The sequence below is a fragment of the Epilithonimonas sp. genome (assembly GCF_036780765.1).
GTDB lineage: Bacteria > Bacteroidota > Bacteroidia > Flavobacteriales > Weeksellaceae > Epilithonimonas.
The window spans coordinates 21690-129049 of record NZ_DAIQCG010000007.1 but is presented as its reverse complement, the minus strand read 5'-3'; the positions used below and the strand labels follow the sequence as shown (position 1 = coordinate 129049).

The following is a 107360-nucleotide window of genomic DNA, read 5'->3' as shown; positions in this document are numbered from 1 at the left end:
ATTTTGATTGTTATAGAAGTCAAAGTTCCGTTTTTGTCTTTTTAATTTTAAAAGAATGATTGTGATTTTCCGTTATTTTCCTCTTTTTTCTATTCTTATGAATGAAGAAATGTATTGAAATGACTGATAGAAAAGGTATTATGGGAAGTATGTTTTTTTTTGGGCAATATATTTGGAGGTATCTTGGCGGTACTTTGTTGGTATGTTGGAGGTATTTTGGAGGTGGCTTGTAGGAAGCTAATAGGTTGCCAGTTATAGAATTTGATAGCTAAACGATTAAAAAAAACAATTGAAGACTAGAGGGATGATTAGAAAATGTTTTTTTTAGCATAGGGCACTGTGGGGGTTGCAAAGGTTTGTGGTTATCAAACCATTGCGATCTAAAATGGAAGGGAGCGGAAAAAAGTTGGTAGGGGCTACTCTTTGTCGTAGTTTTCTATAATATTGAAAAATAGGATACTGCGGATGTATATACATTGTCCACGGAATTTGGCGCAATGGATTATGCCGTCTTTTCTGAGATTGAGCAGCGTGCGGGGTGTGATGCGCAACATATCACAAACGTCATTCTCAAACATAATGTCTTCTTTTTGGAAGCGGATGATGCCTTGCTGTTTTAGATATTGTCTAATTTCACGTAAAAGTTCTGCCCATTGTGCATTGGTTAATTGATTGTTTTTCATGGTATTTGTTTTTTGATGATTCCAATATTTCTAGAGATTTTTAAATTAATGAATTTTGAAGGGAGGTAAAGTTAATAAAAAAATACCGTGAGTGATATAACTGATGAATAATTAATACCGAAATGGTATTTGTGTTAATGATTTGTTTGAAATAGTGCAGGTAATTTATTGATTATTGAATTTTATAATTTAAATAAAGTAAGCGAAATAAGAGCTTGAAAAGTGGGAAATTTGGTTTATTTTAGCTTTTTGATTTATATAAAAACTATTAACAGCAGTGTAGAAAATGAATAATAGAGAAGAGTTTAAAAATTGGGTTAAAAATAATTTGAAAGATAAATCTGGTGCAGGTCCTGCATACATGTCTTCTTTGGATTGGTTATCTAATAGATTTTATGAAAATAAAAGGATTGATTATAAGTCAATCTATCAAATCAATGATGTAAAATTAATTGATGATTTACATACTGAAGTCAAAAAGCTACAAAAGGATAAGACTTCTTTTATTTATAATCACGATGCTCCCTCTTATGGTGAAAGATATTTCTATTCCGCGAGTTTAAATAAATATAAAGAATTTTTAATTAGTAAAGGTATAGATAAACCAAATATAGAAAAGAATAATAAATCAATTACCCCATTCAACTTCCAATCTTATTATAAATCCTTAACAGAATCTCATCTTCGGTTTGATGAGACTTTGGTTAAACGTTTTGTGGCATCATTGGTCACTAAGCCATTTGTGATACTAACAGGACTGGCAGGCTCTGGCAAGACTAAGATTGCACAATCTTTTATGCAATGGATTTGTGAAGGTGATAGCCAATACCAGATAGTGCCTGTGGGTGCAGACTGGATGAACCGTGAACCTCTGCTGGGCTATCCCAATGGATTGAAAACGGATGAGTATGTGACACCCGATAATGGAGTTCTTGAACTGATCATAGAAGCAAGTAAAACAGAAAACAGTGAGAAGCCCTACTTCCTGCTACTGGATGAGATGAACCTGTCTCATGTGGAGCGGTATTTTGCCGATTTCCTAAGCATCATGGAGTCCAAAGACTCTCTAAAACTCTATACCGGAACTGATAGAAAAAGTGCAGAGTTGCCTATTCCTAAAACTTTGTCTTGGCCAAAGAATCTCTTCATCATTGGGACTGTGAACATAGATGAAACGACGTATATGTTTAGTCCGAAAGTATTGGACCGAGCGAATGTGATAGAGTTTCGCCTGAGTGAAGAAGATATTGCCGCGTTTCTCTCTAGTTCTGAGACTGTAGATCTAAGTCAACTAACAGGTGAAGGAGCCACTATGGGGGCAGATTTTGTAAAGCTTTTGAAGGATGCAAGACCAGAAAGCGATGAGGCTCTGACGAATGTACTAACAGATTTCTTCCGAGAGCTGAAGACTGTGGGTGCGGAGTTTGGCTACCGCTCTGCTTACGAAATACAAGTGCTGTATGCCCAGCTTGGTAAAATAGATAGTGGGCTAGATAAAGATGATATTATAGATTTTGCCATTATGCAGAAACTATTGCCAAAACTACACGGGTCGCGATCTAAAATTGTGAAGCCATTGGAAGCCTTGATGAAACTCTGCCTAAAAAATAAAGAAGGATTTGGTCTTGATAAGCTATCTGAGGTAGAAGCTGGAAATATCCGCTATAAAGTGAGTTATGAAAAGCTTGTGCGCATGTACTATAATGCTATAAACAACGGCTTCACAAGCTATGCAGAAGCCTAACGACGAAATACAAATAGGACTGCAGGATATTGCGGAGGATCTGATGCTTGAAATAACAGCGGAAGGAGATATCCCCGCGAGAACTATCCCAGAGTTGACAGCAGATCTATACGGAGAGAGTATCTACCAGCTGCTGGAAGGACGTAGCTACGAATATGAGCTAACGGGAGCAAGGGCTTCTGAGTACAGCTTGCGAGCCAGAACAAGTGGTGTTGTGGTGCCATCTAAAAAAACCGGAAGCAGAGGAAGAATTGTTCCTAATATCTTTGTTGGGCGCCTAGTGGTAGATGTAATACATACTGCAAATGAACGTACGGAGAAACAGATTGCTCTAGAAGTTGTTGCCACCAAATTTGATAAAACGGAAGATAAGTCTTACCGGGAAAACTATCGTAGGATGTTGGAGGATATCACAGACCACTGTACGGATCTGATGATGCAGGTGAATACACCCGTAAACCAATATCTGGAAATAGATTACACAACAGACAGCCGAACGATGTATCAACGGTTTTGTTTTGTGAAATCTTTTTTGGAGACTAGTGATTTTGAAGAGGCTATCCTAAGAATCATTGGCAATCCTTCTACTACATGGATGAAAGATGAGGTAGTGATACGCGCTTCGCAGATCAAGCGCATCAACCGAAGTACAATGAAGCAGCTGATATTTGGAAGCAGGAGAGAAGATTGTTCAGATTCCGGATATTTGAGCGATGTAGGTTTAACAAGTTTGCCTTATCACATACAATCTCCTGTGAGGAGGGAAAGTACTGATACAGCAGAAAACCGATTCATAAAACATGTGTTGCAGGAGTTTGAGAATTTTGTTCAACAATGTTTAGCTGTCTTCAATAGAAGTGCCAGTTACGGTTATGCTGCATCTGAAGCTAAACGTTTATCTGAACAACTTTCTTCTTTTCTTGGTCATTCATTTTTCAGTGATATTTCCCAGGCTGTATCTCTGAAGCTGAACAGTCCGCTACTGCAAAAAAGAAGTGGTTATCGCGAAGTTCTAAACCGATGGCTACAATTTGACCTAGCCTCTAAACTGATATGGAATGGAGGTGAAGATGTGTATGAAGCGGGGAAACGTGATATCGCTACCTTGTATGAGTATTGGCTGTTCTTTCAACTTTATGACCTGATTGTAGATAAATTTGATCTAGAGGCTTATAAGCAGAAGAATTTTGAGCACCTTTTTGAACCAGATGAGGCAGGATTGTCTCTCAAACTAAAATCTGGTAAGGAACTTATCATAAACGGTGTTACGCGTTTTGCATCTAGGAATCTGAGTGTGCGATTCAGCTACAACAGAACCTTCAAAGGAGGCAGTCGATATGCAGAGGGAAAACACGGAAGTATAACGACTACTCTGCGGCCTGACTATACGCTGAGTATCTGGCCAGCATCTTACAATGAGGATGAGGCTGAAAAAGAGGATGTAATAGTGCATATTCATTTCGATGCCAAGTATAAAATACAGGATATACAACAACAATATACAGAGTCTGATGAGGAATCAGAAATGAATAAAACTGATATTGAGGAAAGAAAGGGAACTTTTAAAAATGTAGATCTTCTAAAAATGCATGCCTATAAAGATGCTATACGCAGAACTGGTGGTGCTTATATTTTGTATCCAGGGAAAGTTAGTAAAGAATTCAATGGTTTTCATGAAGTTTTACCAGGGCTTGGAGCCTTTACGATTAATCCGTCTTTGTATGAAACAGGTATCTCTGGTCTTAGTTTATTTTTGGATAAAATCATTAATCATCTAAAAGATAGAACGACCCATCGTGAGCGTATTGCCAATAACTCCAATTCTATATTAAAAGAGCCAGTAGTAGCATATGGTACTCAGCTGAGACCGCTGTCTAATGATATGGAAAAGCAAAAGACAGATGTTTTGAAAACTAATGTATTGGTAGGTTTTATAAAAACTAAGCAGCACCTGGAGTGGTATTTGAAAAACAAGCTGTACAACTTCCGAATGAATGATGATCATGGTACTCTGATTTTCGAACCAGATGTTGTACAAGCAAAGTATCTCTTGCTACGAGAAAGTGGTAAAGCTATTGCAACACAACTTTTCCGAATAACAAGCCAGGGACCCAAAGTATTTTCTAAAGCAAAACTTGAAGCGCTGAACTATCCTCGTCCTACCAAACCTGATTATCTAGTTATATCAATAGAACCATGTAATGACTGGGATGATCTGAAGGTTAACTACAAGAAGCTGGAAGAATATAAAGCCAAAACGGATACAGGTAACTATAAAATTAATGCAGGAAAGCCATTCGTGGTTACTCTGGATAAGATTCTTAGAATTTAAGTTTTTGATTTTTAAAATATATATATAACATTGCAATATGCGGAATTTTACTTTGATATTATTACTATTGATAAGCTTCAACGGATTTTCTCAAAAGTTTTCAAAGGATGAAAAAGCGCTCATCTTAGCGGGCGATGTAAAAACTGCTTTACCCATTTATCAAACCGATAATGCTGAGCAACACAAAGTTTTGTTAGCTCAGTCGGAGGAAATCTCTCCCAAGGATAAAACTTTGCCGATTTTGATAGAGAGAATGAGATTGGCGTTGGCTGGAACGGGCGGAGGTGTTGGTATTGCGGCGCCACAAGTGGGGATTAATAGGAGAGTGATTCTGGTTCAGCGTTTTGATAAGAAGGATGCGCCGGTGGAATATTTTATCAATCCGAAGATTACGTGGTGGTCTGAATTGTTGAATAAAGGTCCGGAAGGCGACCTTTCTATAGATAATTTTCGTGATGCTTTTTACAGAAGTTACAGCATCCGACTGGAATATTATGACCTTGAAAATAAGAAACACGAGGAAATGGTGGAAGGTTTCACGGCTGTGATTTTCCAGCACGAGATAGATCATCTTTTTGGGATTTTGATTCCGGATAAACTGGAGAAAGAAAAAGGGGTACAATATAAAGAAATGAAAGTTTTTCAAAAATCTAAATATTAGGTCTACTTTTTGAATAGAGAACTTTAATCAATAAAACATTAAACTATGAACTTTATTATCCGTTTGCTGATAACCGCCATTTCAGCATTTTTGCTCAGCAAAATCCTTTCAGGTGTGCATTTCAATGATTTTGGTTCAACCATCATTTTCGCCGTTGTTTTAGGTCTTTTGAACCTGATTGTGAAACCAATTCTTTCAATTTTGTCATTGCCGATTACAATTCTCACACTTGGATTGTTTTCCTTTGTTATTAACGCTTTGATAATTCTTTTAGCGGATTATTTTATGGACAGTATGCAAGTTGACGGCTTCCTTTGGGCGTTGCTCTTCAGTATTCTGTTATCATTGGTCACATCAGCTTTCTCAACAATTTTTGAGAGTAACGATTAAAAAATAAAAAAGAGTTTCAGATTTTTGAAACTCTTTTTTTAATTGACTTTATTTCTCGCACATTCAGCTAAGTTTTAGATATTTGAATCTACCGAATTTGGCTAATCTGCGAGAATATTTACTTAATTTCTTTGATGAATTCTCTTCCTTTAACTTCCCAATCTTCATTGTCCAGAAGAATTTTCACAAAAGCAGTTCCGATAATTCCACCTTGTGCTTTCTCTGTCACATTCTCAAAATCAGATCGATTCTTGATTCCAAAACCGATGAAAACTGGATTTTTCAAATCTAAAGAAGCTAATCTGTCCAGATAATTTTCATTCTTCAAAACTGCATTTTCGTTCCCTGTTGTGGAAGAAGAACTCACAGCATATAAAAATCCAGAACTTAGAGAATCCAGATATTTGATGCGTTCTTCCGAAGTTTCCGGCGTTACGAGAAACGTGAAATTCAGATGGTGTCTCTTTAGGATTTCGCCATATTTATTCTCAAATTCAATTGGAGGCAAATCAGGAATAATCAATCCTGAAACACCAACTTCGGCACATTTCTGACAAAAATTTTCAAATCCAAATTGAAGAACGGGATTCAGATAACCCATTAATATTTTTGGAATCGTTACAGATTCTTTGATTTCTGCCAATTGCTCGAATAGTTTCTTGAGAGACATTCCGTTTTTCAAAGCTAGAGAATGCGCATCCTGAATCACAGGCCCATCTGCAACAGGATCAGAATAAGGAATCCCAATTTCCATCATATCTGCTCCCGATTCCTGAATCAGTTTGGCAATTTTTCCAGTATCTTCCAAAGATGGAATTCCTGCTGTGAAATATATGTTTAGTTTCTTTCGTTGGAAGTTGGAAGCGGCAAGCTTGGTGTTATAATCGTTCATAAATTTAATTTTAAGTAAAATAATTAATTGATTTGCGAAAAGATTTAAAAACTATTAAACTTCCGTCATCTGACTTCCATCATCCAGCTTTCGCAAATACGTTTCCATATCCTTATCGCCACGACCCGAAAGACAAATCACAACGATATCATCTTTGTCAAATTTCTTTTTATCCAAAACCGCCAAAGCGTGCGCACTTTCCAAAGCAGGAATTATACCTTCGATTTTTGTCAGTTCAAAAGCAGATTTCAGAGCTTCATCATCATTAATACTGAAAAATTCTGCTCGTTTTTGATTGAAAAGATTAGCGTGCATTGGTCCAATACCCGGATAATCCAAACCTGCAGAAATAGAATGTGGCTCAATAACTTGTCCGTCTTCCGTCTGCATTACCAAACTCTGGCTTCCGTGCAAAATTCCTAAAGTTCCTAAGAAGGTTGTTGCCGCAGATTTCCCTGAATCAACGCCAAAACCTCCTGCTTCCGCCGCAATAATTTTCACGTTTTCTTCATTCACAAAATGATAAAAAGTTCCTGCAGCATTACTTCCACCACCAACGCAGGCAATCACATAATCAGGATTTTCTCTTCCTATTTTTTCGTTCAGTTGTTCTTTGATTTCTTTCGAAATTATTGATTGAAATCTTGCAACCAAATCCGGAAATGGATGCGGGCCAACCACACTTCCGATAATATAATGCGTAGTGGAAGGATTATTAATCCAATCTCTCAAAGCTTCATTCACAGCATCTTTCAATGTTTTTGAACCTGAAGTTGCAGGAATTACAGTAGCTCCTAGCATTTTCATTCGGGCAACGTTTGGCGCTTGTCTTTGGATATCGACTTCGCCCATATAAACAATGCATTCCAAACCAAGTAATGCACACGCAGTTGCGGTTGCAACACCGTGTTGTCCGGCTCCGGTTTCGGCGATGATCCTGTGTTTTCCAAGTTTCTTAGCTAATAAAGCTTGGCCTAAAGCGTTATTGATTTTGTGTGCTCCGGTGTGATTCAAATCTTCTCTTTTCAAATAAATTTGAGTCTGATATTTTTCGCTCAAATTCTTTGCAAAATAGAGTGGAGTAGCGCGCCCGACATAGTTCTTCAACAAATCCTGAAATTCATTCTGAAATTCTTCGGATTCGATGATTTGTAAATAGTTGCGCTGTAACTCGGCAACATTCGGATAAAGCATTTCTGGAACAAAAGCGCCTCCGAAATTTCCGTAATAACCGTTTTTATCTGGGTTTTGGTAGTTCATAATTGTCAAATTTATGTTGAAATTCTTTCGGAATGACAAAAATGTTTAAACTGTTTGTTTGTCATTCCGTAGGATCTAAATTTCTAGTAATGTTTTAAATTCTATTATTTTATTAATGTCTTTATTTCCTGGCTCGATTTCAAATTTTGAATTAATGTCAAGGGCAATTGGTTTTTGATTGATATTTTTCAAATCTTCCACATTTTCTAAAGAAATTCCGCCACTTAAAAAATAAGGAATCGGAATGTTGATATCGTTTAAAATCTTCCAATCAAAAGTTTTTCCAGTTCCGCCAAACGCATTGGAATCGGTATCGAATAATAGATAGTTGATGGTTGATTGTTTTAGCTTGTCAGTCTTAGCGGAGACGAAGACTTTTTCGATTTCACTTCTGACTTCCGACTTCTGACTTCCCACTCTGATGACTTTTATAATTCCAATTTCTGGATTCAATTTTTGTCTTAATTCTGAAATAAATTCTTCGGTTTCATCACCGTGAAGTTGAATGAAATTCAGTTTTGCTTTTTCAGAGATTTCAATAATTTTTTCAACAGTTTCATTCACAAAAACGCCAACTTTTCTTTGATGATTAAATTCTGAAATCTGCTCTAAACTCAAGTGATTCAAAACATATCTTGGAGACTTTTCATAGAAGATAAATCCCAGAAAATCGACTTTCATATCAATTAATTCTTGAATCTGATTGAGTTTTGTAAGTCCGCAGACTTTAATTTTTGGTTTAATCATAACATCAATTTCCAAGATGTCATTCCGAGCGATGAGGAATCTCATAGATTCTTCACTTCGTTTCTTTCCGTTCAGAATGACAAGGTTGTTATTTTAAATTAGTACATTAGAAATGAATTCCCCGAATTTGCTTCCCGGATTTTCATTTTTCATAAAATATTCTCCCATCAAAAAACCATCAAAGCCTTTTTCTTTCAAGAATCTGAAATCTTCTTCATTATAAATTCCGCTTTCTGCAATAGATAAAATATCCTTTGGAAGTTGATTTTTCAAATCTACAGAATGTTGCAAATCCACTTTGAAATCTTTCAAATTTCTATTATTAATTCCGACAAAATCTACATTTTTATGGATATGTTTCAATTCATCTTCAGAATGGATTTCCAGCAAAACTTCGAGATTTAATGAATGCGCCAATTCTGTAAATTCCGAAACCTGAGTTGGAGAAAGACAAGCTGCAATTAACAAAATAACATCAGCTCCAATTGATTTTGCTTCGTAAAATTGATATTCATCAATCATAAAATCTTTTCTCAAAATCGGAATGTTAATTTGATTTCTAACATTTAAAACATCATCAAAATTTCCACCGAAAAAGTCTGAATCTGTCAAAATAGAAACCGCACTTGCCCCGAATTTTTCATATTCAGAAACGACTTCCAAAGGTGAGACTTTATCATTAATAATGCCTTTACTCGGTGATTGTCTTTTGAATTCGGTGATGATTCCAGACTTGGATTTTAAAGTTTCTTTCAATGAAAAAGTTGGTCTTCCAAAAAACTCAGAATCTTTCAGATTTTGAACAGAGATTTTGGATCTTGCTTCTGCAACTTCTTGCTTTTTTCGTTCTATTATTTTATCGAGAATATTCATTTTGTTTACTTTTTTGGATTTTGTCATTCAGAGCGAAACAGAGTGTAGCGAAGAATCTTTTTAGATTTTCCACTTCGTTAGAACTGAAATTTATTCAATTTTATCATTCCAAAAATCCCAATTAGGATTAATATTTTGAATAAGTTTTTCTTTTTTCATTCTGGAATAACCTTTTATTTGTTTTTCCCTTGCAATCGCTTGGTCTACATCTTGGAAAAATTCGTAATAAATTAAAAAGAAGCATTTATATTTATATGTAAAATGATTAGTATGAGATTCAGGATTCATATGCCAAAATAATCGGCCTTTCAAATCATTAGTTACTCCAGTATAAAGAACTGTTTTATTCTTATTTGTCAGAATATAAACATAATAATTATGTGTTCCTAAAGTTTTCATACTTTAATTTAAAAAGATTCTTCACTCCGCGATGCTACGTTCTGAATGACAAATTTTCAATTTATTTGATAATGTTTTTCAAACTTTGTAACGCTTTTCCATTTTCCAAACTTTCTTTGGCCAAAGCCAAACAACTATCATAATTGCCATATTTTCCGGTGTTTTCCAAAGCAATTGAAGCATTAGCAAGAACCACAGAACTTTGTTCTTCCGTTCCGTTTCCTTCCAATATTTTGATAAATAATTTCGCTGCATGTTCTTTGGTTTCGCCTCCGAAAATGCTTTCTGGTGCAATATTTTTGAATTTCAAATCTTCTGCGGAATAAATTTTCTCGCCAGTTTTACTGAAAATTTTGGTATCTCCAGTTAAGGAAATTTCGTCATAACCATCCAAAGCGTGTACAATCATAAACTCGCTTTTTTGTTTTTGCAAAAGATATTGATAAACGCGCGCAATTTCAAGATTTGCAACGCCAATCATTGTGAAATCCGGGCGAGCAGGATTGACCAACGGTCCCAAAAGATTGAAAAATGTCTTCAAACCAAGTTGTTTTCTGAGCGGAGCTACCGACTTCAAAGCGGGATGAAATAACGGTGCGTGCAGAAAACAGATATTTCCTTTTTCCAAATCGGCTTTCAAATCTTCAGAATTATTTTTGAATTTGTAACCCAATTCTTCCAGAACATTGGACGAACCAGAAATAGATGATGCGCCGTAATTGCCTTGTTTGGCTACTTTTTGTCCAGTTCCTGCAACGATGAAACTTGCTAAAGTGGAAATATTGAAGGTGTTTTTTCCATCACCTCCTGTTCCGACGATATCTACCAAATCTCTGGTTCCCAAATCGACAGGTTTTGCTAATTGTAAAAGTGCTTCACGAAAACCTTCTAGTTCTTCCAGACTAATAGTTCGCATTAAGAAAACTGTAATGAAAGAAATGACTTCGCTTTCGTTGAATTTATTTTGTGAAATTTCAATCAAAATGGCTTTGGCTTCGGCTTTGGTCAAAGTTTGGTGATTGAATAAGTATTGTAGGATTTGTTTCATAATATTTGTCCGAAGTCAGATGTCTAAAGTCGGAAGTATTTGTGCGTTATATTTATTCTTCTAACTTCTGACTTCCAGCATTCGTCTTTAAAAAATTCTCTAAAATCTTTTTTCCATCAGGCGTTAAAATACTTTCAGGATGATATTGAACGGCGTGAACATCGTAAGTTTTATGTTTCAAACTCATAATCATTCCGTTTTTATCAATACTTGTGATTTCTAATTCTGCTGGAAAATCGTCTGGATTTACTGCCCAGGAATGGTATCTTCCAACCTCTAAAGTTTTAGGTAAATTATTGAAAATATGATGTTCACTGGTTTGAGTAGCTTCAGTCGCAACACCGTGATAGATTTCTGAAAGATTAATCAAACTTCCACCAAAAGCTTCGGCAATCGCCTGCTGACCGAGACAAACTCCGAAAATAGATTTAGTAGGTGCATATTTTTTAATCACTTCTAGCAAAATTCCAGCTTCTTCTGGAATCCCAGGACCTGGTGAAAGAATGATTTTATCGTATTTTTCAATGTCTTCCAAAGGGATTTGGTCATTTCTGTAAACATCTATTTTCTCGCCTACAATTTGTTCGATGATTTGAACCAAATTATAGGTGAAACTGTCGTAATTGTCAAACACCAGAATTTTAGTTGATGGTTTTATATTATTTTCCATTTTAATATTTTTAGTTTGTCATTTTTTTGTCATTTCGACTAGAGGAGGAATCTTAATTCAAATTTTTTGAGATTCTTCACTACGCTATGCTTCGTTCTGAATGACAAAATCAATTTACAATTCGTTCTGCTTTTACAATCGCTTTTTTCAAAGCACCAAGTTTGTTATTAACTTCCTGTAACTCACTTTCTGAAACAGATTTGGCGGTGATTCCAGCTCCAGCTTGATAAAATAGAGTGTTGTTTTTACTCAAAAAAGTTCGAATCATAATCGCTTGGTTACAACTTCCATCAAAGCCTACAAACCCAATACAACCTGCATAATAGCTTCTGGAAGTTTTCTCGTGTTCATCAATCAATTGCATTGCTCGGTATTTTGGAGCGCCACTTAAAGTGCCTTGCGGAAAAGTAGTTGCAATCATTTCGTATGGATTTTGGTCTTCTTTAACATCGGTTACGACTTCCGAAACCATATGAATCACGTGAGAGAAAAAATGGATTTCTTTAAGTTTGGAAACCGTTGTATTTTTCCCGTGAATGCTCAAATCATTTCTTGCCAGATCCACCAACATCGTGTGTTCCGCATTTTCTTTCGGGTCTTTTTTGAGCTCTTCTGCAGATTCCAAATCTTTTTCTATGTTTCCGGTTCTTTTGAAAGTTCCCGCAATCGGATGAATAATGGCTTTTCCGTTTTTGATAATCAATTGACTTTCTGGACTGGAACCCATCAATTTGTAATCGCCATAATCGAAGAAGAATAGGTAAGGAGAAGGATTTATATTTCGCAATGAACGATAAACATTGAACTCATCACCTTGGAATTTCTGTTCAAATCTTCTGCTCAAAACCAATTGGAAAACGTCGCCACGGAAACAGTGTTTTTTCGCAAATTCTACAGATTCCAAAAACTCTGAATCCGTTAGATTTGAAGTTTCTTCGCCTAAAGATTCGAAAGGGAAAACCGGAGCGTTTTTTTGATTGATAATGCTTTCAAGGGTTGAAAGTTCAGACTTCAATCCATTGATTTTATTTTCAATCAGGAACATTTCGTCATTATGATGATTGATTGCAATCACGTATTGATAAAGGCGATAACGCATCAAAGGGATTTTATTTTCATCCGATTGCTCTTTGAATTTAATATTCTCAAAAAAAGGAATCGCATCATAACTTGTATATCCGAAAAATCCTTGCGCTTGTTTTCCAATCTCGAGGTTGGGTTTTTCAGATTTAAAACAGTTTGAAAATTCCTGCATCAAATCAGATAATTTTTCATTTTCTAAATTGATTTTCTGAGGATTTTCAAGTGGGAATTTCAGTTCAGCTTCGTTGTAATTTCGGATTTCTATTCCAGCAATAGCATTCACACAGATAAAAGAAAACGAATTTTCAGAGTTCTGATTTCCTGCACTTTCCAAAAGAATCGTGTCCCGAAACTGGTCGCGCAGACGAAGGTAAATCCCGATTGGCGTAAACAAATCTGCCAATTGAGATTTGACAACAGTTTTTATATTAATTATGTTTTCCAAGTTCATTTTAAATAATTTTCAATTTTTATTAAAGCTTGTCGAAGTCATTAACAAAAAAAAGACTTCAACAAAATTTGTCAAAGTCTATTATGATTGAGTTATAGTTAGTTCACAATTTTAGAACACTGATAATCCTTTCAGACCCGACAAAGAGTTTGAAAGCCACCACCAATTTTTTGTGTTCATTGTTTTCATTACAGCAAATTTAGAAATGATTTTTAATTCTACAACTATTTTTTACGAAAATTTATAAAAATGGTTTCATCTCGTCTTCGATATCTTTTCTCAGATTCATTAGTTTTTTTGCATACTGTTCTAGCTGAATTTCCTTTTCCGTAGTTGGTTGCCATTTCGGAACTTCCATAGCTTTTCCATTTTCGTCAACTGCTACAAAAACAATAATGCAATGCGTTTTCTTTTCAAATTGTTTCTCTTTTACATTTCTCGAAAATACATCAATAGCGATATGCATACTTGTGCTTCCTGTGAAAATGACGTGTGATTCCAGCTTTACAATATCTCCGATTTTGATTGGCTGATAAAATCGGATTCCGCCAACATAAACCGTTACGCAATATGTTCCCGACCAATTGCTCGCGCAGGCGTAACCGACTTGGTCTATCCATTTCATCACGCTTCCTCCGTGAACATTGCCTCCAAAATTAATGTCTGTCGGTTCAGAAATGAACTGAAATGTAACCGGTTTATTTTCCATTTTATTCTTATTAAGATTCAAAAATAGGGAAGAATTTTTAGATTACAACCTTTTATTCATTTGACATTTGCACTAAATTTGTGATTCTTAAATTCTATTTTAAATCTCTTGACTTTAACAACAATGAAAAAAGTATTCTATCTCAAAACCTGCGGAACCAACAAGAAAATAATGACACCTCTTGACCTTTCTGATTGGGAATTGAGAGAAATAAAATCTCAACCTGTGACTGAAGCTGAACTGGAAGAAATGTACAACAAAACGAAATCCTATGAAGCGCTTTTTAGTAAAAAATCGACGCAAATCAAGGAAAGAGGAATTGATGTGAGTTCTTTGAAAGAAAAGGATTTTAAGAAATTAATTCTTGATCATTACAGTTTTTTGAAGCGTCCGGTTTTCATCACAGATGATGAAGTTTTTGCAGGAAGTGATAAAAAGAATCTTGAAAATCTGAATGCTTTTTTTGATCATCAAAAATAAATAATGAAACGTTCCGGAACTGCAGATTTACCCCTTCATTACGGTCAGGTTCCGCCTTGGCTTTATGAGCGTATGTCCAGACTTGGGCTGGCGATTGTGGAAGTGATTTTGGCAGATTATGGAAAAGATGAAGTTCTTCGACGTTTAGCCGACCCATTTTGGTTTCAGAGTTTTGGAGCGGTGATGGGAATGGACTGGCATTCTTCAGGAATCACGACCTCTGTGATGGGCGCTTTGAAACGAGCCATCAATCCGAATTCAAAATCTCTTGGAATTTATATTGCCGGCGGAAAAGGAAAATTCTCCAAAGATGCACCGAATGAATTGCTGAGAATTGCAGATTCGACAGGGTTGAATGGTGATGAATTGGTGCGTTGCAGTAAGTTGTCTGCGAAGGTTGATAATACGGCTATCCAAGATGGTTATCAGCTTTATCTGCATAATTTTATTTTGTCTGACCAAGGAAATTGGGCCGTTGTTCAGCAAGGGATGCACGATTCTGACGGAACAGCGAGACGTTATCATTGGCTGTCAGAAAATGTAACTTCTTTTGTCAACGAACCTCACACGGGAATCTCCGGCGTTAATCGTGGCAATATTCTAAATCTCACATCTTCTGAAGCCGAACAAAACAGAAACGGAATAGTTGACATCACAAAAACCGATTCGGAGAAATGGATGCAGGATTTCCAACGTTTGATTTTGCCGGCTCATCACGAAGTTTTAGCGAGCGATGTGGATATGAAAAAGCTGGGCAATATTCTTTGGCTGGCGAGAGAAAATGAACCTGAGAATTTTGAAGATTTGCTGATGTTGAAAGGTATTGGTCCGCGAACGATGCAGTCTCTTGCTTTGGTGAGCGAAGTGATTCACGGGGCGCCTTCCAGATTTACAGACCCAGCGAGGTTTTCTTTTGCACACGGAGGAAAAGACGGACATCCGTTTCCTGTTCCGACCCAAACTTATGACGAAACGATTTCTATCCTTAGAACTGGAATCGAGAAAGCTAAGTTGGGGAATACGGATAAGAATCTTGCGATTAAAAAACTACACGAAATTGCTGTGAGAACCGAAGAGAATTTCATACCCGATTTTAGTCTTGAAAAAGTGATAGAAGAGGAGCGACAAAACTCGTGGCGATTTGGTGGGAAATCTGTTTTTGGTGATGCGAAGCCTATGAAAGGGAATGATGGGATACAGTTGAGTTTGTTTTGATTTTCAGTATTTTATTTTTGTAAATCAAGAACTTTCTATTTTTTTTGTTTCACTTTAGTGAAACTTTTTTATATTTATAATGTAGAAATAGTGAGAGTAAAATCAGATTAAAATTTGAAGATAGTAAATAATCTAACAACTCTTGATGAGTTCAAAAATAAAAATTTTGGTAAGCGTGGAACCAAAGAACGTGATGAACTAGAATCTGGTTACGAAAATTTTAATATTGGGGCGCTCATTCACGATACACGTTTATAATTGGGAATGACGCAAGAACAGTTGGCTGAAAAATTAGGAACGACTAAATCTTATATTTCTAAAATTGAGAATAACCTGAAAGAAGCGAGAATCTCTACACTTCAAAAAATTGTTGAACTTGGTTTTGGTGGACGGTTGGAGTTGAGTATTAAGATTTGAATATTATTGTTTGAGGTCATAGAATTGATAGTTGCGAATAAATACGGATTCCCGTAATAATTATTGAATTCCTCTTTATATTTTTGTGAAAAACTAAATTGCGTATGGAAGAGCTAGAAAATTTAATTAATCAAAAATATAGTACAATATCAAAGAACGATGTTTTAAAAATTTCTTTGGAAGTTTGTTACAAATTAATGAAAAAACAAAGTGGACATTTACAAGAAAATGTTGGTGTTTGGAATAAAGAAACAATTTTGCTTAGTAAAAATAAATTCAATTGGTATTCTAATATAAATTCTGGGCTGTTAGAATTTACTACTGTTGATAGAAATTTTGACACTTTATTAGAAGCTAAAAGTTCAATTTCTTTATTGTTAATGTATATCCAAATTGAATTAGAAGATGAATTTATAAAAACTGATTTAGAGAATCAACAACGAATTATAAATCAAATTTACATTCCTCATTTACTTTTAAAATGGTCTTTAAACAATTTATAAATATCTAATTATGAATATTATAGTGAAAAGAGGGCTTAGAAACCTACAAAGAAATTTTCCGAAAATTGAGTTAATTAATCTAGTTGAAGAAGATATAATTGTATATGAAAAATTTTTAGAAAAGAATCTAAATTATAACATTGAACAAATTTGTCGCTTTGAGGATGATGGAGAGATACAAACAATAAAAGATATAAAAGTTCCTTTTAGGGATTTAGACATAACTTTTTCTATTGAAATTCTGAACTCAAATTATAATGGTAATTACAGTATATGGTGTCCTGAATTAAGAGGCTGTATAACCGAGGGAAAATCTAAGGAGGAAGCTTTTGAAAATATACTATATGCTATTTCTGAAGTGCTCATTATTAATTACGATTATTTAAATCATAATCCACTTACATTTCCTATTACACCTTTACCATCTTATTCTAATATAAATTTCCCAAAATCATTATTTCCGCATACAATAGATTCAAGTTTTATCAAAGTTATTATTGAAGAATATGGATTTGATAATTTATATATTGGAAAAAAACACTTCATTCTAAAAGAAGATAATGAAAATGGGGCCAGTCCTACAATTTTATTTAGAGGAGTTAATGATTTGACCAAATTTTGTTTTGATCAAATAATATAATATTTTATAATGACAAACTACAAATTCGACGGCAAAAGCTATTTCTACGTTTTGTTTGAAACTGGAAATAAAGGTTTCATTTTAAGCGAAAAAAACTTAGACCTTACTTTTTTTAGAAAGTTAGAAGATGAATTTTTTGAGTTGGCAGAATCAATAGGAAAAAAATTTCTAACTATGAGTGAAGAAACAATTTTAACTGAGATTGGATATGTAAGTTTTTACGAAATAAAAACCCATAAAGCAGAAATTGATACAACTAATACAGTAGGTGTTAGCTATGATAAACAAAGGAGGAATACAATGTATCTAATCCATACAAAAGAAAAAGTTTCCGACTTTTCTAATTATCAAAGATTACATCCGAGTCGAGAAAAATTTTTCTTTAATAATCCAAAAATAGCTGAACTCCCTAAAATATCTGAGTGCTATTTAAACTAAAAACCCTCCGAAAAAATCAGAGGGTTTATTATTTAAATCAAATTGAAAAAAAATCAATCTCAAAAAATTAAATCAGAAAATCATTATATTTTTGTTTAATAGTTTAAAATTATGGAAAGTATAACAATTTACCCAAAAGACGAAAAGCAAAAATCTTTGCTCAAATCTCTTTTAGAGGAACTTAAAGTTCGTTTTGAAATTGGTGAAAAAGATGAAACTTTGCTTTCTGAAGAAGATTTTTATAAGAAGATTGATAAATCTATTGAACAAGCAGAATCTGGAAAAACCACAAATATTTCAAAAGATAAACAAAGGGAGTTCTTTAATTTATAAATAGCGTCGGGCTTCAGCCCGATGTAAAGGTAAAAATCAAAATTGGCTTTAGCCAAAACTTAAATAAATTTAGGCTAAAGCCAATAATTATTGCATTGTTAAATGGGCTAAAGCCCATTCCTATTGATATTTTTAAAAACTAAAATCCCATTTCAAACTTTGAAATGGGATTTTTTATTATATCAAATTGATGATTTAGTAAGAACCTTTCTCAATAAAATGAGCGGCAACTTTTTCTGTTAATGCAATTGGATTTGGCGTGTTCACGTATTTTGTAAAACGTCTTAATCCTGCTAACATCATTCTTTGCTCGTCGCCTTCTGAGAAAGAAACGATACCTTCTTTGGCATTGGTTGTGATGATTTCCACCGCTTTGTAAAGGTTCAGTCTTGCCATTGCAGCTTCCACAGAATCTGTGTCGAAATGTTTCTCAGCTCTTAGGATTGCTGATTCTGCCATATAGATTTGGTTCAGGATTTCGGAAGCGTTCAGTAGCAAATGCTGCTGCTTCTCGATGTCCATCATATATTTTTGAAGCGCAGAACCGGAAACCATTAAGAATACTTTCTTCAAATTCTTAATCACTTCTTTTTCCTCAGACATATATTCTGAATAATCTGGAATGTCAAAAGACGGAATGCCCATCAATTCTTTAGCTACGTTTTTCGCAGGCGTTAACAAATCGATTTTGCCTTGCATCGCACGTTTGATTAACATCCCAACGGCTAGAAGTCTGTTGATTTCGTTGGTTCCTTCGTAGATTCTGGAAATCCTTGAATCTCTCCAAGCAGATTCCATTGGTGTATCTTCCGAAAAGCCCATTCCACCGTAAATTTGGATGCCTTCATCTGCTGTATGCTGTGCTAAATCTGATACGAAAACTTTTAGGATAGAACATTCTACCGCAAATTCTTCCACACCTTTCAGTTCCGCCTGCTCGTGGTTCATTCCACCAGCAACCAATTCTTCGATTTTGTCTTCCACATTTTTCGCAGCTCTGTAAGAACCCGCTTCACTCACGAAAGCGCCAGTTGCCATCTCTGCCAACTTCTTGCGAATCGCTCCAAATGTATTGATAGAAACCCCAAATTGCTTTCTCTCCGTAGAATAAGTCAAAGAATGGTTCAGGATTCTTCTTTGGGCATCCAGACAAGCCGCCGCCAATTTGATACGACCAACGTTAAGTGCGTTAAGAGCGATTTTGAAACCGTTGTTTCTTTCGCCCAAAAGGTTCTCCACAGGGATTTTCATATCATTGAAGAAAACCTGACGCGTAGAAGACGCACGGATTCCCAATTTGTGTTCCTCTTCTCCGAAAGTCAGACTTTCAGGATTTTCCAATTCAGAACGGTTGATTACAAATCCAGTGATGTTTTTGTCATCATCTATTTTAGCAAACAATGTGAACGTATCTGCAAATCCTGCATTGGAAATCCACATTTTTTGACCATTGATGATGTAATGTTTACCATCTTCAGAAAGTTTTGCTCTTGTTTTTCCGCTGTTGGCATCAGAACCTGCATCTGGCTCAGTCAAACAATAAGCACCGAATTTAGTTCCAGCAGCCAAGTCCGGAAGGTATTTTTGTTTTTGTTCTTCGGTTCCGTAAAGCAAAATTGGCAATGTCCCGATTCCCGTATGCGCACCATAAGCTGTTGCCAATGAACCTGTAGAACCCGAAAGGTAATCGCAAGCCAACATTGTAGTCACAAATCCCATTCCTAATCCGCCAAAAGCTTCCGGAACAGCAATTCCCAAGAATCCCATTTCCCCGATTTTACGCATAACTTCTTCCGTATAAGCGTAATCTTTTTTCTCAAATCTTTCCTTATTCGGAACGACTTCTTTATCTATGAATTCCTTTGCAGAATCACGAAGCATTTTTTGTTCTTCGGACAATTCTTCGATAGAAAATATTTCGTTTGCAGTGATTTCTTTTACTAGAAATTCGCCGCCATCTAATGTTTTAGTTTCTGTTGACATATTATTGTGATTTTAAATTTTAGATTATAAATTTTAAATGTAAGATTCGCTGTTATAAATTTTCAGATGAAGTTTTGATGATTTTAGTTAGAATATTAATGATGCTCTCAATTTCTTTTAAATAAGAATCAATATCAATCTGTACAAGATTTGAAGATTGATAAAGCTTCAACCAATATTTTGTTTCTCTCGCTTCCTTATTTGCAATAGAAAGTTTTGAGATAAAATCTTTCTTTGATTGTGCTGCAATTGCTTCTTCTACATTTGCACCAATCGAAGTTCCGCAACGAAGAATCTGCTTTGAAAGAATGTATTCATTCTGAGATTTACAAATCGTATAAAATTTAATTATACTCAATGCAAATTCAAATGTCTTATTCTGAATCAAATTATCTTCTTTGAAGCTCATCTCATCTAAAATTTATAATTTAAAATCTATAATTATTAAAGTAGTTCAAACACACTTGCAGCGCCTTGACCTGTTCCAACGCACATTGTCACTACGCCGTATTTGCTGTTTCTTCGTTTCATTTCGTCAAGAAGTTGAACAGTTAATTTTGTTCCTGTACAACCAAGTGGATGTCCAAGTGCGATTGCGCCACCATTTACGTTGACGATTTCAGGATTGATGTTCAATTCTCTTAAAATGGCAACTGATTGAGAAGCAAAAGCTTCATTCAATTCAAATAAATCGATATCCGATTGTTTAAGGCCAGCTTGTTCCAACGCTTTCGGAATGGCATACATTGGTCCGATTCCCATAATTCTTGGTGGAACTCCGACCGTCGAATAGGAGAGAAGTCTTGCCACTGGAGTCAAGTTTAATTCTTTCACCATTCTTTCCGACATTACCATTGTAAAAGCAGCACCGTCAGAAGTTTGAGAAGAATTACCTGCGGTTACAGAACCATTAGCTGCGAAAACCGGACGTAATTTTGCTAAAGCTTCGATTGAAGTATCAGCTCTTGGACCTTCGTCTTGTTTGAATGCATATTCTTTGGTCTGAATTTTTTCCTTTTCATCAAGGAAATTATATTTCACATCAATCGGAACAATCTGATTGTCGAATTTTCCTTCCTGTATCGCTTTCATTGCTTTCTGATGAGAGTTGTAAGCAAACTGGTCTTGCTCCTCACGACTCACTTTGAATTCATTGGCAACCGCTTCTGCTGTCAATCCCATTCCCCAATAATAATCGGGATTTGATTTTGCTAAATCCGTGTCCGGAATTGGTTTGTAACCACCCATCGGGATATAAGACATACTTTCTGCGCCACCAGCGATGATACATTCTGCCATTCCAGCCTTGATTTTTGCTGCTGCAATCGCAATCGACTCTGAGCCAGATGCACAATATCTGTTGACTGTTACACCCGGAACTTTATCGGTATCCAATCCCATTAATGAAATCAGTCTTGCGACATTCAGTCCTTGTTCTGCTTCCGGCATTGCACATCCGACAATTAAATCATCGATGCGAGCCGGGTCTAGATTTGGAACATCTTTCATAAGACGTTCTATTACAGTTGCCGCCATATCATCTGGACGTGTAAAACGCAAAGACCCTTTCGGCGCTTTACCAACTGCTGTTCTGTATCCTGTTACTATATATGCTTCCATATTTTTATAAGATGTTAGAGTTTAGATGTTAGAAGTTAGATTTAAACTTTAAATAAATTCTAACTGTTATTTAATTTAGTTTTGAATGAATAAATCATTTTCTGAATTTCAGAAAGTTCGTTGATTAAAGGCGCAACCTCAATTTCCGTTTTAAATTCTAATTCAAATAATAGGATTAATTGAGTTTCTAATTCATAAGCAGAACCTGAAGTTACTCCTAAAAATTGAATAAATTCTTTAACGTTATTTCTTCCTGCGCCTTCGGCAATATTAGAAGGAATTGAAACCGCACATCTTCTGATTTGACTTATTAATCCAAATTTTTCTTCAGTAGGTAAATCTTGAGTAATGATATAAATTCTTTTAACCAAATTCATCGACCTTTTCCAAATCTGCAAGTCTTGTAATCTATGCGCTTTCATCTAACTTCTAATATCTAACTTCTCACTTCTAATTCCTGACCGGCTTCCCTGTTTTCAACATTCCACCGATTCTTTCCAAAGTTTTTCTTTCGCCACAAAGTGAAAGGAATGCTTCTCTTTCCAAATCCAATAAGTATTGTTCAGAAACTTCTGTCTGCTCAGAAAGATTACCGCCAGTCATTACATAACCAATTTTGTTAGCGATTTTTCTGTCGTGTTCTGATGCGTAGCCACCTGCAACCATTTGATCAGTACCAACGTAGAACATTCCCATTGCTTCGTTTCCAAGAACTTTAACTTTCTCAGGAACTGGCGGCGTATATCCTAATTCGTCCAAAACAATGGCCTGACGTTTTGCTTCCGCAATTTGTCTGTCTTTGTTGACAACGATGATGTCTTTTTCTGTAAGAATTCCCATTTGCTTAGCTTCGTGAGCAGAAGTCGCTACTTTTGCTGTTGCAATATTCATAAAGTAATTTCTCAAATGATTGGTTTTTACATCATCAGGAAGTGCTCCTTTTAGCGCTCTCAAAGCAAACTCTTTTGTTCCACCGCCGCCTGGAATCAAACCAACGCCAACTTCTACTAAACCGATGTAAGTTTCCGCTGCTGCTACGATTTTATCCGAGTGCATAGAGAATTCGCAGCCACCACCAAGCGTCATTCCGAAAGGTGCAGCGATTACTGGAATTGATGAATATCTCAACTTCATAGAAGTCTGCTGGAACATTGCGATTGCCATATTTAGTTCGTACCAATCTTGTTCAACAGCCATCATCATTACCATTGCTAGATTAGCGCCGACTGAGAAATTTTCAGCTTGATTTCCTACAACCAAACCTCTGTAATCTTTCTCAGCAATGTCGATAGATTTATTAAGACCTTCCAAAACGCCTCCTCCAAGAGAATTCATTTTTGAACGGAATTCGAAATTCAAAATACCGTCGCCAAGGTCAATCAAAGCAGATTCGGAATTAGACCAAACTGTTTTTTCTTTTCTAATATTATTAAGAATGATGAAAGCATCCTGACCAGGAATTGGTTCGTAAGTTTTCGTATTCTGATTATAGAATAACTGTTTTCCGTTTTCCAGCTTGTAGAAAGATTGGTGTCCTGATGCCACCATTTCCTTAACCCAGTCAGCAACTTTGTAACCTTCACTTTCAACCAAATCAATTCCTTTTTGGATTCCTACAAAATCCCAGTTTTCGAATGGTCCGTATTTCCAGGCATAACCAGTTTTCATAGCATCATCAATCGAGTAGAACACATCCGTGATTTCTGGAACTCTTTGCGAAACATAGGCGAACAATGAAGCGAAATGTTTTCTAATCAATTCTCCAGCTTTGGATTGGTCTTTCAACAAAATTGGCAAACGGTTTTTCAAACTTCCGGCTTCTTTTGCTGAAGCAACGATAGAAAGTTTCGGCTGTTTTGTTGGTTCGTAGCCCAGCGTTTCATAATTAAGAACGAAACGATTCACATTTCCGCCAGCATCTTTTTCTTTATAATAAAATCCTTTTTTAGCTTTATCACCAAGGAATTTATTTTCAATAAGGAAATTCAAAGTTTTAGAATCTTTAAGCGCCTGAACCATTTCATCGTCTTTAAGATTGGCTTGAAGTCCTTTGGTTACATTGAAAGCTGTATCCAAACCAACCAAATCTCCCAATTTGAAAGTTCCGGTTTTTGGACGATTCAGTAAATCTCCAGTCAAGGAATCAGCTTCTTCAATCGTTAAACCGATTTCTTCCGTCAATTCCATAATCTTAGCCATCGAGTAAACACCAATTCTGTTTCCGATAAAACCAGGTGTATCTTTACATAGAACAGTTGTTTTTCCAAGGAATTTCTCGCCGTAAGACATAAAGAAATCAATAACAGACTGGTCTGTTTTCGGCCCTGGAATGACTTCAAATAATTTCAAATATCTCGGTGGATTGAAGAAGTGCGTTCCGCAGAAATGTTTCTGGAAATCTTCTGACCTTCCTTCCGACATCAAATGAATCGGAATTCCCGATGTATTAGAAGTGACTAAAGTTCCTGGTTTGCGAAGTTGGTCTACTTTTTCGAACATCGATTGTTTGATGTCCAATCTTTCGACAATCACTTCAATAACCCAATCCGAATTTTTGATTTTCTCCAAATCATCTTCAAAGTTTCCAACGGTAATTCTGGAAGCGAAGGATTTGTCATAGATTGGTGAAGGATTACTTTTCAAAGCGTTGTTAAGATGACCTTGCGCAACGCTGTTTCTTGTTTTTTTGTCGGCATTTTCCGAATCTTTCGGAGGCATATCCAACATCAAAACCTGAATGCCGTTACCTGCTAGATGACATGCAATACCGGAACCCATAACGCCGGAACCAAGCACTGTAACGTGTTTAATTTTTCTGTTCATTTATATGAGATTTATTTTTTATGATTTAGTTCGTTTGCAATCTTTAGAATATCTGTCATCACTTCTTTGAAAACTTCAAATTTCTCTGGAGCAATTCTTTCTACTACTTTTTTATTGAAATTAACGACAACTTCTTTTGATAGATTTCTGGAGTTGACTCCTTTTTCCGTCAGTTTTATAATCACTTCTCGTTTATCTGTTGTGGTTTTTTCTTTGTAGATATAACCGTTGTCTTCGAGAAGTTTGATGATTCTTGTCAAAGAAGTAGGTTCAATCGCCATTTTGGGACCAAGATTCGTACTTCTTGTTCCTTCTTTTGGGTCAATTTTAAGTAACGTCAATGCTTGAACTGCAGTTGAATTGTACAGAGAAGCTTGATCCGAATACATTTTCGAGACCGCTAACCAAGCCGACTTTAACATCAAGTCAACACTTTCGACTTTTTCTGAATTTTTCTTTTCCATAACTAGCATATTGAAGTGCTTTTTACAAATATAAAAAAAATACTATGCATGCATAGTATTTTGTTGTTTGGTTGTTTAAATTATTGATTTACAATTGATTAATTATTATGCAAATCTTATTAAATAAAATTGATAAAAATCTATTTAGTTAGAATTGCTTGTTTTAATCAATGTTTGCAGAGACTGTTTAATTTCGAATAAATTATGACAATTATCATAAAAATCCTCCGAATTTAGTTCCCAAAAATCATTTTTAAACGTCAATTTGATTTTTCGTAAATCTTGATAGAAGTTTTTTTGGAGATAAGAAAACATCATTTCTTTTTCCAATTTCGGTGCATCAATTTCTGGAGCGTGAAAGGTTTGATTAAATTCTAAAATCTTTGGCATAATCAATTGGGGATTGTTGAGAATGACTTCTTCAGAAATTCCGCTGATGAGTTTTTTGTCCTTTATCCACCAGATTTTATCGGCAAATTCTTTTGCTAATCGCCAATCGTGAGAAGAAAAAAGAATCAGTTTGTTTTCTGATTTTGCGAGATTTCTTAGAAGTGAGAGAATCATCAATTTATTTTCTTCATCCAAATGTGTGGTTGGTTCATCCAGAATAATAAAAGGAGAATTCTGAGCCAAAGCCCTTCCTATAAAAGCTTTTTGAAGATTTCCGTCAGATAATTCGGTTAGTTTTTTGTTTTGATATTCTGATAGATTGAGTTTGTTTATAATAGCAGAAACTTCCTGTTTGTCAGTTTCATTCAATTTAAAATAATAAGGATAATGAATGTATTTACCGAGCGAAATTAAATCTGTGACCGTATAATTATCAGGAATTTCTGCTTTAGAAAAAACAATGGCAATTTGAGATGCTATTTCATTTGAATCCAGCTTTTTAATTGATTTTCCGTTAATAGAAATTTCACCTTTTAAAAGCTTGTTTTGTCCAAGAATAGTTTTAATTAAAGTCGTTTTCCCGATTCCATTATTTCCCATCAACAAACAAACTTCGCCTAATTCCAAAGACGAATCAATCTCCGAAACCAAAGGATTTGAATAGCCGATTGTTGTATTACTAATTTTAAGGAAACTCATTTTATGATTATGGATTTCTTAGATTTAAAATTATCAAAATCTTTGGTAATAAAAGAAATATTATAATTGGAATTAAACTTAAAAATAACCAAATGTATTTTTGTTTTTGAATTTTAATGAGTGTGATTATACTTAATACTAAAGAACCAATCATTGATATTGGAAATGCAAAAAATAAATACCAATTATGAGCTGTAGAATAAATCCAATGCTTTTCTTGATTAAGACGAAATATATTAGAATATTCCATAAAAGAAAAACTTAAAATAAATAAGAAAATATTTATAATTATTAATCCTTTATATGTTTTGATATTTTTCATTACTTATTACCTTTTCATCAACATCAACAATATCACGGGAATTCCAAAGAATGTTGTGATGATATTAATAGGAAATTGACTCAGTTCCGAAATAATCGAGAAAACCTGCAATATAAACACACCCAAAATCATGTTCAGAATCCATTGATGCCAAAGTTGTGCAGGATTCCAAATCATTCTGCAAAAATGGGGAACAACAACTCCAATAAATAAAATCGGCCCTAAAAAAGCCGTAACCGAAGCAGAAAGTAGGGAAGAAGCTACAATAATGCTGATTTTCAGTTTCGATTGACTGATTCCAAAACTCTGTGCATAAGCGCTTCCCAGAGCATTTCCAATTAGAGGTTTTATAGATTTGAAAGTAAAAATTAATCCAATAATGATTAAAACTGTAAGAATCGAAATTTGAATTAAACTTGCTTGATTATTCGCTCCAAAAGTCCAAAGCATATAATTTTTCAAACTTTGACTTTCCACATAAAACTGAAGAAACGAAACAACAGCTCCAGCTAAAGCCGAAATCAAAAATCCGAAAATAATGATGAAACTTTTATCCCTAAATCGGTTTGAAAATAACAGCAAAATCATCATCAAAACAATACTTCCAATGATTGATGATAAACTGATAAAGCTATTTTGAAAAAAATCAGGAATAACAATATTTTGCGAAAAGAAAATATAAAATGCGACAAACAAACTAGAAACCGAAGTGATTCCCAAAACATCTGGACCAGCCAAAGGATTCTTAAAATATTCCTGCAAAAGAAATCCACTTGTCGGGATTGCAATTCCAGCTAAAAGCATTGCTAAAGCGCGGTTAATCCTAAATCCTGCAATCTGAAAATTATCTGATTCTGAATTTAAAAAATCAGAAAAATTCAGTTTTGCAAAACCAATATTAAGATTGATGAAAAACGCAATAATCGCCAAAACGACTATCAATGTTACCAAAAGAGGAAAACGTTTCATCAAGAATAATTCTTATTTTAAAGATTTTTTCGGGCCAGTGATTCCAGATTTTTCTTTATTCTCAGCAACTTTTGCAGAGGAATTATGAGCCAATAGTTTTTCGATTTTCTGATTTAGCATTTCCTCGCTCATAGAACCAACGGTTTCGTCAGATTTATCACCTTTTCTAATCAAAGTAAAAGGAATAGCACTTCCATCCCAAGATTGGAAATTTTGTGCGAAAAACTCTTGTTTCAAAAGCATTCCGTCAAGAAGAATGACGTTCTGATTTATTTCGTATTCATCAGCAAAATCAATCACTTTTGTTTCCCAATCTGTTTTGTTATCAAGACTTATAAATGTGAATTTTACAGGTTGATTTTTTAACTCATCCATTTTTTTTCTGAAATGCGGAATCTCCTGCATACACGGTCCACACCAAGTCGCGAAGAAGTTGGTCACATAAAGCGTGTCAGAATGATTGGACTTTAAAACTTCCGTAATTTTTTCAGGAGAAAGTTCCTTTAATGAAATAAGTTTGCCATTGCTACTACTTGTGTCTAAGCTCAAAGAGTTGTCTGTTAAAGAGTCTTTTACTTCAGTTTCAACAACTTTTTCATCATTCTTTTTACAAGCTAAAAAGCTGAGTGACACAACGGAATATATCAGGAATTTTCTCATAGTTTCATTTTATTTGAAATTGAAAACCAAGCTTTGCTATTTAGATTTTTTCTTTTGTCAAATTTCATTAAATTTGATACTTGACAATGGAGAATCAATTAACAATCGCGAATCAACCTCAGTTTCACAGGCTAAAAATAGCTAAAAAACGGCAACTTACCAAAAATGCTTTTGCATTGGAATTGACTATTCCTGAGGAATTAAAATCACAATATAATTATCAGGCTGGGCAATATGTGACGTTGAAATATCATTTTAATGAAAAGGAAATTCAGAATGATTATTCTATTATATCTGCGCCTTTTGAAAATAAAATTGATTTGGCCATCAAAATTAATGGCGACGAAAGTTCCACCAATTTTCTATTTCAGAATTATCATATTGATGACGAGATTTCCGTGAGTGAACCTTTGGGAAGATTTTTTATTCCATCGAGACCTAATGAAAAACGAACAATTCTTGCGTTTGCTTCCGGAATTGGAATTACACCGCTTTTTAGTCATATTAAGAACATTCTCAACGAAGAACAATTTACTAGAATTTTCCTCTTTTATGGGAACAAACGTTATGAAGATATTGTTCTGAAACAGGAATTGGAAGATTTGCAGAAAGAAAACGTAGGAAGATTCGAAGTGTTTTATTTCTTATCTAAGGAAAAAATAAAAGACCAATTGTTTCAAGGAAGATTGGACGAAAAGAAGATTTCTCTTATTATTAATCAAATTCTTCATCTCGATGAAGATGATGAAGAATCTACAATTTGGGATAGCACAGACAAAGTCCTTATTTGTGGTCCAGGTGCGATGATAAAATCCGTCGCCAATGCTTGTTACAACCACGGAATCCCGAAAAAGAATATTCATTTTGAATTGTTTGAAGCTTTTAATGATGATATTTATCCAACCGAAAAAGAATTTCCTTTGATTGAAAATGTAAAGGTTAAAATCAAATTCAATCATATTGAAAAAGATGGAATTGTTTTAAAAAATAATGAACGAAAAATTCTTCAGCAATTACTAGATTTAGGTTACAAACTGCCTTATTCCTGCAAATCTGGGATTTGTGGAAGCTGCCTTTGTTATTTGAAAAATGGAGAAGTGGATATGACAGAAGACGAATATTTGACCGAAAATGAAAAACTTCAGGGGAAAATTTTGCCTTGTGTTTCCATTGCAATGAGCAAAGATGTATATTTAGATTTTGATTTGTATAACTAATGTTGAAGAAGGTTGCTAATTTTCTGAAGATTATTTTCAGGCTTGTAGAGCTAGGGATTTTGCTGTTGATTTTAGCGAACTTCTGGGTTTTTGCTCTTACAAGTGGAAGAACTTATACGAAAATCAGCAAAGTTCCATCAAGAGATTGTGCTCTGGTTCTGGGAACTTCTCCGAAAATGCGTTCTGGCATCGCAAATCCTTATTTTGTCGCAAGGATGGATGCTGTTGGAACACTTTATCATCACGGAAAAATCAAAAAAATTATTGTCAGTGGCGAAAAAAGTGAAAATTATGATGAGCCTGCTGCGATGAAACGTTTTTTGGTTTACACCGAAGGCGTTCCAGAAAATATTATTATTGAAGACCCCAAAGGATTCAATACCCATAAAAGTATTTTACGTTGTAAAAATGTTTATGGTCAAAAAAATGTGATTATCGTTTCACAAGGTTTTCATAACCTCAGAGCTTTATTTTTTGCAAGAAATAATGGGATGAATGCGCTTGGATTTGACGCCCAGGATGTCAGCAAAAATGAAAGCTTCTACAGAAATCACACCCGTGAGTTTTTTGCCAGAGTTTTGGCTGTTTTCTATTATGTTTTGGGAATTTCTCCTGAAGAATAAATCTTTAGATTATCTATCCACTTTTCTCGATTTCAATCTTGGCAGATTCTTTGTAATTTATATGTCGATACTGAAAATGTATAACTTATAAAATCGAAGAAAATGAAAAATTCAATCAAAATAATATTGGCTGCTTTTGCGATGAGTATGGTTTCTTGTGTCGCGGCGACAGATTCATATAGTTATAATAATGACCCTTATTCTATGGGATATTCTGATGGTTACAGAGACGGTTATTATCAATCGCCTGATGGTTACTGGTATGCGCCAAACGTTGTTTACTTAGATTACAACAATAATTATTACAGAAATGGAGCCATTTATAAATCAAATTCCAGACTGCGAAATAACATTGTGATTTCGCCGAAAAGAAACTCAATGCATAATGATAATATTAGAATTCAGCCTGTGAGAAGTCAGAGAAATAGTGGAATGATTAATTCAAACCAAAATAATGTGAGAACGCAGTCAAATACTAGAAATCAGAGTAATATGAGAACTCAGCAGTCAATAAGAAATCAAAATAATATGAGGAATGCTCCCCAAAAAGATGCTCAACCTCAAAGAGAAGTCCGTTCGGGAGAAAATTCTGGAAGAAGATAAAATAATTAAGCTGCAAATTGCAGCTTTTTTTGTGCAAGTAATTTTAAGTTTTATTTGATTCTGAAAAAAAAATAATAGTATTTTTGTAAAAAATGTAGAGATGCTCGTGATTGGTATAGCCGGAGGAACAGGTTCCGGAAAAACAACTGTTGTTAATAAAATTCTTCAACAACTTAACTTAGAAGGCGTTAACGTGCTTTCTCAAGATAATTATTACCACGACAATCCTAATTTGACTTTGTCAGAAAGAGAAGTTCTTAATTACGACCACCCAAAATCAATCGATTTTGACTTGATGTTGCAACACGTTAAAGCCCTTAAAAATCATCAGAGCATAGAACAGCCGATTTATTCTTTCGTAACGCATTCCAGAACTGGCGACCACGTTACTGTGGAACCAAGAAATGTTTTGATTGTAGAAGGGATTTTGGTTTTGACAAGCAAAGAATTATTGAAAGAATTTGACCTAAAAGTGTTTGTTCACGCAGATTCAGACGAAAGATTAATCCGAAGAATTCGTAGAGATACACAAGAAAGAGGAAGAGATTTGCAGGAAGTTTTACACAGATATCAGACGACTTTGAAGCCGATGCATCAAGAATTTATCGAACCTTCTAAAAATGAAGCAGATTTGATTGTTCCGAATATGAAACAGAATTCTGTAGCCATTGATTTCTTAACGACTGTGATTAACAATTCGCTTAAAAAAGTTCATTAATATTATTTACGATGAAAGAACTAATCAAAGATATCAAGAAAAAATCGCCGACACTTAAGTTTTTCCAGACTTATGTGTTCAATAAATATGTGTTGACATTAGTTGGATTTTTGGTTTGGATGATATTTTTTGACAGCACTTCTTTTTTGGTTATCAATGAACTGAATGGCGAAATTGGACGTTACGAAAACCAACGTGAATTCTATAAAACAGAATACGAAAAGAATGACAAATTCTATCGTAAACTGATGAATAATAAGCAGGAAAAAGAAAAATATGCCCGTGAAAATTACTTTATGAAAAAACCGAACGAAGAGATTTTCATATTGGTAGTTGACAGTTCTAAAATCGCAAAAAAATAAACAAAATGAGTTTCATAGAAAATACGTTGGAAGATTGGGAACAGCTTGTCAAAAAGCAACTCAAAACAGAAAATATTTATGAAATTCTTTCTAAAGATAATCTGGAAAATATCACTGTAAAACCATATTATCAAAATAATCAGGAGACAAAAATTCTTCCAAAAGTTGAAGAAAGTACACATCTTGTTGCAGAATATCAAGATGGTTTGGAAGAGCAGGCTTTCGCTTTTCGTTTGAATGAGAATGTGGAAGGCTTGGAAGAAAAAGCGATTTTCATCAATAATCCAGATTTAGCAGAACATATTTTAACAGAAGAAAGTAATCGTTATTTTTCTTTGATTGATGTTTTTTCTGATGATGAAAATGCGAAAATCAATGACCATTTAGCTGGCGAATTATTATCCAAAGCTTTTGAAAGACAGATTTGTGTAGATGTAAGTTTGCATCAAAATGCTGGTGCTTCTATCATTCAGCAATTGGCTTTTGCATTGGCGAAATCTAAGGAATTAGTAGAAAAATTCGGTCCGGAGATTCTTGAAAAATTGGTTTTTCGATTTGCAATTGGTTCTAATTATTTTTTCGAAATTGCTAAAATCAGAGCTTTCAAATATCTATTCAATCAGTTTTCTAAAGAATTTGAAAAAGATTTGATTCCCTACATTTTTGCTGAAACTTCATTCAGAAATAAGGCTAAAAATGATGCAGATAATAACCTGATACGTTCTACTTTGGAATTAACTTCGGCTATGATTGGAGGTGCAGATGCAGTTTTTTCTAATGACTATAAATTTGAAGATTCGTCAGAACTTTCAAAAGAAATTTCTTTCAAACAACAGATTGTTTTAGCTTACGAAAGTATTATCAACGTTTTTGAAGATGCAACTTCCGGAAGTTATTTCGTGGAAGATATTACGCAGCAATTCGCTGAAAAATCTTGGAAGTTATTCCTTGAAATTGAAGAAAAGGGTGGTTATCTTGAACTTCTAAAATCTGGAGAAATTCAGAATATGATTTTCGAACAAGCTGTGAAAGAACAGAGTTGGGTTGAAGAAGGAAAAATTAAAATCATTGGTGTAAATCTTTATCCTAAATTAGAAAAGAAAAAATCTGTAGAAGAGCTTTATAATTCTGATAAAATCAAAGCGGTTCGTTTAGCAGAAATGTTTGAATAATTTTCAAGATTTAAAATTTCATTCTTCTCAATTTTACTAAAAGTGAGTTTATAATTCGGAATTCATATTTAGATATTTATTGTTTTTTTTTGTCATATGCAATCGCTGAATTTTTCATTGACCTTTGGGTTTCCAAATAATAGCGATTTCTTAACTAATTCACTATCTTTGCAAAAATTTTAGAAAATGAGCGGAGACGGAAATCAATCAGGTAGAAATAGAAAACCAAGAACTTCTGGAGGTAGCAGACCTTCAGGAAACACCCGTAGCTCCAGCGATAGCAGAGGAAATTCTGGAAGTGGAAAATCTTTTGGAAATTCTCGCGGACCTAAAACTACTAGAGGCGGAGACCGTTTCGATAGTAGAGACAAATACGAAAATGGCGATAGAAAATTTGGACCCAAAAAACCTTTCAACAGAGCTGAAAGAGATGAGGACAAAACAAAATCGTTTATCCAAAAAAGAAGATTCGATAAAATAAGTAAGGAAGTTTTCAAAGATACTATCCGACTTAATAAATATATTGCTAATTCGGGGATTTGCAGCAGAAGAGAAGCTGATGAATTGATTACGCAAGGTCTTGTGGAAGTGAATGGAAAAGTGGTAACTGAAATGGGTTACCAAGTTCAGAAAACCGATAGAGTGGTTTTTGATGGACAAAATATCACGCCGGAAAAGCCAGTTTATGTTCTTTTGAACAAACCAAAAGGTTACATCTCTACAACCAAAGATGATAAAGCGAGAAAAACTGTTATGGATTTGACAGCGAATGCTTCGCCTTACAGAATTTTCCCTGTTGGAAGACTGGACAGACAGACGACTGGTGTTATACTTTTGACCAATGATGGTCATATGACGAAAAAGTTGACACACCCATCATTCAATATGAGAAAAATCTATCACGTGACGCTGGACAGAAAATTGACCAATGATGATATGAAATTGATTGGGGAAGGAATTCGTTTGGAAGAAGGTGTTGCGGAAATCGACAGTATTTCTTTTATCGAAGGAAAACCAAAAAATGAAATTGGAATCGAACTTCATATCGGATGGAATAGAGTAGTTCGTAGAATTTTCCAAAAATTGGGCTACGAAGTGGAAGCTCTTGATAGGGTAATGTTTGCTGGTTTGACTAAGAAAAACATCAAACGAGGTCACTGGAGAATCCTAACGGAGCAAGAAGTGAACAACTTGAAAATGTTATAAATTAAAAGACTGAAATTTTTCAGTCTTTTTTTATATTTATGTATGAATAAAATATATGTTTTCAGTGGCTTGGGCGTTGATAAAAGAGTTTTTGATAATATTGATTTTGGAACTTTGGATGTTGAATTTATTGATTGGATTGAACCTCTCGAAAATGAAAGTCTAGAAAAAGAAGGTAAACTTTTTGCGAATAATTTTTTTCCAGATTATGGATAGCAATATCTAATTTGTTGTGAGTAACAAACTGAAATTATCCAAAAATGAATGATAGAATAATGAATATTTTTCGCATAGGATTGACTATGATTAATAAGATAAGTCTAAAATTTGGAATTTAACAAAAAAAGACTTCCCAATTCGGAAAGTCTTTTCTGTAGTTATTTTACTTCATTATAATAGAGCATCTTATCGTCTTTATCAAAACTGATAATGATGATTTCTCTGTTTTTTGCATCATCATTATTGAAGAATTTTGCTCTTGGAGCCAGACCTCCTTCCTCAGAAAGTGAAGGATTCCAATACAATGTTTCTCGCGTATCGGTTTTTATTTTCTTGTATGCATCGCTGGTGATATCTGGCAATTCAAATTCGACTGATTTATCGTAGCCTCGTAATATTGTTTTATTGACTTTTTCAGTGGATTTATCTTCCTCGGTCAACATATTTCCTCTTTTGGTATAGATTGCAATAGCATTTGAAACCAAGCCTCCGTTTTTAATTACTTTTACCATTGCGATATTGCTTACAGACAAAGAACTAATCATACTTGCATCTGTAGGCATTTCATCTAAAAATAAATTAGCTTGAGAGCCACGGATAGACGGAATATAGTTTCCAGAGCTATCCATTGTAAAAGTGACACCAGCAACTCTGCCTTGTAGCCATTGCAAAATATTGTACGAAGACTGAGCATCTTTGTTATCATTCACAAAATCAAAAATTGTAGCATCCATACTACTGAATTTTCCACTGGATAATTCCTTGTCCAATTCTGCTTTTTTATCTACTTTTTTAGCAACAACTTGAACTTCTTCGATTAGAGTTTCTTCATTAGCAGTCTTCAAAGTCTGCTGATTTTTTTTGTTTTGAAGAGCTTTCGCAATAGCAGGATTTGAAGTTTGACCAGAATTTACCAACTGATAATTTGTTGACGGTAGATTACCTCTGTATGGAATATTCGAAACCAAAGATTGGAAGCTTATATTCAAATTGTCACTTTCTGAAACCTGTTTTTTATCTTTGTTAAGGTAATAAGAAATCGACAAAGGTTCATCAAAATAAATATTATCCAAATAGATAAATCCATTATCATCTGTTGTAACAGGAACAAAACTTTTGTCAGAATTTTCTGTTTTCAATAACAGATTGATATTTTTATTAGGCAAGAAACGCCCATTATTAGTCACTTTTCCTTTAAAAGAAAGATTTTTTTGAGGCTTATAAACAAAGTCAGGAATTTTTCCTGATAGGAGAGATTCCCAATCAAAACGTTTCCACTTTTCAGAAATTAACAGCGCATCAAAAGCTTCAGGATTTGCCGTTTTTTCAAAATATTGTGACGGATTGAAAATAGAAGAAGTAAAATCTCCGGTTAACCATTTCGCACTCAATAAAGTGTTTTCATTTTTATTTTCAGAAGGCTGATTTTCTCTTACTAATACCGTATAATTTTTAAAGTCATCATTCGGTTCGATATCAAAACTGTTGAAAGCTCGAGGTTCATTATTCAGTGAAAAATTCAAAGTTGGTTCGTCCAGATTCAGTTTTTTGGGATTGATGAAAAATAATCTTTGCGCTACCGGATTTTGTTTCTCATCAAAAATTGTAATATTCAAAACCGCAGTTTCATCATTGCTGACCTTTGTTGGGATAATGCTTGACGCTTCATTATTTGTCGTTTTTATGTTCGCTCTGTAAACCATTTGATTATTGATGGTTCCAACAATCGAATAACCTTGCAAACCTTGTGGCAACGCAGATCCTTTGATTTGATAACTGATTCCTTTTGGGTCATTGACTAAGTGAAGATTGATTCCAGAATTAGCAACTGTTGGCAAAGCAATCGTTTGTTTTGCACCTTTATTATCTTCAACAATAACTTTATAAGTCTTACCAAATTTTGGCGTCATCGTAAAGATTCCAACATTTTTATCCAAAGCTTTGAAAGTTGTTAATTTTTCATTTGGTTTCTCAGAATCTACAACATAACCGCTCCAACTTTCAGGTGGAATACCTTCGGAATAAACTCTTACCGCAAACTTGGTCAGAATATTCTCGATAAAAGTTCCACTTTCTGGAAAAGCATTCGCAGTCCATTTTGTGTTTTTGGTTAAGGTTAATTTCTGTTCAGAGTTTGGGTTATAAATCGGAACTTGCTTCATAAAATTGAATTCCTCCGGAAAATTTGCCATCCACGTTGTGTAAGCTCGCAAGTAGTACACATCTTCTTTCAAAGCCTCGGTCAAAGTGAAAGAACCATCTCCCTCACCATTTTTCAGAGCAATTGTTCTCTTATCAACCAAATTTTTGCTGTGGTCATACAGCTCCACAAATAGAGTAGTAGAAATGGTTGAACGACTATAACCATTGAATACAAACGACTTGAAATAGATATTATCGCCAACAATATAATTGTCTTTGTCTAATAAAACGTAGACTTTTTCTTGTATATAATTTTGTTCCAGATTCTGGACGGCTTTGTCTATTTTGTCCTGCGCTTTAAACTGCATCATCCCAACAACATAAAGAAAAAATATAAATGATTTTCTCATACTAAAAGCTTCTAAATATTAATTTTAATTTCTCTCTGCAAATTAATTAAACAAAAGAAAACCCTCAACATTTGTCGAGGGTTTTATATTAATTTTAACAAGAATCGGATTAGATTCCGTTTACAATTTCATTAAGAGTTGCAGAAGGTCTCATTGCAGCATCAGTTTTGTCAAAATCTGGTCTGTAATAACCATCAATTTCCTGAGCTTTACCTTGAGAACCAATCAATTCTTCATTGATTTTGTTTTCGTTTTCAGCCAAAGCTTTTGCAACAGGCGTAAATTTAGCAGCGATATCAGCATCTTTAGTTTGGTTTGCTAAAGCTTCTGCCCAATAAGTTGCCAAATAAAAATGTGAACCTCTGTTATCGATAGTTCCTAATTTTCTTCCTGGAGATTTGTCTTCTGCCAAAAATTTAGCATTAGCTTCGTCCAAAGCATCAGCCAAAATCTGAGCTTTCGGATTATCTTGAGTCTGAGCCAAATGTTCCAAAGAAGCTTGTAACGCCAAGAATTCACCTAAAGAATCCCATCTCAAATAACCTTCTTCAATAAATTGCTCGATGTGTTTAGGAGCAGAACCTCCCGCTCCGGTTTCGAACAATCCGCCACCGTTCATCAATGGAACGATAGACAACATTTTTGCAGAAGTTCCTAATTCCAAAATAGGGAATAGATCGGTCAAATAATCTCTCAAAACGTTTCCAGAAACTGAGATTGTATCTTTACCTTCTCTTGCTCTTTTAAGCGTTTCTGTCATTGCATCTTTCACATCCAGAATTCTGATGTCAAGACCAGTTGTATCGTAATCTTTAAGATATTTGTCAACTTTTTTGATGATTTCTCTGTCGTGAGCTCTTGCTTTATCTAACCAGAAAATCGCAGGTGTATCAGATAATCTTGCTCTGTTTACAGCCAATTTTACCCAATCCTGAATTGGTGCATCTTTAGTTTGACACATTCTGAATATGTCAGATTTTTCCACTTTTTGTTCAAGCAACGTGTTTCCATTTTCGTCAAGAACTTTTACAGTTCCATCAGCTTCCGCTTGGAAAGTTTTGTCGTGAGAACCATATTCTTCCGCTTTTTGAGCCATCAAACCAACATTCGGAACAGAACCCATTGTTGTTGGGTCGAGTTTTCCGTTAGCTTTCATATCATCAATTGCAGCTTGATAGAAACCTGCATAAGAACGGTCTGGGATAATTGCAACAGTGTCATCTTCTGCACCAGCTTTGTCCCACATTTTTCCTCCATTTCTGATTAATGCAGCCATAGACGCATCAACAATGATGTCAGAAGGAACGTGGAAATTCGTAATGCCTTTGTCAGAATTTACCATTGCTACTTTTGGACCTTCAGCTAAAGCTTTATCAATATCAGCTTTGATTTCAGCTTCCTGCGGAATTCCAGCAATTTTATCGTAAAGATTTTGTAATCCGTTATTTGGATTGATGTCTAGAGATTTGAAAGTCTCCGCATATTTAGTAAATACATCTTTGAAGAAAGTCTCAACAATGGCTCCAAAAATAATTGGGTCAGAGATTTTCATCATTGTTGCTTTCAAGTGAGCAGAAAGAATCACGCCTCTTTGTTTCGCTTCATCTATTGCTGTTTGAACAAAAGCTTTCAATGAATTAAGGTTCATTACAGACGAATCGATTACTTCACCAGCTTTAAGGTTTGCGAAATCTTTAAGAACTTTTTCAGAACCGTCATTCCCGAAGAAAACAATCTTGAATTTAGAATCGTTTTCAACAGTTGTAGAAGTTTCAGTTCCATAGAAATCTCCGCTGGTCATATGCGCAACATCTGTTTTGCTGTCAGATGCCCAAGCTCCCATTTTGTGAGGATTTGCTTTAGCATAATTTTTAACAGCTTTAGGAGCACGTCTGTCAGAATTTCCTTCTCTTAGAACAGGATTTACTGCAGAACCAAGGACTTTAGCATATTTAGCTTTAATTGCTTTTTCTTCGTCATTTTTAGGTTCAGCAGGATAATTTGGAACTGCGAAACCTTTCGATTGTAACTCAGCAATCGCTTCGTCTAACTGTGGAACAGAAGCGGAAATATTTGGTAATTTAATAATGTTTGCTTCCGGAGTTGTTGCCAATTCTCCAAGTTCCGACAAAGCATCTCCGATTTTTTGGTCATCTGTCAAGAATTCTGGAAAGTTAGCCAATATTCTCCCTGAAAGTGAAATGTCTTTTGGAACGATGTTAACGTCTGCAACCGAAGTAAAAGCCTTAACAATAGGCAAAAAAGAATGCGTTGCCAGCATTGGCGCTTCATCCGTAAGCGTGTAGATAATTTTTGATTTTTCTGACATTATAGAAGTTGATTTTATTTACTGTTTTTTCAAAACATACAAATTTAGTGATTTTTGTTAGATTTAAATAGTGATTTATGACATATCAAGTTAAAGATTTATTAAAATCAGAAATAATTTTTGGTCGGGAAAAATCTAATATTAACTTTGAGGAAAATATAAAAACAATGTCACAAATTACATTCAAAGGAAGTCCGATTAATACCGTAGGAAGTTTGCCAAAAGTTGGAACTGTTGCTCAAGAGTTTACTTTAGTTGCAGCAGATTTATCTGAGAAACATTTGGCAGATTACACAGGTAAAAAAGTATTGTTGAACATCTTCCCAAGTATCGACACAGGTGTTTGTGCTGCATCTGCAAGAGAATTCAACAAAGAAGCTAGTTCTTTGGAAAACACTGTTGTAATAAACGTTTCTAGAGATTTGCCTTTTGCGCTTAACAGATTTTGTGCAGCAGAAGGTCTTGATAATGTAGAAGTTTTGTCAGATTTCAGAGGGAATTTTGGAGAAGATTATGGTGTGACTTTGGATGATTCTCCTTTGAGAGGATTATTGAGCAGAGCTGTTGTTGCTTTGGATGAAAAAGGAACAGTAATCTACACAGAGCAAGTTCCGGAAATAGGACAGGAGCCAAACTACGAAGCTGCAATTGAATCGCTAAAATAAAAACTTTATTAAGTCTTACTTATTACGGAAAATCTGATATTTTAGATTTTCCGTTTTTTTATTCTTTCAATATACTAAAATCTGTTTACCAGCATCTTGCATTTTCTGAAATTTTCACCCTTGAAAAATGTTACATTTTATCTTTAATTAAATGAAACATCACTCAGAATAAACAATCAATTCTTAAAGCACTAACAAAGCATCAGTTTATTTACCGATGCTCTCAAATTAATTATTGTGATAATATTTTAGCTGCTTTTTTTCTGCATTTTTTTGTAAATGACATTGGACATTATCACACTAATTTCATAAAGTAAAACCAGTGGTAGTGCTGCTGCCATCATACTCAAAACATCAGCAGGAGTGATAATTGCTGCAACGACCATAATTAAAACAATAGCGTGTCTTCTATAGGTTCTAAGGAATTTTGGAGTGAGAATGCCTATTGATGTCAAGATGTAAACCGCAATCGGGAAAAGAAAAACCACACCCATTCCCATTGTGACTTGTAAGAACAGAGTAGTATAATCTGACAAGTCAAATAACTGAACGATATTATCTGAAACTTTGAACAACAAACCGAAGTTGATGGCAAAAGGTAAAATCAAGAAATAACCAGTTAAAACGCCGGTCATAAATAACATCCAAATTGCATTGATGTAAAAAATCGAATTCTTTTTCTCATTCGGCATTAGAGCAGGACTGATGAATTTCCAGATTTCCCAAACGATATAAGGAAAAGCTAAAACAACACCTGAAAATATGGAAACCGCCATCATCACATTGAATTGCTGAAACAACTGTTTCTGTTGAACACTAAATTGTGCTGGCAGAATAAAACTGTCATTTCCCGTCAATTCTCTGGAAAAATGATTCACAATTCTGAAAGTCAAAAAGTCATTTCTTGTAGGACCAAAAAAGATATGATCCATTACCCAATTGATATTAAAACCAATAACAATCGCTAAAACGACAATCGCTAAAATAGATCTTACAAGATGGGATCTCAGTTCTCCAATATGTCCAAGGAAGGACATCTCTTTTTCTTCGCTCATAGTTTGATTATAGAAAAAAAATCAGAGCACGAAATTACGGAATTTTTAGGTTACTGTATATTTTAGAATAATTTAATAATAATTGATTATCGCTTGATAATTTTATCTATCATTAATTTAATATTAAATGTGGTCTCGGGTTTAATTTTTCTTATTCTACGGGCTTTTTTTGGAATAAATTTTGTTTCTTGCAACAAATAGCATTATGAATAGATATTTAATAAAAGTTTGTTTTATTTTCTTTTCTTGTTTTTTGTCTGCTCAGGTAGGAATTCAGACTAGTCAGGTTTCGTCTTCTGCAGCTCTAGAAATTAACACGAATAATTTGGCAACTGGAAGAAAGAAAGGATTTCTAGGACCAAGAGTTGCACTGGCAAGTAATACTGACACGACTACTATTCCTAATCCTGCAGTTGGTTTGCTAGTTTATAATACTGCAGATGCAGGAACTTTCCCTTCCAATGTGTTAGCTAACAGATATTATTTTTGGAATGGTAGCCAATGGGTAGATCTTGGTTTGACATCTGTTTTAAAAAATTATTTGTCAAACAGGATTTATAGTCTTAATTCAAGATCTACGCAGGATTTGGCATATTCAACCATTAATAATACAAACGCAGCCAATGGTGGGATTCCGGTTTCTTTTGCAGATGGAGATGTTGCTATCAGTACAGGAAATATCGTTACCAAATCTGCTAATGTTTTTACAATCAATGTAACAGGACTTTATGAGGTTTCTGCTTATGTTAATTATAATCCCAATCGTACCACCATTGCCGGAACACAAAGAGGAACTTTCCTTAATTTAAAACTTCAAAGATCTACAGATAATGGCACAACTTGGGTAGATGTGATTGGAAACAGAACGGCTTGGGGCGTAAAAGCGACTAATTATTTGAAAACAGCTATTTTGATTTCCACACCAATTTATCTCACAGCTGGTCAAAGATTGAGATTAGTTGTTCAAAATCCTTTCGGAATTACGGATGAATCAGCTTTGCACGGAGAAAATAATACAACAAGTCCAGTTCCCACAATAACAACTTCAACCAAAATACCCATTTCCAAAAGCTTAACAATGATACTTTTAGATTATGATTTACAGTAGATTATTCAATATATCAAAAACAACATTTTTTGCTTTCTCGGCTTTAATATTGTCATGGAAATTATCTGCACAGGGCATTGGAATTGGAACAGCAACTCCGAATTCTTCTGCACTTTTAGATTTGGATGTCAGCTCTTTGGCAAGCAATAATAAAAAAGGTGTTTTGATTCCTCGCGTTGCACTGCAAAACAAAACTGATATAGTTACCATTGCAAGTCCGGCGGTTGGATTAATTGTTTATAATACAACCAACTCTGCAACAGATTCAGCGATTGAAGCCAATACATTTTATTTCTGGAACGGAACCAATTGGATTGATGTTTCTACTACTGAAAAAATAAAAAAAAACTTGTACGCACAGATTTTTATTGTTGCAAATACGGGAATGCAGGCTTTGGATAAGACTAATTTTAATAATGGAAATAGCATTGTTGTAAATTTCGATGCATCTGCTAATGGAGCTATGAAGGTAGATGTTGGAAACCGAGTTTCTCTGGCTAATAATAATTTCAAGATTTTATCATCGGGAACATTTGAAATTACAGGTTATGTTGGTTACAATCCTTGGGTTCAAACAAATTGTACAACTTATGCAACTGAGGCTACTTGCGTTGCAGCTTTGGATTTTATCGTTCAAAGATCTACTAATAATGGAACTACTTGGACTCAAATTGCAAAATCGAGTACAACTTGGGGTGTGGGAACTGGAGATAGAAATAGATCTGTAATTGTTGCGCCGTTCGTCATTGCACTTAACGAAAATGACTTGATCCGAGCAGTTATTTCAAAAGGATCAACTTCTAATCACGGAACCAACCCGTCTACCAGTACTTTGAATCTGGAGGCGGGAACAGGCTTGGCTTATTCAAGATTATTAAGATTTCAAAAACTTAATTAAGAGATTTATTTAAAATTAATTGCACTCATTATGAGATTATATAATTTATTAGCAGCATTATTATTCACATCTGGATTTTCGCAAGTAGGGATTGGAACCACAACACCACACGCTTCAGCTATTTTAGACATTACTTCTACAAACAAAGGCTTACTGCTTCCGAGAGTTAATCTTACTGGTACTAATGATAATACGACCATTGCTAATCCTGCAAACGGACTTTTGGTTTTCAACTTAGCAGCAGCTGGTTCCGGTACAACAGTCGTTTCTGCCAATTCGCTGTATTTCAGACAGAATTCTGTTTGGCAAAAATTTACTAACAGTGCAGAAATCAATGTAGGGTCAGCTTCTAACCAATATGTTTTGAGTTCTGTAACCAATCAACCATTAACGGCAACTCAGCTTGTAAGTGTCAATAGTAGTGAAACTTTTGATGTTCCAGTTACTTGGTCGGCAAGTGAAATTTTGATTGATGATCCTACTGATATTGAACTTCAAAGCAATAATCAAACTTTTATAATCAAACAAGCTGGTAATTACAGGTTATTAGCCAACTTTACATTTAGTCCAAAAAGAAATGTAACAACCGATAACTCCAATTATTCTTATGTTACGATTTCAATTGCTCAATCAAAAGATAATGGAACAACTTGGACACCGGTTTTAGGAACAGCAATGCCTTATGACAATGGTTCTTCAAATCAAACTCAAACCTTGATTCTTCCGAGAACAATTTTGGCTTTTAATCAGAATGATTTGATTAGAATTTCGATTGCTAAGCCAGGAAGCACAACTCCGGCTTATGGAACCGGAGCAGGAATTGTTGCAAAAGCAGCGGGCGATATTACGAAGTTATTCCGAGTAAGAAGGATTAATTAATGCCTTCATCTAATAATGTATGAATGTCTATTATTCCGTAGTATTTTCCGTTATTTGTCACTATTAATTGACCAATATTGAATTGTTTCAAAATCTGCATAGCTTCTTTTGCTAATTGATTTTTATCGACGGATTTTGGGTTTTTACTAATGATGTCAGAAGCTTTAACTTTAGAGATATCATCTTGATTGAGGAGCATTCTTCGGATATCGCCATCAGTAATCACACCCAATATATTTTCGTTTTCCATAACGACCGTAATACCGTGTTTAGAACCGCTGACAGAAATAATTACATCTCTAATTCCTGATTCTGGCGAAACTTCTGGTTTATTCTGAGAAACAAATTGTTCTACTTTTGCCGTTAAATTTTTACCTAGACTTCCACCTGGATGGAATTTAGCAAAATCAATATCTTTAAATCCATTCAGTTCCATCAGGCAAACTGCTAAAGCATCGCCTAAAGCCATTTGAACAGTTGTTGAGCTTGTAGGAGCTAATTTGTTAGGGCAGGCTTCTTTTTCTACGTGTGTATTTAGAATAATGTCAGAAGCTTTTCCCAATTTACTTTCGGGATTTCCAGTCATTCCAATCAAAGCTGACGAATATTCTTTGAGGAAGGGTAGAAGGTTCACAATCTCGGGCGAATTTCCGGAATAAGAAATACATAACACGACATCCTGTTTCTGAATCACACCAAGATCCCCGTGGATAGCTTCTGCGGCGTGAAGAAATTGCGCTGGTGTTCCTGTTGAATTTAGTGTAGCTACAATTTTGTTAGCAACGTGCGCAGATTTTCCGATTCCAACAATGATTAATTTTCCTTTCGCTTCATTAATAGTCAAAACACTTATTATGAAACTGTCATCCAATCTATTTCTGAGATTGTTCAACTCACTGATTTCTATATCCAGCGCCAGATGGGCGTTTGCTATTATCTCTTTTGGATCCAAAATTTTAAAGTATTTAATTATTTTTTTTAATAATATTTATTTTGTACCTTCACGCTAATAATTTAACAGAGCAAAATGAAGTTTTTTAGCTTCATTTTTTTATCCCTAAAAGTCAGGATTAACCATTAATGTATAACCTTTCAATAAAATGCAAATTTAGCAAACTATATTAAAGGATGGACACAAAAGACATCAACTTATCTGCTGAACTCAAAAAATATTTCGGATTTTCAAAATTCAAAGGTCAGCAAGAGCAGATTATACAAGAACTTCTCGGCGGCAAAGATATATTTGTTTTGATGCCGACTGGTGGTGGAAAATCACTTTGTTACCAACTTCCGGCATTGATTTCTGAAGGAACAGCGATTGTAGTTTCGCCATTGATTGCATTGATGAAAAATCAGGTAGATGCTGTCAACGGATTATCTTCGGATGAAGGCGTTGCTCACGTTCTGAATTCTTCTCTTAATAAAACACAGACCAAACAGGTGATGGATGACATCACAGCGGGTAAAACCAAATTGCTTTACGTAGCTCCAGAATCTCTCATCAAAGAAGAATATCTTGAGTTTCTAAAAGCTGTGAAAATATCTTTTGTTGCGATAGATGAAGCACACTGTATCTCAGAATGGGGACACGATTTCCGCCCTGAATATAGAAACCTAAAAGGTATAATTGATAAAATTGCGGATGTTCCTGTTATTGCGTTAACGGCTACTGCAACGCCTAAAGTTCAGGATGATATTCAGAAAACTTTGGGGATGAACAATGCTTTGGTTTTCAAGGAAAGCTTTAACAGAGCTAATTTGTTTTACGAAATCCGCCCAAAAGTCAATGTAGATAAAGAGATTTTAAGATTCATCAATCAGCATAAAGGAAAATCAGGAATCGTTTATTGTCTTAGCAGAAGAAAAGTGGAAGAATTTGCGCAGCTTTTGCAAGTCAATGGAGTGAATGCTTTGCCTTACCACGCTGGATTGGATCAAAAACTTAGAGTAGCCAATCAAGATAAATTCTTGATGGAAGAAGCTGATGTGATTGTTGCTACTATAGCATTTGGGATGGGAATTGATAAGCCGGATGTTCGATTTGTAATTCATTATGATATTCCCAAATCTTTGGAAAGTTATTATCAGGAAACTGGTCGTGCAGGACGAGATGGTGGAGAAGGTCATTGTTTGGCTTTCTACGATCCAAAAGATATTGAGAAATTAGAAAAATTCCTGGCTCAGAAACCAGTTTCGGAAAGAGAAATTGGTCTTCAATTGTTGAATGAAGTGGTTGGTTATGCAGAAACTTCGATGAGCAGAAGACAATATTTGCTTTATTATTTCGGAGAAAAATTTGATCCAATAAAAGGCGAAGGTGCTTTGATGTGTGATAATTCACAAAATCCACCAAAACTAAAAGATGCAACTCAAGACTTGAAAAAAGTTTTGGAAATGATAAAGTCTTTGGGTGAAAAGTTCCGCACAAAAGATTTGATTTCCATAATTGCTGGTAAAGAATCTGCGGTTACGAAATCTTATAAATTAGAACAGACAGAATTTTTCGGATTTGGGAAAGCTGAAAGTGACAATTATTGGAAGTCTATTATAAGACAGGCAACTGTTCAGGATTTCCTTAGAAAAGATATAGAAACTTATGGTGTTCTAAAAACTTCTGAAAAAGGTAATCAAGTTTTAAACGGTAGTTACAACGAATCTTTTCTAATAGCGGAAGACAGAACTTATGATCTCAACCAGATCAAATCTAAAGCGGATAGCGAGCAGGTTCAAACCCAATCTGGAGGCGGGTTGGATCAATTATTATTTGATCAACTAAAAGAACTTCGTAAAACTGTTGCTAAAAAACACGGCATTCCACCTTACACGGTTTTTATGGATCCGAGTTTGGAAGATATGACGGTGCAATATCCTATAACTGTAGAAGAAGTTGCAAAAATCTATGGTGTTGGTGAAGGAAAAGCTAGAAAGTACGGAAAAGAATTTGCTGACTTTATCAAAAAATATGTTGAGGATAATGAGATAGAAAGAACTCAGGATATGGTGATGAAACAAGTAGCCAACAAATCCAGCCATAAGGTTTTTATCATCCAAAACACTGATAAAAAGATTGATTTGGAAGATATTGCTAAAGCAAAAAATCTTTCTATGACAGAACTTCTTTCCGAGATGGAAAGTATCATTTATCAAGGTACAAAACTGAATATCGATTATTACATTGATGAAAATTTTGATGAAGATATTGTCGAAGAGTTTATGGATTTTATGAAAAACTCGGAAAGTGACAGTATGAAAACTTTACTTGCAGAATATGGTGATGATCTCACAGATGAAGAAGTAAGGATTCTCAGAATCAAATTTATTAGTGATGTAGCTAATTAGAAAAATAAAATGTCGGACTTGTTTCGGCATTTTTTATTTATAGGATTTCCCATTACGGTTTTGTAATTTTGAGTTATGAAAAAATCAATCATTTTCATATTGCCCGATTTGGAGACTGGAGGCGCTGAGCGTATTGTAACTACACTTGCGAATCATCTTCCGAGAGACAAATTTTCACCAGCTATTCTATTATTAAGGAAAGAAGGTGCTTATCTTGATTTGTTGAAGCCAGATGTAGAAATCATTGATATCCAAACCCCAAGAATCAGACATTCTTTGAAGCCAATTCTTTTGGAAATCAAACGTCGGAAACCAGATATTGTGTTTTCCGGCTTTGGTGAAGTGAATGCTTATTTGTCATTATTCATCAAGCTTTTCCCGAAAACTAAATTTATTGCAAGAGAAACAAATGTTGTTTCTCAACACGTTACAAGAAAAGAGATTAAGTTTTTCTATAAATTCTATAATAATTACGATAAAATCATTGCTCAAAGTAATGATATGGAAGAGGATCTAATCAAGAATTTTGGGATTAAGAAGAATAAACTATTCAAAATTAATAATCCGGTTGATGTCAATTTTATAGAAGATAAATTGAAGCAATCAGAACGACCGGTAGAATTTTCTCATCAGCATAAAAATGTAGTTGCTATTGGGAATTTATCCGCAAGAAAAGGATTTGATAATCTTCTGAAAGTATTTTCCAGACTCAAAAATCAGAATATTTTACTTCATATTCTTGGGGATGGTAAAGATAAAGAAATGCTTTTGCAGATGAAAGAAATGTTGGGGCTTGATCACGTTATTTTTCACGGCAAGAAAAGTAATCCGTATCAATATCTGAAATTTGCTGATCTTTTCATTTTGTCTTCCAGATATGAAGGTTTTCCCAATGTGCTTTTGGAAGCTGGAACTTGTGGTGTTTATTCTTTAGCTAATAATTGTCCTGGTGGGATTGATGAGATTATTATCGATCAAGTGAATGGCGAAATCTCCAATATCGAAAATTATGATGATTTTGCCGAGAAAATAAAACATTCAGTTCACAGAAATGATGACAAAGATAATATCAAAATCTCGATAAAATCTCGTTTTTCTTCAGAAATTATTCTGAAAAAATATGAAGATTTGCTTTGGAATATTTAATCATTTTAAATAAAAAATTCCTGAATCTTAATTCAGGAATTTTTGTTTTGCTATATCAAAAACGCGTTTGTCAATTGGTAATGGAAAAGGATTTTCTCCTTCCAGCGGAATCCATTCTGTCTTTTCGATACAAGGATCTAAGATTAATAAATCTTCTTCATTTAAGATTTCTGCCAAATAATAAATAGTAATTAATTGTTCATTATCTCGGAATCTGGAAACCAGAAAATCGTCTTGTGTATAAAAATGATCTTTAATTTCTATTTCAAGATTAAGTTCTTCCTGAAACTCTCTTTTAAGGCATTCTAAAGTACTTTCCCCGAATTCTAATCCTCCGCCAGGTAATTTAAGAAGATGATCTCCGACATATTCTTCGTGAAGCGCAAGAATTTTGTTGTCCTTTATACAAAGTGCATACACCCGAATGTTGATTTTGTCTATCATATATTGTGATTTGCAGTGTCTAAATTTAGCGAAATTATTTTTTCCAAGCAATCAGCATTTCTCTTTTTCCAGGCGGGCCTTGTCTTTTCTCGACTTCAAAACCTAATTCTATCAAGGCTCTTCGCATAGTTCCTTTCGATGAATAGGTTGTCAACAAACCACCAGTTTTCATTTTAGAAGCTACGACTTCAAATATTTCTTTTTTCCAAAGGTCGGGCTGAACTCTTGCTCCAAAACAATCAAAATAAACCAAATCGATAGGAGGCAAGTCCATATTCTTTATGTTAAAGAAATCATCTTTAATTTTCTTAAGATTGAAATTAGAATCCAATTCAACTAATTTTTCCCATTCGGTTTCATGGATTTTCAGAGACAAATCTTTAACAATTGGGTTCGGAAATAATTCAGAATAAGACAATTCTGAAGCTTCATGAAAAAAAATTGGATATTTTTCGACCCCAAAATAATTAATTTTATGATTTTTGTCATTTCGCAAATATGCATCAAATGTTACCAAAACGTTAAGACCTGTTCCAAAACCTAACTCTAAAATATTAATTTCGTAACTATTTGTTAAATCTAGTCCATTTTTGATAAATACATGGTTGGCTTCTTGCAACGCGCCATGTTTTGAATGGTAAGTTTCTTCTAATCCATTGATCAATAAGGTTTTACTCCCGTCATTTGTGCTAATTAATTCTCTTTTCAAAGTATTTTTTTTCAAATTTAACATAAATTTTGATTATTAAAAAATTATTATATATTTGTAATACCTCAACAAAAAATTAAAAAATGATAATTCAAAAATCTACTAATCCAAGAATTTCAACCTTCGATCCTGATAATTTCGCATTCGGTAACACTTTCATAGATCATATGATTATTTGTGAGTATGAGAATGGAAAATGGGGGGATGTGCAACTTATTCCATATGGTCCTATTGGTTTTACCCCAGCAATGATGGGGGTGAACTACGGACAAGCTTGTTTTGAAGGGATGAAGGCATATAAAGATAAAGACGGCCAAGTATTCCTTTTTCGCCCAGAAAAGAACTTTCAAAGGATTAACAAATCCGCAAAAAGATTGGCAATTCCTGAGATTTCCGAAGAGATCTTTATGGATGGGCTAAAAGCATTGGTTGATATCGATAGAGATTGGATTCCGCAAGGAGAGGGAACATCTCTTTATATTAGACCATTATTATTCGCAACAGAAGAAGCGCTTAAAGCTAGAATCTCTGAAAAATATATGTTTGCCATTGTTGCAACACCAGCAAAAAGCTATTATACTGCTCCGGTATCAGTTAAAATTTCTGACCATTATTCCAGAGCGGCTAGTGGAGGTGTAGGTGCTGCAAAAGCTGCTGGTAACTATGCTGCGTCTTTCTATCCAACACAATTGGCTATAGAAGAAGGTTATGAGCAAATCATTTGGACAGACGATTGTTCTCACGAGTATTTTGAAGAAAGTGGAACGATGAACGTTTTTGTTAGAATCAACGATACTATCTATACGCCTAAAACATCAGACAAAATTTTGGATGGTGTTACCAGAGATAGTTTTATCCAATTGGCTAAAAAAAGAGGAATTGAAGTTGTTATTGACGATGTTAAAGTCTCTGATGTTATCGAAGCTCAGAAAAAAGGAACTTTGAAAGAAGTTTGGGGCGTAGGAACAGCCGTTGTTACAAGTATTTTTGAGGCTTTAGGTTACCAAGGCGAACACCTGACTCTGCCTAAACTTTCTGATGAAGAGAGTTTTGCAGCGCAGTTGAAGGCAGATCTTGTCAATATCCAGACTAATAAATCTGAAGATCCTTTTGGATGGAGATATTTGGTTGAAGAAAATGTATACAGTGTATAGGATTAATTAAAAAGTAAATTGAAAAGTGAAAACCGGAATTAATTTTCCGGTTTTTGTTTTAATACTAATTAAGTCTTCAAAAATTCTTAATTTTGCGACAGTTTTTGAGGGATTTCAAAGAACAATATTGAAAAATGAAACAATTATTTTACATCTCAGTTCTGGCATTAGCAACATCTTGCGCAAAACAGACCCATTCCCAGCATTCAGAAGATCAGTACATGTCTGAAAGCGAAATGGAAGTTTCAAAAAACAGAACCAAAGAACTCAATACTTTGGAAAGAGCTCAGATTGAAGACTGGATCAAAGCTCAGGATGTAAAATATTATCCAATGGGAATGAACTATTGGGTGAATGTGGAAGGACTCGAGAAGCAACCTCGTAAAAATAATGGTGAAAAAGTATCCTATCAGTATGACATCTATGATTTTGATAGAACTAAATTGTACAATATGCCAATTCAAAATAATAATGTAGAATTTGGGCATTTTGTAGAAATGGATGCAGTAGAAGATGTCATCCGATATCTGAAAAAAGGCGAGGAAGCAGAAATTTTAGTACCCTCAGTTTTAGCTTACGGAACCTATGGTGACAACAAAAAAATAACCAACGATATGCCTTTAATCATTAAGGTAAAAGTCTTATAACAACGATATTATAAAACTATGAAGAAAATTATAGCACTTTCTATAACATTATTAACACTATTAAATTGTAAAACATTGGAAATAGACAAAGAAGTTTATAAAAGCTTGCCTGACGGGCTTTACGGTAATTTTGAAACAAGCAAAGGTGATATCCTTGTAAAATTCGAAGATGAAAAATCTCCGGTAACTGTTGCAAATTTTGTTGGTCTTGCAGAAGGTAAGATCGAGAACAAATCTAAGAAAAAAGGAGAACCTTTCTACGATGGAACTATCTTCCACAGAGTGATCAAAGATTTTATGATCCAAGGTGGAGATCCACAAGGAACTGGTATGGGAGATCCTGGATATAAATTTGCTGATGAGAAAAATGACCTTCAGCACACTGGAAAAGGGATTTTATCTATGGCGAATTCTGGACCTAACACCAACGGTTCTCAGTTCTTTATTACAGAAGTTGCAACACCTTGGTTGGACGGAAGACATACAATTTTTGGTAAAGTGGTTGGTAGTACAGCAACCATTGATTCTATCGCTAACGTAGAAAAAGGCGCTCAGGACAAACCAAAGACTGATGTTGTGTTAAAAAAAGTAGCAATCTTCGGTAAAGGTGATGCTTACAAACATTATGATGCTGCAAAAATCTTCGCTGAAGGAAAATCGAAAATCGAAGAAAAAAACAAAGCTTATTTGGCAAAAGCTGAAGAAGAGAAAGCTAAGAAATTGGCAGAATTCGCAGCAAATCAGGAGAAATTGGTAAACGAAATGAAAACTGGGATGCAGTCTACGCCTTCTGGTCTTTTCTATAAGATTACTAAAACTTCTACTGGTGCCAACCCAACTCCAGGACAGACGGTTGCTGTGCATTATGCAGGGAAATTAATGGATGGAGAAGAGTTTGATAATTCTTTCAAAAGAGGACAGCCTATCGATATTCCAATTGGTGTAGGCCAAGTGATCAAAGGTTGGGATGAAGGAATTCTTTTACTGAAAGAAGGAGAAACGGCAACATTGTTGATTCCACCAGCTTTAGGCTACGGCGAAAGAGGAGCAGGAGGTGTAATTCCGCCAAACTCTTGGTTAGTTTTCGATGTAGAATTGGTGAAAATCGAGAAATAATTTAGAAATAAATAAAAAGAAAAACGGAGCAAATTAATTTCGCTCCGTTTTTTTTATGCTAATAACTGATAAGCTTTCTTCGCTCCGGCAACACAATCGTTGTATTGCTCTTCCGTAATCTTCTCGTCGATAATCGATTTGAACTCTTGCCAATATGGTCCTGTATTCTCGCCATAAACTCCAAAATAATTGAACTCTATATTCTCGAATTCCGGATTCTTTCTTAGTTGTTTTGCGATGACATTTCCTCCAAGCGTAGAACCTTCCATCACATATAAAGCACCAAAAGCTTCCGCTTCGTTATCCAGATTTTGGGTTGGGTTTTCGTCTTTAGTTGCTATGTTCAAGTTATTCAAATCAACTTTAAGCGCATCGATTTTACTTCTTAAATCTAATTTTAATTCTGGATAAGCTTTCAACTGCTCTTGGATCTGAGGTTCGTATCTGCTGATTAGCTGATAGTTATGAATCAAAAGCATCTTGTAATCATCAAGAGTATAGGATTTATCAAAAATCTTTTGCGATTGCAATTTTGCTTCTGTGTCGTCGTGTTGTTGTTTCGTCTGTTCCTTAAGAAATACTGAAATCATAATTGGGTTTTTGAAATTTTAACATAAATGTTGTTCCTTTTCCGCTTTCACTCTCATAACTTATTTTCCCGCCCATTTTCTCCATCAGATGATGAACAATACTCAATCCAACACCATTTCCGTTGAATCCTTTAGCATTATTCATCCTGCTGAAAATCTTGAACATTTTGCCAGATTCCTCATTATCAATCCCAATTCCGTTATCTGAGATTTTGTATGTTACCGCATCTTCATAAATTTCTCCCACAATCTTTACTAATGGTTTTTCTGATTTGGAAGAATATTTTATAGCGTTACCAATCACATTCAAAAAGACTTGATAAACCATTGTTTTATCACCTAAAACTTCTGGTGTATTTTCGATAAAGATTTCTGTATAAGGGGAATTAAAACTGATTTTAGAATCCTCCACTAATTTATTTATTAATGAATCTACTTCAATTCTTTTCAATTCTATTTCTGATTTTTTGATTTTACTCAATTCCAAAACATTTCGGATCATCTCACTCATCGTATCAATCTGAGTAATGATATTATCCAAAGATTTTTGAACATTTTCCGGATCATGAATTCTTTTTGCTAATTGCGCATTTAGTTTTATGACAGTTAGTGGCGTATTAAGATCGTGTGAAATCGTATGAGAGAAAGAGTCCAATTCTTGATTCAATTCCTTTAATTGATTGTTAAGATCAACAATTTGGGATGATTTGGTATGTGATGCTTTTAGAATCACAGAAGTAATCCATCTTGCAGATTCTATTTCTTTGATTTTCCAAGGCAGGGAAGTGCCTTTCACATATTCTTTCCAAACTTCGAAAGATTTTCTTGGAGAGAATTTGATAATTTCCACCCCATCTTTGATTTCTGAAACAGTTCCTTTTTCAGGTTTTCCGGCCCATTTGATTTTCTGACCTTGTTCTTTTCTCAGCCAAATCAACATATCAGATGTATTGCTTCCTAAAACACTTGTGATAATTCCACAACTGATTTCCGGATTGTCCAAATCTACATTGATGTCTTGGCACAGTGTATTAGTTATGAAAATATTCTCTTCAAAATTCTGATTGTTCTCTTTGCTCCAAACGATAATTTTCTCAATATCAGAATGATTGGGAACATTACCTGCAGTTAAGATTTCATTATTAATTTTAATAATCATTCCGTCTGCAGCACAACTGTCCATAATATCTTTGATATTAGTTTCCAAAGCTTTTCCGAAATCTTCTTCACTCATAAGGTTTTGACGAAGTGTAATATTATTCAGATTGATTCTCTGATATTCTTCCAGCGTTTGTAAAGATTTGTAAGAAGCAAAAGCGTTAGCCGAAATTCTAGTCAATGTTTCTGCTAATAATCTAGATTGCAAATCAAGATGTTTTGGCGCAGAATTTTGACAAGCAACCAATCCCCATAATTCTCCATTCACAATAATCGATGTGCTGAAGCTTGATTCTACGTTTGCATTTTTGAGATATTCTCTATGAATAGGAGAGGATGCACGTGTTATGCTATAAGTCAAATCTATTTGTTCTCTCGGGATTACACCAACAATAGGGAATGTTTTTCCAGAAACGTGCGAAGTGATTCTCACTGGATTTTTAAGATATAAAGCTCTTGCCTGTGCAGGAATATCAGATTCGGGATAATGCAAATCCAGATAACTTTCAAGATGGGGTTTTACCAGTTCTTCTACAACCTGACCGCTGCCATCGTAAAGGAATTGATAAATCATTGCTCTGTCAAAATCTATAATATCCTGTATCTCTTTCAGGAGAACTTTCCAGATATTTTCCTCATTGGAATTTCTAAGAATATGTTGGATTGCTGCATATTCTTTATTGATTTTATGATTGGGAATTACCTTTTCTATTTCAAAAAAAGTGATTTCATTATTGGTGTGAATGCTTAAAGTATATTCTTCATTTTTGAAATCAATATGTTGGATAGCCAATTCTTGGTTGGTAGAATAATTATCCCAATTGATATCAAGATTTAGATCATTTAACAAAACTTTGATATCTTTTCCAAGTATAGAGGAGTCGAGAGAAAAGAACGCTAAAATATTCTCGCTGTAGGAAACTATTTTAGAATTTTGAGTACCTATAAGATAACCATATTCCTGCAATTCTCCACAGATGTGAATAGGTTCTTGATCACAATTGATATATTCTTTTGGGTGCATATTTAATTGTTAATTAGATATATCTTTTGTGTTTTAAAAAGTAAAGATAGACATTAAAATTAATTAATGTTAATTTTATAATTATGTTAAGTCGCTTTCCGTAGAAAATGATTTAATAGTCTGAATTTCAAATGATAAATTTTAATAATAATATGATGTAGAAAATAAAAAAGGTGACAAAAACCGTCACCTTTACATTGAGATTGTAGAAATCTATTTCATATCGTACATTACCAAAGCCGTAATTAACTTAGGTTCAATCAATGTACATTTTGGCGGCATTTTGATTTCTTTATCAGAAATTTTCAGAAGGTCTGAGAAACTGATAGGATAGATTCCGAAACCTACTTTATAATCTCCGCTGTCCACTTTTTCTTTTAATTCTGCAATTCCGTTGATGTCAGAAGTTCCTTTTAGATAAGTGATTTTATCTGTGCGTTTCGCATTTTCGATTCCTATTATATTTTCGAAAATATATTTGTCCACCAAATGATGGTCTAAGTCATTACCATCTTTATTTTCCTCACGGATGTTGTGCTTCACGTGCAAACTGTAAAATTTGCCACCAAGATACATACTGATATGGAATTTTTGAGATGGGAAATAAGGTTCTTCACCTTTTTCGTGAATCTGAAAATCTTCTCTTAGTTTCTCAAGGAACTCTTCATCAGACAAACCATTGATATCTTTAAGAAGACGATTGTAATCGTTGATTTTTATAGACTGGTTGGAAACGATAAAACTGTAAACAAAGTTGTAGTGTTCCGTACCATGAGATCTTTTATACTTGTCTCTTTGCTTTTTAGCATATTCTGCAACAGACCCAATTCTATGGTGTCCATCGGCAATATAAAACGAATCGATTGGGTCTAGAACTTCTTTGAACTGTTGAAGTTTCAATCTATTATCGATTCTCCAAATCTTGTGTCTAACTTTTTTATCATCCGTATAATTGATGATTGGAACATTCTTTTGTTCGTGGTTCATCAATAATTCGACTTTAGAATTGGAATGATAAGTTAAAAGAACCGGCTCTGCTTGTACACCCACTTTTTCAAGGTAATGCGCCATTTTCATTCTTCTTTCCGTAATTGTGGATTCGTGCTTTTTGATTTTTCCTTCCCAGAAATCATCTACACTTACCAAGCCCATCAATCCTCTGAAACTTGTTTTATCTGGAAGCGTTTGTTCGTATAAATAATAAGCAGAATCGTCTTGAGTTAGTTTTTTGTCATCCAATAATTCTTCGAAGTTAGACCTTATCTTTCTCAGATTTCTATCAACATCTTTGGATTTACTTACGACCGCAGGCTTTATCATCTGGATATAAGAATCATCCTGCTGTGCTTTTTTATTGATTTCTTCCTGTGTAAAATTATCCAAAGAATAAGTAGGGAAGACGTCAATAAAATCAGGATTTGGTCTGATTCCTCTAAATGGTTTAAATACTGGCATATATTATAGTTGAGCTTTTATTTTTATAATTTGTTGTGCTAATTCTTCTCCAATTCTATTTTGGGCATCCATCGTGTTGCCACCAACGTGAGGAGAAAGAGAAAGAGCAGGATTCATTAGAATTAATACTTCAGGAGTTGGCTCTTTTTCAAAAACATCCAATGCAGCGCCATAGACTTTTCCGCTTTCTATAGCATCTAAAAGAGCTACTTCGTTGATGACACCACCTCTTGCTGTATTAGCAATGAAAACACCTTCTTTCATTAGTTCTAATTCTTTAGAATCAATCAAATAGCCATCTGTAAGTCCTGTATTGAGGCTGATGAAATCTGAGTTTTTTAAAACTTCATCTAAATTTACAGATTTAATTTCAAAATCCAAAGATTGACCATCGAAAAAGCTAAGCTGAACTTTCTCAGTTTTGGGTGTTCTGTTGTAAGCTAAGATTTTCATTCCAAGAGAAATCCCCATCTTAATCACTTCAATTCCGATATTTCCCATTCCGATAACACCTAAGGTTTTACCAGAAAGTTCAGTCGCATTATTGAATGATTTTTTCAGTGAATTGAAATTGGTTTCTCCTTCCAAAGGCATCAATCTGTTACTCTCGTGAAGGAATCTTGCTAATGAAAAGAAATGAGCGAAAACCAACTCCGCAACAGATTTGCAAGATGCTTTTGGTGTATTGATGATGTAGATACCTTTGTCAATAGCATATTCTACATCAATATTATCCATTCCAATTCCGCCACGACCAATGATTTTGAGATTTGGACATTCGTCAATCAGCTTTTGTCTTACCTGAGTTGCGCTTCTTACCAAAAGAACATCAACATTGTTGTCATTGATGAATTTGCTCAGATGTTCCGGAGATACTCTGGCTTCCAAAACCGTAATATCCGCTTCTTTCAAAAGTTGAATTCCCTTTTCGGAGATTCCATCATTAGCTAATACAATCATTGTTTAATTCAAAAATCCTTTAGTTATTGAGTTTCCTCGACTTGTTTGAGTTAAAATTCAAGGTTGGCTAAGATACGATTTTTTCTTGTGATTAACATTATATTAACAAAAAAACGTCCTGAATTAACAAGGACGTTTCTGATTTATAAATAGAAAAGAGATTAGATACTCTTCATCACATCTACTAAAACTTGTACGCTTTCAATAGGCATTGCGTTGTAGATACTTGCTCTGTAACCGCCCACACTTCTGTGTCCGTTCAGTCCGCTGATTCCTGCTGCTTTCCAAGCGGCGTCAAAAGCTTCTTGCTTAGACTCATCTGTCAAAGTGAAAGTTACATTCATAAAAGAACGGTCTTCTACAGCTGCTACACCTTGGAAATTTGGATTGTTATCAATCTCGTCATAAAGCAATTTAGCTTTTGCATTATTTTTAGCTTCAGCAGCAGCAATTCCGCCATTTTCTTCCAAATGTTTTAAAGTCAAATAAGAAGCATAAACTGCAAAAACAGGAGGTGTATTGGACATAGATTCTTTATCGATATGAACCGCATAATCCAAATAAGTTGGAATAGTTCTTCCTGTTTTTCCAAGAATTGATTTTTTAACCACAACCAACGTCGCTCCAGCTGGACCCATATTTTTTTGAGCACCTGCATAAATCAAATCAAATTGAGAAAAATCCAATTCTCTGCTGAAAATATCAGAAGACATATCGCAAACCAAAAGCGTATCTACTTTTGGAAAAGATTTCATCTGAGTTCCGAAAATTGTATTGTTAGAGGTACAGTGGAAATAATCGTACTCTGAACCTACTGTAAAATCTTTTGGAATATAATTATAATTAGATTCTTTGGAAGAAGCCACAACATCTACATTACCAATCATTTTAGCCTCCTTTATAGCACCAGATGCCCAAGTTCCTGTATTAGTATAAGCTGCTTTTCCATCAACAGACAAAAGATTGTAAGGAACCATCAGGAATTGAAGACTTGCTCCACCTTGGAGATATAGAACTTCGTAATCATCTCCAAGATTCATCAATCTTTTTACAATAGCACGAGCCTCGTCCATCACAGCAACAAAATCTTTGCTTCTGTGCGAAATCTCCAAAAGAGATAAACCAATTCCGTTGAAATCAAGAATGGCTTCTGATGCTTTCTGAAAAACTTCTTGAGGAAGAATACTAGGACCTGCGCTAAAATTATGTTTTTTCATTTATTTATTTTTTTGTCCGATGTCCAATGATGGAAGACGGAGGTTTTTAATATTATGTTTTCAGGATTAGAAATTTAAGAAAATGCATTGTCGAATTGCAATCTTCGGTCGTCCAACTTCTAACTACTCGTTATGAAGAAAAGCTTTTTTTGCTAATAATTCTTCTTCTGTTTCTACATGATCTTCATCTGGAACACAGCAGTCAACAGGGCAAACAGCGGCACATTGTGGCTCCTCGTGGAAACCTTTACATTCGGTACATTTATCTGTAACTATAAAGTAATAATCATCACTAACGGGTTCCTGTGCGGCATCCGCATTCACGGAAAGACCGGATGACAAAACCACCATTCCTTTCAGTGCTGTTCCTTCTGATGCTTTCCAATCTACTGCTCCTTCATAGATGGCGTTGTTTGGACATTCCGGTTCACAAGCGCCACAATTAATACATTCGTCTGTTATCTTGATAGCCATTGCTATTTTATTTTTAATTTTGCACAAAATTACAAAAAAAAAGCCAGCTATGCTGAACGAATACAAAATTTCAGGACTCGAAAAGTTAGGAGAATTTATCCAAAATTTCCTTAAAAATGATGATGAGCATTACAATGAAAAAGAGGAGCGATTGGCTTATCTGATGAAGCGTTCTGAGATCGAAAATCCGTGGTTCACACAAGAGAATCAAAGATATAACTTGGAGCAATGGGCAAGTCTCTTCACTAAAGAAAATATTGAAAATTGGCTTTCTAAATATCAATTATCAAACTCATCCAAAAGAGTAGGATTGATATTGGCTGGCAATATCCCTTTGGTTGGGTTTCATGATATTATTTCAGTAATTTTAAGTAATCATATTCCTGTCATCAAATTATCGTCAAAAGACCGATTGGTTTTACCTTTTTTGTTAGAATTATGGAATCAATTTTCTAATAACGAAATTGAATATCACATCGTAGAAAAGTTAGAAAACTTTGATGCTGTGATTGCAACTGGAAGTAATAATACTGCAAGATATTTGGAATATTATTTCAAAGATAATTTAAGTATCATAAGAAAAAACAGAACTTCTGTTGCAGTTTTGAAAGGCGATGAATCTGATGCAGAATTACAATTGTTAGCCAATGATATTTTCCGATATTATGGATTAGGATGTAGAAATGTTACCCGAATTCTGATTCCAAATGATATGAAATTGGATAAATTGTTTGAAAATTTCATCAATTACAAAGACGTTATCAATCATAACAAATATGCGAACAACTACGACTACAATAGAGCTATTTACCTTTTGAATCAAGACCAGTTCTGGGATAATAATTTTGTAATGTTGAAGGAAGACGAGAAGTTATTTAGTCCCTTATCTGTGATTAATTTTTCTCGTTATGAAACTTTGGAAGAAGTGAAGCAATTTGTAGAAACCAACAAAGACGAAATCCAAACTGTTGTTGCAAAACCAGAATTGGGATTAGAATCGATTGGTTTTGGAGAAACGCAAAATCCTTCTTTGGATACTTATGCAGATAATGTGGATACAATGGCTTTTTTGAGTGTGATATAAATGATAAGCAATCATCAGCTTTATTTTTTAACTTTAATTAACAATTTAAAGCTTCTACCTTCAAAGCAACACTAATGAGTTTGGAACTAAGGAAACATTTTGAGGAATTGATAACGTTATCAGACGAGGAGTTTGCAACGCTCGCTTCTTATTTTAAGTTGAGAAAACTGAAGAAACACCAATATCTGATTCAGGAGAACGAGCCTATTATCAATATTTACTTTGTTACCAAAGGTCTGCTCAAGGCTTCTTACATAGATAACCACGGAAAGGAACATATCATCCAATTCGCTATTGAAAACTGGTGGATTTCGGATTTTCAGGCGTTTTATACTGGCGTGCCGTCGGTTACGAGCATCCATTGTCTGGAAGATGTGGAATTGTATGCGATTTCCAAAGATGATTTGGAAAAGATTTGCTTAGACAATCACAAAGTTGAGCATTTTTTCAGAATCAAAAACAGTTTGGGTTATGTGGCATTGCAGAAAAGAATTCTGTCCTTGTTGACCACCGATGCTAAAGAACGGTTTGAGCAATTTTCCGCTCAATATCCGAAGCTTATCCAGCGTGTTCCCAAAACTATCATAGCTTCCTATCTCGGTGTTTCCAGAGAGACCTTGAGCCGTATTACTCGAAAATAGTGACCTGCGTCACTATGATTTTGTGACTTATGTCCTGTGTTTTTAATGGCGTTTGGCTCAATTTTGTCTTATCAAATTTTAAAAATTATTAAAATGGACAAAAAAATATTATTCGTGGTAACAAGTCACGAAGATCTTGGAAACACAGGACTTAAAACAGGATTCTGGACAGAAGAACTAGCAGCACCATACTACGTATTAGTGGATCAAGGTGCGGAAATTACCATCGTAACTCCAAAAGGAGGACAGCCGCCTATAGACCCGAAAAGTGAGGATCCGTCTGCGCAAACAGATGCTACTAGAAGAATGGATGATGATAAAGTATTACAAGAGAAGCTTCGTAATACAAAAGTTTTATCAGAAATTAATCCTGCTGATTATGATGCGGTGTTTTATCCAGGCGGTCACGGACCACTTTGGGATCTTGCAGAAGATAAAATTTCTCAGCAATTAATCACAGATTTTTATAAATCAGACAAACCTGTGGCATTTGTTTGTCACGCGCCAGGTGTTTTGAGACACGTACAAATCGATGGGGAATATCTCGTAAATGGTAAAAAAGTAACCGGCTTCACCAATACAGAAGAAGAAGCTGTAAAGCTTACTGATGTAGTTCCATTTTTGGTAGAAGATATGCTAAAACAGAACGGCGGAGAATATAGCAAAGTGGAAGATTGGCAACCTTACGCTGTAGTGGATGGTAAGTTAATTACCGGACAAAATCCAGCATCTTCCGAGAAAGTAGCGGAAGAACTTCTTAAGATGTTATAACAAAATCCACAGAATAGGTAAAGAGGCACAGATTTTTTCTGTGCTTTTTTTTATTTTCTATCAAAGTAACAATACTGAATTCGTTGTGACTAATGAAATGTTGCGTAAATTACGCTCCGAAAAAATAAAAGTTTACTATGAAGAAAATATTTATTTCAGTTTCACTATTATTAATGATGAATGCAATGGCACAGAAATTTGAAACACAAAGCTCTACAGATAAGCAAGGTTATACTTACGAAACCGTAAAAAATGACCAATCTGGCGTACGAGTTTATACACTAAAAAACGGACTAAAAGTCTATTTAGCTAAAAATGATGATGCGCCAAGAATCCAGACTTACATCCCTGTAAGAACCGGTTCTAATAATGATCCAAGCGATAATACAGGTTTAGCACATTACTTGGAACATATGGTTTTCAAGGGAACGTCAAAGTTAGGAACCAGCGATTGGGCTAAGGAAAAAGCAATGCTCACGCAAATCTCAGATCTATACGAACAGCACAAAGCTGAAAAAGATCCTGCAAAGAAAAAAGCAATATATAAGAAAATTGATGAAGTCTCTCAAGAAGCTTCTAAATATGCCATCGCTAACGAATATGATAAGGCGATCTCTTCTCTTGGGGCAACCGGAACTAACGCTCACACTTGGTTAGACGAAACGGTTTACAAAAACAATATCCCATCCAACGAATTGGAAAAATGGCTTAAAGTTGAACACGAGCGTTTTTCTGAATTGGTTTTAAGATTATTCCACACCGAATTGGAAGCGGTTTACGAAGAGTACAACCGTGCTCAGGATAATGATGGAAGATTAGTGAATTATGCAATGATGGAAGCGCTTTTCCCAAAACATCCAAATGGTCAGCAAACGACAATCGGTACTTCGGAGCATTTGAAAAGTCCTTCTATGGTAGCGATTCATAAATATTTCGATACTTACTATGTGCCTAATAATATGGCGGTAGTTTTGGTTGGAGATTTGGATTTTGACAAGACTATTAAATTGGTAGATCAGTACTTTGGAGCATTCAAGTACAAAGAATTACCCATGAAGAAAATGGTTTCTGAAGAACCAATGACAAGCATCGTTTCCAGAACTGTGAAAAGTCCTTCTACACCAAGAATGACAATGGCTTGGAGAACAGATTCTAACGGAACTCAAGAAGCAAGATTGGCTGATGTGGTTGCTGAAATCTTGAGTAACAGTGGAGATGCAGGTTTGATTGACCTTAACATCAATCAAAAACAAAAAACCTTAGGTGCTGGTGCTTATGAATCTCCTTTCAAAAATTATGGTGCATTTGTTTTAAGTGTTGTACCAAAAGATGGGCAAAGCTTTGATGAAGCTAAGAAATTGTTATTAGAACAAATTGATTTGGTTAAAAAAGGACAATTCCCAGACTGGATGCTAAATGCTATCGTGAACGACTTGAAAGTTCAGAGAATGAAACGATGGGAAACGGCTGATGGATTGGCTACAACATTGTATTCGACTTACATCGGGAACAGAACTTGGGAGCAGGAACTGGACGAAATCAACCAATACGAAGCGATTTCTAAAGCGGATGTTGTGAAATTTGCTAACGATTTCTTTAAGGATAATTACGTAGTTGTTTACAAAGAAAAAGGTGTGAATGATAAACTGGTTCGTGTAGAAAACCCAGGAATCACGCCAATCAAATTGAACAGAGAAGCGCAATCGCCTTTCCTGAAAGATATTATCAATACAAAATCTTCTGACATCAAACCAGAGTTTGTTGATTTCAAAACGGCTATTGCAACTTCAACGATCAAAGATAAAAAAGTAAGCTTCATTAAAAATAAATACAATGAAGTGGCTCAGGTGAATTATGTTTTCCCTTTCGGAACAGATAATGACAAAGAATTGGCACTTGGTGTAACAGTTCTTCAGTATCTTGGAACGGATAAATATACGCCAGAACAGTTGAAGGAAGAATTCTACAAACTGGGAATCACGAATCAATTCAGAACCTCTAATGACCAAATGATTATTGCACTAAGCGGATTGGAAAGCAATATGAAAAAAGGCGTAGAGCTAATGAATCATTGGATTAATAATGTGAAAGCAGATCAAGCAATTTACGACCAAACAGTTAACACCATTTTGGAATCCAGAGAAGTTGCGAAGAAGGACAAAAACAGAATTATGGCTGCTTTGGCGAACTATGCTAAGTTTGGTAAAGACTCCAGAATGACGGATGTGATTTCTAAAGACCGTTTGAAAAGCATCAACGTTACCGAATTGATTTCTAAAATCAAAACATTGAACGAATATCCTTACGAAGTTTTCCTTTATGGAGAAGATCAGAAAGGATTGGAGAAAGCTGTGAAGCCTTACATCGTTAATGCAAAATTAAAACCTGCAACTGCCAAAGAATATGCTGAACCTGCAACTGCTGGCAAAGTCTATTTCACGCCATACGATATGGTACAAATGGAAATGTCTAAAGTTGCGAAAGCTGGTAATGTAAACGTAGCGAACTTCGGAAAAGCAAGTGTTTTCAATGAGTATTTTGGACGTGGATTGTCTTCAATCGTTTTCCAGGAAATTAGAGAAAGTAAGTCTTTAGCTTATTCAGCTTACGTTTCTTATGCTAATGCGACTGAGAAAAACCATCCGAATTATGTAACAACTTATATCGGAACTCAGGCGAACAAATTGCCTTTAGCAGTTTCTGCAATGTCTGAATTGATGGCAGAGCTTCCGCAGATTCCAGCTCAGTTCGAAAATGCAAAAGGATCAGCTCTTAAACAAATTGCATCTAGTAGAATCAACAGAACGGTGACTTATTACAACCAGTTATCTTTGAAAAAATTAGGAATTGATCACGATGTGAGAAAAGATATCTATGCAGAGATCCAATCTTTGACATTGCCTCAATTAACCAATTTCTACAACACCGAAATCAAACCGTTGCAATACAACACAGCAATCATTGGTAAAAAAGAAAACCTGAATATGGAGTCTGTCAACAAAATGGGAGAGTTCCAAGAAGTAAGTCTTGAAGAGATTTTTGGATATTAATCTTGATTGATTTCTAAATAATAAAGTGGAGCAGAAGTGCTTCACTTTTTTTGTTTAATTTATGGAGAAGTTGCGCCAGGAACAGTGTAATAATTATCAAAACTTGTATAGACTCTGGTTTTCTTCACTTCGCCATTTTCATAGATTTCGACTTTAGTTGTAGGTTCGGATTTTTTACCCATGTATCGCACCTCATCTTGGACTTACAATGATTGATAAAATCCGAGAGAGGATGAAAATCAAACTAAATTTTCTGTTAATATTTTGGTTTTAGGTTATGTTAATTTTAAACAATGTTTAAATCATAGTTTTGTCAATGGAAATAAAATTCTCAAAAAATTAAAGAAAATCATTTATCAATTTCAATTGGATACAACGTGTAACTGTTTTTGAGGAATGTAATTGTGAAAAGTAGAATACTTTAGCTTTATGATTTTTCTAAATTGATTTAAAACAGAATCATCAGAATCAGAATAATTAATGAAATATTTGGTTTGCCAATCTTTGGTTTTTACAGCTTGCTTGTTATTTGGGAAATGCCAATCTGCATAAACTCTGAAACCTCTTTTCCCGGTTTTATTTTCGCTGGAGATTAAATCTTGTTTTTCTAAAACAGCTTTAGAAAAAATGAAAAACCCAGAATTCTCATTTTCTTCAATCGAAATGAGGTAGAAATCGAAATCATCATTAATATCAAAAGGAACTGTTTTTCCATCAGAATCTCTCTTCCAAAAGGTTACAAATTGACCAATCTTCTTTGGTGTCAATTTTGACTTTCTGAATTTAAAATTCGTTTGATTAATTTTAAAATTAAAACCAGAATATTCTTCACATTCCAAATCTGGAGTGATTTCTGAAAGGTTTAGATTCAATTCTTTTAAAATCAAATCGTGCAAATGTTGTAGTTCTTTTATCATAAAAAAACTTTGCCAAAGATAATCATCTATGGCAAAGCTATATTTAATTTAAAGATTGAATTATTTTACGATTTTCATCTCATTGATTAACCATTTTGCATCGGCATATTTGTCAATCACGAAAAGAATATATTTGGTATCCACCATAATGTTTCTACATAATTTTGGATCATAATTGATGTCACTCATCGTGCCTTCCCATTGTCTATCGAAGTTAAGACCAATGAGGTTTCCGTAAGCATCCAGAGCAGGACTTCCAGAGTTTCCACCAGTTGTGTGATTGGTTGCTGTGAAGTTTACAGGAACATCCCCAGATTTATCTTTATAGATTCCGTAATCTTTGGTGTTGTAAAGATTGATTAATTTTTTAGGCAGATCAAATTCATAATCTCCAGGAATATATTTTTCCATAACACCAGCAAGATGCGTTTGATAACCATAATTGACAGCATCTCTAGGGTTGGAACCTTTCACTTTACCATAAGTCACACGCAAAGTAGAATTGGCATCTGGAAAGAATTTTCTGTCTTTATCCGTTTCCATTTGCTGAGCCATAAACTGTTTTTGCAATGCATCAATTTCAGTTTGCAAAGAAGTTACTTTTTCGTGAGTTGTTTTTACATAAGTTCCTTTGATAGATGCATAAAGCTGAACTACTGGATCTTTTTTAAGAGCTTGAACCAAAGCGTTTTGATCTGCAAAAACTTTATCGATGTCAGAATAAACTGTTGCACCATTCACTTTTCCGCCTCCCATTACTACAGAACTTTTTGCCCAGTTTTCTATTGTTGCAATATTTTGATTCACATCTTTATACTTCTCAAAGCCAGTTGGTAAAAATTGTTGAGGCGTTTTGTTGGCATAAAGCGCAATAACTTTTGCAGTTACTTTTGCATCAAGACCACTTTCATAATCTTTATAAATTTCAGACAATCTTGATTTCAAATTATCCAAAGATTTCTGAGAAGAAGTTCCGTTTTCAACAGCTTCTACATAACTTCCGAATAAACTTCCCAAAGCCAAAGTTTCCGCATTTCTTGGCAACTCACTGTAGTAAGCTCTGTTTAAGGCGTAAGGCGCTTGTTCATTATAAAGTTTATTAAGTCCGTCAATTGTAGTTTTGATTGCTGGATTTTTTGAAATCAAAGATTGCTCATATTGTTGCTTTTTTCCAACAGCATTAGACTTTTTAAGGCCTTCTATTTCGCCTTGCCATTTTTTCCAGGCGTTGGAGATTCTTGCATATTTAGAAGCATACTTGATTCTTGTCGCATTGTCCACTCTCATTTTTTCGTCAAGCGTTTTCAAAGTCACATCCCGAACAGAAATCATCGCAGGATCAATCTCCGTCATTATTTTTTCTACCGCCACAGCAGGAAGATATTCTGTTGTTCTTCCCGGGAATCCGAAAACAAAAGTGAAATCATCCTCTTTCTTATCCTTAATAGAAATTGGCAAGAAATGTTTCGGCGTGTAAGGGATATTATCTTTGGAATATTCTGCAGGTTTATTATTCTTATCAGCATAAATTCTGAACATAGAGAAATCTCCCGTATGTCTTGGCCAAACCCAGTTGTCTGTATCAGAACCGTATTTTCCAATAGCCTGTGGCGGTGCGCCAACCAAACGGATATCTTTGTAAGTTTCTATGACATAAGCATAATACTTATTACCATAATACATAGAACGTACAGAGATTTTTTGGTAACTCTCAGGTTTTTGTGAAGCAATATAAGCGTCTGTATTTTGTTTAATTTTGGCATCCAAATCTTTTCCAGTAAGTCCATCGGTTCCTGAAAGAATGTCTTTTGTAACTTCTTTGATGTCGGTGATGAAATCAACTGTTACGCCAGGGTTTGGTAATTCTCCATTCATATCTTTGGCCCAGAATCCGTTGGTCAAAAGGTCATTTTCTACTGTTGAGTGGGATTGGATATTATCATAACCACAATGATGATTGGTCAATAACAATCCTTTTCCTGAAATGATTTCCGCAGTACAACCACCATCAAACTGAACTACGGCATCTTTGATGCTCGCTTTTTCTGGATTGAAAATATCTTTTGCAGAGATTTTCATTCCCAGTTCTTTCATTTCTTTTTCATTAACTTCTGTCGGAATCCACATTCCTCCGTATTGCTGTGCAAATGTCATTACTGTTGACAATGCAAAAGCTGATAAGAGAATTTTTTTCATTTCAAAATTTTAAAATTTCACGAATTTAATTAAAATTTTTGGAAGAGATCATTCAACCTTACTGAAATATCAGACAAAAAAAATAGAATCTGATTTAGATTCTATTATAATTCTGGGTTTGTATTTTTAACATAAAGTCGATCCTCAACATATTCGATTTTTGTTTTTCCGTGCGGTTTTGGCAATCCATCTTCGCCAAGAGCTACGAATACCAATTTATCAATTGTAATGATTTTCTGATGTGTCATTTTATTTCTTACTTCGCATCTTAGTGTCAGAGAGGTTCTACCAAATTCCACTGCTTCAATTCCAATCTCAATAATATCGCCTTGTTTGGCAGAACTTACAAAATTTATTTCGGAGATATACTTTGTTACCGCCCTCGAATTTTCTAACTGAATAATCGCATAAAGTGCCGCTTCTTCATCAATCCATTGCAAAAGTCTTCCTCCAAAAAGTGAATGATTGGGATTAAGATCTTCTGGTTTTATCCATTTTCTAGTATGATAATTCATCATAATTCTATAGCATTTTAATTTGGTGCAAAGGTAGAATTTATTGAGGATTTTAACAGTTTTAAATCATAGAAAGTATTGATGATTAAATTAATTTTTAGAAATATAAGTTTAAAATCTTTTGGTTGAATTTTTGATTCCCTAGAATCTTAGTATTTTTGTAAAAATTTTTAGAAATGTCAAAGGTTAAAATCGGAACAGTTCAGATGTCTTGTGTTGCTGATAAGCAGTCAAACCTGAACAAAGCCATTGAAAAGATAAAAGAAGCAGCAGCAAAAGGTGCTCAAATTGTTTGTTTACAGGAACTTTTTACATCATTGTATTTTTGTGATGTAGAAGATTACGATAACTTCGAATTGGCAGAACCGATTCCTGGACCATCTACAGATGCATTGTCGCCAGTTGCTAAAGAATTGGGCGTTGTAATCATCGCTTCATTATTCGAGAAAAGAGCGCAAGGTCTTTATCATAATACAACGGCTGTTATTGATGCAGACGGAACTTATCTTGGTAAATACCGTAAAATGCATATTCCGGATGACCCTGCTTTTTATGAAAAATTCTATTTTACACCAGGCGATTTAGGTTACAAAAATTTTGACACAAAATTCGGAAGAATCGGAGTGTTGATTTGTTGGGATCAATGGTATCCAGAAGCTTCAAGAATTACAGCATTAATGGGAGCAGATATTATGTTTTATCCAACAGCGATTGGTTGGGCAACAGACCAAGACGAAGAAACCAATCAAGACCAATACAATGCTTGGCAGACGATTCAGCGTTCGCACGCAGTTGCAAACGGAGTTCCTGTGGTTTCTGTAAATAGAGTAGGTTTTGAACAAGACGGCGCTATGAAATTCTGGGGCGGAAGTTTTGTAACTAATGCTCAAGGAAAGTTGTTATATCTTGGTTCTCACGATAAGGAAGAAGTTGCAGTAACTGAAGTTGACCTTGCTCAAACTGATTATATGAGAAAGCACTGGCCATTTTTGAGAGATAGAAGGATCGAAACTTATTCGCCGATTACAAAACGTTTTATTGACGAAGATTAATGATTATAGATAAAGATTTTAATCCGTTAGAAAATGGATATGTTTTCCCAGCAGAATGGGAAGAACACGAAGCTACTTGGTTGTCTTGGCCTCACAAAGAAGAATCTTGGCCGGAAAGAATCGATTTGATTTATCCGGCTTATGCTAAATTTATTGCAGAATTAACAAAAGGTGAGTTCGTTTGCATCAATGTAAAAGACCAAGAAATGCAAGCTTTCGCAATGGAACATATTTCCAAAGCAGGCGCAGATATTTCCAAAGTCGAGTTTTATTTTAATGAAACCAATGATGCTTGGTGCAGAGACCACGGACCCGCTTTTTTAGTGAATAAAAATGGAGAAGAACCAAAGAAAATCATTGTGGATTGGGGTTTCAATGCGTGGGGAGGAAAATATCCGCCATTCGAATTGGATGATGTAATTCCAACTAAGATTGCTGAAGAAAAAGGATTGCCTGTTCTTTATCCTGGAATTATTATGGAAGGAGGTTCCGTTGAATTTAACGGTGCTGGAACAGTTTTGACTTCCAAATCTTGTTTACTTAATGAAAACAGAAATCCGCATCTTTCTCAGGAAGAAGTGGAAGAGTTCTTGAAAAAATATTACGGACAAAAACAGGTTCTTTGGGTCGATGACGGAATTGTAGGCGATGATACAGACGGTCACGTGGATGATACCATTAGATTCGTCAATGAAAATACAGTTCTGACAGTTATCGAAGATAATACTGAAGATGATAACTACGAAATTCTTCAAACCAACCTTCGTCAACTGGAAGAAATGACTTTGCTAAAAGGCGAAAAATTAAATATCATCCAATTGCCAATGCCAGACCCAGTTTACTGTGATGGACAAAGATTGCCTGCTTCTTATGCTAATTTTTATATCGCCAATAAGTCAGTCATTGTACCGACTTACAGATGTGATAAAGATGAATTGGCTTTAGAAATCATTCAAAAATGTTTTCCTGACAGAGAAGTGGTTGGTATAGATTCTACCGATATTATTTGGGGATTGGGAAGTTTCCATTGTCTAAGTCAACAAGAACCTTTGGTTTAAAAATATAATCCGCATAAAAGCGGATTTTTTTAATATTAATTTCAAAAAATGAGCGAAACTCTCACAACCGATTCGGTCAAAAAAATCCTTCCGTTTATATTGGCAACTGCCATATTTATGCAGATGTTGGATTCTACAATTCTCAATACATCTTTGCCGTCAATTGCCAAAGAATTGGGAGAATCTCCGCTTAATATGCAGAATGCAATCATTAGTTATGTATTGACTTTAGCATTGTTTATGCCTGTTAGCGGATTTTTGGCGGACAAATTCGGAACTAAGAAAGTTTTTATTTTCTCATTAATATTCTTTTCGCTGGGTTCATTGCTTTGTTCGATGGCTCATAATCTCACAGAGTTGGTTATTGCCAGAGTTGTTCAAGGTGTTGGTGGAAGTTTGATGACACCAGTTGGAAAACTCGCATTGATTAAAGCATTTGACAAAAACGAATTGCTCAAAGCAATGAACTACGCCATTATTCCTGCTTTGATTGGTCCGGTTTTAGGACCTTTGGTTGGTGGTTATATTGTCGATTATTTATCGTGGCACTGGATTTTTCTTATTAATTTACCAATCGGAATTCTAGGAATAGTTTTGAGTATCAAATATATGCCGAATTACAAATCTCCAATCATCGACTTCGATTTGAAAGGATTTCTCATTTTCGGTTTAGCGTCTTTATTACTTTCTACGTCTTTAGAATTATTCGGAAATGCTAAGAATATGACACCCGTTTTGTTGGTGTTTTTATTGGGATTCTTGATGTTGTATTTTTATTACAAACACGCCAAAAAAGATAATAATCCAATTTTCCCACTCAATCTTTTTCAGGTTCGCACCTTTAGAGTAGGTGTTTTAGGGAATTTGGCGACAAGATTAGGAATTAGTTCAATTCCTTTATTAGTTCCTTTGATGATACAGATAGCTTATGGACAATCGGCGTTTACTTCAGGTTGGATTGTTGCGCCAATGGCATTGACTTCTATGTTCGGAAAATCAGCAGTTATCCAGATTTTAGACAGATTTGGTTATCGTTCCACATTGATGGTCAATACCTTTATCATTGGTTTAATCATTTGTTGTTTGGCGATCCCTGATGTTCACAATTCCATTTATTGGTTTGTGCCATTGTTGCTGTTGTTAGGATTTTTCAATTCGATACAATTCACATCAATGAATACTATTTCCATAGCGGATTTACGAAATTATCAGACCAGCAGCGGAAATTCTTTGGTTGCTGTTAATCAGCAGTTGGCGATGGGATTCGGGATTGCATTTGGATTGATTGTTCTGAAGATTTTCGAAGGTGACACCAAATTCATCAATAACGAGGTTCACAACGCATTTCGATATACATTTTTAGTCGTTGGTTTTCTCACGATTATTTCCGGTTTGGTTTTTAGAAGATTGAATTTCCGTGATGGAGATAATATGAAATCAGTTTAAAAGATAATTTAATAAATTTGGGCAGCTTAATCCGCCCTCCGTTCCCGCTTTTTTCTTTTTAAATAAAAAGAAAAAGAGCTCCACTCAGGTCGGGCTGCGAGCGATTCAAAGTTTAATACAAATGGATTTTTCAAAGCTAATTTCTTCTGATATTCAAAACTATATCAGTCAAAATCTCAATTCTAATTTAAATAAATTATTATTGAAAAAATCGCCATTTTCTGATGTTACGATGCAGGAAATTGTGCAACAAATCAAAGGCAGAAAAACAGCTGGGAAGAAGTTTTCATTCTTATTAAAGGAAGGAATTATTTTCCCTCCAAATCTCAATCTGGAACAAGCTTCATCGCAATCAACCGCAGAATATAAAGCACAAAATCTTAAAGGAAAATCTTTTCTCGATTTGACTTGTGGTTTCGGGATTGACGCTTATTTTTTATCTAAGAATTTTGATGATGTTACTTTAATTGAGCAAAATCCAGAATTGATTTCAATCGTTGAAAATAATTGGAAAACTTTAGAAAGAAAAGCCAATTTCATAAATGTAAATTTGGAAGAGTTTTTAGAAAGCAATCAACAAAAATTTGATGTTGTTTATCTTGACCCAGCAAGACGAGACCAGCAAAACAAAAAGAAATTCTTGCTAGAAGATTTATCCCCAAATCTCTTAGAAATCGAAAAAAAATTAATGTCAATTTCTGATAAAATCATTGTAAAATTATCGCCTTTAATTGATATTTCATATTTGATTTCAGAATTAAAAAATATTAGTGAAATTCAAATTATTGCAGTTAGAAATGAAGTCAAAGAATTAGTTTTAATTATTGAAAATAATCTATCAACCGGCAACCAACAACCAACAACTATTAAATGTGTAAATCTTGAATCTGATGAACCTGAGTTTTTATTCAATTTTAATGATGAAAAATCAGCAAAATCAGAGTTCTCAGAAACTTTGAATTTTCTTTATATTCCAAACAATTCTATTCTGAAAGCTGGAGCATTTAATATCATTTCAGAAAAATTCGGGTTGAAAAAACTGCATCCAAATACGCATTTTTATACTTCAGAAAACAAAATCGAAAACTTTCCTGGAAGAGTTTTAGAAATAGAAAAAATCGACGCAAAAGATTTGAAAAAAGGAGAGATGTTTAATATTGTTTCTAAAAATTATCCTTTGAAACCGGATGAAATCAAGAAAAAATATAAACTGAATGACGGCGGAAGTCATTACCTGATTTTCACGCAATCTGTTAAAGGAAAAGAAATCTTAAGAAGTCTATAATTTAATTCACTGATTAACACAGCTTTAATTAGATGTTAATTATTTAGCCATATTTTTAAAAATAATTGAATCAGAGTTTATCATCCCATAAAAATTCACTACATTTGCACGCGTAAAAAATGGATATGCAAAACATTAGAAATATAGCGATTATCGCACACGTTGACCACGGAAAAACAACTTTGGTTGACAAGATTATTCACGCAACAAACATCTTCAGAGAGAATCAGGAGAGTGGTGAGTTGATTATGGATAACAACGATTTGGAAAGAGAGAGGGGAATTACGATTCTTTCAAAAAACATCTCTGTAAATTACAAAGACACAAAAATCAATGTAATTGATACACCTGGTCACGCCGATTTTGGTGGTGAGGTAGAAAGAGTTCTTAAAATGGCTGATGGTGTAATCTTGTTGGTGGATGCCTTCGAAGGACCAATGCCACAGACAAGATTTGTACTTCAAAAAGCTTTAGAACTGGGTCTTAGACCTTTGGTTGTAATTAACAAAGTTGATAAGCCAAACTGTCGTCCAGACGAAGTTCACGACCAAGTTTTTGACTTGTTCTTCAACCTAGATGCAACAGAAGAGCAGTTGGATTTCCCAACATTCTACGGTTCATCTAAGCAAGGTTGGTTCAACACTTCATTAGAAGAAACTGATAATATTTTCCCATTATTAGACGGGATTTTACAATACGTTCCAGAACCGAAAGTAACTGAAGGTAACCTTCAGATGCAGATTACTTCATTAGATTTCTCTTCTTTCTTAGGAAGAATTGCAATCGGTAAAGTAACAAGAGGTGAGGTTAAAGAATCTCAATGGATTGGTCTTGCTCAAGCAGACGGAAAAATTGTGAAAGGAAAAGTAAAAGAACTTTACGTTTTCGAAGGTCTTGGAAAGAAAAAAGTAACTGAAGTACAAGCTGGAGATATCTGTGCTGTTGTAGGTTTCGATGCGTTCCAGATTGGAGATTCTTTCGTTGACTTGGAAAATCCTGAACCATTGGAAAGAACTGCGATTGATGAGCCAACGTTGAATATGACTTTCTCTATCAACAATTCACCTTTCTTTGGAAAAGACGGTAAATATGTTACTTCTAACCACCTTAAAGAAAGATTAACTAAGGAATTAGAGAAAAACTTAGCATTGAGAGTGCAACAAACTGACGATGCGAACACTTTCCTAGTTTTTGGTAGAGGTATTCTTCACTTATCTGTTTTGATTGAAACAATGAGAAGAGAAGGTTACGAAATGACAATTGGTCAGCCACAAGTTATCTTGAAAGAAGGCGAAAATGGTGAAAAATTGGAGCCTTATGAATCTTTGGTTGTTGATGTTCCTGAGGAATTTGCTTCTAGAGTTATCGATTTAGCAACTCAGAGAAAAGGTGACCTTCACATTATGGAAACTAAAGGTGAAATGCAACATATGGAATTCGAGATTCCTTCAAGAGGTCTTATCGGATTGCGTTCTCAAATGTTGACTGCAACTGCTGGTGAAGCTATTATGGCGCACCGTTTCACAGAATATAAGCCTTTCAAAGGTGCAATTCCAGGAAGAAACAATGGTGTACTTGTAAGTAAAGGAACTGGTCCTGCTACAGAATATTCTATCAACAAACTACAAGATAGAGGTAAGTTCTTCGTTGATCCGGGTGAGGAAATCTATACTGGTATGATTATCGGTGAGCAAAATAAGCCGGGAGATTTGGTTGTAAATATTGTAGAAGCTAAACAATTGAACAATATGCGTGCAGCTGGAAAAGATAAAGATACTGGTGTTGCACCAAAAATCTTGTTCTCTCTGGAAGAATGTATGGAATATATCCAAGCTGATGAAGCAATCGAGGTTACTCCAAACTTCATCCGTATGAGAAAGAAAATCCTTTCTGAAGAAGATAGAAAAAGATTGGAAAGACAAGCTAAAGCTTAATCTTAATAAATTTAAAAGCCTTCATATTTTGAAGGCTTTTTTGAATTTAAAAACAAAAAACCAAGATGAAACAATTTACTATAAAAATCACCTGCAAAGACGAGAAAGGGCTAGTTTACAGAATTTCCGAAATCCTTTTGGAGAATGGACTTAATATTATCAAGAATGATGAATTCGTGGATAATGAAAAAGCTTTGTTCTTTATGAGAACCGAAGTTTCCGGAATTGCTGAACCTGAAAAAGTGATTGAACAACTCAAAAAACAATTAGGTGATTGCTCAATAGAATTAAATAAAAACGAATCCAAAAATGTGGTGGTTTTGGTGACCAAAGAACATCATTGTTTGGCGGATTTGTTAATAAGAAATCAATTTAAAGACCTTAATTTTAATATTCTTGCCGTTATTGGGAATTATGAAAATCTGAGGGAATTGACGGAGAAATTCAATATTCCTTTTATTCATATTCCTGCAGAAAATATTACGAGAGAAGAACACGAAGAAAAAATCAAAAATGCTCTTCAAGATTACAACTACGATTATCTTGTTCTCGCGAAGTTTATGAGAATTCTTTCTCCGGATTTTGTGAAAGATTTTGAAGGTAAAATCATCAATATTCATCATTCATTTTTACCAGCTTTTATTGGCGCAAATCCTTATAAACAAGCTTTTGAAAGAGGTGTGAAAATCATCGGAGCTACTGCTCATTTTGTAACGAATGATTTGGATGAAGGACCGATTATTTATCAGGATATTATCAAAGTCAGTCATTCTAAAACCGCAAAGGATTTGACTAAAATGGGAAAAGATGTTGAGCGAATTGTTTTGGCAAATGCACTCAAATTAGTATTCGAAGACAAAGTTTTTATTGATGGAAACAAGACCATTATTTTCGAATAATTAAAATGATAAATTGTTAAACACATAGACACAAGGTTTTTTTCAAGCATAAAATATTTGATTAAGACACGAAGATTTTAACTTCGTTAAAATTGAAAAATCATTGATTCTTTAGTGCCTTAAAACTGTTTTCAAAACAATTAATTTTGTGTCTTTGTGTTTAACTTTAAGCTTTTTAAGTTAAAAAATTATAAAAGCATCCAATTATTCGGATGCTTTTTTGTATTTCTGATATTATCGTTTAGTTTTGCAAACTATGCGTTTCAGATTATCATTTTTCCAAATACTTTTATTGGCAATTTTTGTGGTTTCTTGTGCTACAAAAACTAAGAAATCACCAACTAAATCTGGTGTTAAAAAACCAATTACCAAAACTGAAATAAAGCTTCCTCCCAAGCCAGTTGTTCAATTGAATAATGTTAAACTACCTGAAATCAAAAGAGAGTTCAGAGCAGTTTGGATTGCATCGGTTGCGAATATCAATTGGCCTTCGAGAAATAATTTGTCTGTAGATCAGCAAAAACAAGAAGCGATACAAATGTTGGATATGTTGGTTGATCTCAATTTCAATGCGGTGATTTTGCAAATTCGTCCTTCTGCGGATGCTCTATATAAAAGTCCTCACGAGCCTTGGTCCCATTTTTTGACTGGACAAATTGGTCTTGCACCTTATCCAGAATATGATCCAATGCAATTTTGGATTGAAGAATGTCATAAACGTGGATTAGAATTTCACGCTTGGCTGAATCCGTTTCGTGCACATCATTCCAATGGTGGTGCAATTTCATCAGAATCTATGGTGAAAAAATCACCTGATAATGTTGTGAAACTTAAAAACGGGATGTATTGGTTTGATCCTGCTGATGACAGAACGCAAGATCAGGCTTCAAAAGTGATTAAAGATATCATTTCAAGATACGATGTAGATGGAATCCATTTGGATGATTATTTTTATCCTTATGCCGAATATAACGGTGGAAAAGATTTTCCCGATTACAAAACCTGGTCAATTTATCAACAATCTGGCGGAACACTTTCCAGAGCAGATTGGCGAAGAGCTAATGTCAACAAATTTGTAAAAAGAATCTATGACGAAATCAAAGGTCAAAAGAATGATGTGAAATTTGGAATCAGTCCGTTTGGGATATGGAAACCTGGTTATCCTTCTGGAATCAAAGGTTCTTCACAGTATGATGAACTTTATGCTGATGCCAAATTATGGTTGAATCAAGGTTGGATAGATTATTTCACGCCTCAGTTGTATTGGCCTGTAGATTCGGTGGAACAAAGTTTTCCGCTTCTTTTGCAGTGGTGGAGTGATGAGAATACAAAAGGTCGTCATCTTTGGCCAGGTTTGAATACCGTTGCCGTAAAATCTTCAAACAGAGCGATAGAAATTGCTCGAGAAATAGACGTGACAAGACAAATTATTAAAAATAATTCCGGAGAAGTCCATTACAGCATCGCAGGAATCAGTAAAAGTTATGAGATGCAACAACAATTGAAAAACAATTCTTATAAAGATAAAGTCCTAATTCCTGAAACAACTTGGCTGACTTCAAAAAATCTACCGGAGTTGGATGTCATCTGGAAAAAACAACAAGGTAATTTTTTACTGAACTGGAATCAACAAGCTGAAGCATTATCATACGTCCTATATCTGAAATATGGCAATAATTGGCAAACAGAAATTCTTTCTCCAGATCTGTCGTCCAAAATCGTTCCTTCAGAATCTAATGGAAAAAAATTGTCCACTTTTGTAATAAGATCTCTGAATAGATTAGGAAAACTAAATGATTATAAAGCTGTTGTAGTTAATTAAATTAATCGTTCAATATTGTTTTATAATATTAAAAAATGTTTAAATTCGGAGAAATAATTTTCCGGAATGAATATCAACAGAAGAGATTGGCTGAAAACTGCTTTTTTGGGAAGTGCTGCTTTAACACTTTCACCTTTAGAATTTTTGGCAAAAGAAACTCCGAATTTCAATGTATTAAAAAACAGCAACGAAACAATTCGACTTTGCTTTAACGAAAATCCATTTGGAACTTCGCCAAAAGCTTTGGAAGCGATGCAAAAAAGTCTTAGCCTTTCTTCAATGTATGATTTTAAATTTGCAGATGTTTTAAGTGAAAAATTAGCCGAGAAAAATCAACTTAATAAAGAAAATCTTTTGGTTTCTGCAGGTTCATCATTTCTGTTGGAATTGATTACCAAATATGTTTCGATTAACAAAGGACATTTCATCATTCCGGACCCGTCTTTCACCATTTTTGAACCGATTGCTGAGTTTCTAGGAATGTCAAAAACTGTAATTCCTCTGAACGATAAAAAGAAAATCGATTTGGAAAAGATGAAAAATTCTATCCAAAAAAATACGAAACTCATCTATATCTGTAATCCGAATAATCCAACAGGAGATTTGCTCTCAAGACAGGAAATTGAGAATTTCATCAAATCAATTCCAGACAATATCATCGTTTTGGTTGATGAAGCTTATATCGAATTTACTACTCAGAAATCTCTAAGTGATTTGGTTGATGTTTATAAAAACCTGATTGTGACGAGAACATTTTCCAAACTTTATGGTTTTGCCGGCGCAAGATTAGGTTATGCAATCGGACATTCTGGAACAATTAAAAACCTGAAAAAACTTCAAAGTTGGAGTGGAGCAGAAATAAGTGTTGTGACAATGGCTGGTGCAATTGCCGCGATGGAAGACCGAGAATTCATTACTAAAGTTTTGAATAACAATAAGAAGGTAAAAGATTTTACAGTTTCAGAATTCAATAAAAGAGGAATTAAAACCATTCCGTCTTCTGCTAATTTTGTTTATTTTTCTTTGGAAAATTACAAAGGCGATTATTTCAAAAAACTGAAAGATGCAAAAATCCTTGGCGGAAAAACGTACGAGGAAGAAGGGAAATGGACGCGGATTAGTTTGGGAACGATGGAGGAGATGGAGAGGTATTTTAGTGTTATTTCATAAAATCAGTATTTAAAATTAAGTTATGTTAAGAAAAATCTTTTACTCTTTTATTATAATTATTTTTCAATCTTGTAGTAAAGATATATCCATTTCAAAAGTAGATGTATCCAAAATGAATAGTGATGAGATTATTAAATCTAAAGAAGCTGATGAAAATTACAAGATAAAAAACGCACCAAAAGGAACATTTCCTACACCTAAGAAATTTACAAGAGATGAAATTGAATTACAGCAATTAAGAAATAAACAAGAGCAAGAGGAATTTGTCAAAAATTATGTTTTAAAGCATTCTAAAGAGAGAAAAGAGAAGGAGTTATTAAAAAAAGAAGCTATTGTAGAATTTAATAATAGTTATGAAGACAGGGAGACTGAAAAATTAAGAAGATATGTTTTAACTGATGATTATAAGAATTTTAGTGAAGAGTTAGATAATTCATTAAAAGAATTAGAAAAAAAAGAAAAGGAAAACAAACTAAATTATATTGCGAAAATTAAAAAGCAAAAAAATATCGCTGTCAAAAGTAGTTTGTGTTTAATGAATAATACGCTAGAAAATATTGAATATTTAACCATAACGACTGTAATTAAATTCAAATTTTCTAATAGAAACATTTATTATATTAAATCAATAAATGGATTAAATGATAAAAATATTTTCAAAAAACAAACAACTTTTTGCACTGAAATTTCTGATGTAATTAGTTTCGCAAAAGGTTTTAATGAAAAAATATTCGAAATACATAAACCAGACAATATTGAACTAAAATATTTTGTAAATGCTAAAAACAGTATTGGATATACCAATAATATAAATCCTAGTGATGTGAAAATTTCGATTTTAGGAAATTGCGTTGTAATGGAAAAGAATCAAGATATTGACGAAAAGATTTATGGCGAAAATGTTTATTCCAAGAATATTACAGATTTTTTTAAATAATTTTAGCAATTAAGCCAAAATATTACTAAACTCCTTCCGATACTGCGATGGACTTTTCTGCGTATGTTCTTTAAAAGTTTTGTTGAAGTAACTGAAATTATTAAATCCACTGTCAAAACAAACTTCTGTGATACTCATTGGTTGTTCTGCCAAGAGTTTTAGAGAATGCGTGATTCTGTATTCATTCACAAATTGAGTAAATGTTTTGTTTGTAATTTTCTTGAAATATCGGCAGAATGAAGGAACAGTCATATTGGATAATTCGGCAACTGTTTCCAAAGTAATTTGCTCTTTGAAATGGTCTTTCACATAATTGAAAATTACGTTAATTCTGTCATTATCTTCTTTTTGGGTTTGCAAATAATATTTTGAAGCATTTAGGATTTTGTAATCTTGCGTGTGAGAAAGTTCGTCCAGAATCTCAATTAAAATCATCAGTTTGGTTAAAGATGTTGCTTCTGTCAACGCTTCAATTTTCGTCTTTAAAGCATTTTTAACTTCGTCACCGAAAACAATTCCACTTTTCGCCGCTTCTAAAAGTGCGGCAATTCTGTTCATTTCTTTAGCTTGCCAAAATTCTGAACCTAGAAAATCCATAGGAAACTGAATCACAACCTCGTAATCATTATTAGTGTTTTCATTGGTCATTCCACAATGAGGTAGGTTACTGCCAATCAGAATTAAATCTCCGTCTGAGAAGTACGAAATATTACTTCCAATTTGCCTTTTTCCAGAACCGCCGCAAACGAAAATCAGCTCAATCTCAGGATGATAATGCCAAATGTGTGATTTGATGTTTTCATTACGATTAAACTTCAGACAAGTAAAACTACTTCCAATACCAGGACTTACGGCTTCAAAAGTTGGACTGTTATGTTTCATGTTGCAAAGTTATTTATTATGTTTTAAATTACCTTATTTTATTATTTAATATTTGCTTAATGTTAAAATAGAACATATAAATGAAAATTGTATTGTATTATTTGAGATTAATCCATTATACATTTGCATAGTAAACAATTAAAAGATAGTAATATGAAAAGTATATTAAAATTTGGTTTTCTTGTAGCAAGTATATTTGTTTCTACAAGTGCAATGGCTAAGGATAAAGATTTTTCTGTATCAATAGGAGAGGTAAGTCAAAAAACTGTTCATTTTGAAGTTTCTAATGCAAAGAATGTTTCTCTTTATGTTTATGATAATTACAAAGGCGAGATATATTCTGAAAAAATCATCAATAGTGACAGTATAGAAAAGTCTTACAATATGAGCGAAATGGCTTCTGGAACTTACTTCCTAGTTGCAGAATCTGATGCTAAAATTGAAAAATACAAAATCGTAGTAGAGGGTGACCAAGTTTTTTTGGAAAAATCTCCGATTTCTACACTTTCAAAACCAGAATACACGATTAACAAAAACCTTGTTAAATTACAAATGGCTAACGTAGTAGGAGATGTGAAAGTGTCTATCTACGATACAGCAAACAATACTTATTATAGCAAAAACAATGTTGCAAAAGATGGTTTGATCGCTCTTACATTTGATTTAAACCCAGAAACTGCAGATTTATACATCATCAATGTAGAAAAAGACGGCGATAGTTTCAGTAGAATGATTTCTCTAAAATAGTTTTTTTAAACTAAGGTTATATATATTATTTTCTTAAAAGCTTCACATTGTGTGAAGCTTTTTTTGATTATTATAATTTAATTAAAATAAAAAAATCCCAATTTGATATTGGGATTTTTGAGGTTATAAAACTTCTTTGATATGCTTATAATTGCTTGTAATAGTATCCGCAACTTCTTTGAAGTTACCATCCAGCATCATTCTTGTCATCGCAACGCCCATACCTTTCATCTGTTCCCAGCCAACTTTTGGTGGCATTGCCAGAGCGTTTGGGTCGGTAAAAATATTGACCAAAACTGGACCATCAATTGCTAATGCATCTTGAATTGCTATTTCTACTTTTTCCGGATCTGTAACATTGATGCCATTGATACCGAAAGCTTGAGCTAATAACCCAAAATCTGGATTAACCATATCAGTTTCGTTATCAGGAATACCATTAACTTCCATTTCTAATTTTACCATTCCCAAAGATCTGTTGTTGAATACAATAATCTTGATGGGAAGATTATATTGTTTGATGGTCGCGATATCTCCCAACAACATAGAAAGTCCGCCATCACCACAAAGTGCAATCACTTGCTTATCCGGATTGGACAGCTGAGCACCAATAGCCATTGGCATGGCATTGGCCATAGTTCCGTGATTGAAAGATCCTACGAGTTTTCTCTCTCCAGTAGCTTCTAGATATCTAGCACCCCAGACACAGCACATTCCTGTATCGACTGTGAAAATGGTATCTTTATTAGCCTTTAGGTTGATTGTTTCTGCTACGAATTCGGGCGAGATATGGTTTTCTTTGCCTTTATCCTCAACATAAGATCTAAGGTTGTTTTTTACTTTTTGGTAAAAGTCTAGTTGCTTATCAAGAAAATCTTGGTTATCATTGATTTTAATTAAGGGTAGAAGATTTATTAAAGAATCCTTTATTTTTCCCGCAAATCCTCTTGTCAATTGGGCTCGTCTTCCTAAACGTTCTGGCTTATCATCAATTTGAATAATCACTTTATCAATAGGCATAAATTTCACATAAGGAAAATCGGTTCCTAAAAGTAAAACAATATCAGCTTCGTGCATCGCTTTGAAGGCGGAAGGTAAACCCAAAAGTCCAGTCATTCCCACTTCATAAGGATTATTATATTGGATACCCATTTTTCCACGGAAAGAATATCCTATTGGTGCTTTCAGTTTTTCTGCTAAAGCAACAACTTCTGTGTGAGCTTCGGAAGCTCCTATTCCACAATAGATCGCTACTTTTTTTCCTGAATTAAGCTGATTTGCGATCCAGTTTATTTCTTCTTCTGAAGGAATGATTCTAGGATTTGTTTTGAATACGAGATCAGAACTAATGTTTTTTTCAGATTTAGCTTCAAAAAGATCGCCAGGAACACCTAAAACCGAAACGCCTTTTTGTGATATCGCATGTTGTAAAGCAGCTTGTAACATTCTTGGAGCTTGTTCTGGTGTATTGGCTACCTGATTGTAAACAGAGCAGTCATCAAACAATTTGATGGTATTAGTTTCCTGAAAATAAGATGTCCCAAACTCAGAACTCTCACAAGTAGATGCTATGGCAAGAACTGGAACATTTCCTCTATTAGCTTCGTAAAGACCATTAATGAGATGAACGTGTCCTGGACCAGAACTTCCTGCGCAGACAGCCAAACCTTCTAGCTCAGCTTCGGCAGCCGCCGCAAAAGCACCGACTTCCTCATGTCTTACGTGGATCCATTGGATAGAACCTTCACGTTTTATAGCATCATTTAAAAAATTAAGGCTGTCTCCAGTGACAGCATATATACGTTTAATTCCTGCTTTTACAAGAATCTCTACAAATTGTTCGGCAATATTTTTTGACATAGTTTTATGAATTTTATGATATCATAATTTACAAAAAATATTCCAAGCAAATGATTATTAATAATAAGTAAATGTTAAAGAAATCAGTGAAAATGTTTTGGAAATGCTTCTTGCGGAGTTTGTTTCATAATATTAAGAAGAAACCAAGATTTAAGAAAACCGTAACCGTATGAAAACATTTGGATGTAAGTAGAAATTATCGCCATCGCGGCAATGCTGATATTTTTTGTAACGATCAAAGCGTGTAAGAAAACTAGAAATGTATACAGTCCATACAAAGCGAGAATCAATCCGTTTCCCCAAACAAAATAATGAATAACGCCAACCACATAACCCAACAGAAAAAGGCTCGGAAACCAAAACGTAGGTTTCACATATTTTGGATGCCTTTGATTTAGAATTGGTCTTGCACAACCAAATTGATACACTTGTTTTGAGAATTTGCCAAAGTCTGTTCTACGTTTGTGATAAACGCCAATATTATCATAGAATAGAGTGCTGTAGCCATTTTCCCAAAACGTCATTGATAAATCTGGGTCTTCGCCAATTCTCATTTCAGAAAACCCACCAATGCCTAAGAATTTCTCCTTATTCACGCCCATATTGAAACTTCTTGGCTGAAATTTCGTCACTGCTTTTTTACTTCCTCGGATTCCGCCAGTTGTGAAAACCGAAGTCATAGAATAAGAAATGGCTTTTTGCATCAGATTAAAACCTCTATGCGCTTTATCTGCGCCACCAAAAGCATTGCAAGGATTTTCGATAAGGTTTTTCTTGATATTCTCGATGTAATCTGTTTCTACAATCACGTCAGAATCTACAAAAACCAACCAATCATTTTTCGCTCGCTTTGCTCCATAATTTCGACTTAATCCAGGACCAGAATTATCCTTTCTAAAAAACTGAATATCCAACAGATTTTCAAAAGTTTCCACTGTTGGAAGTAGGTTGATTTTCGAACCATCATCCACAATAATGACTTCAAAATCTTTATCCGTCTGATGAGATAATGAATTAAGAAGTTCAAACAGTTCGTCTTTTCTGTTGAATATGGCTATGATGATGGAGATTGTTGGACTCAATTTTATTTAATTAAATAATTTATTTGATTCAAAAATATAAAATTATATTTTCAATAAAAGAATAAGAACTGATAGAAGAATCGAACTTGAAATTATACAAAATATAAAACTCGAAATAACTAAAGAATGAATTATTTTAAAGTGATTTAATATTAATAATGAAACAAATGAAACTAAGATTGAACCAGCAAAACTCAAAAAAAATGTTATAAATAAATGTTCAATCCCAAAAATTTCTGTTTTATAAAAATAAATTAACAAAGCAGAAATTAATAATAATCCTAAGGAAATTAAAATCAATTTTTTATTGATTGGGTCAATGTCTACTTTATTTTCTCCTCCGTTGCCAAACAAGCCAAGAACCGACAAAGCATCAAATAAAAAATTAATAAAATCCATATTTATTCTAATTCCTTATTTATATATTTCCCTTTCTTAGAACCATCATACATTTCATATTGCAAAAATCTTGTTTCCAATTTTCCATTGAAAAGCTTGATTTTTCTTGAAGGTCTCAATCCAATTTTCTTCGGAGCGTCTAAGTCTGCAGAAATCAACCAAGCCAAAGTATTGGGATAATGTTGTTTGAAAGTATCACCAATTTTTTTGTAGAAATCATCATCATTGATAGAAATTCTCTCATCATAAGGCGGATTGAACACTATTAATAAAGGGAACATATCTTTTTCTGAATCAAAGAAATTTTGTTTTCTTACTTCGATGACATCTTCCATTTCTGCAGATTCAATATTCGCTCTTGCTGCATCCAAGGCGTTATAATCGATGTCGTAACCAACAATTTTCCCAGTGAATTCCTTCACACGATTCAGTCGTACTTCTTTGATTGTTTTGAATAATTCAGAATCATAGTTTTTCCAATTCTGGAAAGCAAAGTTTCTTCTAAAAGTCTGAGCCGGCAAATCCATTGCAATCATCGCCGCTTCTATTAATAACGTTCCGGAACCACACATTGGGTCAAGGAAATTACCTTTTCCGTCCCAACCTGCCAATTGTAACATTCCGCTAGCTAAAACTTCATTGATTGGCGCAACCGTTTGTTCCTTTCTGTAACCACGTTTGAAAAGTGGATCTCCAGAACTATCAAGAGAAATAGAAACCAATTCTCTGTCAATATGAAGATGGAATTTGATATCTGGATTGTCTTTACTAATGTTTGGTCTTACCTTATGTTTTTCCTGAAAATAATCAACAATAGCGTCTTTCATTTTCAAAGTCATAAACTGCGAGTGACTAAATCTCTCAGAGTTTACAGTGGCATCAATAGCAAAAGTCTGGTTTGGTTCCAAAAACTGATCCCACTCAAACTTGTATAATTTATCGTAATATTTGGTTTCATTAAAAGCTTTAAATTCCATAATCGGAACCAAAATTTTAAGCGCTGTTCTGCAAGAGTAATTGAGTTTATAAAGAAAACCAAGGTCGCCTTCACAAGTTACTGCACGGTTTTTAACTTCCACATTTTTACCACCCAATTTCTTAACTTCCTCAGCCAAAACCTGTTCTAATCCAAAGAAAGTTTTGATTTGTATTTGCAGATTATCTGTATTCATAGCGCAAAGATAATAGATTATTAGATGATAGATAAAAGACAAATGAAAATCCTTTAAAATCTATTGTCTATAATCTATTCGTCTCGCTTCTTTTTTCTTAATTTTGTAGGATGCAATGGTTCGAAGAATGGTTTGATACACCATATTATCATATTCTTTATAAAAATCACGATTACAAAGAAGCAGAAGATTTTCTGAATCTTTTAACCGATTACGTGAATCTTGAGAAAAATTCAAAAATAATAGATTTAGCTTGCGGAAAAGGCAGACATTCAGTTTACCTAAACAAATTAGGTTATAATGTTTTAGGGTTGGATTTATCTGAGCAAAGTATCCGTTTTGATAAACAGTTTGAGACAGAAACTTTGAAGTTTCAAGTTCACGATATGCGAAATAAAATAGAAAGTGAGCCAGTAGATGCGGTTTTCAATCTGTTTACAAGTTTTGGATATTTTGAAACTGAGAAAGAGGATAGAAGTGTTTTCCAGTCTGTTTCCGATGTTTTGAAGAATGAAGGTTATTTCGTTTTAGATTTTCTGAATTCTGATTATGTGAAAAATGGCATTGTTCCAAAAAGTTCCATCGAAAGAGAAAATATTACCTTTAATATTCAAAAACATATTGAGAATGATTTTATTATCAAAGAAATTGATTTTGAAGACCAAGGCAAAAAGTTTCATTTTTTCGAACGTGTAAAACTGACTTCTCCAGAGAAAATTCTGAAATTTGCAGAAGACTTTGGTTTTGAATTAATCCAGCGTTGGGGCGATTATCAACTTAATGAATTTGATGAAAAGAATTCTCAGAGATGTATTAATCTGTTTAGAAAGAAATAATTAAAACAAAAGAACTAGGTTTTAAATGATAATTATTCTATTAATTTTTAGTGTTCTGATTGGCGTTTTTCTCGGGAAATATTTTGGGAGCAAACAACAATTCGCCAAAAATCTTCTTATTTTAAGCGCCGGTTTCTTGATAACGATTTGCTTGAATGAAGTTTTTCCAGAAGTTTATCATTCCGAAGACCATAATATTGGGATTTTCGTGATTCTTGGAGTTCTGATTCAGATGTTGTTGGAAAGTTTGACAAAAGGTTTTGAACACGGACATCTTCATCATCATTCCGACGAACATTCTATCATTCCTGTCGCATTGATTATTGGACTTTTTGTTCACGCTTTTATAGAAGGAATTCCTTTGTCGCACGAGAAAGAGACTTTGTCACCTTATCTTTTGGGAATCTTGTTTCATAACATTCCTATTTCCTTTGTTTTGGGAAGTTTCTTGGCTCACAGCAAAAATTTCTCTACTAAATTTTGGTTGATTGTTATGGTTTTTGCCTTAGCTTCTCCTTTAGGAATGCTTCTCGGTAAATACTTTGACGAAAATCTGAAAGTTTATTTTCTTGCAATTGTCGGTGGCATTTTCCTTCATATTTCGTCCGTAATTATTTTTGAAAGCAATAAGAATCACAAGATGGACTGGCAAAAAATTATTCTAGTTATTTGCGGAGTTGTCTTGGCTTTAGGCGGACATTTTTTTCATCATCATTAATTAAAAAATATTTTCTATTTCGATAGGAAAATCATAATTTTACTCAAATCAATTTTATGGGATTTTTAAATCAATTATTTGGTAAAAAAGAAGAGCAGGACCAGACAAAAAGTCTTTGGAAGAAAATTGAATCTGAAAAAGATTTGGACTCGGCTGTTGAGAAATCTTCTCAGCAAAAAGTCTTGATTTTCAAACATTCTACGCGTTGTTTCATCAGCAAAACGGTTTTGAAAAACTTTGAAAAGCAAATGCAGAATTCTGATAAAAATTATGCTTATTATTTTTTGGATTTGTTAGCCCACAGAAACTTATCAAACGAAATAGAATCCCGTTTTGACGTTGTTCATCAAAGTCCACAGCTTATTGTTCTGGAAAATGGAAAAGCTACACGCAACGCATCTCATCAAAGTATCGATTTGGATACAGTTTAATTAAGGAAGTTAGAATTTAACTTCAAAAAGTGAAAAACATTTATGATTCATCAAAACTTTAGCAATCATCTTTCTCAGATCTTAGGCGTTCCCATTAGCAGTATAGAATTTTGTTCTTCTTTTTATGAAGTGAAAGAAGTTAAAAAAAATGAAATTATCCTAAGAGAAGGCGAGATTTCAGATTCTACATTCTTTGTTGAAAAAGGTTTGCTGAGAATGTATTCTATTGATAAAGCGGGTAAAGAGCACGTGATACAGTTTGCGCCAGAAGGTTGGATTATTTCCGATACAACCAGTCAATTACTGAATGAAAAATCGAGATTTTATATAGAAGCTATCGAAGAAAGTACAATTATAATTGTAAGAGAGGGTTTTTTTGAACATCTTACCAAAGAATATCCTGAAGTTGCTGAGAAAAATCAAAGATTGATGTTCAACCACATCAAAAATCTACAAAACAGAGTGAATTCATTGATTAGCACAACTGCGGAAGAACGTTATCTTGATTTCCTGAATAAGTACCCAAATCTAATGCTTCGTGCACCACAATGGATGGTGGCTTCTTATCTTGGAATCACGCCCGAAAGCTTGAGCAGAGTTAGAAAAGAGTTGGCTAAAAAGAAATTTGAGATTTAATATTTTGAATAAATTCTTAGTCTTAATCTTATTTTCGATTTTCAGTTTTGGGCAAAGTCAATTAAAGGAAAACCTTAGTCATAAAACATTTTCAGCAAAAGTCATTGGTATTTCTGATGGCGATACGATGGAAATTCTTTATAAGGAAAATCCAATTAAAATTCGTCTTGCTCACATAGATTCGCCGGAGAAAAGAGGAACTCAGCCTTTTGGTAATAACGCCAAACAAGCTCTATCCAATCTTTGTTTTGGAAGAATTGTCACCGTTCAAGCAGAAAAATATGACCGATATAAACGGTTGATTGCGGTTGTCATCAACGATAAAAATCAAAACATCAATAAACAAATGCTAAAGCAAGGAATGGCTTGGCATTATAAAAAATACTCTACCGATTCCGACTACGCCAAACTGGAAACCGAAGCTCGAAAAAATAGAGTAGGACTTTGGCAAGATAACACTCCGATTGCGCCTTGGCTTTGGAGAGAAAATAAAAAGAAAAAATGAATCACGAAATTTTAAAAGCAAACATCTCCGACATCCCTGAATTATGCGAAATGATGAAGGATTTTTATGCGATTGATTTATATCCTTTTGATGAAAAAGTAGCGACTGCTAATTTTGTAAAATTCCTTGATAATGATAGTTATGGTAATTGTTTTAAAGTAGTATTTGAAGGCAGAATTGCAGGTTATATTATTTTGGTTAAATATTTCAGTTTTGAATTTGGTGGTGAGATTTTGTTCTTAGATGAATTATTTATAAAACCAGAATTCCAAGGTAAATCTCTTGGTAAAAAAGCATTGGAATTTGTGAAAGATTATTCTGTTGAAAATAATTTCAAAATTGTCTTATTGGAAATAGAAAATCATAATGAAAAAGCTAAAAAACTTTACGAACATTATGGTTTCCAAAATCATAAAAGAAGTTTGATGATTCTTAAGAACTAGAAAGGCTTTAGAAATTCTAAAGCCTTTTTATTATATAAAAGTTATATTTTATTTGTCGATAGAACCCATTACTTTTTGAGCAAAGGAATTCAATGCGTCTTTTTCACTCATTCCGTTATTTACATTGGCGTGCACTTCCAAAGCGCCGCAAATGTTTGTGATGAGTTCGCCAGCAACATTCATATCTTCTTCAGAAACATTACGAAACTCACAGAAGCTTTCTAAAACTTCTAAAGTTGCTTCCAGATTTTCCGGTGTTTGATTCTGATAAAATTGTCTTATGATTGGTAATTTCATTTTAATAAATTTAGAAATTATAAGATTTAGAGATTAAGAAATTTCTTAATTTTTAACCTTTTAATTCGCTGAAAAGATTGTTAAGACTTTCAGCCTGATTGGTTTGAACCTGATTTTTCAAAGCACCACCTTCAAACGCTGCAAAAGTTGGTAGATTATCAACTGTTGCCAATTTTCTGCTTTCCGGCAATTTTTCTGCGTCCACATAATAAAATGGGATATCTTCGTTTTCTGCAGCTAATTTTTTGAACTTTGGCTTCATAATTCTGCAGTTTCCACACCAAGTTGCACCATATTGAACCATTACTTTATCATTCTCCTGAATGATTTGCTGTAATGTATCTCCTGTAAGTTCTATATACATTTTTGTGATTTTTTAAATGTGATAATTATTAATTTGAAAATATGATGATTTGTTAATGAGTTGATAAAAACAAATCATCATATTATCTCATAATCAAATCGATTTAGTTTTTGCTAAGGTATTCTGCTACGCCAGTTCTGTTAGCATTCATTGCTTCTTTACCTTCTTCCCAGTTTGCAGGACAAACTTCTCCATGTTTTTGAACGTGCGCATAAGCATCAATTAGACGAAGATATTCTTTCACATTTCTTCCAAGTGGCATATCATTCACAGATTCGTGGAAAATTTTCCCAGTTTCATCAATCAAATAAGTTGCTCTGTAAGTTACGTTAGAACCAGTGAAAACTTCGTTTCCTTCTTCATCATAATCAAGATCTTGGTCTACAATCCCAAGGATGTTTGCCAATTGTCTGTGCGTATCTGCTAGAATTGGATATGTTACACCTTCGATTCCTCCGTTATCTTTTGGCGTGTTCAGCCAAGCGAAATGAACTTCGTTTGTATCGCAAGAAGCTCCGATTACGATTGTATTTCTTTTTTGAAACTCTGGCAAAGCCTCTTGAAATGCGTGTAATTCCGTTGGACAAACGAAAGTAAAATCTTTCGGATACCAGAATAAAAGCACTTTTTGCTGATTATTAACCGCTTGTTCGAAGATGTTGATCTTAAGATCGTCACCCATTTCGCTCATTGCATCAATCGCAACATTTGGGAATAATTTACCTACTAATGACATAATATTAAAGTTTAAATTGTTGTTTAAATTTGATAGTGCGAAATTACAAAGATTTTATGAATGATAAATTTATTTTTGATTTATAAAATCTATCGAAGTAAAAGAATCAAAACTAACAGTGTTATTAATTACTTTTGAGACTAAAAGATTCATTCGGATGATAAATAAAGTCTTCTGATTTACAATTATCTATCAAATTTCAAACAAATAATTAACTTTTTGAATGAGCAAAATCAGATAATCTATAATTTTTGAAATAAAAAAAACACCACTCGAGAAAGTGGTGTTTAATTTTATTAAAAAAGTCTTCGAGAGCCTCAGACTATTAATTTTAGAATTGCGCTAAACAATCTTTAATTCTTCTCATTGCTTCTCTCAGTTCTTCTTCAGAAGCTGCGTAAGAGAAACGGATACACTCCGGACTTCCGAAACTTACACCGCCAACACAGCCAACGTGAGCATTTTCTAATAAGAACATCGCGAAATCATCAGAATCTTTAATTTCTGTTCCATTAAGGTTCTTTCCGATGAAATAAGAAATGTCTGGGAAGAAGTAGAACGCACTTTTTGGAAGATTGCATTTGAAACCTTTGATGTCTTTCATCAAATCAAAAACCAAATCACGTCTTTTATGGAATTCTGAAATCATATATTGCAACTCAGACGGATCCATTTGCAAAGCTGTGATAGAAGCCCGTTGAGCAACTGTATTTGCACCACTTGTCATTTGTCCCTGAACTTTGTCACAAGCACTTGCAAGCCATTCTGGACAAGCTGAATATCCGATTCTCCAACCCGTCATTGCAAACGCTTTACTCATTCCGTTAATTACTGCAGTTTGCTCATAAACTTGAGGGAAACTTGCTATAGAAACGTGCTCTCCTTCATAATTGATGAATTCATAAATTTCGTCAGAAATGATTGTTACGTGCGGATATTTGGCTACAACATTGGCAATAGCTTCCAATTCTTCTCTTGTATAGAAACTTCCAGAAGGATTACAAGGCGAACTATAAAGCAAGGCTTTGGTTTTTGGCGTGATAGCTTTTTCTAATTGTTCAGCAGTAATTTTGAATTCTGTATCAATAGATGTTTCAATGAAGACCGAAGTTCCACCAACCAATTTTACCATTTCGTCATAACTTACCCAATATGGAGCAGGAAGAATCACTTCATCTCCGTCATTCACAATTGCCGATAGAACATTGATGATGGATTGTTTTGCGCCATTTGCAACACAAATTTGAGTAGGTTTATAATCTAGATTATTATCTCTTTTCAGTTTTGCAGAAATAGCTTGTCTGAGTTCTAAAAATCCTGGTACAGGCGAGTAGTGGCTGTAATTTTCATTAATAGCATCAAAGGCTGCTTGTTTAATTTTTTGAGGAACATCGAAGTCTGGTTCTCCCAAAGTCAAACTTATTACATCAATTCCTGCCGCCTTCATATCGCGTGCTTTGTTGCTCATCACGAAAGTCTGAGAATAACTCAGTCTGTTCAATCTATCCGAAATTTTACCCATGAAACTATTTTATAAATTAGATTTAAAGACAAATATAATCGATTTAAATCTATAAGCTGAATGGTTTATTAAAAAATTGAGGCTTTAGCTCATAAATTCTATCACTTTATAAATTTCAGATCAGAATATTTGTTTAAATATTAAAACAAATAGCTAAACGCTCAAAAAATAAAATATTTTTTGAGAATTTATAAGTATAATTAATTATTTTTGTGAATATCTTTAACAGCTTGTTTGTTGTTTCGAATGAGACTAAAAGCGTTTGATTAATCCACGCAAAACATTGATGAATTTTAATTTTACACGGTATTTCTTAAGCTTTTTTATACTATTTTCTATATTTTTTTACGCTAAAAACCTCAATTCCAATTCTATTGAAGAAGAAATTATCAAGAATAATAGAGAAGGAAAACATCAACTTTCGCAAAAGAAACTTTCTGATATTTTATTCTCCGGAGGCCTTACAAAGGAAGAACAGGCTAATATTCTGTTTCTTATGGCTACAACTTACCGAAGTGTTAATGATTATACGATGTGCATCAATTATCTTGACAAGTCGAGTATAATAACCAAACAACTACCAAAAGATAATCTCTTACACATGAAGCTGGATTATGAGTATGCTTTTGTGTATTTTGATAATAATCAATATGATAAGTCAGAGCAAGCAATGAAGAGAATTGCTGCTAAAAAATACCTCAGTCCCTATCCCGAAGGTAATTCTAACATCCTAATGCAAGAAGGTTATCTCTTCCTTATCAAAAAACAGTATAACGAAGCGGAAAAAAAATATTATGAAGCCCTGAAAATTATGCATGCATCCAACTCTTGTAATCTTCCAATTGTCTATGCAAAATTGATGAATCTCTATAGCAAGAAAAAAAACATTGCTAAAGCAGAAGAAATTTATGATGTAAGTATGAAGACATCAGATAGTTGTAATATTTTGAAATACAAAATCTTCGCGGCTTCTGAAATGGCAAATATTTATAAGGAGAATAATCTTTTTGGAAAAGCTTATCTGATGAGCTCGGAACTTGATTCACTCCGCAGACTGGAGAATCAGGAAGTCAAGATTTCTGAGATGCATATTATTGATAAAGCTTACACAGAAAAAGAGCAATCTGATATCTGGAAAAGAACCGTTGTTTTGAGTATTATCATTTTAATTGCTGTTTTGGCAGTAATTTATTTTTACAAAAAGAATAGAAAAATCAAAAGAGACAAGATGTTGATGCAAGAGGAGTTGGAACAGATGAAACAGGAACTCGATTCTTATTCTCAAAACTCAGAAAATCTTGCAGACCCTGAAAGATACTTTTTCTTATGTTCGGATGAGTTAACAGATCGTCAAAAAGAACTTTTAATCCATCTTTCGGATGGTTTATCAAATAAAGAAATCGCAGAAAAATTATTTATAACTGAAAATACTGTAAAGTATCATACTAAAAATATTTACACCATTTTGGATATCAAAGATCGGAAAGATTTCTTCCAGAAGTTAAGAAATAATTGATTTCTCATCTACTACACTCCCCCTACATCTACGTAAAAGCGCCTACTACATTACCCATACAAAGACTATCCCAAGGGGTAGTTTTTGCTTTATTCATAAGGGTTTAGCGCTAAAAAATTGAGTCTCTGTATTATTATCAATAATATTGCAATCTGTTTCGTAAGAACACAAATGATGATTTTCTATCACAATGAAAGAAGTTATCCTTTTTGTAACAAGATTCAATTAAAACAAGCCAAAAACTGTCTTGAAAATTTCTTAACATGTGTCAATATTTTTTTTGAATCTGTAATTTTAATTTTGCACTCTCTAAAAATCATTTAAGAACGATGAAAAAATCCTACATTTTATTCTTAGTATTATTTTTTGCAAATTTCTTTTTTGCACAGACAGACATAGCAAGATGGAATATGTCCAGTTATTCGCCATCTTATAATTCAGCAAGCCACATAACGGTTGGCAAATTAACTTCAACAGTTTCGCTTTCCAATTATGATTATTGGATTGACGGGAAAAAGTATAATGTTTTCGCTACTGGTAATTGGCCAACGCCGCAGCAGGCTATTGATTATACCAAATATATACAATTTACCATTAAACCAGATGTTGGATACAAATTAAATTTAACTGAATTTAATTTCCGAGCGATTATGCAAGGTAATTCTGCAAAAATGAAGATTATGTATTCTTTGGATAGCAATTTTTCTAATCCACAACTTGTGGCGGAAAATGTTGATATTAATTCTTCATTATCAACGTTTACATATGGTAATTTTCCAAAACCGATAGCAACAGACGGACAGGAATTGCATCTTAGGATTTATGTTTACAATACTTATAATGTGATGCAAATTCTTTTTAAAGAGAACGATGCATTCGGTCCATTATTTAGAGGTAATGTAGAATCTAGTTCAACAACACCTGTTGTATATAATGATACGTACTCCAATTTCATTAACAATGATTTGAACTTAAATGTTCTTTCAAATGATGATTACAGCAATTTGGTAGATTCAATCAATATCACTCAACCATTATACGGTACAACTAAAATAAACTCAGATAAAACCGTTAATTACTTACCAAATGAAGGATATGTAGGTCAGGATTCTTTTTCATATTATATCAAAAATAAATTCGGAAAATCCAATACAGCAATCGTAACGATAAATAATGTTTCTAACACTTCTTCAAACTTGATCCGATGGGACAAAAATGACTTTAAAGGTACTTTGCAACAATCGTTTATCAGCTCTACTATAATTAATAATGGAGGCGGAGTGACGATAGGAAATGGGTCTGAGAATACACCAATATTTATTCTTTCTAACTTATCTAGTTCATCAAAAATTGATCCTACAAAATATACAGAATTCGTTTTACATAATGAAAGTACGGTAAAAACTGTAGAACCAAAATCATTCAATTTCACAGGAAGAGGTTATATAAACGGAAAAGCGAATTACGAAGTGCGCTACTCAAAAAAAGATGATTTTTCATCAGGTGTTTTCACATTGGCTTCCGGAACTTTTGATGCGAGCTTTGAAGATCACAAACTAAGCTTCAATTCTGATTTAAAATTAGAACCTGGGGAAAAATTGTATATCAGATTATACTTTTACAAAGTGAATGGACAATATGTGATTAGTTACTTAAATAATGCGCAAGGTCCAAACATAGAAGGGATTTTTTACAATTATGTTTACTCTTCTAATGGAACAATGTGGCAAACCATCGGTGCAAAAACAGAATGGAGCAACGGATCTCCTAACGCTTCGAAGAATGCCATCATCCAGGCACATTATGACACTTCTGCCAACGGAAACTTTGAAAGCCAAAATTTGACAATCAACACTGGAGGAACATTAACAGTTAAAACAGGTGGATTTATCAAAGTTAATGGTCAGATTGCAAATAATAATGTGACAGCTAACTCATTTACCGTAGAACATGATGCTAACCTTTTACAAACTGGTAGCGCTTCTAATACAGGAAATATAACGGTTAAAAAATCAGCTATTATTCCAAAAATGGGATATAATTATTGGTCAACTCCAGTTATTAATCAGAATTTGTATCAGTTTTCTGAAGGTTACAATCAGGCTAATGGCGGTACAAGAACAGGAACGCCTTGGAACAGATTTTATGTTTATAATGAGGCTAATGATTATTTCGTAACAACTATTGCGAATGATATTACACTGAACTCTTCCTCTGTGTTTCAACCTGCAAGAGGATATGCAATTAGAGGAAAAAATAGTTTCCCAGAAACTGTAACTGTAACTTCTCCAATTTCTAGCTTCGAGTTTGTAGGAACGCCACAGAATGGGGATGTGGCAACTTATAATTTGAAATGGAGCAATGCCGCGCACGGTTACAATATGGTTGGAAATCCTTATCCTTCTAATATTAGTTTTGATGATTTCTTTGCAGAGAACAGTAGTAAGATTTATGGTATAGGCTATTTCTGGACAAACAATGATGGGCGAATTCTAACTCAGCAAAGTAGTAATTATAGTGGTAATAATTATGCTATTGCTACAGTAGTGGGAGGAACTTCAGCAACTTATTATGGTTCCAATAATGGAAAACCAAATGGGAATATTTCTGTAGGTCAAGGATTTATTATTCAGGCAAAACCCGCTGGTAAAAACCAACCGTTAGTATTCAAAAACTCGATGAGAAATTCTGATATTGCTAATTACTACAATAAAACTGCTGTTCAGAAAAACAGATTTTGGTTAGAATTCAAATCGCCAACAGATATTAATAACGAGATTTTGATTGGATATATCAACAACGCAACCAATGGTTTTGACAGCGATTATGATGCAGATCTTTTAGCAATCGGAAACGACTCTTTTTGGAGCGCGTTAGACGGTCACAAATTAGCAATCCAGGCAAAAGATTCTAATTTCACAACAGAAGACGCCGCAAGATTAGGTTTCAAAGCATCTGTATCAGGAAATTACACCATTTCATTAACACAGAGAGAAGGAATTTTCAACTCAAATCAAGCGGTTTATTTGAAAGATAAATATCTTAATAAAGTCATCAATATTACAGATAACGGATACGTTTTCAACACCAATGCTGGACAATATGAAGATAGATTCGAAGTGGTTTACAAATCTTTGGAAACATTAGGAACAGACCACACAGCTAAAAAAGAAATCATCATTTCAAAAGATACTCAGAATTTCATCGTAAAATCTGATGAGAATATAAACGAAGTGAGCCTTTACGATTCTGTTGGAAGATTATTATACTACACAAAAAATGCAAAAAAAGAAGTTTTAATTAATAAGACAACCTTTGCAGAAGGGATGTACATTATAAAAGTGAATTCTAGAAATACAACGATGACCAAGAAAGTTTTAAAATAACACATAAAACTTTGAAATTTTAAAAACCATCAGAATAATTTTTGATGGTTTTTTATTTATAATTAATATTAACAAATCTTTTCATAATTTCGCCTTATGTCTTTAGAATTAATTTTACAATATTTCCCAAATATTACCAGCGAACAAAAAAATCAATTTGCAGAACTAGAAGTGCTGTACAAAGATTGGAATGAGAAAATCAACGTGATTTCCAGAAAAGACACAGACAGTCTTTATGAGAAACATATTCTTCACTCTTTAGGAATTGCAAAAGTGATGGCGTTTGCAGATGGAACCAAAGTTTTGGATATCGGAACCGGTGGCGGTTTTCCTGGGATTCCTTTAGCAATTTTATTCCCTAATGTACAATTTACATTAGTAGACAGCATCGGAAAAAAAATCACAGTAGTAAAAGGTGTTGCGGAAAGTCTCGGCCTGAAAAATGTAACAGCTCATCATATGAGAGCGGAACAATTGAAAGAAAAATTCCATTTTGTGGTCAGCAGAGCCGTAACGCAGATGCCGGTTTTCCTAACTTGGCTGAGAGGAAAATTTGAAAAAGACCAATTCAATCCAAAGCATAACGGCGTTCTTTATCTAAAAGGCGGCGATTTAGCAGAAGAATTAGCAGGATTGAAAGCAGAAATTTTCAGCTTGAAAAATTATTTCGAAGGCGAATTTTTCGACACCAAAAAAGTAGTGTATCTTTCAAAAGGTAACTTCAATAACTAAATAAAGAAACGATTATGAAGAAAGTATTTATTTTATCAGTTTTAATTGCATTTTCAGCATTCACAGTTTCGTGCAAAGACAATGATGATTACAGCCAAATCGAATCCGTTTTCCCAACCAAGATAGACAGTGTGAAAATCCCGATGGATACAATGTCTTTGGGTGTCACGCAGGAGATTTTAGCCTATTCTACATTCAAAAAAACTTGTGAAGGCATTTACAGTTACGATTATAATTACACCAACGATTCTGTCCGCACAATCGCCAATTTTGCTTACAAAACCAACGACGTTTGTGGCGACGGAACTTATGCCGATGGTAGCAGAATTAACTTCAAACCCATAAAAACAGGAACTTACACGTTCAAATTCTGGACAGGAAAAGACACCTCTGGAACCAATACTTTCCTTGAGAAAAAAGTGGTTGTAGAATAATTTTAGGAGCTTAATCCCGCTTTCCACTATATCTTTTTTGTCATTGCGAACGAAGAGAAGCAATCTGTTGAACATTTAGGCATCGCAATAACAAAAAAGGATGCCGTTGCAATCGGGGCTAGGGATTTTGTCATCCAATTAACCATTCACAAATAAACACGATATTGTCATTCCGTAGGAATCTAGACTGCTGAGATTCCTACGGAATGACAAATCATTGTTTTTCTTATTTGAGTTTTACGCCTTTGTGAACCTTAAAAATATTTTCATTTTTTTTCAAAAAATCTTTGCGGACTTTACGTTTAAATGAATCAAAAAATAATTAAATTGAGCCTTTAAGTTTTTAAAGGCTCTTTTATAAGATAGTATGAGCATTTTCAGTCTATCACCAATTAGCTTTATCAATTATAATTCATCAATTATCAATTATAAAAAATGCAGTTTCTTCAGAAGATTATTACAGAGTTATTAGAAAACCATCAGGACATTTCCGAGCTGGATATTGTTCTTCCTGGAAAAAGACCAATGGTTTTCATCAAAAGAATCCTGAAAGAAAAACATTACGAAGGACTTTTACCGAATTTCGTCACAATAGACGAACTCATCGCAGAACTTTCAGAAAATGTAGAAATCAAAGGTATTGCACTTTGGCTCTTTTCTTTCCGTATTTACAATAAGATTGATTCTTCTGAAGATTTTTCTGGTTTCTTGAAATGGTTTCCGACCTTGCAGAAAGATTGGGACGATATGATGAAGTTTTCCGATGACGACCAAAAAATTCTACTTTGGATGTTGGACGAGGAACGAATCAAAAACTGGGGCGAAAATCTTGGAGACGACGATAATCCAAGAAAACGAAACCTCAATTTCTGGCGAAAAATGAACGAGTTTCTCCCACTTCTGAAAGCAGAATTGAAGAAAGAAAATCTCGCTACTTCCGGAATGTTGTATCAAGATGCTTTTTCCGAGATCGGAAATTTTGCTAAACAAACCAATCGCCAATTTGTTTTTTGTGGATTCAATGCGTTGTCGAGAGTGGAAGAGCAGTTGGTAAGACAGCTTTTGCAATGGAACAAAGCCGAAACTTATTTCCAAGCCGACCAATATTATATTGATGACGAAAGGCAAGAATCCGGAAAATTTCTGAGAGAAACTTTGAAGTGGAAAGAATTCAATGACAGCAGGGATTTTAAATGGATTGAAAATCAATTCTTTCAACCTAAAAGTATCAAAACTTACGAAGTTTCAGGAAACATTGTTCAAGCCAAATTTTTGCCCGAAATCCTCAAAAAAATTCCTAAAAATGAATTGTCAGAAACTGCTTTGGTTCTATTGGACGAGAATCTTTTACCTGCAGTTTTAGACAGTTTAAATGCCGTTGAAAGCGTGAATATCACAATGGGATTTCCATTGAAGAATCTGTCTTTCAGTAATGCGATTAAAAAACTGTTTTATCTTCAGAAACAACAGGAGAAAAAATCGTCAAGTTATTATTACGCCGATGTTTTACCAATTTTGGAAGAATTACCAAACGACGAAAAAGATTCTGAAATTATCCGAAATTTTATCTTCGCGATAGAAGAGAGAAACATCGTTTATATTTCTAGAACTTTGCTGCAGGAATTACTTGGAAACCTCAGTTATTTCCAGCTTTTACAGAAACCTGAAAACTACCAGACATTTTTAGACTTGTTGATTAAGTTTTGTTACGAATTGAAATTCAAAGAATTGGATGATATTCAGTACGAGAATATTGCATTGTTTGAGAACGTTTTCAAAATCATCAAAAATCAATTGCTACCTTATCAAATTGATGTTAAAATAGAAACTTTGGAAGTTTTGATTAATCAGTTAGTTAATTCAGAAAGTATTGATTTTGTGGGAGAACCGTTAGCAGGATTCCAGATTATGGGACTTTTGGAGACGCGTCTTTTGAACTTCAAAAATATCATTCTGTTATCTGTAAACGAAGGGAAATTACCATTAGGAAACACTCAAAACACATACATTCCGTTTGATGTTCGTAAGAATTTTGGACTGAATACGTTCTTGGAAAATGACAGTATTTATGCTTATCACTTTTACAGATTGATTCAGAATTCGGAGAATGTTCATTTGCTTTACAATGCTTTGAGTTCTGGTGTGAATACAGGCGAGAAAAGCCGTTTCATCACACAATTGGAAATGGAAAGTCCGCACAACATTGAACATATTATCATCGAAAACTCCTCAGAACCAATTGCTCAGGAACTGATGAAAATCGATAAAAATGAAGAAGTAATGCGACTTTTGAACGAATGGAAAAACCGAGTTTCTCCGTCACATCTTGTAACTTATCTTTATAATCCGATTGATTTCTATCTTAATAATCTGCTTAAAACCAGAGAAACCAACGAAATAGAAGAAGAACTTTCACAAAGAAATTATGGAAACTTGGTTCATTATGCTTTGCAATTTTTACACGAACCAATAAAAGGTAAAATATTATCTATTAACGATTTAGAAAGTTTACTTCAACAAACAGATTCAGCGATTGACTTTGCGATTGAAAAGCTGAAACACCAACCTGAATTCTATGACCGCGGAATGAATTACATCCACAAAGAAATTGCCAAAAGGGTAGTGCGAAATATCGTAGAATATGATTTGGAATTGGTTAAAAAAGGTTCTGCTTTGGAGATTCTGGATTTGGAAAAAGAAATCAATTGTGATTTTTTCCTTGATGATAATAAAACCGACAAAATCAGTTTTTATGGTTTTATCGACAGAATAGATAAATTGGACGGGATAACCAGAGTAATTGATTACAAGACGGCAAAACCGAAAAATCTCACCATTAATTTAGGCAAAAATAAAGAAGAAAAACTCCCAGAATTATTTTTCCGAGACGATTACAAGCAAGCATTGCAGCTTTCTATTTATAAATATTGCATCAAAAACGTTTTGAACATCAATCCAAATAATATCGAAACGGCAATTTGGTCTTTTGCAGAAGTCAATAATGGTCTACAAAAACTGAATTTCGTTGATATTGAAGATAATGAAGTGGAAGATTCTATCAGAAACTTAATTTTTGAAATCCTGAATCCTGAGGTTCCTTTTGAGGAGAAAGAAAAAGTGAGTTGGTAATTTTTCCAATAAATAAACATAATCTTTGTCATTCTGTAGGAATCTCTACAACTAAGTCTAGATTCGTACGGAATGACAATAAAACGTTGAAATTAAGGCTGAGTTTTCAATTTCAAATCCGTCAATTTCTCTCTAACTTTTTTCATAAACTCAGAGCCTGGATCTTCTTTGCTTGTAAAATATTTGGAATCTGTTTCTTTCCAAAGTTTAGAATCCCTGAAAATACCATACTCCGAATGTCCAATGAGATATTCAATCGGATATTTTTTTGCGAGATATTTTACTAATTCTGCGTTAACTTCAACTTGTTTATCTGTCAAAGGCTGAGATTTACTTCCAATATTCTCTACGCCAATAGCACAATAATTAAGACCAATGGTGTGTCTTGCAAACAATTCTGGGTCAACCAACTGATAAACTGTTCCGTCTCTATCCACCAAAAAATGAGCAGAAACATTGAGAGAACTTTGCTTCTTAAGTGTTGCTCTTTGATTCTCTAGATATAAATTGTTGAAGTATCTGAAATTCGACTCAATTGTTCCTCCAGCGGTGTAATGCAAAACAATGATTTTCGGAGTGATATTCGCGGTTTTCTGGATTAGATTGTGATGGTCTTTCATATAATCCAAACTCAGCTTCATTCTTTCCATAGAATAATCAATCGGTTTTTGAATTATTTTTAAGTTCTGAGCTTGGAATAGAAAGCAGAAACTCAGAAATAAAAATTGAAAAAGTTTATTCATAATTATTTTAAACCACAAAAGTCACAAAAGTTTTTTAAATATCTATTATCATCAATTAATTATCATTGATAAAAGTAATGTCCCGTAATCGTCCAATCAAAAAGACAATCTTGTAAAACCTGTCCGGCTCCGATATTATGAGAAATCAAAAAACGCTTGCCATCTGCTGATTTTTTATTGACAACAATTCCGATATGTGTCAGGTTTTTAGGCAAATCCCAAGTGACAATATCGCCCGGAACATAGTCTTTTCCATCATTCGTAATGGATTTTTCTTTCCCAAATCTCGAAAAGAAAACCATCAGATTCGGAACACGTCTGTGGTCAATATTGGTATCTGTTTTCTTTAATCCCCATTTCTTTGGATATTTGGAAAAATTCTTTGCCATATCTTCGTGAACTTCCTTCTGCAAATCGATTCCCAACTTTCGATAAGCTCTGATGACAACATCCGTACAAACCCCTTTTCCTGCAGGTACATCACCGTTCGGGTATTTTATATTAAAATAAGTAGGGTCATAAACGATTTTATCTTTAGTCAGATTAATGGCTGCATTCGACAGTTTGGTTTGAAAATTTTGTCCAAAGACTGTAACAGAGACAAAGAAGAGAATGACGAAGTATTTTTTCATATTAAGTTTTTTTGAAACCACAAAAATCACAAAAGCAAAGAATAAATCTTTAGTGACTTTTGTGGTTTATATCTGAACGAAAAAACCTGCGAAAATATTCCGCAGGTTTTTGTTAAAAATATATAAGATTGATTTGGTCTTATCCAAAGGCATTGATGCCGGTAATATCCATTCCCGTAATCAGTAAATGTATATCGTGCGTTCCTTCGTAAGTAATCACGGATTCCAGATTGGCTGCGTGGCGCATCATCGGGAATTCTCCCATTATTCCCATTCCACCCAACATTTGACGAGATTCTCTGGCAATATCAATCGCCATTTTGACGTTGTTTCTTTTCGCCATAGAGATTTGCGCAGGCGATGCTTTATGAGCGTTCTTAAGATTTCCTAACTGTAAGCAAAGCAATTGAGCTTTGGTAATTTCAGTTAAGAATTCTGCTAATTTCTTTTGCTGAAGCTGGAAAGAAGCAATTGGTTTTCCGAATTGTTTTCTCTCTTTAGTATATTGAACAGCCGTACAATAACAATCCATCGCTGCACCAATTACGCCCCAAGAAATCCCATACCTTGCTGAGTTAAGACAAGACAAAGGTCCTTTCAAACCTTCAACATTCGGTAACAGATTTTCTTTCGGAACTTTCACATTATTGAAAACCAATTCTCCGGTTTTTGAAGCTCTAAGACTCCATTTGTTATGCGTAGTTGGTGTTGTAAAACCTTCCATTCCGCGTTCCAGAATCATCCCGCGTACTTTTCCGTCTTCGCCTTTTGCCCATACAACAGCAATGTCAGCAAGTGGGGAGTTGGTAATCCACATCTTGGCACCATTCAAAAGATAATGGTCGCCTTGGTCTGTGAATTTGGATTCCATAGAAGAAGGGTCAGACCCGTGGTTTGGCTCTGTCAAACCGAAACATCCAATCATATCGCCAGAAGCCAGCTTCGGAAGGTATTTTCTTTTTTGCTCCTCAGAACCATACTCGAAAATAGGAAACATTACTAAAGAAGACTGTACAGAAGCCGCAGAACGAACTGCAGAATCGCCCCTTTCTAATTCCTGCATTATCAATCCATAAGAGATTTGGTCAAGTCCCGGACCGCCATATTCCTCAGGAATGTATGGACCAAGCGCACCGATATTTCCCAATTCTTTCATCAATCCTGGGATGTCAGTATGATTTTGTGCCGCTTCATCTATCTTTGGCATCACAAAACTTTCTACCCAGCTTCTTACAGAATCGCGGATAAGCTTGTGTTCTTCGGTCAAAAGAGCGTCTATTGAATAATAATCTGGTATGCTTGTTAACGGGTAATATGACATTATTTTTGTTTTGCCTAAAAATAAAGCTTTTCCTGAATTACCAAAATAGATTGTTAACAAATAATTCATTTTCTAAAAAACGTCACTAATGCGTAAATATATCTTAATAAAAAAGCTCCAATCACTTGGAGCTTTCATTTTATTTCTTCTTCAAATCTATATCAATCTGCTTTTCCGCATTTTCGGCTTTCTTTTCCTGAGCGCGTTTTTCTTTACGCTGTTGTGCTCGGGATTTTTTCTCGGCTCGTTTTTCTTCTCGGATAACTTTGTTGGATTTGGTATTATACAAAGCTTCTATAATGCCTTGACCTGTTTTGCTGAAGATTTTAATTTTCGGTTTCTCGTGTGTTCCGGTCACAACAATCGGGAAGCCAATCCAGCCGCCTGGTGGCAAACCAACTCTCACTCTAAAGTCGAGTAGACCATTAAAACTAGTCGTTCCACTAATCGTAGGTCGCAGAACAGAAACTTTGAAGGTAAACGGCTCCACGTGTATCAAATTATTGTTGATGCTCGTCTTGATATCCACACCTTTCATATCAGGATTATCAAAAGCATTCGCTCCAATATTATCGCCAACTGCGGAAAGCATTTTTAGGTTTTTGACTTCTACATCTCTCAGATTCACGTTTCCGCCACCTTCCAATGATGGATAGATAGGCTTCATATTGCTGTCAAAATCGCCTTTCAGTTTGTAATCCAAAGAAACAATACCTTTAACATTTTTCGCTGCAGTCGCCATTTCACGCACCATATCAATCTCGTTATAAGCTCTCTGAACATCGAAATTATCGACCTTCAAAGCCACATCATAATTGGCGGTAATCGGGGATTCATTCTGATATCTGGCATCGATTCCCATTCGGCTTCCGATGATATCAAATGTTGTATTTTTAAGATAAATTTCGCCTTTTGTAACCGAAGCCAATCCTGCAAGATTATTCAGTCCAAGACCTTTGAATTCTACTTTTTTCGCATTAGCTTCCAAAGAAACATCCAGATTGGTTGGGACAATCACAACACCGCTGCTTTTCGGATGTTCCTCCTTCGCATAAGTCACTGCAAGGGATTTGTCTGTGTTATCGCCTTCTTTCAACGCCATAAATTCATCCACCAAAATGTAATTGGATTTCAGATGAAATCTACCGTGCAAAGTTCCTTTTCTTTCGATGAAATAATTGATGGTATTCAATAAATATCCATTAAGCGAATAATCGGATTTTCCGTAATTACCATAGAATTTTCTGAACCACATTTTCTCATTCTCAAACTCGAAATTACCCTCTTTGATATAGAATGATTTTGGAAGATATTCGGTGGTGGCTTTGATGTTTTTTAGGATGAGATTTCCTCTATTATCAAGCTTGCTGTATTGTCCGGTTGTCGCATAACTTTGTCTCCCGTTCAAAAATAAATCTGCCATTATCAATCCGCTGATATCCAAACCTTCTTTTTTGAAAACTTTGTAAATTCTACCAACATTCAAAGTTCCTTTTGCTCTGACTTTGTATAATAAATCCTCAAAATCCTGCAAATCTGCATTTACAAAAACAGGATTACCTTCAAAATCAAATTTGAAAGGGTCGAGTTTTACACCCAGACTTTTAAATGTTCCATCAGTATTAAGAATATTCGCTAAAATATTGATATTCTGAATTGGATTTGGATAATATTTCGTTTTCAGCCAGCCATTTTTCAGATTGAAATAACCTTTCGTTTTTGGGAATAATTTTTTGTCTAAACTGAAAACTCCATTCGACTGAATATCAGTATTCATAAGACCTTTTAGTTCAATATCTTTCAATCCTAAAGCTGCATCTAAAGTTGCCAAATCGATTCCGCCTTTGATATTAGCGTTGATGTTCATTTCATTTAAACCTTGTGTTCTAACTTTTGCACGGAATTGATTATTCTTACCTAAATCAAAACTTAGATTTCGCAAATCGAGTAGGAGTTTGTCAGTGTTTAGCGCGGGTAAATCAACATTCATATCCAAATTAAGATTGTTCATCGGAACCGGTGCATTGCTGTTGGAAACGAAACCATTATTAACTTTCAAACTTGCTTTCAAATCTGGTTTTTGATTTCTCGGCTCACTGAATCGACCTTTCAGACTGAAAAACAAATCGCTGTTTCCCTCGATTTTTGTGTCCTTAACCCAGCTCAGATATTGCGGTGGCAAAACGGACAACATATCTTTAATCGTCGTTTTCTCGGAAGCTGCATTGATATTAAGGTTATATCCATCTTTCAAAATACTCACAAATCCTGTGAATTTCAAAGGAAGTTCATTGATTCTGAGCTCATTTTTTCTCAAGACAAATGTCAATGCATTGGTGTTGATTCTTGTGATTAAATCTGCGTGCAATGTTTTTTGTTGTGCATACCAAATTCGGTTCAATGCAAAATCGACTTTATCAATGTCTAAATCGGTTTCCAAATCAAAAATATCTTCGCTGAGTCCACCTTTTCCGGTGTAATTAAGACCTTTTGCATTAACCAAAACGTTGGCTGCGTGGTCATTGTATTTGATATTCCAGTTTTTTAGTTTGATTAAATCCAGTTTTATAGAAGCTCCAGTTCCGGTTGTATCTTTTGGTTTCTCAGATGGTTTGGAAACATAAACGTTATAATTGGCTTCTCCTTTAGAATTGACAAAAACATTGGCAGTTGCGTTGTTCACGTAGATTTCATCGATTTTAACTTCTCTATTGAAAATCAGATTTTTCAGATTGATTCCAACTGCTACTTCTTTTGCTGCAAGTAATGTGTCTTGTTCAAAAGGTTTTGAACCTTTCAAAATGAAATCGTCCACCGAAACTGTGAGAGAAGGGAAGTGACGGAAAAATGTCAAATGAGTTTTCTTATAATCCAATTCTCCGGCAAGGTGTTTATTTGCAAAAATCTTAACCTGCTGAGATATGGTTCCTGGAAATAAAATCGGGATAATGAACATTAAAAATAGGATAGAAGCGATGGTGATACCCAACCATTTTGATATTTTAAGCAATATCGTCTTTACATTAACCGCACTCATAAACTTGAATTTTTTGGAATAATTCAAAGATTGTGCTAAAAGTAAATTGCAAAAAAATCCTTCCTGAAAATTTCAAGAAGGATTAT

At 34.3% G+C, this 107360-nt stretch carries 102 protein-coding genes; 53 read left to right on the top strand and 49 right to left on the bottom strand.

Annotated features, from left to right (window positions below):
* Positions 1 to 416: 416 nt before the first annotated feature.
* A complete protein-coding gene (locus tag V7P73_RS11720; protein ID WP_333853906.1) occupies positions 417 to 683 on the bottom strand; it encodes a helix-turn-helix domain-containing protein in 267 nt (88 codons plus the stop codon).
* Between the two features lie 286 nt (positions 684 to 969).
* On the opposite strand from V7P73_RS11720, the gene V7P73_RS11715 reads away from it, so the two are divergent.
* The 4 genes from V7P73_RS11715 to V7P73_RS11700 are packed head-to-tail and all read left to right on the top strand — an operon-like array spanning position 970 to position 5810.
* Entirely contained in the window at positions 970 to 2427 is a 1458-nt protein-coding gene (locus V7P73_RS11715; RefSeq protein WP_333853904.1) for an McrB family protein, read from the top strand.
* Complete coding sequence (locus V7P73_RS11710) at positions 2414 to 4759, top strand: DUF2357 domain-containing protein (RefSeq protein ID WP_333853902.1); 2346 nt, start codon at positions 2414 to 2416, stop codon at positions 4757 to 4759. The genes V7P73_RS11715 and V7P73_RS11710 overlap by 14 nt, the downstream gene beginning before the upstream one ends.
* A gap of 37 nt (positions 4760 to 4796) precedes the next feature.
* A complete protein-coding gene (locus V7P73_RS11705) occupies positions 4797 to 5420 on the top strand; it encodes a peptide deformylase (RefSeq protein WP_333853900.1) in 624 nt (207 codons plus the stop codon).
* 45 nt (positions 5421 to 5465) lie between these two features.
* Positions 5466 to 5810 carry a phage holin family protein gene (locus tag V7P73_RS11700; RefSeq protein WP_333853898.1) on the top strand — a complete coding sequence of 115 codons (345 nt, stop codon included), beginning with the start codon at positions 5466 to 5468 and terminating at the stop codon, positions 5808 to 5810.
* A 118-nt stretch (positions 5811 to 5928) separates the two neighbouring features.
* Here V7P73_RS11700 and trpA read toward each other — a convergent pair whose 3' ends face one another.
* From trpA to V7P73_RS11655, 9 genes are all read right to left on the bottom strand, one after another.
* A complete protein-coding gene (gene trpA, locus V7P73_RS11695) occupies positions 5929 to 6702 on the bottom strand; it encodes a tryptophan synthase subunit alpha (RefSeq protein ID WP_333853896.1) in 774 nt (257 codons plus the stop codon).
* A 54-nt stretch (positions 6703 to 6756) separates the two neighbouring features.
* The gene (trpB, locus tag V7P73_RS11690) at positions 6757 to 7962 is read right to left on the bottom strand and encodes a tryptophan synthase subunit beta (RefSeq protein ID WP_333853895.1); all 1206 of its coding nucleotides are present in this window, start codon (positions 7960 to 7962) and stop codon (positions 6757 to 6759) included.
* Between the two features lie 75 nt (positions 7963 to 8037).
* Positions 8038 to 8754, bottom strand: coding sequence for a phosphoribosylanthranilate isomerase (locus V7P73_RS11685; RefSeq protein WP_333853894.1), 717 nt, complete (start codon positions 8752 to 8754; stop codon positions 8038 to 8040).
* Between the two features lie 48 nt (positions 8755 to 8802).
* The gene (trpC, locus tag V7P73_RS11680; protein ID WP_333853892.1) at positions 8803 to 9582 is read right to left on the bottom strand and encodes an indole-3-glycerol phosphate synthase TrpC; all 780 of its coding nucleotides are present in this window, start codon (positions 9580 to 9582) and stop codon (positions 8803 to 8805) included.
* Positions 9583 to 9672: 90 nt separating this feature from the next.
* Positions 9673 to 9981 (bottom strand): GIY-YIG nuclease family protein, encoded by a 309-nt coding sequence (locus V7P73_RS11675; RefSeq protein ID WP_333853891.1) that lies wholly within the window; start codon positions 9979 to 9981, stop codon positions 9673 to 9675.
* Positions 9982 to 10042: 61 nt separating this feature from the next.
* The gene (gene trpD / locus V7P73_RS11670) at positions 10043 to 11029 is read right to left on the bottom strand and encodes an anthranilate phosphoribosyltransferase (RefSeq protein ID WP_333853890.1); all 987 of its coding nucleotides are present in this window, start codon (positions 11027 to 11029) and stop codon (positions 10043 to 10045) included.
* A gap of 52 nt (positions 11030 to 11081) precedes the next feature.
* On the bottom strand, positions 11082 to 11699 hold the full coding sequence (locus tag V7P73_RS11665; protein WP_333853888.1) for an anthranilate synthase component II: 618 nt from the start codon (positions 11697 to 11699) through the stop codon (positions 11082 to 11084).
* A 109-nt stretch (positions 11700 to 11808) separates the two neighbouring features.
* Positions 11809 to 13233: an anthranilate synthase component I family protein gene (locus tag V7P73_RS11660; protein WP_333853886.1), complete on the bottom strand. Its 1425-nt coding sequence runs from the start codon at positions 13231 to 13233 to the stop codon at positions 11809 to 11811.
* Positions 13234 to 13474: 241 nt separating this feature from the next.
* Positions 13475 to 13942: an acyl-CoA thioesterase gene (locus tag V7P73_RS11655; RefSeq protein WP_333853884.1), complete on the bottom strand. Its 468-nt coding sequence runs from the start codon at positions 13940 to 13942 to the stop codon at positions 13475 to 13477.
* Positions 13943 to 14065: 123 nt separating this feature from the next.
* On the opposite strand from V7P73_RS11655, the gene V7P73_RS11650 reads away from it, so the two are divergent.
* The 7 genes from V7P73_RS11650 to V7P73_RS11620 all read left to right on the top strand — a co-directional run bounded on the left by V7P73_RS11650 (position 14066) and on the right by V7P73_RS11620 (position 17968).
* Positions 14066 to 14422, top strand: a complete 357-nt coding sequence (locus V7P73_RS11650; RefSeq protein WP_333853882.1) for an arsenate reductase family protein — start codon at positions 14066 to 14068, stop codon at positions 14420 to 14422.
* A gap of 3 nt (positions 14423 to 14425) precedes the next feature.
* A complete protein-coding gene (locus tag V7P73_RS11645) occupies positions 14426 to 15637 on the top strand; it encodes a DUF763 domain-containing protein (RefSeq protein WP_333853880.1) in 1212 nt (403 codons plus the stop codon).
* A 264-nt stretch (positions 15638 to 15901) separates the two neighbouring features.
* The gene (locus V7P73_RS11640; RefSeq protein WP_333853879.1) at positions 15902 to 16054 is read left to right on the top strand and encodes a helix-turn-helix domain-containing protein; all 153 of its coding nucleotides are present in this window, start codon (positions 15902 to 15904) and stop codon (positions 16052 to 16054) included.
* 104 nt (positions 16055 to 16158) lie between these two features.
* Positions 16159 to 16557 carry a hypothetical protein gene (locus V7P73_RS11635; protein WP_333853877.1) on the top strand — a complete coding sequence of 133 codons (399 nt, stop codon included), beginning with the start codon at positions 16159 to 16161 and terminating at the stop codon, positions 16555 to 16557.
* A 10-nt stretch (positions 16558 to 16567) separates the two neighbouring features.
* Positions 16568 to 17197, top strand: a complete 630-nt coding sequence (locus tag V7P73_RS11630; RefSeq protein WP_333853875.1) for a type II toxin-antitoxin system HicB family antitoxin — start codon at positions 16568 to 16570, stop codon at positions 17195 to 17197.
* 9 nt (positions 17198 to 17206) lie between these two features.
* A complete protein-coding gene (locus V7P73_RS11625) occupies positions 17207 to 17635 on the top strand; it encodes a hypothetical protein (RefSeq protein ID WP_333853873.1) in 429 nt (142 codons plus the stop codon).
* A gap of 111 nt (positions 17636 to 17746) precedes the next feature.
* A complete protein-coding gene (locus tag V7P73_RS11620; protein ID WP_089769112.1) occupies positions 17747 to 17968 on the top strand; it encodes a DUF2683 family protein in 222 nt (73 codons plus the stop codon).
* A gap of 195 nt (positions 17969 to 18163) precedes the next feature.
* Here the strand turns inward: V7P73_RS11620 and V7P73_RS11615 are convergent, their stop codons facing one another.
* The 10 genes from V7P73_RS11615 to V7P73_RS11570 form a co-directional block, all read right to left on the bottom strand.
* Positions 18164 to 19951, bottom strand: coding sequence for an acyl-CoA dehydrogenase family protein (locus V7P73_RS11615; protein WP_333853869.1), 1788 nt, complete (start codon positions 19949 to 19951; stop codon positions 18164 to 18166).
* Between the two features lie 52 nt (positions 19952 to 20003).
* A complete protein-coding gene (locus V7P73_RS11610) occupies positions 20004 to 20360 on the bottom strand; it encodes a four helix bundle protein (RefSeq protein WP_333853867.1) in 357 nt (118 codons plus the stop codon).
* 35 nt (positions 20361 to 20395) lie between these two features.
* Entirely contained in the window at positions 20396 to 21571 is a 1176-nt protein-coding gene (locus tag V7P73_RS11605; protein WP_333853865.1) for an acetyl-CoA C-acyltransferase, read from the bottom strand.
* 59 nt (positions 21572 to 21630) lie between these two features.
* Positions 21631 to 21993 (bottom strand): four helix bundle protein, encoded by a 363-nt coding sequence (locus tag V7P73_RS11600; protein ID WP_333853863.1) that lies wholly within the window; start codon positions 21991 to 21993, stop codon positions 21631 to 21633.
* A 28-nt stretch (positions 21994 to 22021) separates the two neighbouring features.
* Entirely contained in the window at positions 22022 to 24394 is a 2373-nt protein-coding gene (locus V7P73_RS11595; protein WP_333853861.1) for a 3-hydroxyacyl-CoA dehydrogenase/enoyl-CoA hydratase family protein, read from the bottom strand.
* Positions 24395 to 24405: 11 nt separating this feature from the next.
* On the bottom strand, positions 24406 to 24858 hold the full coding sequence (locus V7P73_RS11590) for a MarR family winged helix-turn-helix transcriptional regulator (RefSeq protein WP_116033760.1): 453 nt from the start codon (positions 24856 to 24858) through the stop codon (positions 24406 to 24408).
* A gap of 144 nt (positions 24859 to 25002) precedes the next feature.
* A complete protein-coding gene (locus V7P73_RS11585; RefSeq protein ID WP_333853857.1) occupies positions 25003 to 25947 on the bottom strand; it encodes an ABC transporter ATP-binding protein in 945 nt (314 codons plus the stop codon).
* A gap of 7 nt (positions 25948 to 25954) precedes the next feature.
* Positions 25955 to 26269 carry a hypothetical protein gene (locus V7P73_RS11580; protein ID WP_333853855.1) on the bottom strand — a complete coding sequence of 105 codons (315 nt, stop codon included), beginning with the start codon at positions 26267 to 26269 and terminating at the stop codon, positions 25955 to 25957.
* A 6-nt stretch (positions 26270 to 26275) separates the two neighbouring features.
* Positions 26276 to 27238 carry a FecCD family ABC transporter permease gene (locus tag V7P73_RS11575; RefSeq protein WP_333853853.1) on the bottom strand — a complete coding sequence of 321 codons (963 nt, stop codon included), beginning with the start codon at positions 27236 to 27238 and terminating at the stop codon, positions 26276 to 26278.
* A gap of 12 nt (positions 27239 to 27250) precedes the next feature.
* Positions 27251 to 27898, bottom strand: a complete 648-nt coding sequence (locus tag V7P73_RS11570; RefSeq protein ID WP_333853851.1) for a TlpA family protein disulfide reductase — start codon at positions 27896 to 27898, stop codon at positions 27251 to 27253.
* Positions 27899 to 27984: 86 nt separating this feature from the next.
* Between V7P73_RS11570 and V7P73_RS11565 the strand changes: the two genes are divergently transcribed.
* The 8 genes from V7P73_RS11565 to V7P73_RS11530 all read left to right on the top strand — a co-directional run bounded on the left by V7P73_RS11565 (position 27985) and on the right by V7P73_RS11530 (position 34015).
* Positions 27985 to 29115: a 2Fe-2S iron-sulfur cluster-binding protein gene (locus V7P73_RS11565; RefSeq protein WP_333853849.1), complete on the top strand. Its 1131-nt coding sequence runs from the start codon at positions 27985 to 27987 to the stop codon at positions 29113 to 29115.
* Positions 29115 to 29738: a SanA/YdcF family protein gene (locus V7P73_RS11560; RefSeq protein ID WP_333853847.1), complete on the top strand. Its 624-nt coding sequence runs from the start codon at positions 29115 to 29117 to the stop codon at positions 29736 to 29738. Before V7P73_RS11565 ends, V7P73_RS11560 begins: the two co-directional genes overlap by 1 nt.
* A gap of 102 nt (positions 29739 to 29840) precedes the next feature.
* On the top strand, positions 29841 to 30341 hold the full coding sequence (locus tag V7P73_RS11555) for a hypothetical protein (protein WP_333853845.1): 501 nt from the start codon (positions 29841 to 29843) through the stop codon (positions 30339 to 30341).
* A gap of 100 nt (positions 30342 to 30441) precedes the next feature.
* Positions 30442 to 31059 carry a uridine kinase gene (gene udk, locus V7P73_RS11550; RefSeq protein ID WP_074234746.1) on the top strand — a complete coding sequence of 206 codons (618 nt, stop codon included), beginning with the start codon at positions 30442 to 30444 and terminating at the stop codon, positions 31057 to 31059.
* 11 nt (positions 31060 to 31070) lie between these two features.
* Entirely contained in the window at positions 31071 to 31421 is a 351-nt protein-coding gene (locus tag V7P73_RS11545; RefSeq protein WP_307307061.1) for an FtsB family cell division protein, read from the top strand.
* Positions 31422 to 31426: 5 nt separating this feature from the next.
* On the top strand, positions 31427 to 32593 hold the full coding sequence (locus V7P73_RS11540; RefSeq protein WP_333853841.1) for a methylmalonyl-CoA mutase family protein: 1167 nt from the start codon (positions 31427 to 31429) through the stop codon (positions 32591 to 32593).
* Between the two features lie 186 nt (positions 32594 to 32779).
* Positions 32780 to 33799 carry a pseudouridine synthase gene (locus V7P73_RS11535; protein WP_333853839.1) on the top strand — a complete coding sequence of 340 codons (1020 nt, stop codon included), beginning with the start codon at positions 32780 to 32782 and terminating at the stop codon, positions 33797 to 33799.
* A gap of 42 nt (positions 33800 to 33841) precedes the next feature.
* Positions 33842 to 34015: a hypothetical protein gene (locus V7P73_RS11530; RefSeq protein ID WP_333853837.1), complete on the top strand. Its 174-nt coding sequence runs from the start codon at positions 33842 to 33844 to the stop codon at positions 34013 to 34015.
* Positions 34016 to 34176: 161 nt separating this feature from the next.
* Here the strand turns inward: V7P73_RS11530 and V7P73_RS11525 are convergent, their stop codons facing one another.
* A complete protein-coding gene (locus V7P73_RS11525; RefSeq protein ID WP_333853835.1) occupies positions 34177 to 36570 on the bottom strand; it encodes a hypothetical protein in 2394 nt (797 codons plus the stop codon).
* 109 nt (positions 36571 to 36679) lie between these two features.
* Positions 36680 to 38899: an NADP-dependent isocitrate dehydrogenase gene (locus tag V7P73_RS11520; protein WP_333853834.1), complete on the bottom strand. Its 2220-nt coding sequence runs from the start codon at positions 38897 to 38899 to the stop codon at positions 36680 to 36682.
* Between the two features lie 167 nt (positions 38900 to 39066).
* Here V7P73_RS11520 and tpx point away from each other — a divergent pair, with 167 nt between their 5' ends.
* Positions 39067 to 39564 (top strand): thiol peroxidase, encoded by a 498-nt coding sequence (gene tpx, locus V7P73_RS11515; protein ID WP_333853911.1) that lies wholly within the window; start codon positions 39067 to 39069, stop codon positions 39562 to 39564.
* 248 nt (positions 39565 to 39812) lie between these two features.
* Here tpx and tatC read toward each other — a convergent pair whose 3' ends face one another.
* Positions 39813 to 40619, bottom strand: a complete 807-nt coding sequence (gene tatC / locus V7P73_RS11510; RefSeq protein WP_333853833.1) for a twin-arginine translocase subunit TatC — start codon at positions 40617 to 40619, stop codon at positions 39813 to 39815.
* 205 nt (positions 40620 to 40824) lie between these two features.
* On the opposite strand from tatC, the gene V7P73_RS11505 reads away from it, so the two are divergent.
* The 3 genes from V7P73_RS11505 to V7P73_RS11495 are packed head-to-tail and all read left to right on the top strand — an operon-like array spanning position 40825 to position 43504.
* Positions 40825 to 41727, top strand: a complete 903-nt coding sequence (locus tag V7P73_RS11505) for a hypothetical protein (RefSeq protein WP_333853832.1) — start codon at positions 40825 to 40827, stop codon at positions 41725 to 41727.
* A gap of 49 nt (positions 41728 to 41776) precedes the next feature.
* The gene (locus V7P73_RS11500; RefSeq protein WP_333853830.1) at positions 41777 to 42625 is read left to right on the top strand and encodes a hypothetical protein; all 849 of its coding nucleotides are present in this window, start codon (positions 41777 to 41779) and stop codon (positions 42623 to 42625) included.
* Between the two features lie 30 nt (positions 42626 to 42655).
* Positions 42656 to 43504 (top strand): hypothetical protein, encoded by an 849-nt coding sequence (locus tag V7P73_RS11495; protein ID WP_333853828.1) that lies wholly within the window; start codon positions 42656 to 42658, stop codon positions 43502 to 43504.
* Here the strand turns inward: V7P73_RS11495 and V7P73_RS11490 are convergent.
* Positions 43497 to 44456 carry a KpsF/GutQ family sugar-phosphate isomerase gene (locus tag V7P73_RS11490; RefSeq protein WP_333853826.1) on the bottom strand — a complete coding sequence of 320 codons (960 nt, stop codon included), beginning with the start codon at positions 44454 to 44456 and terminating at the stop codon, positions 43497 to 43499. The two genes, V7P73_RS11495 and V7P73_RS11490, sit on opposite strands and share 8 nt — an antisense overlap.
* 176 nt (positions 44457 to 44632) lie before the next feature.
* Here V7P73_RS11490 and recQ point away from each other — a divergent pair, with 176 nt between their 5' ends.
* The gene (gene recQ / locus V7P73_RS11485; RefSeq protein WP_333853824.1) at positions 44633 to 46843 is read left to right on the top strand and encodes a DNA helicase RecQ; all 2211 of its coding nucleotides are present in this window, start codon (positions 44633 to 44635) and stop codon (positions 46841 to 46843) included.
* A gap of 75 nt (positions 46844 to 46918) precedes the next feature.
* Positions 46919 to 47989, top strand: coding sequence for a glycosyltransferase (locus V7P73_RS11480; protein WP_333853822.1), 1071 nt, complete (start codon positions 46919 to 46921; stop codon positions 47987 to 47989).
* Positions 47990 to 48016: 27 nt separating this feature from the next.
* On the opposite strand, the gene V7P73_RS11475 is transcribed toward V7P73_RS11480, so the two are convergent.
* Both V7P73_RS11475 and mnmD read right to left on the bottom strand, forming a co-directional pair.
* Positions 48017 to 48433, bottom strand: coding sequence for an NUDIX domain-containing protein (locus V7P73_RS11475; protein ID WP_333853820.1), 417 nt, complete (start codon positions 48431 to 48433; stop codon positions 48017 to 48019).
* Positions 48434 to 48467: 34 nt separating this feature from the next.
* Positions 48468 to 49142, bottom strand: coding sequence for a tRNA (5-methylaminomethyl-2-thiouridine)(34)-methyltransferase MnmD (gene mnmD / locus V7P73_RS11470; protein ID WP_333853818.1), 675 nt, complete (start codon positions 49140 to 49142; stop codon positions 48468 to 48470).
* An 83-nt stretch (positions 49143 to 49225) separates the two neighbouring features.
* Here mnmD and V7P73_RS11465 point away from each other — a divergent pair, with 83 nt between their 5' ends.
* From V7P73_RS11465 to V7P73_RS11455, 3 genes are all read left to right on the top strand, one after another.
* Positions 49226 to 50296: a branched-chain amino acid aminotransferase gene (locus tag V7P73_RS11465; protein WP_333853816.1), complete on the top strand. Its 1071-nt coding sequence runs from the start codon at positions 49226 to 49228 to the stop codon at positions 50294 to 50296.
* A 134-nt stretch (positions 50297 to 50430) separates the two neighbouring features.
* On the top strand, positions 50431 to 50943 hold the full coding sequence (locus V7P73_RS11460; protein ID WP_333853814.1) for an FKBP-type peptidyl-prolyl cis-trans isomerase: 513 nt from the start codon (positions 50431 to 50433) through the stop codon (positions 50941 to 50943).
* Between the two features lie 18 nt (positions 50944 to 50961).
* Positions 50962 to 52059 carry a peptidylprolyl isomerase gene (locus V7P73_RS11455; RefSeq protein WP_333853812.1) on the top strand — a complete coding sequence of 366 codons (1098 nt, stop codon included), beginning with the start codon at positions 50962 to 50964 and terminating at the stop codon, positions 52057 to 52059.
* 53 nt (positions 52060 to 52112) lie between these two features.
* Here the strand turns inward: V7P73_RS11455 and V7P73_RS11450 are convergent, their stop codons facing one another.
* The 6 genes from V7P73_RS11450 to V7P73_RS11425 form a co-directional block, all read right to left on the bottom strand.
* Positions 52113 to 52649 carry a biliverdin-producing heme oxygenase gene (locus V7P73_RS11450; protein ID WP_333853810.1) on the bottom strand — a complete coding sequence of 179 codons (537 nt, stop codon included), beginning with the start codon at positions 52647 to 52649 and terminating at the stop codon, positions 52113 to 52115.
* Positions 52630 to 54831: an ATP-binding protein gene (locus tag V7P73_RS11445; RefSeq protein WP_333853808.1), complete on the bottom strand. Its 2202-nt coding sequence runs from the start codon at positions 54829 to 54831 to the stop codon at positions 52630 to 52632. The genes V7P73_RS11450 and V7P73_RS11445 overlap by 20 nt, the downstream gene beginning before the upstream one ends.
* A gap of 213 nt (positions 54832 to 55044) precedes the next feature.
* On the bottom strand, positions 55045 to 56286 hold the full coding sequence (locus V7P73_RS11440; RefSeq protein ID WP_333853806.1) for a DUF1015 domain-containing protein: 1242 nt from the start codon (positions 56284 to 56286) through the stop codon (positions 55045 to 55047).
* A gap of 3 nt (positions 56287 to 56289) precedes the next feature.
* A complete protein-coding gene (locus V7P73_RS11435; protein WP_333853804.1) occupies positions 56290 to 57246 on the bottom strand; it encodes a D-2-hydroxyacid dehydrogenase in 957 nt (318 codons plus the stop codon).
* Positions 57247 to 57407: 161 nt separating this feature from the next.
* Positions 57408 to 58463 carry a 3-phosphoserine/phosphohydroxythreonine transaminase gene (serC, locus tag V7P73_RS11430; RefSeq protein ID WP_333853802.1) on the bottom strand — a complete coding sequence of 352 codons (1056 nt, stop codon included), beginning with the start codon at positions 58461 to 58463 and terminating at the stop codon, positions 57408 to 57410.
* A 123-nt stretch (positions 58464 to 58586) separates the two neighbouring features.
* Positions 58587 to 58937 (bottom strand): 4Fe-4S binding protein, encoded by a 351-nt coding sequence (locus V7P73_RS11425; protein WP_333853800.1) that lies wholly within the window; start codon positions 58935 to 58937, stop codon positions 58587 to 58589.
* Between the two features lie 49 nt (positions 58938 to 58986).
* On the opposite strand from V7P73_RS11425, the gene V7P73_RS11420 reads away from it, so the two are divergent.
* The 4 genes from V7P73_RS11420 (at position 58987) to V7P73_RS11405 (ending at position 64483) form a co-directional block, all read left to right on the top strand.
* Positions 58987 to 60021 carry an acyl-CoA reductase gene (locus tag V7P73_RS11420; RefSeq protein ID WP_333853798.1) on the top strand — a complete coding sequence of 345 codons (1035 nt, stop codon included), beginning with the start codon at positions 58987 to 58989 and terminating at the stop codon, positions 60019 to 60021.
* Between the two features lie 74 nt (positions 60022 to 60095).
* Positions 60096 to 60662 carry a Crp/Fnr family transcriptional regulator gene (locus V7P73_RS11415; RefSeq protein ID WP_333853795.1) on the top strand — a complete coding sequence of 189 codons (567 nt, stop codon included), beginning with the start codon at positions 60096 to 60098 and terminating at the stop codon, positions 60660 to 60662.
* 45 nt (positions 60663 to 60707) lie between these two features.
* Complete coding sequence (locus tag V7P73_RS11410; protein WP_333853793.1) at positions 60708 to 61433, top strand: type 1 glutamine amidotransferase domain-containing protein; 726 nt, start codon at positions 60708 to 60710, stop codon at positions 61431 to 61433.
* Positions 61434 to 61570: 137 nt separating this feature from the next.
* Positions 61571 to 64483, top strand: a complete 2913-nt coding sequence (locus V7P73_RS11405) for a M16 family metallopeptidase (protein WP_333853791.1) — start codon at positions 61571 to 61573, stop codon at positions 64481 to 64483.
* 59 nt (positions 64484 to 64542) lie between these two features.
* Here V7P73_RS11405 and V7P73_RS11400 read toward each other — a convergent pair whose 3' ends face one another.
* The 4 genes from V7P73_RS11400 to V7P73_RS11385 form a co-directional block, all read right to left on the bottom strand.
* Positions 64543 to 64665, bottom strand: a complete 123-nt coding sequence (locus V7P73_RS11400; protein WP_333853789.1) for a hypothetical protein — start codon at positions 64663 to 64665, stop codon at positions 64543 to 64545.
* 180 nt (positions 64666 to 64845) lie between these two features.
* Entirely contained in the window at positions 64846 to 65400 is a 555-nt protein-coding gene (locus tag V7P73_RS11395; RefSeq protein WP_333853787.1) for a MepB family protein, read from the bottom strand.
* 60 nt (positions 65401 to 65460) lie between these two features.
* The gene (locus tag V7P73_RS11390) at positions 65461 to 67596 is read right to left on the bottom strand and encodes a S46 family peptidase (RefSeq protein ID WP_333853785.1); all 2136 of its coding nucleotides are present in this window, start codon (positions 67594 to 67596) and stop codon (positions 65461 to 65463) included.
* Positions 67597 to 67700: 104 nt separating this feature from the next.
* A complete protein-coding gene (locus V7P73_RS11385; protein WP_074235599.1) occupies positions 67701 to 68111 on the bottom strand; it encodes an acyl-CoA thioesterase in 411 nt (136 codons plus the stop codon).
* Positions 68112 to 68287: 176 nt separating this feature from the next.
* On the opposite strand from V7P73_RS11385, the gene V7P73_RS11380 reads away from it, so the two are divergent.
* The 9 genes from V7P73_RS11380 to V7P73_RS11340 all read left to right on the top strand — a co-directional run bounded on the left by V7P73_RS11380 (position 68288) and on the right by V7P73_RS11340 (position 79714).
* Positions 68288 to 69163, top strand: a complete 876-nt coding sequence (locus tag V7P73_RS11380; protein WP_333853783.1) for a carbon-nitrogen hydrolase — start codon at positions 68288 to 68290, stop codon at positions 69161 to 69163.
* Positions 69163 to 70221, top strand: coding sequence for an agmatine deiminase family protein (locus tag V7P73_RS11375; RefSeq protein WP_333853781.1), 1059 nt, complete (start codon positions 69163 to 69165; stop codon positions 70219 to 70221). Before V7P73_RS11380 ends, V7P73_RS11375 begins: the two co-directional genes overlap by 1 nt.
* Positions 70222 to 70269: 48 nt before the next feature.
* Positions 70270 to 71667, top strand: coding sequence for an MFS transporter (locus tag V7P73_RS11370; RefSeq protein WP_333853779.1), 1398 nt, complete (start codon positions 70270 to 70272; stop codon positions 71665 to 71667).
* 121 nt (positions 71668 to 71788) lie between these two features.
* Positions 71789 to 72952: a class I SAM-dependent methyltransferase gene (locus V7P73_RS11365; protein ID WP_333853777.1), complete on the top strand. Its 1164-nt coding sequence runs from the start codon at positions 71789 to 71791 to the stop codon at positions 72950 to 72952.
* A gap of 125 nt (positions 72953 to 73077) precedes the next feature.
* On the top strand, positions 73078 to 74886 hold the full coding sequence (gene typA / locus V7P73_RS11360; protein ID WP_116033925.1) for a translational GTPase TypA: 1809 nt from the start codon (positions 73078 to 73080) through the stop codon (positions 74884 to 74886).
* A gap of 65 nt (positions 74887 to 74951) precedes the next feature.
* A complete protein-coding gene (gene purU / locus V7P73_RS11355) occupies positions 74952 to 75785 on the top strand; it encodes a formyltetrahydrofolate deformylase (protein ID WP_333853775.1) in 834 nt (277 codons plus the stop codon).
* Positions 75786 to 76041: 256 nt separating this feature from the next.
* Positions 76042 to 77607 carry a glycoside hydrolase family 10 protein gene (locus tag V7P73_RS11350; protein ID WP_333853773.1) on the top strand — a complete coding sequence of 522 codons (1566 nt, stop codon included), beginning with the start codon at positions 76042 to 76044 and terminating at the stop codon, positions 77605 to 77607.
* Positions 77608 to 77673: 66 nt separating this feature from the next.
* Positions 77674 to 78777 (top strand): pyridoxal phosphate-dependent aminotransferase, encoded by a 1104-nt coding sequence (locus V7P73_RS11345; protein WP_333853771.1) that lies wholly within the window; start codon positions 77674 to 77676, stop codon positions 78775 to 78777.
* A gap of 22 nt (positions 78778 to 78799) precedes the next feature.
* Positions 78800 to 79714 carry a hypothetical protein gene (locus tag V7P73_RS11340; RefSeq protein ID WP_333853769.1) on the top strand — a complete coding sequence of 305 codons (915 nt, stop codon included), beginning with the start codon at positions 78800 to 78802 and terminating at the stop codon, positions 79712 to 79714.
* Positions 79715 to 79723: 9 nt separating this feature from the next.
* On the opposite strand, the gene V7P73_RS11335 is transcribed toward V7P73_RS11340, so the two are convergent.
* Positions 79724 to 80596 carry an AraC family transcriptional regulator gene (locus tag V7P73_RS11335; protein ID WP_333853768.1) on the bottom strand — a complete coding sequence of 291 codons (873 nt, stop codon included), beginning with the start codon at positions 80594 to 80596 and terminating at the stop codon, positions 79724 to 79726.
* A gap of 153 nt (positions 80597 to 80749) precedes the next feature.
* Between V7P73_RS11335 and V7P73_RS11330 the strand changes: the two genes are divergently transcribed.
* Positions 80750 to 81343: a hypothetical protein gene (locus tag V7P73_RS11330; RefSeq protein ID WP_333853767.1), complete on the top strand. Its 594-nt coding sequence runs from the start codon at positions 80750 to 80752 to the stop codon at positions 81341 to 81343.
* Between the two features lie 123 nt (positions 81344 to 81466).
* Here the strand turns inward: V7P73_RS11330 and V7P73_RS11325 are convergent, their stop codons facing one another.
* The 4 genes from V7P73_RS11325 to V7P73_RS11310 all read right to left on the bottom strand — a co-directional run bounded on the left by V7P73_RS11325 (position 81467) and on the right by V7P73_RS11310 (position 85856).
* Positions 81467 to 83203, bottom strand: coding sequence for a thiamine pyrophosphate-dependent enzyme (locus V7P73_RS11325; RefSeq protein ID WP_333853766.1), 1737 nt, complete (start codon positions 83201 to 83203; stop codon positions 81467 to 81469).
* 83 nt (positions 83204 to 83286) lie between these two features.
* Positions 83287 to 84285: a glycosyltransferase gene (locus tag V7P73_RS11320; RefSeq protein WP_333853764.1), complete on the bottom strand. Its 999-nt coding sequence runs from the start codon at positions 84283 to 84285 to the stop codon at positions 83287 to 83289.
* A gap of 42 nt (positions 84286 to 84327) precedes the next feature.
* Positions 84328 to 84684, bottom strand: a complete 357-nt coding sequence (locus V7P73_RS11315; RefSeq protein WP_312418475.1) for a hypothetical protein — start codon at positions 84682 to 84684, stop codon at positions 84328 to 84330.
* Between the two features lie 2 nt (positions 84685 to 84686).
* Positions 84687 to 85856 carry a THUMP domain-containing class I SAM-dependent RNA methyltransferase gene (locus V7P73_RS11310; RefSeq protein WP_333853762.1) on the bottom strand — a complete coding sequence of 390 codons (1170 nt, stop codon included), beginning with the start codon at positions 85854 to 85856 and terminating at the stop codon, positions 84687 to 84689.
* 110 nt (positions 85857 to 85966) lie between these two features.
* On the opposite strand from V7P73_RS11310, the gene V7P73_RS11305 reads away from it, so the two are divergent.
* Genes V7P73_RS11305 through V7P73_RS11280 form a run of 6 tightly spaced genes read left to right on the top strand, consistent with a single transcriptional unit; the run spans position 85967 to position 89425 of the window.
* Entirely contained in the window at positions 85967 to 86692 is a 726-nt protein-coding gene (locus tag V7P73_RS11305) for an SAM-dependent methyltransferase (RefSeq protein WP_333853760.1), read from the top strand.
* A gap of 25 nt (positions 86693 to 86717) precedes the next feature.
* Positions 86718 to 87410 (top strand): ZIP family metal transporter, encoded by a 693-nt coding sequence (locus V7P73_RS11300; RefSeq protein ID WP_333853758.1) that lies wholly within the window; start codon positions 86718 to 86720, stop codon positions 87408 to 87410.
* Between the two features lie 56 nt (positions 87411 to 87466).
* Positions 87467 to 87841 carry a bacillithiol system redox-active protein YtxJ gene (ytxJ, locus tag V7P73_RS11295; protein WP_333853756.1) on the top strand — a complete coding sequence of 125 codons (375 nt, stop codon included), beginning with the start codon at positions 87467 to 87469 and terminating at the stop codon, positions 87839 to 87841.
* A gap of 42 nt (positions 87842 to 87883) precedes the next feature.
* Positions 87884 to 88477 carry a Crp/Fnr family transcriptional regulator gene (locus V7P73_RS11290; RefSeq protein ID WP_312418485.1) on the top strand — a complete coding sequence of 198 codons (594 nt, stop codon included), beginning with the start codon at positions 87884 to 87886 and terminating at the stop codon, positions 88475 to 88477.
* Positions 88478 to 88481: 4 nt separating this feature from the next.
* A complete protein-coding gene (locus tag V7P73_RS11285) occupies positions 88482 to 88982 on the top strand; it encodes a thermonuclease family protein (protein ID WP_333853753.1) in 501 nt (166 codons plus the stop codon).
* Positions 88979 to 89425, top strand: coding sequence for a GNAT family N-acetyltransferase (locus tag V7P73_RS11280; protein ID WP_333853752.1), 447 nt, complete (start codon positions 88979 to 88981; stop codon positions 89423 to 89425). Before V7P73_RS11285 ends, V7P73_RS11280 begins: the two co-directional genes overlap by 4 nt.
* 48 nt (positions 89426 to 89473) lie before the next feature.
* On the opposite strand, the gene V7P73_RS11275 is transcribed toward V7P73_RS11280, so the two are convergent.
* The 4 genes from V7P73_RS11275 to V7P73_RS11260 form a co-directional block, all read right to left on the bottom strand.
* Positions 89474 to 89722 carry a DUF6952 family protein gene (locus V7P73_RS11275; RefSeq protein WP_248876883.1) on the bottom strand — a complete coding sequence of 83 codons (249 nt, stop codon included), beginning with the start codon at positions 89720 to 89722 and terminating at the stop codon, positions 89474 to 89476.
* A gap of 52 nt (positions 89723 to 89774) precedes the next feature.
* Positions 89775 to 90086: a thioredoxin family protein gene (locus V7P73_RS11270; protein ID WP_089770139.1), complete on the bottom strand. Its 312-nt coding sequence runs from the start codon at positions 90084 to 90086 to the stop codon at positions 89775 to 89777.
* A 103-nt stretch (positions 90087 to 90189) separates the two neighbouring features.
* Positions 90190 to 90822 (bottom strand): peroxiredoxin, encoded by a 633-nt coding sequence (locus V7P73_RS11265; RefSeq protein WP_333853748.1) that lies wholly within the window; start codon positions 90820 to 90822, stop codon positions 90190 to 90192.
* Positions 90823 to 91153: 331 nt separating this feature from the next.
* On the bottom strand, positions 91154 to 92344 hold the full coding sequence (locus tag V7P73_RS11260; protein ID WP_333853746.1) for a pyridoxal phosphate-dependent aminotransferase: 1191 nt from the start codon (positions 92342 to 92344) through the stop codon (positions 91154 to 91156).
* Between the two features lie 286 nt (positions 92345 to 92630).
* Here V7P73_RS11260 and V7P73_RS11255 point away from each other — a divergent pair, with 286 nt between their 5' ends.
* The 5 genes from V7P73_RS11255 (at position 92631) to V7P73_RS11235 (ending at position 101541) form a co-directional block, all read left to right on the top strand.
* Positions 92631 to 93860, top strand: coding sequence for a LuxR C-terminal-related transcriptional regulator (locus V7P73_RS11255; protein ID WP_333853744.1), 1230 nt, complete (start codon positions 92631 to 92633; stop codon positions 93858 to 93860).
* A gap of 329 nt (positions 93861 to 94189) precedes the next feature.
* Entirely contained in the window at positions 94190 to 97246 is a 3057-nt protein-coding gene (locus V7P73_RS11250) for an Ig-like domain-containing protein (protein ID WP_333853743.1), read from the top strand.
* Positions 97247 to 97342: 96 nt separating this feature from the next.
* Positions 97343 to 97978, top strand: a complete 636-nt coding sequence (gene rsmG, locus V7P73_RS11245) for a 16S rRNA (guanine(527)-N(7))-methyltransferase RsmG (protein ID WP_312418501.1) — start codon at positions 97343 to 97345, stop codon at positions 97976 to 97978.
* A 14-nt stretch (positions 97979 to 97992) separates the two neighbouring features.
* On the top strand, positions 97993 to 98412 hold the full coding sequence (locus V7P73_RS11240) for a hypothetical protein (protein ID WP_333853741.1): 420 nt from the start codon (positions 97993 to 97995) through the stop codon (positions 98410 to 98412).
* A gap of 435 nt (positions 98413 to 98847) precedes the next feature.
* Positions 98848 to 101541, top strand: a complete 2694-nt coding sequence (locus tag V7P73_RS11235; RefSeq protein WP_333853739.1) for a PD-(D/E)XK nuclease family protein — start codon at positions 98848 to 98850, stop codon at positions 101539 to 101541.
* A gap of 92 nt (positions 101542 to 101633) precedes the next feature.
* Here V7P73_RS11235 and V7P73_RS11230 read toward each other — a convergent pair whose 3' ends face one another.
* From V7P73_RS11230 to V7P73_RS11215, 4 genes are all read right to left on the bottom strand, one after another.
* The gene (locus V7P73_RS11230) at positions 101634 to 102284 is read right to left on the bottom strand and encodes a peptidoglycan recognition protein family protein (RefSeq protein ID WP_333853737.1); all 651 of its coding nucleotides are present in this window, start codon (positions 102282 to 102284) and stop codon (positions 101634 to 101636) included.
* A gap of 62 nt (positions 102285 to 102346) precedes the next feature.
* Complete coding sequence (locus tag V7P73_RS11225; protein ID WP_333853735.1) at positions 102347 to 102916, bottom strand: DUF1287 domain-containing protein; 570 nt, start codon at positions 102914 to 102916, stop codon at positions 102347 to 102349.
* Between the two features lie 139 nt (positions 102917 to 103055).
* Positions 103056 to 104237, bottom strand: coding sequence for an acyl-CoA dehydrogenase family protein (locus tag V7P73_RS11220; RefSeq protein ID WP_333853908.1), 1182 nt, complete (start codon positions 104235 to 104237; stop codon positions 103056 to 103058).
* A gap of 139 nt (positions 104238 to 104376) precedes the next feature.
* Positions 104377 to 107274, bottom strand: coding sequence for an AsmA-like C-terminal region-containing protein (locus V7P73_RS11215; RefSeq protein ID WP_333853733.1), 2898 nt, complete (start codon positions 107272 to 107274; stop codon positions 104377 to 104379).
* Between the last annotated feature and the right edge of the window lie 86 nt (positions 107275 to 107360).

Bases quoted from the DNA above. Each gene is read 5' to 3' on its own strand.
- V7P73_RS11685 (WP_333853894.1), bottom strand. From the start codon at position 8,754: ATGAGATTCCTCATCGCTCGGAATGACATCTTGGAAATTGATGTTATG.
- V7P73_RS11720 (WP_333853906.1), bottom strand. From the start codon at position 683: ATGAAAAACAATCAATTAACCAATGCACAATGGGCAGAACTTTTACGT.
- V7P73_RS11555 (WP_333853845.1), top strand. From the start codon at position 29,841: ATGAAAAATTCAATCAAAATAATATTGGCTGCTTTTGCGATGAGTATG.
- V7P73_RS11580 (WP_333853855.1), bottom strand. From the start codon at position 26,269: ATGAAAAATATCAAAACATATAAAGGATTAATAATTATAAATATTTTC.
- V7P73_RS11710 (WP_333853902.1), top strand. From the start codon at position 2,414: ATGCAGAAGCCTAACGACGAAATACAAATAGGACTGCAGGATATTGCG.
- V7P73_RS11575 (WP_333853853.1), bottom strand. From the start codon at position 27,238: ATGAAACGTTTTCCTCTTTTGGTAACATTGATAGTCGTTTTGGCGATT.
- V7P73_RS11640 (WP_333853879.1), top strand. From the start codon at position 15,902: ATGACGCAAGAACAGTTGGCTGAAAAATTAGGAACGACTAAATCTTAT.
- serC (WP_333853802.1), bottom strand. From the start codon at position 58,463: ATGAAAAAACATAATTTTAGCGCAGGTCCTAGTATTCTTCCTCAAGAA.
- V7P73_RS11385 (WP_074235599.1), bottom strand. From the start codon at position 68,111: ATGAATTATCATACTAGAAAATGGATAAAACCAGAAGATCTTAATCCC.
- V7P73_RS11675 (WP_333853891.1), bottom strand. From the start codon at position 9,981: ATGAAAACTTTAGGAACACATAATTATTATGTTTATATTCTGACAAAT.
- V7P73_RS11705 (WP_333853900.1), top strand. From the start codon at position 4,797: ATGCGGAATTTTACTTTGATATTATTACTATTGATAAGCTTCAACGGA.
- V7P73_RS11590 (WP_116033760.1), bottom strand. From the start codon at position 24,858: ATGGAAAAGAAAAATTCAGAAAAAGTCGAAAGTGTTGACTTGATGTTA.
- V7P73_RS11665 (WP_333853888.1), bottom strand. From the start codon at position 11,699: ATGGAAAATAATATAAAACCATCAACTAAAATTCTGGTGTTTGACAAT.
- V7P73_RS11560 (WP_333853847.1), top strand. From the start codon at position 29,115: ATGTTGAAGAAGGTTGCTAATTTTCTGAAGATTATTTTCAGGCTTGTA.
- trpD (WP_333853890.1), bottom strand. From the start codon at position 11,029: ATGAAACAAATCCTACAATACTTATTCAATCACCAAACTTTGACCAAA.
- V7P73_RS11335 (WP_333853768.1), bottom strand. From the start codon at position 80,596: ATGAAACATAACAGTCCAACTTTTGAAGCCGTAAGTCCTGGTATTGGA.
- V7P73_RS11625 (WP_333853873.1), top strand. From the start codon at position 17,207: ATGACAAACTACAAATTCGACGGCAAAAGCTATTTCTACGTTTTGTTT.
- V7P73_RS11495 (WP_333853828.1), top strand. From the start codon at position 42,656: ATGAGATTATATAATTTATTAGCAGCATTATTATTCACATCTGGATTT.
- V7P73_RS11345 (WP_333853771.1), top strand. From the start codon at position 77,674: ATGAATATCAACAGAAGAGATTGGCTGAAAACTGCTTTTTTGGGAAGT.
- V7P73_RS11460 (WP_333853814.1), top strand. From the start codon at position 50,431: ATGAAACAATTATTTTACATCTCAGTTCTGGCATTAGCAACATCTTGC.
- V7P73_RS11635 (WP_333853877.1), top strand. From the start codon at position 16,159: ATGGAAGAGCTAGAAAATTTAATTAATCAAAAATATAGTACAATATCA.
- V7P73_RS11405 (WP_333853791.1), top strand. From the start codon at position 61,571: ATGAAGAAAATATTTATTTCAGTTTCACTATTATTAATGATGAATGCA.
- V7P73_RS11450 (WP_333853810.1), bottom strand. From the start codon at position 52,649: ATGATTTCAGTATTTCTTAAGGAACAGACGAAACAACAACACGACGAC.
- typA (WP_116033925.1), top strand. From the start codon at position 73,078: ATGCAAAACATTAGAAATATAGCGATTATCGCACACGTTGACCACGGA.
- V7P73_RS11585 (WP_333853857.1), bottom strand. From the start codon at position 25,947: ATGAGTTTCCTTAAAATTAGTAATACAACAATCGGCTATTCAAATCCT.
- V7P73_RS11395 (WP_333853787.1), bottom strand. From the start codon at position 65,400: ATGATAAAAGAACTACAACATTTGCACGATTTGATTTTAAAAGAATTG.
- V7P73_RS11225 (WP_333853735.1), bottom strand. From the start codon at position 102,916: ATGAAAAAATACTTCGTCATTCTCTTCTTTGTCTCTGTTACAGTCTTT.
- V7P73_RS11415 (WP_333853795.1), top strand. From the start codon at position 60,096: ATGAGTTTGGAACTAAGGAAACATTTTGAGGAATTGATAACGTTATCA.
- V7P73_RS11645 (WP_333853880.1), top strand. From the start codon at position 14,426: ATGAAACGTTCCGGAACTGCAGATTTACCCCTTCATTACGGTCAGGTT.
- V7P73_RS11660 (WP_333853886.1), bottom strand. From the start codon at position 13,233: ATGAACTTGGAAAACATAATTAATATAAAAACTGTTGTCAAATCTCAA.
- udk (WP_074234746.1), top strand. From the start codon at position 30,442: ATGCTCGTGATTGGTATAGCCGGAGGAACAGGTTCCGGAAAAACAACT.
- V7P73_RS11630 (WP_333853875.1), top strand. From the start codon at position 16,568: ATGAATATTATAGTGAAAAGAGGGCTTAGAAACCTACAAAGAAATTTT.
- trpA (WP_333853896.1), bottom strand. From the start codon at position 6,702: ATGAACGATTATAACACCAAGCTTGCCGCTTCCAACTTCCAACGAAAG.
- V7P73_RS11535 (WP_333853839.1), top strand. From the start codon at position 32,780: ATGAGCGGAGACGGAAATCAATCAGGTAGAAATAGAAAACCAAGAACT.
- V7P73_RS11325 (WP_333853766.1), bottom strand. From the start codon at position 83,203: ATGTCAAAAAATATTGCCGAACAATTTGTAGAGATTCTTGTAAAAGCA.
- purU (WP_333853775.1), top strand. From the start codon at position 74,952: ATGAAACAATTTACTATAAAAATCACCTGCAAAGACGAGAAAGGGCTA.
- V7P73_RS11240 (WP_333853741.1), top strand. From the start codon at position 97,993: ATGAAGAAAGTATTTATTTTATCAGTTTTAATTGCATTTTCAGCATTC.
- V7P73_RS11610 (WP_333853867.1), bottom strand. From the start codon at position 20,360: ATGAGCTTCAAAGAAGATAATTTGATTCAGAATAAGACATTTGAATTT.
- V7P73_RS11410 (WP_333853793.1), top strand. From the start codon at position 60,708: ATGGCGTTTGGCTCAATTTTGTCTTATCAAATTTTAAAAATTATTAAA.
- V7P73_RS11540 (WP_333853841.1), top strand. From the start codon at position 31,427: ATGAGTTTCATAGAAAATACGTTGGAAGATTGGGAACAGCTTGTCAAA.
- V7P73_RS11655 (WP_333853884.1), bottom strand. From the start codon at position 13,942: ATGGAAAATAAACCGGTTACATTTCAGTTCATTTCTGAACCGACAGAC.
- V7P73_RS11435 (WP_333853804.1), bottom strand. From the start codon at position 57,246: ATGATTGTATTAGCTAATGATGGAATCTCCGAAAAGGGAATTCAACTT.
- V7P73_RS11475 (WP_333853820.1), bottom strand. From the start codon at position 48,433: ATGATAGACAAAATCAACATTCGGGTGTATGCACTTTGTATAAAGGAC.
- V7P73_RS11650 (WP_333853882.1), top strand. From the start codon at position 14,066: ATGAAAAAAGTATTCTATCTCAAAACCTGCGGAACCAACAAGAAAATA.
- V7P73_RS11390 (WP_333853785.1), bottom strand. From the start codon at position 67,596: ATGAAAAAAATTCTCTTATCAGCTTTTGCATTGTCAACAGTAATGACA.
- V7P73_RS11480 (WP_333853822.1), top strand. From the start codon at position 46,919: ATGAAAAAATCAATCATTTTCATATTGCCCGATTTGGAGACTGGAGGC.
- V7P73_RS11260 (WP_333853746.1), bottom strand. From the start codon at position 92,344: ATGGGTAAAATTTCGGATAGATTGAACAGACTGAGTTATTCTCAGACT.
- V7P73_RS11700 (WP_333853898.1), top strand. From the start codon at position 5,466: ATGAACTTTATTATCCGTTTGCTGATAACCGCCATTTCAGCATTTTTG.
- V7P73_RS11525 (WP_333853835.1), bottom strand. From the start codon at position 36,570: ATGAGAAAATCATTTATATTTTTTCTTTATGTTGTTGGGATGATGCAG.
- V7P73_RS11445 (WP_333853808.1), bottom strand. From the start codon at position 54,831: ATGCACCCAAAAGAATATATCAATTGTGATCAAGAACCTATTCACATC.
- V7P73_RS11520 (WP_333853834.1), bottom strand. From the start codon at position 38,899: ATGTCAGAAAAATCAAAAATTATCTACACGCTTACGGATGAAGCGCCA.
- V7P73_RS11350 (WP_333853773.1), top strand. From the start codon at position 76,042: ATGCGTTTCAGATTATCATTTTTCCAAATACTTTTATTGGCAATTTTT.
- V7P73_RS11305 (WP_333853760.1), top strand. From the start codon at position 85,967: ATGCAATGGTTCGAAGAATGGTTTGATACACCATATTATCATATTCTT.
- V7P73_RS11220 (WP_333853908.1), bottom strand. From the start codon at position 104,237: ATGTCATATTACCCGTTAACAAGCATACCAGATTATTATTCAATAGAC.
- V7P73_RS11505 (WP_333853832.1), top strand. From the start codon at position 40,825: ATGAATAGATATTTAATAAAAGTTTGTTTTATTTTCTTTTCTTGTTTT.
- V7P73_RS11420 (WP_333853798.1), top strand. From the start codon at position 58,987: ATGCTGAACGAATACAAAATTTCAGGACTCGAAAAGTTAGGAGAATTT.
- V7P73_RS11250 (WP_333853743.1), top strand. From the start codon at position 94,190: ATGAAAAAATCCTACATTTTATTCTTAGTATTATTTTTTGCAAATTTC.
- V7P73_RS11380 (WP_333853783.1), top strand. From the start codon at position 68,288: ATGTCAAAGGTTAAAATCGGAACAGTTCAGATGTCTTGTGTTGCTGAT.
- V7P73_RS11620 (WP_089769112.1), top strand. From the start codon at position 17,747: ATGGAAAGTATAACAATTTACCCAAAAGACGAAAAGCAAAAATCTTTG.
- V7P73_RS11270 (WP_089770139.1), bottom strand. From the start codon at position 90,086: ATGTATATAGAACTTACAGGAGATACATTACAGCAAATCATTCAGGAG.
- V7P73_RS11310 (WP_333853762.1), bottom strand. From the start codon at position 85,856: ATGAATACAGATAATCTGCAAATACAAATCAAAACTTTCTTTGGATTA.
- V7P73_RS11425 (WP_333853800.1), bottom strand. From the start codon at position 58,937: ATGGCTATCAAGATAACAGACGAATGTATTAATTGTGGCGCTTGTGAA.
- V7P73_RS11530 (WP_333853837.1), top strand. From the start codon at position 33,842: ATGAATAAAATATATGTTTTCAGTGGCTTGGGCGTTGATAAAAGAGTT.
- V7P73_RS11440 (WP_333853806.1), bottom strand. From the start codon at position 56,286: ATGCCAGTATTTAAACCATTTAGAGGAATCAGACCAAATCCTGATTTT.
- V7P73_RS11230 (WP_333853737.1), bottom strand. From the start codon at position 102,284: ATGAATAAACTTTTTCAATTTTTATTTCTGAGTTTCTGCTTTCTATTC.
- V7P73_RS11375 (WP_333853781.1), top strand. From the start codon at position 69,163: ATGATTATAGATAAAGATTTTAATCCGTTAGAAAATGGATATGTTTTC.
- V7P73_RS11235 (WP_333853739.1), top strand. From the start codon at position 98,848: ATGCAGTTTCTTCAGAAGATTATTACAGAGTTATTAGAAAACCATCAG.
- V7P73_RS11340 (WP_333853769.1), top strand. From the start codon at position 78,800: ATGTTAAGAAAAATCTTTTACTCTTTTATTATAATTATTTTTCAATCT.
- V7P73_RS11465 (WP_333853816.1), top strand. From the start codon at position 49,226: ATGATAATTCAAAAATCTACTAATCCAAGAATTTCAACCTTCGATCCT.
- V7P73_RS11275 (WP_248876883.1), bottom strand. From the start codon at position 89,722: ATGAAATTACCAATCATAAGACAATTTTATCAGAATCAAACACCGGAA.
- V7P73_RS11330 (WP_333853767.1), top strand. From the start codon at position 80,750: ATGAAAAGTATATTAAAATTTGGTTTTCTTGTAGCAAGTATATTTGTT.
- ytxJ (WP_333853756.1), top strand. From the start codon at position 87,467: ATGGGATTTTTAAATCAATTATTTGGTAAAAAAGAAGAGCAGGACCAG.
- V7P73_RS11315 (WP_312418475.1), bottom strand. From the start codon at position 84,684: ATGGATTTTATTAATTTTTTATTTGATGCTTTGTCGGTTCTTGGCTTG.
- rsmG (WP_312418501.1), top strand. From the start codon at position 97,343: ATGTCTTTAGAATTAATTTTACAATATTTCCCAAATATTACCAGCGAA.
- trpB (WP_333853895.1), bottom strand. From the start codon at position 7,962: ATGAACTACCAAAACCCAGATAAAAACGGTTATTACGGAAATTTCGGA.
- V7P73_RS11400 (WP_333853789.1), bottom strand. From the start codon at position 64,665: ATGGGTAAAAAATCCGAACCTACAACTAAAGTCGAAATCTATGAAAAT.
- tpx (WP_333853911.1), top strand. From the start codon at position 39,067: ATGTCACAAATTACATTCAAAGGAAGTCCGATTAATACCGTAGGAAGT.
- recQ (WP_333853824.1), top strand. From the start codon at position 44,633: ATGGACACAAAAGACATCAACTTATCTGCTGAACTCAAAAAATATTTC.
- V7P73_RS11455 (WP_333853812.1), top strand. From the start codon at position 50,962: ATGAAGAAAATTATAGCACTTTCTATAACATTATTAACACTATTAAAT.
- V7P73_RS11565 (WP_333853849.1), top strand. From the start codon at position 27,985: ATGGAGAATCAATTAACAATCGCGAATCAACCTCAGTTTCACAGGCTA.
- V7P73_RS11255 (WP_333853744.1), top strand. From the start codon at position 92,631: ATGAATTTTAATTTTACACGGTATTTCTTAAGCTTTTTTATACTATTT.
- V7P73_RS11280 (WP_333853752.1), top strand. From the start codon at position 88,979: ATGAATCACGAAATTTTAAAAGCAAACATCTCCGACATCCCTGAATTA.
- trpC (WP_333853892.1), bottom strand. From the start codon at position 9,582: ATGAATATTCTCGATAAAATAATAGAACGAAAAAAGCAAGAAGTTGCA.
- V7P73_RS11605 (WP_333853865.1), bottom strand. From the start codon at position 21,571: ATGGAAGCATATATAGTAACAGGATACAGAACAGCAGTTGGTAAAGCG.
- tatC (WP_333853833.1), bottom strand. From the start codon at position 40,619: ATGAGCGAAGAAAAAGAGATGTCCTTCCTTGGACATATTGGAGAACTG.
- V7P73_RS11600 (WP_333853863.1), bottom strand. From the start codon at position 21,993: ATGAAAGCGCATAGATTACAAGACTTGCAGATTTGGAAAAGGTCGATG.
- V7P73_RS11715 (WP_333853904.1), top strand. From the start codon at position 970: ATGAATAATAGAGAAGAGTTTAAAAATTGGGTTAAAAATAATTTGAAA.
- V7P73_RS11365 (WP_333853777.1), top strand. From the start codon at position 71,789: ATGGATTTTTCAAAGCTAATTTCTTCTGATATTCAAAACTATATCAGT.
- V7P73_RS11615 (WP_333853869.1), bottom strand. From the start codon at position 19,951: ATGTCAACAGAAACTAAAACATTAGATGGCGGCGAATTTCTAGTAAAA.
- V7P73_RS11595 (WP_333853861.1), bottom strand. From the start codon at position 24,394: ATGAACAGAAAAATTAAACACGTTACAGTGCTTGGTTCCGGCGTTATG.
- V7P73_RS11570 (WP_333853851.1), bottom strand. From the start codon at position 27,898: ATGAGAAAATTCCTGATATATTCCGTTGTGTCACTCAGCTTTTTAGCT.
- V7P73_RS11290 (WP_312418485.1), top strand. From the start codon at position 87,884: ATGATTCATCAAAACTTTAGCAATCATCTTTCTCAGATCTTAGGCGTT.
- V7P73_RS11215 (WP_333853733.1), bottom strand. From the start codon at position 107,274: ATGAGTGCGGTTAATGTAAAGACGATATTGCTTAAAATATCAAAATGG.
- V7P73_RS11370 (WP_333853779.1), top strand. From the start codon at position 70,270: ATGAGCGAAACTCTCACAACCGATTCGGTCAAAAAAATCCTTCCGTTT.
- V7P73_RS11545 (WP_307307061.1), top strand. From the start codon at position 31,071: ATGAAAGAACTAATCAAAGATATCAAGAAAAAATCGCCGACACTTAAG.
- V7P73_RS11265 (WP_333853748.1), bottom strand. From the start codon at position 90,822: ATGTCATTAGTAGGTAAATTATTCCCAAATGTTGCGATTGATGCAATG.
- V7P73_RS11300 (WP_333853758.1), top strand. From the start codon at position 86,718: ATGATAATTATTCTATTAATTTTTAGTGTTCTGATTGGCGTTTTTCTC.